This is a genomic window from Microcoleus sp. S13_B4, assembly GCF_036700885.1.
In the GTDB taxonomy this organism is placed as follows: domain Bacteria; phylum Cyanobacteriota; class Cyanobacteriia; order Cyanobacteriales; family Microcoleaceae; genus Microcoleus.
In genome coordinates, this window is sequence record NZ_JAUBPU010000002.1 from 186,933 (window position 1) to 280,156 (window position 93,224).

At 45.9% G+C, this 93,224-nt stretch carries 69 protein-coding genes and 2 tRNA genes; 33 read left to right on the forward strand and 38 right to left on the reverse strand.

Going from position 1 to position 93,224, the window contains the following annotated elements:
* The 4 genes from QT994_RS02415 to QT994_RS02430 form a co-directional block, all read right to left on the reverse strand.
* On the reverse strand, positions 1-3,750 hold a 3,750-nt coding region (locus QT994_RS02415; protein WP_333171531.1), incomplete at its 3' end, for a DUF4347 domain-containing protein.
* Positions 3,751-4,137: 387 nt separating this feature from the next.
* Positions 4,138-5,016 carry an inositol monophosphatase family protein gene (locus tag QT994_RS02420; RefSeq protein WP_333171533.1) on the reverse strand — a complete coding sequence of 293 codons (879 nt, stop codon included), beginning with the start codon at positions 5,014-5,016 and terminating at the stop codon, positions 4,138-4,140.
* A 219-nt stretch (positions 5,017-5,235) separates the two neighbouring features.
* Positions 5,236-6,363: a cupin-like domain-containing protein gene (locus QT994_RS02425; protein WP_333171535.1), complete on the reverse strand. Its 1,128-nt coding sequence runs from the start codon at positions 6,361-6,363 to the stop codon at positions 5,236-5,238.
* Between the two features lie 232 nt (positions 6,364-6,595).
* The gene (locus QT994_RS02430; RefSeq protein ID WP_333171537.1) at positions 6,596-7,453 is read right to left on the reverse strand and encodes a sugar kinase; all 858 of its coding nucleotides are present in this window, start codon (positions 7,451-7,453) and stop codon (positions 6,596-6,598) included.
* Between the two features lie 71 nt (positions 7,454-7,524).
* Between QT994_RS02430 and rsmI the strand changes: the two genes are divergently transcribed.
* Both rsmI and QT994_RS02440 read left to right on the forward strand, forming a co-directional pair.
* Positions 7,525-8,385 carry a 16S rRNA (cytidine(1402)-2'-O)-methyltransferase gene (gene rsmI, locus QT994_RS02435; RefSeq protein ID WP_333171539.1) on the forward strand — a complete coding sequence of 287 codons (861 nt, stop codon included), beginning with the start codon at positions 7,525-7,527 and terminating at the stop codon, positions 8,383-8,385.
* Between the two features lie 87 nt (positions 8,386-8,472).
* Positions 8,473-9,690 (forward strand): glycosyltransferase, encoded by a 1,218-nt coding sequence (locus QT994_RS02440; RefSeq protein ID WP_333171541.1) that lies wholly within the window; start codon positions 8,473-8,475, stop codon positions 9,688-9,690.
* Between the two features lie 29 nt (positions 9,691-9,719).
* On the opposite strand, the gene QT994_RS02445 is transcribed toward QT994_RS02440, so the two are convergent.
* Together QT994_RS02445 and QT994_RS02450 are read right to left on the reverse strand one after the other, a co-directional pair.
* Positions 9,720-10,832, reverse strand: a complete 1,113-nt coding sequence (locus QT994_RS02445; protein ID WP_333171543.1) for a DNA cytosine methyltransferase — start codon at positions 10,830-10,832, stop codon at positions 9,720-9,722.
* Positions 10,833-10,851: 19 nt separating this feature from the next.
* Positions 10,852-11,679 carry an NgoPII family restriction endonuclease gene (locus QT994_RS02450; RefSeq protein WP_333171545.1) on the reverse strand — a complete coding sequence of 276 codons (828 nt, stop codon included), beginning with the start codon at positions 11,677-11,679 and terminating at the stop codon, positions 10,852-10,854.
* Positions 11,680-11,737: 58 nt separating this feature from the next.
* Between QT994_RS02450 and QT994_RS02455 the strand changes: the two genes are divergently transcribed.
* Positions 11,738-13,003 carry a folylpolyglutamate synthase/dihydrofolate synthase family protein gene (locus QT994_RS02455; protein WP_333171547.1) on the forward strand — a complete coding sequence of 422 codons (1,266 nt, stop codon included), beginning with the start codon at positions 11,738-11,740 and terminating at the stop codon, positions 13,001-13,003.
* A gap of 5 nt (positions 13,004-13,008) precedes the next feature.
* Here QT994_RS02455 and QT994_RS02460 read toward each other — a convergent pair whose 3' ends face one another.
* The gene (locus QT994_RS02460; protein ID WP_333171549.1) at positions 13,009-13,584 is read right to left on the reverse strand and encodes a Uma2 family endonuclease; all 576 of its coding nucleotides are present in this window, start codon (positions 13,582-13,584) and stop codon (positions 13,009-13,011) included.
* Positions 13,585-13,974: 390 nt separating this feature from the next.
* The gene (locus QT994_RS02465; protein WP_333171551.1) at positions 13,975-15,258 is read right to left on the reverse strand and encodes a sugar ABC transporter substrate-binding protein; all 1,284 of its coding nucleotides are present in this window, start codon (positions 15,256-15,258) and stop codon (positions 13,975-13,977) included.
* Positions 15,259-15,663: 405 nt separating this feature from the next.
* Here QT994_RS02465 and pilM point away from each other — a divergent pair, with 405 nt between their 5' ends.
* The 8 genes from pilM to QT994_RS02505 all read left to right on the forward strand — a co-directional run bounded on the left by pilM (position 15,664) and on the right by QT994_RS02505 (position 31,863).
* On the forward strand, positions 15,664-16,758 hold the full coding sequence (gene pilM / locus QT994_RS02470) for a type IV pilus assembly protein PilM (protein WP_333044157.1): 1,095 nt from the start codon (positions 15,664-15,666) through the stop codon (positions 16,756-16,758).
* 413 nt (positions 16,759-17,171) lie between these two features.
* Complete coding sequence (locus QT994_RS02475) at positions 17,172-18,077, forward strand: PilN domain-containing protein (RefSeq protein ID WP_333171553.1); 906 nt, start codon at positions 17,172-17,174, stop codon at positions 18,075-18,077.
* Positions 18,077-18,877 carry a pilus assembly protein PilO gene (locus tag QT994_RS02480; RefSeq protein ID WP_333171554.1) on the forward strand — a complete coding sequence of 267 codons (801 nt, stop codon included), beginning with the start codon at positions 18,077-18,079 and terminating at the stop codon, positions 18,875-18,877. Before QT994_RS02475 ends, QT994_RS02480 begins: the two co-directional genes overlap by 1 nt.
* A gap of 480 nt (positions 18,878-19,357) precedes the next feature.
* Positions 19,358-21,757, forward strand: coding sequence for an AMIN domain-containing protein (locus QT994_RS02485; protein WP_333171556.1), 2,400 nt, complete (start codon positions 19,358-19,360; stop codon positions 21,755-21,757).
* A 704-nt stretch (positions 21,758-22,461) separates the two neighbouring features.
* Positions 22,462-22,770, forward strand: a complete 309-nt coding sequence (locus tag QT994_RS02490; RefSeq protein WP_278187376.1) for an HU family DNA-binding protein — start codon at positions 22,462-22,464, stop codon at positions 22,768-22,770.
* 15 nt (positions 22,771-22,785) lie between these two features.
* Entirely contained in the window at positions 22,786-24,051 is a 1,266-nt protein-coding gene (locus tag QT994_RS02495; protein WP_333171558.1) for an aminotransferase class I/II-fold pyridoxal phosphate-dependent enzyme, read from the forward strand.
* Positions 24,052-24,293: 242 nt separating this feature from the next.
* Complete coding sequence (locus tag QT994_RS02500) at positions 24,294-25,769, forward strand: NAD(P)/FAD-dependent oxidoreductase (RefSeq protein WP_333171560.1); 1,476 nt, start codon at positions 24,294-24,296, stop codon at positions 25,767-25,769.
* Positions 25,770-26,388: 619 nt separating this feature from the next.
* Positions 26,389-31,863: an AAA family ATPase gene (locus QT994_RS02505; protein WP_333171562.1), complete on the forward strand. Its 5,475-nt coding sequence runs from the start codon at positions 26,389-26,391 to the stop codon at positions 31,861-31,863.
* A gap of 480 nt (positions 31,864-32,343) precedes the next feature.
* Here QT994_RS02505 and QT994_RS02510 read toward each other — a convergent pair.
* The 3 genes from QT994_RS02510 to QT994_RS02520 form a co-directional block, all read right to left on the reverse strand.
* Positions 32,344-32,430 (reverse strand) — tRNA-Ser (locus QT994_RS02510).
* A gap of 60 nt (positions 32,431-32,490) precedes the next feature.
* Positions 32,491-35,124 carry a ComEC/Rec2 family competence protein gene (locus QT994_RS02515; protein ID WP_333171564.1) on the reverse strand — a complete coding sequence of 878 codons (2,634 nt, stop codon included), beginning with the start codon at positions 35,122-35,124 and terminating at the stop codon, positions 32,491-32,493.
* Positions 35,125-35,335: 211 nt separating this feature from the next.
* The gene (locus QT994_RS02520) at positions 35,336-35,815 is read right to left on the reverse strand and encodes a DUF4079 domain-containing protein (RefSeq protein ID WP_333044165.1); all 480 of its coding nucleotides are present in this window, start codon (positions 35,813-35,815) and stop codon (positions 35,336-35,338) included.
* A 419-nt stretch (positions 35,816-36,234) separates the two neighbouring features.
* Here QT994_RS02520 and QT994_RS02525 point away from each other — a divergent pair, with 419 nt between their 5' ends.
* Entirely contained in the window at positions 36,235-37,281 is a 1,047-nt protein-coding gene (locus QT994_RS02525; protein WP_333171566.1) for an endonuclease/exonuclease/phosphatase family protein, read from the forward strand.
* An 834-nt stretch (positions 37,282-38,115) separates the two neighbouring features.
* On the opposite strand, the gene QT994_RS02530 is transcribed toward QT994_RS02525, so the two are convergent.
* From QT994_RS02530 to QT994_RS02545, 4 genes are all read right to left on the reverse strand, one after another.
* Positions 38,116-38,454: a DUF1815 family protein gene (locus QT994_RS02530; RefSeq protein WP_015176985.1), complete on the reverse strand. Its 339-nt coding sequence runs from the start codon at positions 38,452-38,454 to the stop codon at positions 38,116-38,118.
* Positions 38,455-38,771: 317 nt separating this feature from the next.
* Positions 38,772-39,503, reverse strand: a complete 732-nt coding sequence (gene radC / locus QT994_RS02535) for a RadC family protein (protein WP_333044167.1) — start codon at positions 39,501-39,503, stop codon at positions 38,772-38,774.
* Positions 39,504-39,625: 122 nt separating this feature from the next.
* Positions 39,626-40,174, reverse strand: a complete 549-nt coding sequence (locus QT994_RS02540) for an excalibur calcium-binding domain-containing protein (protein ID WP_333171568.1) — start codon at positions 40,172-40,174, stop codon at positions 39,626-39,628.
* Between the two features lie 521 nt (positions 40,175-40,695).
* Positions 40,696-40,938 (reverse strand): hypothetical protein, encoded by a 243-nt coding sequence (locus tag QT994_RS02545; RefSeq protein ID WP_333044169.1) that lies wholly within the window; start codon positions 40,936-40,938, stop codon positions 40,696-40,698.
* Between the two features lie 239 nt (positions 40,939-41,177).
* On the opposite strand from QT994_RS02545, the gene QT994_RS02550 reads away from it, so the two are divergent.
* Both QT994_RS02550 and QT994_RS02555 read left to right on the forward strand, forming a co-directional pair.
* The gene (locus tag QT994_RS02550; protein ID WP_333171570.1) at positions 41,178-42,194 is read left to right on the forward strand and encodes a succinate dehydrogenase/fumarate reductase iron-sulfur subunit; all 1,017 of its coding nucleotides are present in this window, start codon (positions 41,178-41,180) and stop codon (positions 42,192-42,194) included.
* A 94-nt stretch (positions 42,195-42,288) separates the two neighbouring features.
* Positions 42,289-42,477 (forward strand): chlorophyll a/b-binding protein, encoded by a 189-nt coding sequence (locus QT994_RS02555; RefSeq protein ID WP_333044171.1) that lies wholly within the window; start codon positions 42,289-42,291, stop codon positions 42,475-42,477.
* Between the two features lie 234 nt (positions 42,478-42,711).
* On the opposite strand, the gene QT994_RS02560 is transcribed toward QT994_RS02555, so the two are convergent.
* The 5 genes from QT994_RS02560 to psbX all read right to left on the reverse strand — a co-directional run bounded on the left by QT994_RS02560 (position 42,712) and on the right by psbX (position 47,720).
* The gene (locus QT994_RS02560; RefSeq protein ID WP_333044172.1) at positions 42,712-43,332 is read right to left on the reverse strand and encodes a pre-peptidase C-terminal domain-containing protein; all 621 of its coding nucleotides are present in this window, start codon (positions 43,330-43,332) and stop codon (positions 42,712-42,714) included.
* Positions 43,333-43,547: 215 nt separating this feature from the next.
* A complete protein-coding gene (locus QT994_RS02565; RefSeq protein WP_333044173.1) occupies positions 43,548-44,996 on the reverse strand; it encodes a trypsin-like peptidase domain-containing protein in 1,449 nt (482 codons plus the stop codon).
* A gap of 109 nt (positions 44,997-45,105) precedes the next feature.
* Positions 45,106-46,230, reverse strand: a complete 1,125-nt coding sequence (locus tag QT994_RS02570; RefSeq protein WP_333171571.1) for a redoxin domain-containing protein — start codon at positions 46,228-46,230, stop codon at positions 45,106-45,108.
* A gap of 279 nt (positions 46,231-46,509) precedes the next feature.
* Entirely contained in the window at positions 46,510-47,319 is an 810-nt protein-coding gene (locus QT994_RS02575; RefSeq protein WP_333171574.1) for a Ycf66 family protein, read from the reverse strand.
* Between the two features lie 281 nt (positions 47,320-47,600).
* On the reverse strand, positions 47,601-47,720 hold the full coding sequence (psbX, locus tag QT994_RS02580) for a photosystem II reaction center X protein (RefSeq protein WP_333127843.1): 120 nt from the start codon (positions 47,718-47,720) through the stop codon (positions 47,601-47,603).
* Between the two features lie 124 nt (positions 47,721-47,844).
* On the opposite strand from psbX, the gene QT994_RS02585 reads away from it, so the two are divergent.
* Positions 47,845-48,129, forward strand: coding sequence for a YggT family protein (locus tag QT994_RS02585; protein WP_006634856.1), 285 nt, complete (start codon positions 47,845-47,847; stop codon positions 48,127-48,129).
* Positions 48,130-48,217: 88 nt separating this feature from the next.
* Here QT994_RS02585 and accC read toward each other — a convergent pair whose 3' ends face one another.
* The gene (gene accC / locus QT994_RS02590) at positions 48,218-49,570 is read right to left on the reverse strand and encodes an acetyl-CoA carboxylase biotin carboxylase subunit (RefSeq protein ID WP_333171576.1); all 1,353 of its coding nucleotides are present in this window, start codon (positions 49,568-49,570) and stop codon (positions 48,218-48,220) included.
* Positions 49,571-49,798: 228 nt separating this feature from the next.
* On the opposite strand from accC, the gene QT994_RS02595 reads away from it, so the two are divergent.
* From QT994_RS02595 to QT994_RS02605, 3 genes are all read left to right on the forward strand, one after another.
* Positions 49,799-49,882: transfer RNA gene (locus QT994_RS02595), tRNA-Leu, on the forward strand.
* Between the two features lie 225 nt (positions 49,883-50,107).
* Positions 50,108-50,320, forward strand: coding sequence for a helix-turn-helix domain-containing protein (locus QT994_RS02600; RefSeq protein ID WP_006634859.1), 213 nt, complete (start codon positions 50,108-50,110; stop codon positions 50,318-50,320).
* 333 nt (positions 50,321-50,653) lie between these two features.
* Positions 50,654-51,052 carry a hypothetical protein gene (locus tag QT994_RS02605; RefSeq protein WP_333171578.1) on the forward strand — a complete coding sequence of 133 codons (399 nt, stop codon included), beginning with the start codon at positions 50,654-50,656 and terminating at the stop codon, positions 51,050-51,052.
* Here QT994_RS02605 and QT994_RS02610 read toward each other — a convergent pair.
* The 6 genes from QT994_RS02610 to QT994_RS02635 all read right to left on the reverse strand — a co-directional run bounded on the left by QT994_RS02610 (position 51,033) and on the right by QT994_RS02635 (position 62,080).
* Positions 51,033-55,307 (reverse strand): CHAT domain-containing protein, encoded by a 4,275-nt coding sequence (locus QT994_RS02610; protein WP_333171580.1) that lies wholly within the window; start codon positions 55,305-55,307, stop codon positions 51,033-51,035. The genes QT994_RS02605 and QT994_RS02610 overlap by 20 nt on opposite strands.
* Positions 55,308-55,387: 80 nt before the next feature.
* On the reverse strand, positions 55,388-56,065 hold the full coding sequence (locus QT994_RS02615) for a DNA-binding response regulator (RefSeq protein WP_333171582.1): 678 nt from the start codon (positions 56,063-56,065) through the stop codon (positions 55,388-55,390).
* Between the two features lie 308 nt (positions 56,066-56,373).
* Positions 56,374-56,652, reverse strand: a complete 279-nt coding sequence (locus QT994_RS02620; protein ID WP_333171584.1) for a hypothetical protein — start codon at positions 56,650-56,652, stop codon at positions 56,374-56,376.
* Positions 56,615-56,974, reverse strand: coding sequence for a DUF6972 family protein (locus QT994_RS02625; protein ID WP_333171586.1), 360 nt, complete (start codon positions 56,972-56,974; stop codon positions 56,615-56,617). The genes QT994_RS02620 and QT994_RS02625 overlap by 38 nt, the downstream gene beginning before the upstream one ends.
* Positions 56,975-57,131: 157 nt before the next feature.
* A complete protein-coding gene (locus tag QT994_RS02630) occupies positions 57,132-58,403 on the reverse strand; it encodes an FAD-dependent hydroxylase (protein WP_333171588.1) in 1,272 nt (423 codons plus the stop codon).
* 218 nt (positions 58,404-58,621) lie between these two features.
* Positions 58,622-62,080 (reverse strand): PAS domain S-box protein, encoded by a 3,459-nt coding sequence (locus tag QT994_RS02635; protein ID WP_333171590.1) that lies wholly within the window; start codon positions 62,078-62,080, stop codon positions 58,622-58,624.
* Between the two features lie 353 nt (positions 62,081-62,433).
* Between QT994_RS02635 and QT994_RS02640 the strand changes: the two genes are divergently transcribed.
* Positions 62,434-62,721, forward strand: coding sequence for a hypothetical protein (locus tag QT994_RS02640; protein WP_333044184.1), 288 nt, complete (start codon positions 62,434-62,436; stop codon positions 62,719-62,721).
* On the opposite strand, the gene QT994_RS02645 is transcribed toward QT994_RS02640, so the two are convergent.
* Positions 62,674-63,804 (reverse strand): serine/threonine-protein kinase, encoded by a 1,131-nt coding sequence (locus QT994_RS02645; RefSeq protein ID WP_333171592.1) that lies wholly within the window; start codon positions 63,802-63,804, stop codon positions 62,674-62,676. The two genes, QT994_RS02640 and QT994_RS02645, sit on opposite strands and share 48 nt — an antisense overlap.
* A 283-nt stretch (positions 63,805-64,087) precedes the next feature.
* Between QT994_RS02645 and QT994_RS02650 the strand changes: the two genes are divergently transcribed.
* Both QT994_RS02650 and QT994_RS02655 read left to right on the forward strand, forming a co-directional pair.
* Positions 64,088-68,242, forward strand: coding sequence for a DUF4347 domain-containing protein (locus QT994_RS02650; RefSeq protein ID WP_333171594.1), 4,155 nt, complete (start codon positions 64,088-64,090; stop codon positions 68,240-68,242).
* 101 nt (positions 68,243-68,343) lie between these two features.
* Positions 68,344-68,886 (forward strand): GUN4 domain-containing protein, encoded by a 543-nt coding sequence (locus QT994_RS02655; protein WP_333044187.1) that lies wholly within the window; start codon positions 68,344-68,346, stop codon positions 68,884-68,886.
* A 76-nt stretch (positions 68,887-68,962) separates the two neighbouring features.
* Here the strand turns inward: QT994_RS02655 and QT994_RS02660 are convergent, their stop codons facing one another.
* The gene (locus QT994_RS02660; protein WP_333171596.1) at positions 68,963-69,283 is read right to left on the reverse strand and encodes a hypothetical protein; all 321 of its coding nucleotides are present in this window, start codon (positions 69,281-69,283) and stop codon (positions 68,963-68,965) included.
* A gap of 279 nt (positions 69,284-69,562) precedes the next feature.
* Between QT994_RS02660 and QT994_RS02665 the strand changes: the two genes are divergently transcribed.
* On the forward strand, positions 69,563-71,251 hold the full coding sequence (locus QT994_RS02665) for a S8 family serine peptidase (RefSeq protein WP_333171598.1): 1,689 nt from the start codon (positions 69,563-69,565) through the stop codon (positions 71,249-71,251).
* 80 nt (positions 71,252-71,331) lie between these two features.
* Here QT994_RS02665 and QT994_RS02670 read toward each other — a convergent pair whose 3' ends face one another.
* Positions 71,332-72,000: a glycosyl hydrolase 108 family protein gene (locus QT994_RS02670; RefSeq protein WP_333171600.1), complete on the reverse strand. Its 669-nt coding sequence runs from the start codon at positions 71,998-72,000 to the stop codon at positions 71,332-71,334.
* A 99-nt stretch (positions 72,001-72,099) separates the two neighbouring features.
* Between QT994_RS02670 and QT994_RS02675 the strand changes: the two genes are divergently transcribed.
* The 5 genes from QT994_RS02675 to QT994_RS02695 all read left to right on the forward strand — a co-directional run bounded on the left by QT994_RS02675 (position 72,100) and on the right by QT994_RS02695 (position 77,526).
* Entirely contained in the window at positions 72,100-74,280 is a 2,181-nt protein-coding gene (locus QT994_RS02675; protein ID WP_333171602.1) for a tetratricopeptide repeat protein, read from the forward strand.
* A gap of 38 nt (positions 74,281-74,318) precedes the next feature.
* On the forward strand, positions 74,319-74,915 hold the full coding sequence (locus tag QT994_RS02680; protein ID WP_333171604.1) for a tRNA isopentenyl-2-thiomethyl-A-37 hydroxylase MiaE: 597 nt from the start codon (positions 74,319-74,321) through the stop codon (positions 74,913-74,915).
* Between the two features lie 91 nt (positions 74,916-75,006).
* Positions 75,007-75,504 carry a GNAT family N-acetyltransferase gene (locus QT994_RS02685; RefSeq protein ID WP_333044193.1) on the forward strand — a complete coding sequence of 166 codons (498 nt, stop codon included), beginning with the start codon at positions 75,007-75,009 and terminating at the stop codon, positions 75,502-75,504.
* A 14-nt stretch (positions 75,505-75,518) separates the two neighbouring features.
* Positions 75,519-76,061: an MAPEG family protein gene (locus QT994_RS02690; RefSeq protein WP_333044194.1), complete on the forward strand. Its 543-nt coding sequence runs from the start codon at positions 75,519-75,521 to the stop codon at positions 76,059-76,061.
* 76 nt (positions 76,062-76,137) lie between these two features.
* Positions 76,138-77,526: a cytochrome P450 gene (locus QT994_RS02695; RefSeq protein WP_333044195.1), complete on the forward strand. Its 1,389-nt coding sequence runs from the start codon at positions 76,138-76,140 to the stop codon at positions 77,524-77,526.
* A 22-nt stretch (positions 77,527-77,548) separates the two neighbouring features.
* Here QT994_RS02695 and QT994_RS02700 read toward each other — a convergent pair whose 3' ends face one another.
* The 3 genes from QT994_RS02700 to QT994_RS02710 all read right to left on the reverse strand — a co-directional run bounded on the left by QT994_RS02700 (position 77,549) and on the right by QT994_RS02710 (position 84,379).
* A complete protein-coding gene (locus QT994_RS02700; protein ID WP_333171606.1) occupies positions 77,549-81,391 on the reverse strand; it encodes a PAS domain S-box protein in 3,843 nt (1,280 codons plus the stop codon).
* Positions 81,392-81,882: 491 nt separating this feature from the next.
* Positions 81,883-83,274: a malic enzyme-like NAD(P)-binding protein gene (locus QT994_RS02705; protein ID WP_333044198.1), complete on the reverse strand. Its 1,392-nt coding sequence runs from the start codon at positions 83,272-83,274 to the stop codon at positions 81,883-81,885.
* Positions 83,275-83,983: 709 nt separating this feature from the next.
* Positions 83,984-84,379, reverse strand: coding sequence for a hypothetical protein (locus tag QT994_RS02710; RefSeq protein WP_333044199.1), 396 nt, complete (start codon positions 84,377-84,379; stop codon positions 83,984-83,986).
* 254 nt (positions 84,380-84,633) lie between these two features.
* Here QT994_RS02710 and argS point away from each other — a divergent pair, with 254 nt between their 5' ends.
* Positions 84,634-86,391, forward strand: a complete 1,758-nt coding sequence (argS, locus tag QT994_RS02715) for an arginine--tRNA ligase (protein WP_333171608.1) — start codon at positions 84,634-84,636, stop codon at positions 86,389-86,391.
* Positions 86,392-86,462: 71 nt separating this feature from the next.
* Here the strand turns inward: argS and QT994_RS02720 are convergent, their stop codons facing one another.
* From QT994_RS02720 to QT994_RS02740, 5 genes are all read right to left on the reverse strand, one after another.
* On the reverse strand, positions 86,463-86,723 hold the full coding sequence (locus tag QT994_RS02720; protein WP_333171610.1) for a ParE family toxin-like protein: 261 nt from the start codon (positions 86,721-86,723) through the stop codon (positions 86,463-86,465).
* Positions 86,720-87,133 carry a hypothetical protein gene (locus QT994_RS02725; RefSeq protein WP_333171612.1) on the reverse strand — a complete coding sequence of 138 codons (414 nt, stop codon included), beginning with the start codon at positions 87,131-87,133 and terminating at the stop codon, positions 86,720-86,722. The genes QT994_RS02720 and QT994_RS02725 overlap by 4 nt, the downstream gene beginning before the upstream one ends.
* Positions 87,134-87,195: 62 nt before the next feature.
* The gene (locus tag QT994_RS02730) at positions 87,196-88,038 is read right to left on the reverse strand and encodes a YheC/YheD family protein (RefSeq protein ID WP_333171613.1); all 843 of its coding nucleotides are present in this window, start codon (positions 88,036-88,038) and stop codon (positions 87,196-87,198) included.
* 87 nt (positions 88,039-88,125) lie between these two features.
* Entirely contained in the window at positions 88,126-88,815 is a 690-nt protein-coding gene (locus QT994_RS02735; RefSeq protein ID WP_333044202.1) for an ImmA/IrrE family metallo-endopeptidase, read from the reverse strand.
* Between the two features lie 15 nt (positions 88,816-88,830).
* Positions 88,831-89,154 (reverse strand): helix-turn-helix domain-containing protein, encoded by a 324-nt coding sequence (locus QT994_RS02740; RefSeq protein ID WP_172189318.1) that lies wholly within the window; start codon positions 89,152-89,154, stop codon positions 88,831-88,833.
* A 254-nt stretch (positions 89,155-89,408) separates the two neighbouring features.
* On the opposite strand from QT994_RS02740, the gene QT994_RS02745 reads away from it, so the two are divergent.
* The 5 genes from QT994_RS02745 (at position 89,409) to QT994_RS02765 (ending at position 93,147) form a co-directional block, all read left to right on the forward strand.
* Positions 89,409-89,675, forward strand: coding sequence for a hypothetical protein (locus QT994_RS02745; RefSeq protein ID WP_006634886.1), 267 nt, complete (start codon positions 89,409-89,411; stop codon positions 89,673-89,675).
* A gap of 149 nt (positions 89,676-89,824) precedes the next feature.
* The gene (locus QT994_RS02750) at positions 89,825-90,529 is read left to right on the forward strand and encodes a hypothetical protein (RefSeq protein WP_333171615.1); all 705 of its coding nucleotides are present in this window, start codon (positions 89,825-89,827) and stop codon (positions 90,527-90,529) included.
* A gap of 59 nt (positions 90,530-90,588) precedes the next feature.
* A complete protein-coding gene (locus QT994_RS02755; protein WP_333171617.1) occupies positions 90,589-90,957 on the forward strand; it encodes a hypothetical protein in 369 nt (122 codons plus the stop codon).
* A 56-nt stretch (positions 90,958-91,013) separates the two neighbouring features.
* Entirely contained in the window at positions 91,014-91,991 is a 978-nt protein-coding gene (locus tag QT994_RS02760) for a hypothetical protein (protein WP_333044205.1), read from the forward strand.
* A 76-nt stretch (positions 91,992-92,067) separates the two neighbouring features.
* A complete protein-coding gene (locus QT994_RS02765) occupies positions 92,068-93,147 on the forward strand; it encodes a hypothetical protein (protein WP_333171619.1) in 1,080 nt (359 codons plus the stop codon).
* The last annotated feature ends 77 nt before the right edge of the window (positions 93,148-93,224 follow it).

The following is a 93,224-nucleotide window of genomic DNA, read 5'->3' on the forward strand; positions in this document are numbered from 1 at the left end:
CGGCGTTGGCGTCGGAGGGACGGATATCGTCGGCGTTGGAGTAGGAGGGACGGATATCGTCGGCGTTGGCGTCGGAGTTGGCGTCGGAGTTGGCGGCGGCGGTGGCGCTACATCGTTATCCGTAATCGCCACTGTCACCCCTGGAACCACAACCACATTATACTTACCATCAGTGGTACTCACAGTGTGAGTGATATTGCCGCTGTGTGATCCTTCGACAACCGTATCATCAACAGCTTTTACCGTAACGGTTTTAGCACTATTCCAATTATCCGCAGTGAAAGTGATAGGTGCGATCGCTTCAATTTGCTCACCTGTTGTGAGAGTGATAGTAACAGGGGCGTAAGGCTGCGATGTTAATTTGAGCTCATAACTGCCATTCACACCCCCTTCAGCAGCAGTTGTGCTCGTAGGTGTAATGCTGACACCTGCTGTGTCGTTGTCGGTAATCGCTACATTGACATCCGGAATGGTCTGAGCGCTATACTTAGTGTCGGTACTGGTAACAGTGTGAGCGATCGTACCCGTGTGCGTACCTTCGGCTTTGCTATCGTCGGTAGCGGTGACAGTGACTGTTTTGGCAACATTCCAATTCGTGCTGTCAAAGATCACAGGGGCGATCGCATTTATTTGACTTCCGGTATTAAAGTTAATGGTAACAGGGGCGATCGGCTGCGATGTTAACTTGAGCGCATAACTGCCCGGCGCACCGCCTTCTGTAGCAGTTGTTGCTGTGGGAGTAATAGAAATACCAGCCGTATCATCGTCCTTATTGCTGAGGCTAACATCCGCTGCATCTAGCTTATAATTCGGATCGGTGCTAACAGCAAGCGCTGTGACAATTTTGTAGCCAATATTGCCGTCAACAATGCTATCGTTAACCCCTTTTACTGTCACCGGCTGCGGTTTATTCCAGTTAGCCGGAGTGAAAGTTATGCTAGCAGGGGAAACAGTTCCCTCCGCAACATTGTCACTGGTCAAACCGATAGTCACATCAGCAGTTGGTTGAGTATTTAGAACCACAGTAAAGTTAGCAGGGCTGCCATCTTCACCAGTAGTTAATCCCGCCGTCGGATTCACCGTAATTCCCGGAGTTTCATTGTCGCTGTTGATGACGGTGACATCTTCAGGATCGACGTTATTGTAATTAACATCGGTACTCACAGCAGCAGCCGTGACAATTTTGTAAGGTTGAGGGCCATCAGCTACTAAATCGTCAACACCACTCACCGTGATTGGTTGCGGTTGATCGTAGTTAGCAGTAGTGAAAGTTAAGCTATTAGTTGAAACTTTTCCTTCGGCCAGATTGGAACTGGTCAAACCGATGGTAACGTCAGCAGTAGGTTGAGAGTTAAGTTTGACAGTGAAGGTACCAGTGCCACCGACTTCACTTGTAGTTAATGCTGTTGGGTTAATAGTAAAGCCAGCTTTGTCATCATTAGTAATCGTTGTGGTAGCGGTAGCAGTGGTAATTGTCGGTGTTATGCCTGGGCTGGTGGGACTTGAAAGGGTGACGGCAATGGTTTCGTCGGGTTCAACTAGGGTGTCGCCTAATACGTCGAGAGTAATGGTTTTGGATGTTTCATCGGCGGCAAAATTAATGGTGCCAGTAGCAGCAGTTGCGCCAGAAGTGCCGCCGATGTTGTTGTAATCGCTGATGTTTGTAGCTGTTCCGGCGATCGTATAATTGACGCTACTTGCCCCGCCTGTGTTGCCGCTGCGAGTCGCGGTGAAAGTCAGAGGTTTTGTGCCAGTGTTGCCTTCATCCATGCTTGCAGTACCAGCGGCGATGGCATAAGAAACTGTACCGTTGGCTGCAATAGTTAATGTTGTTTGTTTTGTTGTACCTGCAATGCCTCCGGTGATTGCGCCAAAGTTGAGGATTGCTGTTTCGGCGTTTTCAGGGAGATTGTCGGGTTTGATCGTGACTGCAATATTCTTGGTGAGTGCCGCACCTGTTGCACCTGCGGGGAATGTAATCGAGGTAGGGGAAATGGTGTAGTCTGAATTAGGGGTGGCTGTGCTAGTGGGGTCGATCGCAATTGGTACAGTTACATCGCTGAAGGGAGTGCCACCGCTGAGGGTGACGGGAATATTAACTACTGTGTCGGTTGTTCCTTCTGTACCACTGTATGTTGCTGCACCGAAATTTACCGCCGGGGTTGTATTTAGCAGAATTGAAACATTGTCAGTCCAATAGTTCGACGTGGCTAGGTCAAGAGTCCCATCCGCATTCAAGTCTGCCGCAGTGACAGTCCAGGGATTTGACCCCAAGCTATAGTTGGTGGCAGGGCTAAAAGTACCAGTGCCTGTCCCCAACAGAACCGAGAGGTTATTAGCAACAGGAGCCTCAGTGGCAACACCGTTGGCCGTAGCTAAGTCAATTTTGCCGTCTGCGTTAAAGTCACCTACAGTAACGGAACGAGGCCCTGTCCCCACAGCAAAGTTAGTGTTAGCCCCAAAGCCACCTGTGCCATTTCCTAACAGTACGGATACATCATTAGAGCCTTCGTTGGCTGTGGCTATGTCAGGGTTGGCATCCCCATTAAAATCTTGCACAGCAACAGAATAGGGGTTTGTCCCCACAGTAAAATCCGTGGCAGTGCCAAAGCTGCCTGTGCCTGTGCCCAATAGAATCGAGACATTGTTTGAGTAAAAGTTCGCCGTAGCTAGGTCAAGTTTGCTGTCTTTGTTAAAGTCGCCTACAGATACAGACTGGGGTTGTGTCCCGACGATAAAGTTCGTGGGAGCACTAAAGCTGCCTGTACCTGTCCCTAATAGAATAGAGACATTGTTTGAGTCAATGTTGGCTGTGGCTAGGTCAATCTTTTTATCTCCATTGAAGTCGCCGGACGTAACTGACCAAGGACCCGACCCGACGTTAAAGTTGGTAGCTGTACCAAAACTGCCTGTCCCTGTTCCTAACAAAATTGAGACGTTATTACTCAGCCAGTTGGCAACGGCTAGGTCAAGCTTGGTGTCTCCATCAAAGTCTGCCACCGTGACAGCAAAGGCAGCTTGTCCCACAGTAAAATTAGTGGGAGCACTAAAGCTGCCTGTACCTGTCCCTAGTAGGATAGAAAGGTTATTGGCATCGGCACGATTCGGCACGGCTAAGTCAGGCTTGGTATCGCCGTTAAAGTCTCCTACACCGACGAATTGCGGTTGATTCCCCGCGCCAAAATTAGTCTCCGCACCAAAAGTAGGCAGAACATACTCGTAACCTGCTAATACTTCGGCTTCAAATACCAGCGGCGTTTCTATTTCCCCGGTTCTCACTTCCAGTTCCCAGTCGCCGCCCTTTGCTACACTTCCGGTGAGGTTTTGGGAAGCCGCAACAAAGGCCCCGGTTAACTCACTCAAGCGTTTGACAAATGCTTTACCTGTCTCGCCTGCTGCTACTGAGCACCCGTACAGCAGGATATTCGGTCGATTTTTGCATATTGAGTCGGTTTGTGGCGAAAACCATTGCTGTAGATCATCCCGATCGCACTCTATATCATCTAAACTAAAGCGAACGTCGCCGAGTTGCAAGCTGCCCGGAGCACCGTGAGAAACGATGTGAATGCTGTCAATATTGGTACGAAGAGCTAAAATTTGAGTAATTTGCTCGATCGCATCCCGGTTCCCATCCAAAACCACTACTTCCGTACCCGGTTTTACCCCGGCAATCAAACTTTGATAGTTTTCAACTTGAGTGTCGATAAAGGCGATCGCACTTGGTGAAACTTGATTATTTAAATTTGGCATACTGCACCTACTAATAGCTAAAAAAAGACAATAATTCCCCTGTTTCGCGACTGGCATCCGAAACTCTTTCTCAAGGTAGTAGTAACCATAACTGTTTTTTGAGAAAATCTCTATAAATTTTTCTTTATAAATCCCTATTTAATTAAAGTTTTGATAAAGTTGGGGAATTCTATTAAGTAATATTACGGATGAGCGAGCGCGAGGTGGCTCATATAACACAAAAAGAATTTAATCGCAAGTGTAATGAGACGGAAATATTAAGAGCAGGATTTTTGATACATATGTGCGAGGGGCGGGTTGATGTATAATGTTAGCGATTGCCAAGATTTATGGTAAAACCCGCCCCTACCAGTTATTCGTTACCATCTTTACGCGCGATCGTCGCACTTACTTCAAACCCCCATCTATCCCTGCTAAAATCTGCTCAGCTTGCCCGCACAAAGCAGCGTGACAGCAACCGTTACTCGCCAACAATCCCCCCCACTGACTCACATCTCCCCGGTTATATTGCAAAGCAGTACCGTCAAAACGAGTAAATTGACCGCCCGCTTCCGTCAAAATCAATTCCGGTGCCGCTAAATCCCAATCCTTCGGCGCAGACTTTCCCGAAAGCGCAATATAAACATCAGCCTTTTGTTCGACAATTGTCGCAATTTTACAGCCGATACTACCGACAGCTATTTGATTTTGACAAGGCAGTTTTTGTAACAATTGATTAAAGCGATCGCCCCGGTGACTGCGGCTGGTTACTATAGATAAATCTGCCACTATATTTCGCGCCGAAACCTGCAATTTGACCACAGAACCCTCCCGATTTTCCATAAAAGCACCCGCATCGCGGATTGCGTAATAAATCTTTTGCTGTTCGGGCCAAGCCACAACTGCCAATACCGGTCTTCCCTCGAACGCTAAAGCAATGTGAACAGCAAATTCACCTGTCCTGTCAATAAAATCTCGCGTTCCATCCAAAGGGTCAATAATCCAAACCCAACTTTGAGGTAAGGGAATTTGACCGTTTTTTTCTAAATAAGATTTGTAAGTTTCTTCGCTGAGATAGCCAAATTCTGCATTCCCTAAAGCCGACTGCAATTCGTCGAGAATGTAAGAATTGACAGCGACATCGGCGGCGGTGACGGGGCCATCTTTTTTCTCTTGGATGTCAAGGTTAGGAGTGTTGGAATCCTGCCGATAATAGGATTGTAGGATATCTGATGCACTCCAGGCGATCGATCGGGCAATTTCGCTGATTTCTTCGAGAGTTTTCATGAATTTCTTTTTTTTGAACCGCAGATGAACGCCGATTAACGCAGATTTCTGGGCATTGCATATTTGCAGGATGATTGGGAATTTTATCAAAGCTGAAAACCCTTATTTTTCCGGCGGGTTCTGGGGTTCACCCCACAAGATTCATCCCAAAATTATGCAATGCCGATTTATGTAGGGGCGGCGCCCCCGTGCCCGCCCCTGGGAACCATAAATTAGCAGTTACCAATTAATATGAGGATATTTCCATTCATAATAATTGGGAAACACAAAATTAGTAAACGAAACCGAAATACTAACCTCCAAGGATTTTACATGGTGCCACCAACCGACCGGAATAAAGATAGCCTCTCCCGGTTCCAAAATTACTTCAATAATTTTCGCCTCTCTGTAAAGCGGATATTTGTCATAATCGGGATTTTCGCCGTCAACCTTGCTGAAAACTCCGACGTGATTATAAAGCAGAGGTGTTTGTTGCGGAGAAATCAATTTAATTAGTTTGCGACCAGACACTTGAGCTAAAATTAAATTAACTGGGTCATGGTGCAGCGGTGTAATCGTTCCTTTTGGGCCGAACCAAAAGAAAACTCTGCCTTTTGTATCAGCAGGATTGAGGTATTCTGGAAATATTTCAATGTCGTTAAATAGCGGTTTAAATTCCTCTCTTTCCAAAGTTTGGTTGTTAGCAACCATGTAACAATCGTTGCTAGACCCGCCATTGACTACAATATCTACATATTCACGGAATAAAACAGTTTTTTTGTGGTTGTGAATTTTAATTTCATATTCCGGGTCGGAGTTGCGGTTGGCTTGTATTTGCACCTCTGCATCGCCGTATTTTTCCTGCAAATACTCCGGCGTCCACAACTGCAAAGCTTTCCAGTTGTGCATAATGTTGGTAATAATTACTGGAGTATTTTTGGCGTAGTAATTTTCGAGAAAATACTCTCGGGAAAGGCTACTTTTGCGTTCGATTGTGCCAAACTTGGAAGACAATGCAGCTAATTGATTGTTGATCCTGAGATGCGATTCTAATTTCTGCAATAACTGCACGTACTGACTGCCTGCTTGAAAGTAGGGATGAGATGATATTTCCGTAACTTCTGCGGTGGCTGTTTCCGCATCTATGCCTGTACTTATTAGCGCTTGAATGATTTCTTCGTCGGGTTTATTTAATAATTTGTTAGCCGCCACCCACTGTTTCATATTGTCGGGAACTTCTTGTTTGCTTGGCGCTGCGAGTAGATTGGGCAAGTTTTGTGTCAGCCATTCTAGGTTAACTTGCTGTTGTTCTGTTAGAGTAATCCGCAAAGGGGGAAGGGTGATACTTAGAGGTTGGGTGTCAGGCATGATTAGGATATGTTGTTTTGGAAGTGTTTTGTGTGACTTTAACTTGTCTTACTAATATAGCAATTTTGTTAACGAACTGCGAAGGCGCTAAGGGTACGAAGAAAGAGAAGAGGGAAGTTCACAAACTTTGTCGATATTGCTGTCAGCATTTTAACTTAACAAGTGTTGCCAGTTCCATTTTTCTAGCTTTGAGCGGTTTTAACCGGATAGTTTGGTTAATTTTAAATTAAAATTAAGCCTTATTCATCCATGCGCGGGTTCCGAATTTTTTGCAGGAATGGGAAGCAATTTTAGCCGCTGCGGTGAGAGTATCGGTAAAGTTATTGTGCAAAATGTAGTGACAGAAAGCCCCGTGAAAGATGTCACCAGCGCCTAAAGTATCTGTGGCTTGAATTAGAGGTACTTCTATAGTGCCGTAAGTGCCATTGCTGAAGTATAAAATTGATTTTTCGCCGCGAGTGATGGCAATATGGGAAATTCCGGTCGCTGAGAGATAAGCAAACACTTCGTCGGAAGTGTAGCAGTTAGGTGGACGAAAATTCTCGGAACATACCGCCCATTCAATGAAAGGCAATATTTCTTCTAATCCGGGTTTCCAACTGCCGCCGTCGAGGACAATGGGAATGTTTTTTGAATTGGCAAGTTGAGCAATTTCTGTGCTGGCTGCGATTTGATGTCCGTCAAGCAGTACAATACTAACTGATGTTAAAATATCATGGTTAATTGTTTGACTGTCAACTTGCGATTTCGTAGCATTGATGGAAATTACTGATCGATCGCCCGTTGCTTCAGTTACAATAATCGAGGAAACTGGTGGCGAGTGCGATCGCCCGGGCTCCAAATCAATTATCCTGACATTATACTCCGCTAAGTCTGCACGAATTAATTGGGCGATCGCGTGAGTGCCCAAAACACCAGCCCATACCGCCGCATTCCCCAAATAGCTAAAAGTGACCGCAGCATTGGCCGCCGGCCCGCCCGCAGCAATGGTACAATCAGAAGCAACAACTTTCTGATTTTCACCCGGAGGCTTCTCGGCCAAATAAACTAAATCTAAAGTCGCCAATCCCAAAAACAATCCGGTTTTCATATCTTCTTAAATATGTGGCATGGGCGTCCCGCCCGTGCTTTATCTGCGGTTAAAAACTTCAAAATATCAAAATGCAAGCAAATCCCAATACAGGAACACTTTACATCGTAGGAACCCCGATCGGCAACCTCGAAGACATGACATTTCGCGCCATCCGAATTTTGCAAACAGTAGACTTCATCGCCGCCGAAGATACCCGCCATACAGGCAAACTTTTGCACCATTTCCAAATCAAAACCCCTCAAATCAGCTATCACGAACACAACCAACACCAGCGACTCCCCGAACTCCTCGACAAACTGCATTTAGGCAAAGATATCGCCATCGTCACCGATGCCGGAATGCCGGGAATTTCTGACCCCGGTTCCGAGTTAGTCAAAGCTTGCGCCGATGCTAATATTAACATTATTCCGATTCCCGGCCCGACCGCCTGCATTGTTGGGATAACTGCATCAGGATTACCCACAGAGAGATTTGTATTTGAAGGTTTCTTACCCGTGAAAGGTCAAGAACGCCAACAGAGTTTAGAAGCTTTGCAAATAGAATCCCGCACTATAATATTATACGAATCTCCCCACCGATTGCGGCAAACTTTACAAGATTTAGCAAATACTTTGGGAAGCGACAGACAGATTGTGCTGGCGAGAGAGTTAACTAAAATGCACGAAGAGTTTTGGCGTGGTAGTATGGAAAGTGCGATCGAGCTTTACACCAATCGCGAACCCCAGGGAGAATTTACCCTCGTAATTGCCGGCATCCAAACAGCAGCCCCAATATTTTCCGAAGACGCCATCAAAGCAGAATTGCAAACATTAATTGCCGAAGGCATAAGTCGTTCCCAAGCCAGCCGCCAACTAGCGCAACAAACATCCCTCCCCCGCCGCCAAATCTACCAACTCGCCCTCACAATTGGCGACAATGAATCATTATAACAAGCCGTGGATGACTTGTGAATATTTCTCTTCTCTGCGCCATCTGCGGTTAAATAAAAAAAGTTAGATACTCACACTCAGAATTATATGGTACGCGGAAACTACGATCGACAAAAACCATATTTACGTAACCCCCACATCAACAAACCAATCGCCGAAATTTATGCAGACTTAGACGCCTTTAGCTGGGAGATATTTGAAGACCAACCCCACCGCTTCGATACCGTCAGTTTCTACGTCTTGCTTCCCCCACTGTTTTACGAAGGGCGTTTCATCAAAGGAATTTACTTCAGCGAAGCAGTCGAACTCATCAACAAACTATTTCCCCAACTTTCCTCAGTATTTTTCTCCTTCACCTATTCCCCCGGCACATCCTATTCCTGGGCACCGGTAGCGGACGCCTACTCCAGTTTATACAAAAACCCGCAGCGGGATAAGTGGTTTCGCGAAACTTATGTCGATCGCGCCCACAAACCAATCATACCCCTACAAGACACCGACTTCATCAACGAATACTTAATTTCCCCGCGCAACGTCCCCGCCAAAGACATAGACTTGCTAGCCGTAGCCCGAATTTCCGAAGAAAAAAATTTGCCAATCATAGCCAAAGCCTTAAAAGTTTACCGCCAAAAATATCCGCAAAAACCGATAAAATTAACAGTAGTCAGCGGTCACGAATTTGATGCTAGCAACCTGAAAACTCTCGACCAGTACGCCTTACAAGAATGGCGACAAGTAGAGGAAATTTTAACCAATCCCTCCGACTACATTAACTTAGTGCCGAGAGTTGACTACTACAGCGAAATCCCCACATATTATTCGCGAGCACAAGCATTCGTCCTCGGTTCCCTCCTCGAAGGAAAAAACCGGGGAATTACCGAAGCAATGAGTTGCAACGTACCAGTAATTTGTTTTGAAGAATTCAACCAATACGCCAGAGGAAACTCGCCAGTTTTCCCCGAAGGTGCAGGTCTTTACGCCAAATTTGACCCGGAATCATTAGCCGATACTATATATACAGTATTGGAAAATCCAACAGAATTCAAACCGCGACATCAGTATTTAAAGCATTGCGGACGTAAAAACTTTTTCAATACTTGTATAGACAGTTTTCCTTACTATCAGCACAACATTCCCGACTACAAACCCGGAGCTGCGATTAACAATTTGTGGCTAGATTTAGCAGTTCAACAAAATTATCAAGTTAGTTTGAATAGCTTTTTGTACGGAGGTTCTCCCTTGTCTCATATTCGCGGAACAAATGCGATTCAGCAGAACCTCGGCGAGTTAACAAAATTCAAATAACAGATGAAAATAGCCTGAGTCTACTCGCCCTAAGATTGTGCTTTTGCAAGAGATTTACTTTCTACATCAGGCGTTAATTTCCATTCAGAAGCTAATAAACTTAATGGAGTTGGATATTCAGTTTGATTTATAATTGTCTTCAAACTGGCTTTTTGATATTCTTTAATATCTTCATGTATCTTGCTTGCTAGTACCTCCGCTAACTTAACAGGCACGGCATTTCCAACCATCTTGTAGCCATCAATAATATTTTGATATTTCAAAATAAAATCATCCGGGAACGTCTGTATTCTCGCACATTCTCTCACAGAAAGCCTGCGGTAAGGCACAGGCGAATTGGGGTCGAAAATGCGTTTGTCTTTGCCAACGACAATCATTTTGCTAGATTGAGGGTGAAGAGGTGCGTGTCTGCCACTAGCCTGGATTGTAAAAGAAGGTTCTAACCAACTCCTGACTCTATTTCGGGACATATAAATACTAGAAAATCCCGTATCTAGATATTCATGGTTGGGAACTTTAAGGTTAGAGCCTTTTGGTTTCTCCTTATGTGTAACTTTCAAGGGTTTTATAGATGCCAAATCGTCGATAACATCCCTAAGAGTTAAAATTTTACTTCTCGCTTCGGGAAACTCAAAAAAAGCACTCATTTTTTCATGATAGCCAATGATGATTACTCTTTGACGATCTTGAGGAACTTCAAAGTTTTTAGCATTCAGTAATTTGTATGCAATTTGATATCCTATATCTTTAAACTGAGATAAGATATTAGCGAAAGCCTGTTTGTGCTTGGCTGCTAATATGCCACTCACATTTTCAGCAAGAAAAAACAAGGGTTGTTTTTCTTGTACAATTCTAATGTAGTCATAGAATAGCTGACCCCGACTGTCATTAATACCTCTGTGAGCACCGGCTTCGCTCCAGCTTTGGCAAGGTGGTCCACCTATTATGCCTATGCAGTCCGGTATTTCCTCAGATTTAATGTTTCTAATATCTCTATTGTCTAGTTGAGTGCCAGGATGGTTATATTCATAAGTATCCCAAATAGATCGATCGTACTCATTCGCCCAAACAATATTAAATCCTGCTTGTCGAAAACCCAAATCCAGCCCACCACATCCTGCAAACAGAGATATGATATCCATAATGCCTTTGCCTTTAGTGTTAGATTTTGTACGTAATAATTTTAGCAGGTATGAGGTTTACAGGATTATCGGGACATTTAATCGACTGAGTATTAATATTAAAGCCGGGAACTGAGATGGATTCGATCTTTGTTCTGCTGTCAAGTGGAAAAGACAAATATTTACTTTCCTTCATTATAGCGATTATCTGAAAATTTTTCTTAGGGTCATATCCTTGATCTAGATAATCAAAAATATTGGAAGGATGATTTATCACCCACATTCCTCTAATTCTTAAGGATGTTATATTTAACGGGTCTACTTTATTTACTCTACCTAACTCTTCTGTTTCACTAGATTCGACATCAGAAATTGCATTAATTCCACTGGCTATCTGATCTTTAATCCCTTCATAATATTCTGGGCTAGCAGCATAGCAGTCACCATAAATAAGCCATAGGCTTTTCATATTTTCTTTTGTATTGTCCTTACTGGTGACTCCAATTGCATAAAGAATATCCTTTTCCGTCCATGTTTCACACTCACGACAAGCTAAGGTAATTTGTGGATTGTCAGAAAATAATTTTGATTTGGGATAGGAACTATTTAATTGAATCCGACCGCTGAAAGTTTTTATTTTATTGACTTCTATGACATCGCCATTTCTGAGCATTAAATTTGGAGGATTACTCTGATTGCTACGATTCCAAGAAAATACTTCATCGTACTTTTCATGTTTGCTGGGTTCCGGTTCATTTATAGTATTGGCAAAAGCATCCTTGACAAAAGACTCGAATGCTTTAGAACTGAGTAAGTCAGGTATAGGGTGATTAATAATTGTAGCGATCGCTTCCAGTATATTAGTCATTGGCTATAAAAAATAGAGAACCCAATTAAACCAGAGTTCATCATAGCAGAGATCCTTAATGAATGCAAACTCCATCCTTCAATCTTACCAACACTTCGGCGTCCATCTTGGCCTAGAAAGAATTCACCAACTTCTCCAAAAACTAGACAACCCCCACCAACAAGTACCCATTATCCACATTGCCGGCACCAATGGCAAAGGTTCCGTTTGCGCTTATCTCTCTTCCGTACTAACAGAAGCAGGCTATCGAGTTGGACGCTACACATCCCCGCACTTAATCGATTGGACAGAAAGAATTTGCATCAACCAAAAACGGATTTCCCCAACAGAATTGCAACAGTGTCTAGAACGAGTTGTCGCCGCCACCGAAAACACCACCGAAACTCCGACTCAATTTGAAATAATCACCGCCGCAGCTTGGCTGTATTTCGCCCAACAAAAAGCAGATATTGCAGTCATAGAAACTGGATTGGGCGGTAGATTAGACGCGACTAACGTTTGCGAAACACCTCTCGCTAGCGTCATCACTTCTATCAGCCTTGACCACTGGCAAATACTCGGCCCCACTGTCGCCGATATTGCTGGGGAAAAAGCGGGAATTCTTAAAGCAAAATGTCCGGCAGTTATCGGAGAATTGCCAGAATTAGCTAGAATAGTAGTAGAAAAACGCATTCAAGAATTAGACTGTCCGGCAACTTGGGTAAAACCCGCGATAGATTTAGGACAAGGATTCGCAGAATATCAGTTAAATCAAAATGCGGTTAAAATAAAATATCAATTGCCGCTGCTGGGAAAAATTCAACTAATGAATTCAGCAATTGCGATCGCAACTTTGCAAACTCTCCAAAACCAAGGATGGCAAATTTCCCCAACCGCCATCGAAAACGGTATCGCCAAAACCCAATGGCCCGGAAGACTCCAGCAGACAACTTGGAAAAACCGCAATATATTAATTGACGGCGCGCACAACCCCGCCGCAGCGATCGCCCTGCGTGAATATGTCGATCACCTGAACAATCACCCGTCACCGATTAACTGGGTAATCGGCATTCTTACGACTAAAGACTGCGATGATATTTTGAAAGCATTACTCAAAAAGGGCGATCGACTTTACCTAGTACCGGTACCCGATCCCAAATCATCATCCCCCGCAGAATTAGCCACCCTAGCTCAAACTATCTGCCTCGAATTAAGTCTCTGTCAAGCCTTCTCCGACTTAAAAACAGCTTTAGATGCTGCTGTTACAGGTGACAACCTAACAATACTTTGCGGTTCCCTTTATCTCGTCGGCTATTTTCTGCAACAACAACAATCCCAAGCTTAAACGCATCAGAATTGTGTTTCTTCCTCCGTAAAGATAGGAGGCCACAATTCCGAAACGGGCAATTCCCAACCGGGAAAAAGTTCTGCTAATGTTAAGATATCGCCATTTCCTAAAACAGTCGGTTCACCTGTAGAGCGATAAATAGTCACGGTTTCTTCATCAGGATCGATCAGAATTCCGACGATCGCACCCAATTCTATAAACTTCAAAACCTTGGTTTCTATAGGCTTAATGCGATCGCTCAAAGATTTAATCTCAACCACCAAATCGGGGACAAGTTCTCCAAAATAACGCGGACTTTGGCGCAAGCGGGCGGCGCGCACAAAAGAAACATCCGGTGCTTTGACATTCGTATCCGGCATGATGAAACCGCCTGCGGAGTCAAAGACTCTCCCCAAGCGACGGGGATAAACCCAGTTACCCAGCAAGCGAATCAAAATACTGCTGATTTCACTGGATACGATGTCTGATGGCCCCACAATTGAAAGTCTCCCGTCTTCTAGTTCAATTTTGTAATCTAAACCCGCTTCGGAAAAAAGGGTTTGAACTTGGTTTAAATCTTTGAGTGTCATCGCTGGCATAAGAATTTTCTCCTATTCCGATCAGAGCTTTGATTTTAACACAAGTCAAATTTCTGAATATTTGAGAAATTGAGGCTATATTCCTACAAATCATCAATCAAGCTGAATTGATAAAGGCTATCGCACGGGATAAAGAAACCAGTTTTTTGGGATGAGCGATCGTTCTTATCTACAAACATTTACCTCTAAAATAGTCCAGATTGACTTATCCAGATTTCTCCTCCGACTCCGCGTTGTGAAGAGGCGGTAATTTCATCATTCGATAAGAACTTAAAAGCTGATATCTGCTTATATATGGCGGCACAGATTCCCATTATTTAAAAATACGTCAACTAGCCCAAAAAAGCAAGGGCGATCTCAAAAAGATTCCGCCCCAGCTTCAACTAAAAACTACCTTTGATCCCAAGCCTTAGCCGCATCAGCCACAGCTTGGTCTACCGACTTCTCATCCAACATTGCCGCCTGCAAATTGTCATAAATCGCCTTTTGCAACTTCTTAACATCCTTTAAAGGCGGAATCAATAGCTCGGCGGAACTCAACCCAGAAGCACTAACAACCCGAGCTCGATCGGCTGCTGGAGCATCAGTCGGAACGCTCTTAAAATAATCGTCCTGCAAAGCCTCAACCGTAGAAGGCAAAACATTAGCAGCCTTTGCAAAAGCCAACTGATTTTGAGAATTAGTCACGTACAAAGCAAACTTGATAGCATCATCAGGGCGCTTGCTGTCGCGGGGCACAACCAAATTCATCACCGCCACAGTCTTCTTACCTGTTTCCCCCGTAATTTGAGGCGCAGCAGCCGAAACAGCACCAATACTCGGCGCATTCTCAGCAATCGCCTTCAAAAACTGAGGTCCGGAAGCTAAAAAAGTAGTTTCCCCAGCTTGATAAAGCTCGATCGCCCTGCGATGTCCCTGCACCAAAACATCCTGCGGCAAAAGTCCGCCCTTGTACAAATCAACCCAATACTGAAAAACAGCTTTGCCCTTAGCAGTATTAAAAGCAGCCTTGCCTTTAGCGTCAACCAAAGGCACGCCCATCTGCACGAAAGATTGCAAAACCTCCGCCGAATCTTCCGGCACAAAAGTCACAAAAAAAGCAAACTTACCAGTCTTCTCCTTCACCTGTTTCGCAACAGTCGCCAACTCGGCATAAGTAGCAGGAGGCTTAGCAATTCCCGCCTTCTTTAACAACTCCGTATTGTAAATTGTCACCCCAGTCGTGAGATACCAAGGAATGCCAAAAGTCTTGCCGTCGAGTACACTAGCTTTCCAGATATTTGGGAGATAGAGCGATCGAACTTGCTGCGGAATCCGAGAATCCAAATCCAGCCAAGCATTGCGTCCCGCCAACAGCGAAGCAAAATCGGGATTCAGGTTAACCACATCCGGCGCAGTTTTCGCCGAAACAGCCCCCAAAATCTTGCTTTCCATCGCCGACCAAGGAACGTCCACCCAGCGCACCTTCACCCCCGGATTTTCGGCTTCAAAACCAGCGATCGTCTTGTTGAAATACTCAGTAAACTGAGGTTGAAGCTGCATAGTCCAGAACTCGATTTCCTGCGTATTATTGGCCTGGGAATTAACAGCAGGCTTGCCACAACTTACCACAGCAGCCAGCAGCAGCCCCACCAACCCAAAAACAGCAAACAGTTGCCAAGATTTACGTTTCATAGAATAAAATTTGAGAGTTATGGGAACCGTTAGACAAAAAAGCGTGAAGCGAAGCTATCCCGGAGGGAATCGCCCGAATCAAGCGCGATCAAGTGCGAGAGAGAGTTTTGTAGCCGGGCCCCCGAGCGAGATAGTCTGTTTTTGTGCAAAATCGACAGGTTTTCGGTCGATCGAGCTGGAATTTATTGACATTCGCAGCAGAATAGCTATTGTCAAGTAAATTGGATAGCATAAAATCGGAACTAGCGATCGCGCAACACAGACCGAGCTGCGTAGCTACGGCGGGATACCGAGATTACAGCTCTCTTTCGGCAGTTGGAACCCAACCCTCCAACACGCCTGCGCGCTGAATCAGGCTGGCCAACTACAAAAGAAAAAAATAGCAATTACCGACGACCCAATCACATGGTTAACTTTTTCAAAGGTCTACTTTCCCAACGCCAGCCAGGAATCGGGATCGAAATAGCCCCAGACCGCATCAACATCATTCAGCTCGAAAAGAAAGCTCAGGCATTAAAATTAGGCATCCTAGCCTCAATAGAAGTTCCAGAAGACTATGTACAAGAAGGACAAATAGTAGATCCGCCAGGAATGGCAGAACTAATAAAAGCCGTCCTCGCCGAAAACAAAATCAAAGCCAAGCGAGTAGCCACAGCCATTCCCGGCCGCGAAGCCGTCATCCGCTTAATCCCTGTTCCCGCAGAGCTCAACGAAGAAGAACTGAGGGATTACATGAACGCAGAAGCAGGACTGTACTTGCCGTTTCCCAGAGAAGACGCCGACGTAGACTATCAAAAAATAGGCCTTTTTGTAGATGACGACGGAGTAGAAAAAGTGCAAGTCGTGTTAGTAGCCACCCGCCGAGAAGTTACCGACACATACATCGAAACCTTCAAAGAAGCCGGACTGATTATAGACGTACTAGAAGTAACCAGTTTTGCCCTAATCCGCACCCTCAAAGAACAACTGCAACAATTTTCCTCCCAAGAAGCCGCAGTTCTCACCGCCATAGAATTTGACAGCACCGAGTTAGCTATAGTAGTGGACGGTATACCTCAGTTCAACCGTACCATCCCGATCGGCACCTACCAAATCCAGACCGCCCTCAACCAAGCCATGAACCTGCCGCCAACCAGAGACACCAGCGAACTGCAAGGCATGACCCTGCCAGTCACAGATACAATGGGCGCATCGGGAGACGCCAATCCCGGCACAAATGCGATGATTAAAGTATTGGGAGAACTAGCAGACGAACTGCGCCGCTCAGTAGACTTTTACCTCAACCAGAGCGAAGAACTCGAAGTAGCGCAACTGCTGCTAGCAGGCCCGGGAGCTGCGATCGGCAAACTAGACGAATTTTTTATGCAAAGATTAAGCTTGCCCGCATCTCAAGTCGATCCCATCGAAACCCTAGGACTCGAAATCAGCCAAGAAATTACCCCAGAACAGCGAGCAGGTTTAGGAGTCGCCCTAGGTTTAGGACTAAGGGAGGTTATGTGAACTAACAGTTTTAGATGAGAGAAAAACCGATTTGAGAATTTTAGGTAAAAACCCCTGCCAAAAGAAGAAGGCAGAAAGCAGAAGGTAAAATATTGGAGGTAGAAGGTAGAAGGTAAAAGGTAGAATATATCTGAGGTAGAAGCAGCCCCTTCCTTCAGTAGAAGGCAGCAAGTTGTTTCTTTCTTCCCTAAATAAATCCTTCACTTCTACCAGCAATCTTGGGTTCAGTCTAAAATCTCAAATTTCAAATTTAAATCTATAGCAACAGCCAAGACTGTTAGAACCTTCTTAATTGCTGAAACATAAGCGGTAGATCACTTTTTCCTTCTACCTTCTACCTTCTATCTCCTGCGTTATACCTTATACCTTGTGCCTTCTGCCTTCTTCCTTCTGCTATAAAAACGAGTGAAGCCATGTACAGCCTAGATATTAATTTTCTCAACGACCGTCCGGACTACAAACCAGTCACAGCAGCCAAAAGCTCAGCTAAAAAAAGTTCCGGTGGAGCCAAAGACCAACTGCCCATATTTGGGGCGGTGCTGTTTGCCCTTGGCATCAACGCCGCAGTCATGGGCGCCTGGTGGTGGGCGACTAACGACAATAACAACTTGGCCACACAACAAGCAGCCATGGACCAAGAACTGGCCAAGTTAAACACTCAAGCCAGCACCATCAAAGCCATCAACGCCGAAACCGACAAAGTTACCGCCGAATACAAAGCATTAGCTGGAGTATTCGACCAAATTAAACCTTGGTCGGCGATGCTGCAAGACCTCAGTGCCCGTACTCCGGCGGGAGTGCAAATTGGCAAAATCGAGCAAATCGACCCGAGTCCCTCCCCCGTTGCAGCAGCACCCCCACCCCCCGCAGCCACCCCCGCAGCCAGCCCGTCCCCAGGGGTGAGTCCGTCCCCAGCCAGCCCTACCCCGGCTGCCGCTCCCCCCCCGCCCGTCGTCCCGCAGCAGGCAGCAAAAGTACAAATTTCAGGGATAGCCAGTACCTTTGCTCAAGTTAACGACTTTATGTTGCTAGTCCAGCGCTCTCCTTTCTTCCTTAACACCGATACCAAACTGATAGCGGCCACATTAAAAAACAACCCCGCACAATTACAAGTGCGTAACCAAAACGCAGCACCACCAGAACTTCCCAAACTGCGACCGGTGGTGGAATATAAAATTGAAACGACGCTCAGCCCGACGGGAGCCTCCGAGTTGCTCCCCGAGCTCCGCAGCAAGCAAGCAGACGGGCTAGCAATACGGATAGAAACACTTCAAGAAAAAGGAGTGCTAGAAACACAAAAACCAGAGGTGAAAAAATAATGACAGCCAATCAGTTTATTCCCAGCGGCGCACAAGCAGAAGAGACAGGGGCTCAGGAAATATTCGGCATTAAGCTGACACCCCAAGCCCAAGCAATCGGAATCGCGGTTCTCGGCCTCCTCATTGCCGGCGGCCTTGGCTACCAGTTCGTACTTCCAGAATTCCAAAAAAGCGGCGAATTCAAGCAAAAACTTAGCGAAAGCAAGCAAACGCAACTGCAATTGCAAACTCAAATTCAAAGAAAGGCAGAAGCAGAAGCAAAGCAAGAAGAAGCAAAACAGCGCCGGGCTAACGTGACGGCAATGTTTGCCAGCGACGCCAGCGCCAACACGCTTTTGCTTGACATGACGCAACTCGTTAATAGAATCAACGCCGGCGTGCAAGGAGATGACCTCAAGGCTAAAATTACCAAGTTTGAGCCGGATATGCCCCCAGCAGCAGCAACCGCCGCGCCGGGAGCTCCAGACCCTGATATTCTGGCAGATACCTCCTTCGGGCCGTCCCTGGCTGGCAAGCTCAGACGCAAAAAATTTAAGGTAGAGTTTGAAGGCACTTTCGCTCAAACCCGCAATTTTATGCGTAACTTGGAATTGATGCAGTCGCTGTTGGTAGTTAGGAATTTGAAATCTGAATTGCTAGCATCAAATCAGCCAATTGAAGTTGACTTTTTGAAAGGGAAAATAGTTCCTGTGGAGCAGCCACCAACTAAAATTAAAACTGCTTTTGACTTGCACGCACTGCTGCCGTTAAAGCAAGAAGAAAAACCGCCAACTCCGGCTCCGAGCCCTGGTGCTAAGTAGCGGTAGTTGGGCGGGTAGATATTAGCTATTGTTCCAAACTAGCTTTTTCACAAAAAGGCAGAAGGCAGAAGGTTGAAATGGGAAGATTGAAGGTAGAAGTCAAAAAAATATGAGTGCCAGAAAATTATTTTTTATATGGCAATCAACAATTGGCTCTACAACCTAATTTCTTCTAATACCCGTCTCAAAAATTAATGGAACTGTATAGCAATCCTTGCGGGAGTCGTAATTTTTTGACCCCACCCCAACCCTCCCCGAACCCGGGGGGAGGGAGTAAGAAATCCACAAATGATGCGAGGATTGCTGTAGGATAGCTTCTAACCCTTATGTCATCTGTTATTCCCAATCGAAAATCGCAAATCGAAAAGGGCATAACTTCTTCCTTTAAAAAGGCTCGAATCGAGAATATTTTAGTCAGTTTAGCAGCTAGCGACAAAAGACTGCGGACAACAAATAACAAAGTGTAGTTGAGGAGAGAACGTGAAACAGCATCTACGGTTAAGTGGAGGACTCTTATGCAGCGTTGCAGGAGTTCTGATCACCCAAGCCCCCGTCTTGGCAGCGCCGACTCAAGTCACAGGAGTGCAAGTAAGTCAAGGCAATAATGGCGTAAATATTGTGATGGCGACAGAAAAGGGCGATCGCCCGCAAGTTTTCGCCATCAATAACGGCAATACTTACCAAGCCACCATTATCAACACCCAGCTTCGCTTGCCACAAGGCAACAGCTTCCGTCAAGATAACCCCGCTCCGGGAATTTCTTCAGTAGAAATCAGCCAGGTAGAGGCTAACAGCATCCGCGTTGTGGTAGCCGGCACAAACGGAGTTCCCAACGGACAAATTGTGCCAGGACAAGGCCAAAGCATCGTTCTCAGCGTTGCAGGAGAGGGCGGTACAGCACAGTCTGCCCAAACTTTACCCCCGCCGCCTCCGGGACTGCCGCTGAGCCAAACAGCTCCCCGGCCCGCTCCCCAAGTCCGCACCTCGCAAAACCCAGGCGTGCTGCTGCCAAATCCCGAAATTACTGTTACCAGAAACGATCGCCCGCCCCTCCCCAGCGAAATACAACCCCAGGCAAATCAGGCTGCGCCTTTCCTACCGCGGGCAGTTGCTCCGCCCTTGGGAGATATCGCAGTGTCTAACATCGCCCCTGGCGTGGGAAATATTGAACTGAGTTCGGGAGAACGCATCCCCCGCTTGGTCTTACGGGATGCCCCAGTCCGGGACGTTCTGGCTCTGCTGGCCCGTGCTGCGGGCTTGAACATTGCTTTTACAGGTGGCGGGGCCCCTGGTCAAGCCGGGCAGCCCGCAGTGCCTGGTCAGCCGGGAGCCTCCGGTTCAGATGAAGGGCCGAAGATTTCTTTGGACATCGAAAATGAGTCGGTGCAAGATGTCTTTAATTACGTGCTGCGGCTCAGCGGATTGCAAGCTAACCGCCAGGGGCGGACGATTTTTGTAGGGACTAGCTTGCCGATCGACTCGCGCAATATTATCATTCGGACTCTGCGGCTCAATCAAGTTCGCTCTACGGATGCAGCTAACTTTTTGAGCGCTCAAGGCGCGGAAAGTCAACTGCCGATTACTCGGGTGACGATTCAAAGCGTGGGCCAGGGAAATGCGGCGCGGGATGTGGAAATTAGGGAACCGGACATTAAGGCGATCGGCGCTACCCAAGGCACTGGGCCGCTCTTGCTGAGGGGACTGTCGGTGCTGGCGGATGCGAGGCTCAATTCCATCACTTTGGTGGGCGACCCGCGCAAAGTTGACATGGCTGTGGCTTTCTTGACACAGCTAGATTTGCGTCGTCGTCAAGTCGCTGTCAACGTCAAGGTGATCGATATCAACTTATTGGGAAACAACACCACCAACAGCAGTTTCTCTTTCGGGATTAATAACAATTTCTTCGTCAATGACAATGGGGCTGCAAGTCTCAATTTTGGTGGTATCAATCCGCCCACTGGCCAGGATGTAAGTAGTGGCATAGCTAATCGGCCGATTATTGAGAACCGAGACATTCCCCAAGTATACAGGGACGCGCCTTTCTACGATGCGAACGGCCGGCGTATCGTGCCGTTTACAGGTCAAGGTCTCGAAGGCCCCGGCAAAGGTGTGTTCCTCCAGCCGACAGCCCCAGTTACTAATGACCCCTCGCGAGTTGGACTTACGGATTACGAGCCTGGCTCGGCAACCGCTTCAGGAAGTGCAGCTTTCGGCCTGTTCCCGCTGTTCCAGTATCCGAGGAGGTTCCTGTCGGCGTTGCAGGCCACTATTCTGAGCCAGAATGCCAAAATCCTGACCGATCCGACTCTGGTGGTTCAAGAAGGAGAAACGGCGAATGTGAATATTACTGATGAGGTGATCACTAACATCACGTCCCAAACGCAGACTACCGGAAATACAAGTACCCAAACTGTGACGGCTGTCAAAGACAGGGCTGGTTTGCAGTTGGGGGTGGCGATCGACCGGGTTGACGATAATGGCTTTGTCTCTCTGCGGGTGAACCCGATTATCAGGACACCCGGCGGCGTTCAAAACCTGGCCACAGGCGCGAACACCAATCAGATCAGGCTGCTGGGCGAGCGCTCGTTGCAATCGGGGCTAATTCGCCTGCGGGACGGTCAGACTTTGATTGTTTCGGGGATTATCCGAGACGAAGAACGGACTACAGCGAACAAAATTCCGATTTTGGGAGATTTGCCGATTATCGGTTCGCTATTCAGGAGTACCAATAAGGCTAACCAGCGGGCAGAGTTGATTGTATTGCTGACACCGCAGATTTTGGATGATAGCGATCGATCGAACTTTGGCTACCAAAACAACATCAGTCCCGACGCCCGCCAACTGTTGCAGCGCAGTCAGCCCGTCCAACCGAGACAATAGGAACGAAGGAAAAATGCCTGGCTGTCAACTTTCCACGCTCTTTCCCCTGAGTCCGACAGTCCCACAGGGGTTGAAACCCCTGGCTCAAAGCTATAGTCCTCTAAAAGAGGACTAAAGAACTCATAAGTTCTATGAAAGAGGACTATAAATCACTCTTTCAGTCGTCATCAGACGACTTCAGCTAGGAGACAGGGACTTCAGTCCCTGGCGGGTTTGGGGAGAATGAAACAGCCCTGCCCCACGGGGGAAAGAAAGAGGGGAAAGAAATAAGGAAGAAGGAAAAACTTTTCCTTTAGCCCTTGACAAATGACATTTTATTCCTTCTATTTCTCCTTTTGTGCTTTCAAATCCACCGACGCGAGAAATCTTCTCTCCAAGGTGGTATTTTTTTACCTAAATTTTGGGATTAATTAAAAAAAATTAGCAAGTTCCATATAAATTAAAGGTTCCACCGATCCATAACGGTCGGCAAGACTTTAGAATAATGCAGTGAAAATTAGATGCTGTGGGGTTTTCAGCAGTTAGAAACAAAAATTCCTTTTCTGACCAATTACCCTAGGGTAATTGGTATTCAGCAGGAGTTGTGATTAGGGGAAGCGGACGGGAGCAATCGGGAACCACCCAAACCTCCCAATCCACACCTCAATCCAGTTGATAACTCACAGCTAATAGTTGAACTAACTCTGTTTAACGTAATTTTGCAAATCCAGAAGGAGTTCGCAATGAACAAAGGTGAATTGGTTGATGCAGTGGCGGAAAAGGCTAGCGTGACGAAAAAACAGGCAGATGCTGTTTTGAGTGCCGCCCTTGAAGCAATCATGGAAGCTGTCTCCGACGGCGACAAGGTAACGCTGGTCGGTTTTGGCTCGTTTGAGTCGCGGGAACGCAAGGCCCGCGAGGGTCGCAATCCCAAAACTGGCGACAAGATGGAAATCCCGGCAACTCGAGTTCCTGCATTTTCCGCAGGGAAGTTGTTTAAGGACAGAGTTGCACCGCCGAAAAACGCGGAATAGCTGGCGAACTGAGTCTTGATTAGGCCTGTACACGGTGGGAATTTAGCTTGGGCAGCTGCACTGGCAGGCTGCCCTGCCTCTGCTATTGTCGATTTTTCTGCCAGTATCAGTCCTTTGGGCCCTCCTGAGTCGGCCTTGAATGCGATTCAAGCTCACTTGAGCAGTCTGACGGCTTACCCAGACCCGGATTATGGGGATCTCAGGACTGCTTTGGGGGAGGCATTGAATGTTGACCGGGATTGGATTTTGCCGGGGAATGGTTCGGCGGAATTGTTGACTTGGGCGGCTTGGGATTTGTCGAAGCTGGAGGCGACTTATTTGGTGACTCCGGCTTTTGGCGATTACGGGCGGGCTCTTTCTGCTTTCGGCGCGCAGGTGCTGAAATGTCCTTTGGATCTCCAATCTTGCACCATTGTCAAAAACGGGCAAGATGCCCATTCCACAAGAGATGAATTTTCTTGTGGAACAGGCAAGATGCCTGTTCCTAAACAAGTAATTGAGGATGGTGCAACATCTCAGTTGGAACTGAAATCGTTGGACGCTGGGGCAGGAAATGAGTTAGTAACCGATGATTTGTCGGTTTCTAACCGTTCCCTTGTCTCCCCTTCTGTCCGTCTCCCGGTTCCTCTTGCTCTCGATGCCCCCTCTCGACGAGGTTTGCTCCTGAACAACCCGCACAATCCTACGGGTTTGCTGTTTGCTAGGGAGGCGATTTTGCCTTATGTGAAGCAGTTAGGTATGGTGGTGGTGGATGAGGCCTTTATGGACTTTCTACCGCCTTCTGAGCAGGAAACTTTGATCGATGCTGTTGAGGAGTTTCCGAATTTGGTGATTTTACGATCGCTCACTAAATTCTATTCTCTGCCGGGACTGCGGTTGGGCTGTGCGATCGCCCATCCCGATATTCTGCGCCGCTGGCAGTTGCTGCGCGATCCTTGGCCTGTGAATGCTTTGGCTGCTGCTGCTGCTGGTGCTGTGGTTCGAGATGCGGCTTTTGAGCGGCAAACCTGGGATTGGCTGCCTGTTGCTCGCCGAGAGCTATTTGAGGGTTTGGCTAATTTACCGGGTTTACAGCCTTTTGCCGGGGCGGCTAATTTCTTGTTGGTTGAGTCGTCGATGTCGGTTTCTCTGATTCAAAAAAGTCTCTTGGAACGACACCGGATTTTGATTCGGGATTGTTTGAGTTTTCCTGAGTTGGGCGATCGGTTTTTTCGGGTAGCTGTGCGCTCCAGGGCGGACAATCTGCGGCTGATTGCTGGACTTGCGGATGTTATTAGTTAGCTGACTGTTGACAGTTGACTGTTGACAGTTGACTGTTGACTGTTTACAACAAATAAGTACACAAACAGAAATATTTACACAGATATAATTTTGTAAGGCTCATAGGAAGAGAATTTCAGATTCTATTTTGTGTAATTAATTCTGTCCGTGTACTTAACAAATAACAAATAACAAATAGCAAATAACAAAAAACTAGCAACTAGCAACTAGCAATTAGCAACTGACTACTGACTTTTTTATTTATGCTTGATTATGATTTAGTGATTATTGGTGGAACTCCGGCCGGACGCTATGCTGCTTTGACTGCAACTAATTTCCCGGCTCGCGTTGCTTTGGTGGAACCGCTAAGTAATTCGCAAGATTTGCCGACTGGGGGGAAAGAGTCGATCGACCTTGGTTTGAGATACAGCCAAACTTTGAGGGAGGCTGCTCGTTTTGCCCAGCAGATCAGCCGCCAGCAGTTGGGGGTTCGCTGGGAAGTCGCTAATTCCTCTATGCCGATGAAATTGGGGTTTGGCGGGGTTCTAAAGTGGGCCGAGGCTGTTGTTTCTAATTTGTCAGAAATTGATGATATCGGCGTTTTGGCTGCTCGCGGTGTCGATGTTATTTTTGGCAGCGGCGAGTTTGTGGCGAAACCGGATTTAGCTTTTGTTGTCGGCGGGCGAAAATTGCGATCGATCTGTTATTTGCTGGCTTGTCCAACTCTGCCGGCGATTCCCAATATTGAAGGACTTTCATCTGCTGGCTTTTTTACTTCGGAAACTGTCGCGGAATTAGCACAACTTCCACAGTTGCCTAAAAGTTTGGCTGTAATCGGCGCCGATCCCAGCGGTGTCGAAGTGGGTCAGACTTTTGCTCGGCTGGGGGTTGCTGTCACTTTGGTGGTGAAAAGTTCGCACATTTTGGCTAAAGAAGACCGGGAGGCTGCTGGGTTAGTTCAAGCTGCAATGGAAGCTGAGGGAGTGCGGATTCTAACTGCTACTGAGGTGACTCAAGCGAGGGTGATTGAGGGTAAAAAGTGGATTCAAGCAGGGCCAAGGGCGATCGAAGCTGAGGAGATTTTTCTGGCCGCCGGTAGAGGACACAATTTTTCATCGTTAAATCTCGAAGCGGCTGGGGTTAAATTCAGCGATCGGGGGGTAATTTTAAATGAAAAGCTGCAAACAACTAATCGCCGCATTTACGCGATCGGCGATCTTGCTGGGGGTTATCCGTTCCCTCACATCGCTAATTTCGAAGCTGCGGTTGCTGTGAAAAATGCTTTGTTTTTGCCGATGTTTCAAATAGATTATCGCGGGATTCCTTGGGCGATTTTTTCTGACCCGCAGTTGGCGAGGGTTGGCTTGACTGAAGCACAAGCAAGGCGCCGTTTTGGAGACGATCTTATTGTTTGTCGGGAATATTTCAAGAATGTTGAAAGAGCTCAAATGTCCGGGGATACAACTGGTTTTTGTAAGATTGTCGGGCGTCGCAACGGGGAGATTTTGGGAGCGAGTATTGTGGGGCCGCAAGCTGCTGAGTTGATTCACGCGATCGCCTTGGCTGTGCGTCACGGAATGAAGGTTGAGGCGATCGCCGAACTTCCTTATATTTGGTCGAGTTTTTCGGCAATTAACGGTCAAACTGCTGCTGTTTGGGAGTCGCAGCGCTTGGGCAGCAACACTTTTATGCAGAATTTGTGGGAGAATTTGTTTCACTGGCGCAGGTATTGGAAGTGAAACCATCAAAGGGGTAATGGGTAATGTGTAATTGGTAAGTATGTGAGTGCCAAAATATAATTGACTTGGGCTAATTCCAGAGTCTGCTTCTGCATTTTGGCATTAAATGCCTGATTCACTTATTAGAGTGGGTCAGCTTGTTGTTGCATCTGGACAAATAATTCGGCTTGGAGACTATGACTCTCTACCGATTCGCCATCGGGCGCACAAACTCGATTTCCTCTGCTTCTTGCTTTAAATGCAGAGTCGCCCGAATTGTATTGATGAGATTAAATTCGGAGCCAAACTGGACATTAGATTTAATAGGCGATCGCATACAAGCATAGGTTTCACAAATACTTTTAATTACCTGATTAGCCTCTTCAATTCCTTTTCTCTCAACTGCTGTCCTTCAATCAGCCTTAGCTTTGTTCATTTTCTACTTAGTCTTAACTCAAGTATAAACAGCTCTTACATAAACAATTCAACTCTTGTTTTAAACTCCTGCTTTCATCAGTAGAGCGACCAAGTATATTAAGAAAAATGTAATTCACTGAATACTACAGCAGAGCGAGGGAAAATAGTAGATAGTAACTCTAAAAAGTTTCAGGCTTGACAAAAACAGTAGGAATACGTAGATATGGCTGACATCACAAATCTTTTTCTAGGATATCACATTAACGAGCAAATATACGCAGGAAATCGAACTCTAGTTTATCGTGGCATTCGCACTTCAAATGGGCAGCCCGTCGTGATTAAAGTGCTGCGAAATGACTTTCCCCGCTTCAACGAACTGGTTCACTTCCGCAACCAGTACATCATTGCTAAAAACTTAGAGATCCCCGGCAGTGTCAAGGCATACAGCCTGGAGACTTACCATAACCACTATGCTCTGGTGATGGAAGACTTTGGCGGCATTTCCTTAAGTAGCTACCTCGATCTTCTAACATCCGCTAGCAACGAACCCCTAGAAGGATTGCCCGTTAACGAGTTTCTTCCCATTGCAATTCAAATTGCTAACTCGCTCGACGGACTTTATCGCCATCATGTCATCCATAAAGACCTCAAACCCGCCAACATTCTAATTAACCCCAGCAGCAAAGAAGTCAAGCTGATTGACTTCAGCATCGCTTCCCTGCTACCCCGCGAAACCCAAGAAATTCAAAATCCCAACGTCCTTGAAGGCACCTTACCCTACATATCTCCCGAACAAACTGGGCGAATGAACCGAGGCATTGATTACCGCACAGATTTCTACTCGCTGGGAGTCACATTTTACGAATTACTAACAGGAAAGTTACCCTTTCAGACGGATGACCCAATGGATTTGGTACACTGCCACCTTGCCAAACAACCTATCCCAGTCTCAATTGTTAACCAGAGCGTTCCATTGGTGCTGTCGGAGATTGTCAGCAAACTGATGGCGAAGAATGCGGAAGCTCGCTATCAAAGTGCCCTAGGACTCAAGTTTGATTTGGAAACTTGTTTATCCGAGTGGCAAGAGACAGGAGCGCTGACTAACTTTACCATAGGGGAGCGAGATTTGTGCGATCGCTTTACTATCCCCGAAAAATTATACGGTAGAGAAAGCGAAGTATTCTCCCTCCTAGAAGCATTTGACCGCGTGAGTGCCGGAAGCACCGAAATGATGCTCGTTGCCGGTTTCTCCGGCATTGGCAAAACCGCTATTGTCAACGAAGTTCACAAACCCATTGTCCGGCAGCGTGGCTACTTTATTAAAGGCAAGTTTGACCAATTTCAACGCACCCTGCCTTTTTCAGCATTTGTTCAAGCTTTTCGCGATTTAATGGGGCAATTGCTGTCGGAAACAGATGCAAAAATCGAGCAGTGGAAATTAGAAATTTTAACAGCTTTAGGCGATAGCGCTCAAGTGATAGTTGAAGTCATTCCCGAACTACAAAAAATTATAGGAGAACAACCGCCAGCCCCAGAACTTTCGGGCAGTGCGGGACAAAATCGCTTCAATTTGTTGTTTGAAAATTTTATTCAAGTCTTCACAACAAAAGAACACCCTTTAGTAATTTTCTTGGATGATTTGCAATGGGCAGACTCAGCATCTTTAAAATTAATTCAACTGCTGATGAGTGCTACTGATAACCGCTATCTCCTATTAATTGGAGCTTATCGGGATAACGAAGTGTTTCCAGCGCATCCATTAATGCTGACGTTAGCAGATATTCAAAAAACTGAAGCAAAGGTGAATACTATTACCTTAGCTCCCCTCGATCGAGCAGACGTAAATAGTTTAGTTGCCGATACTCTAGCTTGTTCTACAGCGTTGGCTCTGCCTTTAACAGAACTCGTTTATCAGAAAACTGTAGGCAATCCATTTTTTAGCACACAATTCCTCAAATCTTTGCATGAAGATGGGCTAATTGAATTTAATTTTGAAGCTCGGTATTGGCAGTGCGATATCGTCCGAGTGCGAACCTTGGCACTAACGGATGATGTAGTAGAATTCATGGCACTTCAGTTGCGAAAGTTGCCAACCCGGACACAGGAAGTTTTAAAGTTAGCCGCTTGTATTGGCAATCAGTTCGATTTGGCGACGTTAGCCATTGTTGATGAGAATTCGCCAGTAGAAACCGCAACAGCTCTATGGAAGGCGCTGCAAGAAGGACTAATTTTACCTGTTAGCGAGGTTTACAAGTTTTATCAAGCAGAGGGGAATAGCGAGTCGGTAGTGGGTAATGGAAAGGAATTTGACCAATTATCAATTACCCACTACCAAGTACCCAAATATAAGTTTTTACACGATCGCGTCCAACAAGCAGCCTATTCTCTGATTCCTGAAGACCAAAAGCGCTCTACTCACTTAAAAATTGGTCAACTGTTATTAAAGAATACGCCCGAAGCCGATCGAGAAGAAAGAATCTTTGATATTGTCAATCACTTAAATGTGGGAGTTGAGCTAATTACCCAGGAAGCAGAACGGGAGCAATTAGCACGGTTGAATCTGGTTGCCGGAAAGAAAGGCAAAGCTGCTACTGCCTATTCTGCTGCGGTTGAATATTTCAATATGGGCAGAAAATTAGTGGCAGTAAATAGTTGGGAGAATCAATACGAACTAACATTAGCGCTGCATACCGAAGCAGCAGAGGCCGCATATCTCATCGGTGACTTTGAGCGGATGGATAGATTAGCATCAGTGGTGGAAAGCTGCGCCAAAATGCTACTGGACAAAGTGAAGGTATATGAAGTACAGATAGAAGCTTATATGGCGCAAAATAAGCTACAGGAAGCGCTGAATACGGGACTACAAGTTTTAAAACTGTTGGGGGTAGAGTTTCCCTCCGAGCCAAATCCGTCTGATATTGGGCAGGCATTAGGGGAAACCGCGGCAATTTTGAACGGCAAGCGAATTGAGGATTTAATTGAGCTGCCTCAAATGAGGGAGCCCTATAAACTAGCAGCCATAAGACTTTTATCAAGTATCTTTGCTACTGCATACCTTGCTGCTCCTGCACTGTTGCCTTTGACTGTGTGCAAACAAGTACAATTATCCCTCCAATATGGGAATGCTTCCGTTTCTCCCTTTGCTTACGCCAATTATGGTTTTCTTCTTTGTGGAGTTGTGGGAGATATTGATTCAGGTTATCAGTTCGGTCAATTGGCTTTAAGTCTAGTGTCAAAGTTAAATTCTAAAGAAATCAAAGCCAAGACAGCCTTCGTAGTAAATTTCTTGATCAGACATTGCAAAGAGCATCTCAGAGAAACCTTAGAGCCTTTGGTGTCAGCTTATTCAAGCGGAATGGAGACAGGAGATATAGAATATGCAGCCTATAATTTATTACAGTATTCCTGTTCAGCTTACTATAGTGGCAAAGAACTGACTGTCCTTGAAAGAGAGATAGCAAGAAACAGAGATGCTATTGATAAAATTAAGCAAGAAAAACCGCTTAATTATATAGAAATTCATTGGCAGGCTATCTTGAATATGCTGGGTAAAAGTAAAAATTCTGGCATTCTCCAGGGTGAAGCCTACGATGAGCATATCAAGTTGCCACTTTACCAACAAACAAACGACCAAACGGGATTTGCCTACATATATTTAAACAAGATTTTACTTTGTTATTGGTTTGAAAAATACTCAGAAGCGATTGATAATATCGCTATGGCAGAGAACTATTTAAATGCAGTAATAGGAATGCCCATTGTTCCTGTTTTCCATTTCTACGATTCTTTGGTGCGGTTGGCGGTATATTTGGACACTCCACAGTCAGAACAACAGAAACTTCTCGACAGAGTACAAGCTAATCAAGAAAAAATGCAAAACTGGGCGCATCATGCCCCCATGAATCATCTGCATAAATTCTATCTAGTGGAGGCAGAACGGCATCGGGTTTTAGACGAAAAAATAGAGGCGATCGAGATGTACGACAAGGCGATCGCACTTGCTAAAGAAAACGAATACGTCAACGAAGAAGCTTTAGCTAACGAACTCGCGGCTAAATTCTACTTAGAATGGGGAAAAGAAAAACTGGCAAAACCCTATTTAATTGATGCTTACTATGCCTACGCTCGTTGGGGAGCAAAAGCAAAGATTGACCATCTAGAACAGCGCTATCCCCAATTGCTTGCTTTTATCCTGCAACAGGAGCCAACTCGCCAGTATCCGAGCGAAACAATTCACACCTCCAGCAATAGTGAATCATCCCTATCTACCGCGAATAGAACACTTATCGGTAGCACCAGCAGTTGGGGGTTAGTAGATTTGCCGACCGTTATCAAAGCTTCTCAAGCTCTCTCTAGCGAAATAAAACTCGATCAATTGCTGACTACCGTCATGCAAGTGGTGGTGAAGAATGCCGGAGCACAAACCGGAGCATTAATTTTGAATGAAGAGGGAAACTGGAGGATAAACATCCACTGCACAAACCGTCAAGACTGCCTTCTGCAATCTATTCCGGTTGAGGAGAGCGAAGTAATTCCTCTAACCCTGATCAACTACGTCAAACGTACAAAAGAAACCCTAGTGTTTGATGATGCTAGCACTCAACCAAGATTTGCATCTGACCCCTACATTATCCAACAGCAACCTCACAGCCTGCTTTGCACTCCGATCACCGAGCGAGGGAAAATGATGGGGATTTTGTATTTGGAAAATAATTTAGCAACAGGAGTATTCACGCGCGATCGCGTGGCCATCCTCAATATCCTGTGCTCGCAAGCTGCAATTTCCTTACAGAACGCCCGACTGTATCAGCAATCCCAGGATCATGCCCAAAAACTAGAGCTTTATCTTCACGATCTCAAACAGATGCAACTGCAATTGGTGCAGGGTGAAAAGATGTCTGCTCTCGGAAATTTAGTCGCAGGGGTAGCTCACGAAATTAACAATCCCGTAGGCTTTATCGCCGGCAATTTGCAACCGGCTCAAGAATATCTACAAGATTTATTCGAGCTAATCGATCTCTATCAAGATTGTTTTCCCAAGCCAGGAGCTAAAATTGAAGAAAAAATTGAGGATATAGACTTGGAGTATTTGCGAGAAGATTTACCGAAATTGATTAGCTCAATGAACGAGGGAGTCGAGCGCATTCGCAATATCAGTACGAGTTTGAGAACGTTTTCCAGGGCTGATAGCGATCGACCAGTTTCTTTCAATATTCACGACGGACTCGAAAGCACTCTGCTAATTCTCAAGCACCGTTTAAAAGCCAGCGAGTTCCGCCCTGCTATTGAAGTTGTGAAAGACTATGGTAAATTGCCCCTAGTGAAATGCTTTCCCGGCCAGTTAAACCAGGTGTTTATGAATGTGCTGGCTAATGCGATTGACGCTCTGGAGGAGTCAAATAAGGAGCGCAGTTTTCAGGAAATTAAAGCCAGACCTAATCAAATCACGGTTCAAACCGCTCTGAGCGAATCCAACAATCAGGTGTTGATTCGCATTAAGGATAATGGAGTGGGGATGTCAGCGGAAGTCAAGGAAAACATCTTTAACCACTTATTCACCACCAAGTCTGTGGGTCAAGGAACCGGATTAGGATTGTCTATAGCCCACCAAATTGTGGTGGAAAAACATGGAGGTACATTAGTGGTCAATTCTTCCCTCGGTCAGGGTTCGGAGTTTGTTATTTCTATTCCGGTATGAGCAGTTCGTGCTAGGCTTTAGCGCAATTAGCGCCGCCTCGAAACTACGATATCAGTTATTAGAAGAAACAGGGAACGAGCAACAGGGTATCTTTCTTCCTAGGAACTACGGAGTAGGAAAACACAGAATGTAGGCTAATTCCTCCATCCTCCGCCCGCATCTTATTCGTGATTGAGACAGCAGTTTGCAACCTCCTGCTTTACAAACACTATTCCCTGTTTTTGTTCCCGGTTTCGAGTTAAGAGTTCCCTGGAGATTCTCAGCATCTACCTTACCGACATGAAAACGGCTATCATGCTACTGAGATTGTGGAGTTAAATTTTATAGCTGAAAACTCTCTTTGAATTAACTAATGTTGCATAGGGCGATCGCTAACATCATAATGTGCGCTGCGCGGCCCTAGATTAAAGTTTGGGTTAGATACGCAGCGCGCACCCTACATTAATAAGGTGCGCGCTTGACGCTTGACGCTTAGATGTACGGAGAGGGTGGGATTTGAACCCACGTTAGAGTTACCCCTAAAGTAGATTTCGAGTCTACCGCATTCAACCGCTCTGCCACCTCTCCAATTGACTTGAGATGCGAGCTAAAAGTATTTTACCGCACAGTGCGCCAGATTGTAAATCTTTATAAAAAAGAAGTTTGATTTTCTTCAGATTCCAAAGTGGTCTTAAATCCCCCTGCTGGAGTCCACTGGAGAGCTCCGTCGCGCCCTGTCCAGAAGATCTGGGTTTTGCTTTGGCGTAGTTGGGCAGCGGTTTCTGGGTCGATTTCGTCAGCAGATGCGATCGCCACTTGCGGCCCCACTGCGCCCAATAACTCAGCCGTCAAGGTTTTTCCTGACCACCACAGCACTTGAGCCGGCTTCAAGGTTCCCGTTGCTGCCAATTTTTTTTGCGCTTCCGGTGTCATTTCACCGACGAGCAACCAAGTTCTATTGCCCACGAGCAATTCTACCACCGGAATCTCCGCATTCACCAACTGCAACCGCGTCGAACCCAGATCAACTGTACTGTTAGTTTCTAAAGGAAAGTAAACGCCTTGGCGAGATTGCACAGCCGTCATAAATTCCTGATTGCTGCCACGGTGAATTTGTTTTGGAGCAGGGTTATCATAAAATGTTTTAATTGGCAAGCGTTCTAGTAATTTTCCCCAACCACTGCTCAAACCTAAATGACCGTGAGTGGCGATCGCAAAATTCACAGAATTAACTCCTTGCTGCTGTAAAAAAGGCAACACTGTAAACCTTACGGTATTTTCATCACCACTATTGATCAGCGCCACTTTTCCCCTATCTTGAATTACTAAAACTGGATCGCCCGATGTCGCCAGCAAAGTAACTTGAAATAAAGATGACTGAACGTGCCAAGCTGGCAAAACAATGATACTTATTCCCGCCACAACCGCCAGCGGTAAAATCCAAGAATATGAAAAACTCGGCAGCGAAATAACTCTACTTTTCCCCTTATTCTTTCTTCCTTTTTCCTTATTCCCTCTTCCTTCTTCCTTCTTCCTTCTTCCTTCTTCCTTATTCCCTCTTCCTTCTTCCTTATTCCCTCTTCCTTCTTCCTTATTCCCTCTTCCTTCTTCCTTCTTCCTTCTTCCCCCAATCCCAACCCAGCAAATTAAACTGTAAAGCGCGATTAGTTGAAACACCGATACTTGGCCGACAGCTACCGAATTACCAGGTAATTGCGAGAAATATTCGGCGATCGCAATTAACCCTTTCGCCGGATAGTCCAGCAGTTGCGCTAAAACACTGCCAGCCGGCGGAAAAATCAATCCAGCTAAAGCGCTAACCATCCCTCCAATACTCAAAATCCACAGCAAAGGAGCTGCAATAATATTAACTAAAATGCTGTAAGGCGATACGACACTAAAAACGTAAAGTAGCAGCGGCAATACCCAAACTGAAGCGGCGATCGGAACCACAACAATCGAAGCGATCGCGGGTGGCATCCAGTCCAACTTTGCCATCAGTGGTGGCGTTGTCACTATTAACCCCAAAGTCGCCAAAAAACTCAGTTGAAAACCTAAATCCCAAATCCACAAGGGGTTAACCAGGAGTAAAATAGTAGCAGCGATTAACAGCAATCCCAGCGGCTTAACTTGGCGGCTCAGCACCAAAGCAAATAGTGTTCCAAATCCCATCAAAGCGGCGCGGCATACTGATGGTTCAAAGCCAGTTAGCCCCACGAGCAAAAATAAAGCACCGACGCCAAAACTAAATTGTAATTGTTTGGAAAAACGCCTGGTTAAAGCTAGAACTAAAGCCAAAACCATCGAAACTTGAGTGCCGGAAGCTGCGATCGCGTGGGCCAATCCAGCCTGCACAAAATAGTCACGGATGTTATAAGGTAAATCGACTGCTTGTTTGCCGAGGGCGATCGCACTGATCAAGGGCCCTTCGGGAACATTTAATTGCGATAGTTGCGATCGCACGATCCGCTGCCGCATCGCTTGAATTTTCGAGGGCTGCATCCCGCTTGGTTCCAAGAAAGCAGCCGTTTGGCTGTTAACTCGATTAACATCCGCGATCGCATTTTCTCTCGTCCAGTCAATTTGACGCCCTTTGAGTCCTGCAAAAGCCCCTTCTCTGGCTAAATATGCTTGAAAATCAAAAGCCCCCGGATTCGACGGCGGCTGCGGTTTGTACAAGGAACCCACAACTGCGATCGTATTGTCGGCATACAAACCCGTTGCTTGCAGCAGCGGCACTGTAACGTAGAGTTTGCCGGATACTGGGCGGTTTACGAGTGATCCTCCCTCGCCGCCGTTGATGTCGCTCACTAAATCTGTTTCTAGCCAAAATTGCGATCGACCCGATCGAGTCAATCGAGGCGTACTGACCACTCTACCCCGAACTGTCACTGCCACTTCTTGAGTGTTCCCGCCAGCGGGAATCAGTTTGCTGATGTCATCTATTGCCGGTTGGGGCGATCGAACTGCAAAATAAACGCTAGCTAGAAATGCCAGCAAGCCCGCAACTGCCCACACCCATTTCGCTCTCGGCAGCATCTCGAACAAACTCAACTCTTCCCTCGCATCTAAGGGTTCTTCCAGAGCATTTTCTTTTTGTCTGCTGCGTCTTTTCTTGGTGACTTTGACAGAAGTTTTAGTAAATTTTCGCAACAATTTCGGCAGGGCGATCGCCGCCGCTATTCCCAAAGCAAGTATCCCGTATCTACCCCAAAAAACCGCTGTAGAAATCAATCCCAGAATATAGGCAAGACAGAAAATGACACCCGTTGCTTGATTCATTAATTAGTAATTCAGAGGGGGAATATTTCAGGGAAACCGATGCGGGACGTATGCACTCCTTACCAAAAAAACCCGGTTTTTAAACCTAGATAAAAAGCTAAACGCTGTGTATTTAGATAAAAAACCCAGTTTCTGGCTACCCGTGCCTAAGTTATGGCAAAATTTCTTTCCTTACATTCTTTCCCTTCCCCTTCCCCTTCCTCTTCCTCTTCTAAATAGACAGCCCCAATTTTAAACCGAAAGCCGCGTGCAGTACCATAAGTGCAAGAGCCGTCGTGCCTAAATAAGCGTGAACCGCGCGCAGTGCTAGCTTATTGCCCCCAAAACCCGTGAGCGAAATCAAGCTGCCAACAGCCAGTAAAACCAGCACTGCCGAACCTGTCCAAAAATGCGGACTTTCCATGACTGGCTGGTGCTGCATCACCAGCGACAGCAAGCCGCCTGTATAGCCCAAAGCTAGAAACAGAAACATCCAGGGTGCAAGCTTGCGGTGATCCGAGCGACTTTTGAGTGCGACATCTTTATCGGCGGCCAAACGTCCCTGCCATCCGGTATACCCGACAAAACTGCCCATCGCAACTACCACGATCCCCATCATTACAGGGTGTCCCCAATGGGTAATTGGTTCGGGAATTCCCAGACTGCGAAATTGACTGGCGATGGGTTCTAGTAGTTCGCTTAAATTTACCATTTGATGCTGACTCCAAACTGGGCGATAAATATTTTAGGACTAATCATTAAAATATTATAAAATATTAGTGTAGCAACCGCGATCGCGCACTTCAAAGAGCCCTTTAACCTGATGGCCAAACATTGCCCAGAAGCCTAGATATAGGCAAAACTTAGCCGACTAAAGCCGGCTGTGAGATTTTTACAGCAGTGATGCTGCTTCAAGTTAATTGTTAGCCTTAAAGGCTACATCCAATGGCAAAATCAAGGCAAATCACCCCTAGGCCAAACCCTGGGACTGCCCTTTGCCCCATTTTCACAGCCCCATCCTCACTCTGGATGTTTAATTTTACTACCCTACTCAAAGTTAATTTCAAGTCTGTTGACTTCTGAATACCTTTAACAACTATTCTTTTGTCCGCACACCAGCAAGAGGAAGCGATGATTAAGCCTTACCGATTTTTGCAGCGAATTGCTCAACTGTTCGCCTACGCCTACTCAACACTGATTGCCGGCTATCTGATACTGAGACTTATCTTTTGGGACAGTCTGTGGCCGGTTGCCTTGATGGGGGATTTTGTTCCTTGGATTTTCTTGCCAATCTTCCTGCTGCCAATTCTAGGGTTTTTTCTCATAAAGAAACGCTGGTTCGCGATTGTTTCATCTGTGGCTTGCCTCTGCCTGCTGGGTTGGCTACACATCACCTACTTTTCTCCCCAGCCGGCGAACATCAGTGACTCCCAGCCAACCCTGAAGGTTTTTTCTCTCAACCTCGGCTGGCATCACAAATCCCCACAAGCTTTGGTTAACCTAATTCAGGAAGAAAAACCAGACCTCATTTGTTTGCAAGAAATTAACGAGGATTACGCCAAAGAAGTCTTCTCTAAATTGGCCGCATTATACCCGCACCAGCGGGGGCGCGGATACCATGTAATTCTCAGCAGATACCCGATTCGCTCTTTCCAAAGCTTACACCTAGCGCGTGGGAACGAACCACAGGAACGAGCTATTATCGAAATGAACCAGCAAGATCTAGTTCTTTATAACATTTCAACAACCCCACCGTGGTTTCGCAAGCATAAAATTTTGCCTTTCCTCAAAATCCCAGTTTACGAGTACGGCGACCGACCGGCACAAATTCAAGATTTAGTGCGACAACTCCAGAAAGAAACGCTGCCGACTATTGCCGCCGGGGACTTTAATCTGACTGACCAGTCTCAAGACTACTATTATTTGAAAGCGGTTATGCAAGATGCTTTCCGAACAGCAGGAGTGGGTTTTGGCTTTACTTTTCCTCACGGATGGGATCTGAGTTTACTGGTTAAACAGTTAAACTGGAAATTAACTTTTCCCCTGGTAAGGCTTGACTATGTTTGGTATTCTCACCACTGGGGGGCTAAATCAGCCAAGGTTTTACCGCCAATTGGTTCAGAGCATCTGCCGCTGTCGGCCCAACTACGGATGCAACCGGAATTTGGACGAGTGTAGGGGCTTGGCAACACTTTGGTGGGGCGACCACAAGGGCATTGGTGTCAATTTAAGCTTGGGGCGAAGGTCATGATGCTGTTGGCGAATCCGTGAAGGGTGACACTTCACATTTGCTCCCGTCACACCCCTCTTAGATCGTGTTCGGATAATTGCCCGCCATTAATTTTTCTATTTTTATTCCTCTTTCTTCTTCCTTTTTGGCGTATTTGGCCTTTTGGCGGTTCATTATTAAACCCCCCAAAGAAACAAAATATTGATTCGCCAACAGTCTCATGGAATTCGCGACTATACAAACAGGAAATTTTAGACAAATGAAGATGTTTTCAACCCAGCACAGACTAATGGCTTGAATTAAGCCTTACTGGCTTTGCACTTGACTGCTGAATCGCCCGTATGCCATAGCCCCCGGTCTGCACTTCACCCAATTCTCACAGCCTCATCCTCACTCGGGATGTTAAATCCTACCTGCCTGCTCAAAGTTAATTTCAATTCCTTGAGTTTTGAATGGCAAAGTGAGAAATTAACATCGCAGGCGACGAGCAGTCACACTTCTACATTTTGCTAATCGCTCTCAAGGGAGAATCAACTTCTGGAAAAAAAACTAGAGGTTCCAAGTTTGAGACTTCTGCCATAAAGTATGCCGTCTGCCCAGGCTCACTTCGATCGACTGAGCGCTAAACCGTCTGAAGGCACCCTGAAAGCACCCTTGTCTGTTGAGCAGCCATCGCTGTGTACCTAAATGAACCCTCTCAACTAACTCGCTGGGGATTCGGTTGTAGCAGACAAGCAGTGACTTTCGCTGTCCCCTTCCTCGGAACCGTGCAATCGCTAAACTCACTGCGCCGTCGCTAAAGTAGCTTCTGAAGGTTGGATTTGATACTTTACGAGATTTGCCAGTTCCTGTAACTGATTAATCGCTTCTGCACCTTCTAGTTTCATGAGTTCGCGGTCGTCCCGCATCTCAGTCCAAGTGATACCGTAATCTGACACTAAAAATCGAATCAGATGGTTGTCCGTCAAACTGACCATAAATGAGGCACTGTTCATCTGACCCCCGCAAGTGTAGCAGGATGCCAGATAACCCCGATGCTCTAGCACGATCGCTAAAGCTTGAAGGTTCATTACCAAATCTTGAACGAATTTACGGTGTTGTTCTGCAAGTCTCAGAAACACAGTTCTCCTCCTATCACCACACCGTGTATTTTACATCCCATTTAATAATTTCTTAATAAGTGGGTATTTAGGTGCTGGTTCAGTATACGTTTAGTATGCTCAAAAAAAATCGGATTAGCGACCTCTTCAGCCTACCTATACTAGATTAACCGAGTTGTGCTCGAAACGAAGTATCAGCAGCGACATTCAGCCAAAACAGGCTCTCGTGGGGGACTCCAGCCTGAAAATTTGCCTGCTGTCAGAGGGGATTCAGCCGTCGGAGAGCCCAAAGATACAAATAACTAATGATAGTAATCAAATTAGTTAAGTATAAGAGTTCAATCGCCCTGGGGATACTCGTCCCAAAGCGTCGTCGTCTGCCGCAAGCTCCGAAAATCGCCATTCCCCAAAATCAAGTGATCGAGCAGCGGAATCGACAAAAACTGCGCTCCCGCCAGCAACTGTCGCGTCAAAGCAATATCCTCCGGGCTTGGCTCCACAATCCCGGAGGGGTGATTGTGCGAGATAATCGCCCGCGTCGCCCCCTGGCGGATCACCTCGCGAAAAATATCCCGTGGGTGAGCCAAAGTTTCCGTTGCTGTGCCGATCGTAATTACCTGAGTTCCCAGCAGCCGATTTTTCACATCCAGCAGCACCACAGCAAAGCGTTCCTGAGACTGCCACATCAAATCCTGACTCAGGGCATCCGCCGCCGCTTGCGGAGAGTCAACCACAGCCATTTCCGGCGGCCGCGACTGAAATACCCGCTTCCCCAACTCCACTGCCGCCAAAATCGAAGTTGCCTTGGCCGGGCCAATCCCGTGAATCTGCGTCAACTCCTGAACGCTAATAGTGCGTAGCACAGCCACAGGATCGCGGGAATGCAAACTCAACTGATTTAAAATATACTGTCCGAGCCCGACGGCGGAAAGTTTGCCGGGTCCCTGACCAGTACCCAGGAGAATCGCAATCAATTCTGCAGTCGCCAAACTTTTCGGGCCACCCGCCATCAGCCGTTCCCGTGGCCGTTCACTCGTTGGCAAATCGACAATTCTCAAGCTGTAAGTCATAGCTGCACCCGCACCGCAAGCTCAACAATTACACAATTTTAGCCGATCGATTTGCGTTCTTCAATTCGTACAATCACCCAAAAAAGCCTTCATCATTAACCGAGGCTGTTGGCAGATAAAATCTAAGGCAATGTTTCACAAGCGATCGAGTCTTTATCTCGATCGAGCTTAAACGGATCGCCCGGATATGCCTCTAAAACTCGCTGCGCTTCGGCTTGAGTCGCAAAGTCAGAACAGTTGCCATCCGAGTTAACGCAACTGGGAAAATCGGCACTTTTAACCTTCGGTTTAGAAGACTCGTAAATAACTTTCTTGGTGTCTTCCTTTGGCTGCTGTGCATCAAGAGCAATCTCTGCGGTTCTTTCAACAGATTTGACTGAAGATGGCAATTTGCGATCGGGCCCTGGTTTGGCAAGTGTAGGTGCTGGAGCAGAAATTGCAGGTTTCGGTGTTGGTGTCGGCGTTTTCACAGTCTCCGGCTTGGGTGTCGGCGCAGCCGAAAGCAGTGACGGCTTAGCGGTTTGAGATGATACTAGCGGATCGGTTGGAACCGGAAGCGCCACTGAAACTTCCTGAGACGGAGGGGGTGCGGTGACGCCAACAAGCACAAACGAAGCCGCCATCAACCCGCTGTACATCGCGATCGATCGCTTGCGGGTTGGTGCGCCCACCCATTTCGGATTAACAATACCCAGAAAGAAGGCAGGGATCGACAATAGAAAGCTTAAGACGAAAAAATTAAACATAGCGACCTTTACCAGTAAAAAAGAGAAGTAGCCCAGGACGCAGAAACCGGGTTTCTTTTACCAAAATCCGAGGTGAAGCACGAAGGATATTTGTTTAAAAAACCCGATTTCTTTAATTTCTGTGCGTAAGTCCTGAGAAGTTAACTTCCTTAGTTATCGGCAGGCAACTCACAAATCCGTAGGATTTAGGAAGTAAATATAACCCTAGACACGGGACGCTGGTAAAACTCGGTTTGTGAGTTTATTTGTCCTTACTAAACCCACGATTTTTTCCTACCGTTCGCGATCGCACTCCGACGCCGAGAAACCGGGGTTTTTAATTGCAGTAAATGAGTAGAACCAACTATTGTTCTTAAAAAACTAGGTTTCTCGCCCCAACCGGGCGTAAGTCCTGCTAAAATTTCTTGTAACGCTGCCAGAAAAGTGAAGTGCATACCCAGCTACGTTCAGCGCAAAGGTGCGCTTACCCTAAATTCTGACCATTCTGTTGAGGCAAGCAGCCCCGAAGAAACTGGTTGAGGCGGCTTAGGTGCTGTAACCCCAAGCAAAACGAACGAAACTGCCATCAACCCGCCGTACAAGGCAGCCGATCGCTTGCGAGTTCCCAGTCCCACCCATTTAGGATTTAGGACACCCAAACAAAAGGCCGGTGTGGAAAACATGAAAGTTAATACAAACAAGCTGGACATCACACACCTCCGACTACCGAATTGCAGCGATTAATTACTTTTATCTCCAATTAATAGCTCACAAATCCGCTTAAAAAAGTTGCAATGTAAGATTTATAACTTGAGAATTATTGCTGTTAATCGAACAATAATAAAAAAGTTTAAAATCTCTTACTTTAGGTAGTTGTTAAAAAAATAAGAGCTTTCTAGACAGTCAGAAAATCTAGCTTAAAATAGACACTAAATTCCTTAATCAAAATATGAAAGTCCGCTTTAATGTAGTGCGCCAAAATCAAAACGAGGCTCCCCGCGTTCACACTTACACCCTAGATGTGGAAGAGAGCAATACCATCCTCGACTGCCTCAACAGTATCAAGTGGGAACACGACGGCACTTTAGCTTTTCGCAAAAATTGCCGCAATACAATTTGCGGCAGTTGTTCTATGCGAATTAACGGTCGATCGGCATTAGCTTGCAAAGAAAATGTAGCCAGCGAACTCGCAAGACTGCAAAAAATAGCTGATTCCAGCTCAGCAGAAATGCCTACCAATTTCATCCCAGAAATCACCGTCGCCCCAATGGGAAATATGCCCGTTATTAAAGATTTGGTTGTTGACATGACCAGTTTTTGGGACAATCTAGAAGCAGTTGAACCATATATCAGCACAGCCTCGCGAGCAATTCCAGAACGCGAATTTCTGCAAACTCCAGAAGAGCGATCGAAACTCGACCAAACCGGCAACTGCATCCTCTGTGGTGCGTGCTATTCTGAGTGCAACGCCCGCGAAGTCAACCCGGAATTTGTCGGCCCCCACGCCCTCGCCAAAGCTTACCGCACGATCGCCGACTCCCGCGACAGCGAAACCGAAAATCGACTGGAGAAATACAACGAAGGCACCGCAGGCGTCTGGGGATGCACCCGCTGTTACTACTGCAACTCGGTTTGTCCGATGGAAGTCGCGCCGATGGATCAAATTGGTAAGATTAAACAGGAGATTCTCGATCGCAAAGACGACCAAGCCAGTCGATCGATCCGCCACCGCAAAGTTTTAATCGATCTCGTCAAAGAAGGCGGCTGGATAGACGAGCGCAAGTTTGGCATCGAAGTAGTAGGAAACTACTTCCGGGACGTTAAAGGTTTGCTGAGTCTGGGCCCGTTGGGTTTGAGAATGATCGCTCGCGGCAAGTTCCCGCTGTTTTTTGAGCCTTCAGAAGGTACCGAAACCGTGCGAAATCTGATCGAATCGGTTCAAAGTTTAGAAAAGTCAGCAGATTAGCGAGCGGCTGTCATTTTCCTGGTAAATTACAAGTTGTGCGATCGTAAAGCTTCCCAAAAGTCACTACTCAAAACTCAAAACTCAAAACTTTTAAATGACTGCTAAAACTCCTCCATCCCCAAAACCGACAGCCCCAAATACCCCAAAACCAGAACCCGCGTTTGGGTGGAATGCCTATGCAGAACAAATCAACGGCCGATTTGCTATGGTGGGATTCGTGGGACTTTTGCTGCTAGAATTCTTCACCCGCCAGGATTTTTTTACCTGGCTGGGTTTCCGTTAAATTAATCTAAATCAAGAATGGAAGTTGAAAATTTATCGCTCTTTCAACTTCCATTATACTTTTAAGAGTTATTTAAAATACGGTTTATCAAATTATAAATACAAAATTATGAGTTTTCTAGTTTCAGATAACACATGAATGTACCAAAGTCGATCGCACTTACTTGGAGTGCGATCGTCCTTGAATTATAGGGACACGGCATTGCCGTGCCCTGGCTCCCAAGTTTCGTTCAAACTAATTTCCAGTTGTTTCGCGCACTCTCAAACTGTACTTGCCTCTACCTTTTGGAGGCGGATCGTAAGCATTGACAATGACCCGATAGCGACCGTTCGCAGACAAGGTAACAGTAAGCTCTGAATTGGAATTTTGCTGCGTGGCATCATCATTTTCTGCAAGTAGCTCGCCCTGGGAGTTGAAAATAGCGAGATAAGTATCAAACTCGGTACTTTCTACTGTAACAACCACTTTCTGACCCTGAGTCCCTTCAAAGGTATACTCATCGTACAAACTGCTGTCCGAGGGCAGTACAGAAGACTTAGCAGGGGTGAGTTCTCCGTTTTGCTCTAAAATGACTTTAGATGAACCCGCATCAGGACTCGGCCGAGGTTCTACAGTTGGGCTCTGAGTTGGCGAGCTCTGTGGTGATGGCGATGGCTTGGGGCTTGCTTGAGCTAAAACCGCCTTGCCAGCAGGCTTCGCATTAGTTAAATTTTGAGGAAATTCTGCTGAAAGGAGGGTGAAACTACTGTTAGCAACTCCACCTAAATTTGAAACTGGCAGGGAGAGAGTCGGCTTACCAGAAAAAGTAGCTAGTAGAGCAATTGGCGCGATCGCCCAAAATCTAACTTGACGCATGAATTACCTCGATTTGCAACGAAGAAGGAAGTTCGGCAACGGATTCTGTAACGGATTTAACGGATGGAAGAAGGAACTTCGGTAACGGATGAGTGTAAAGGATTTAACGGGTGGAAGAAGGAACTTCGGCAACGAGCACTGTACAAGATTTAATGGATGCACGGAAGCTGGAAGCAGAATAATTCGACTAATTACCAATGCCCAATGCCCAATTTTCACCGGACAGTTAGAGTGTAACGACCCCGGCCCGAAGCATCGTAAGCATTGACAATTACGCGGTAGCGACCCGTAGCGGGCAAAGTAACGCTCAGAAACGCATTTTTAGTCGAATCACTCGCATCGTCATTTTCTGCCACTAATCGGCTATTAGGGTCAAAGATAGCAACATAGGGATCAAAATCTGTGCTTTCGAGGGAAATGGCTACAGACTGACCTGATCGACCTTCAAAAGTATACTCGCGATACAGACTGTTGTCAGACGGCAATACTGGGCCGCCTGCGACTAAAGCGCCTTCTTCTTGCAAAATAGCCCGAGAAGGCGCGGTAGGAGCACTCGCTTTCAGTTCTAACGTATAAGCCCCTGACTGCCTAGCTTGGTAGGAATTTGCCACTAACGTGTAAGTCCCGTCTGCTGGCAGCCTGACTGTAATTCTGGCGTCTTTACTGCCTGCCCCGTCATCATCTTGCGCGATTTCGCGCTGGTTGGGCCCGAGCAAAATTAAATAAGGGTCAATTTCTTGACTTTTCATTTCTATTGTGATTTGCTGGCCGGCTTTTCCTTCAAAGGAGTAGAGGTCAAAAAAGCTGTTGTCGGTGGGTAGAACGCTAGACTTGTCGGTGAGGAGGCCGCTGACGGCGGGCCCGTTTAACGGAACTTTTTGAGGTGATTTGTTGCCAAAGGGCGATCGGGCTTGAGCCACGCGGGGAGCCCGCCCTTCTCGTACCGCTGTCAGGAAAGCGGGTACTTTGTCTGCTGAAATTGCAAAACCGATACCGATATTACCTCCGCCCCGACCACGAGTAAAAATAGAAGTATTGACGCCGATTAATTCTCCTGAACTGTTTAGCAGTGGGCCTCCTGAATTGCCGGGATTGATGGCGGCATCGGTTTGAATTAAGCCCCGCTGCTGGTCGATGCGGCTGACGATTCCGACTGTAAAAGTACCTTGAAATTGACCGAATGGATTGCCGATCGCAAATGCTTGTTGCCCGACTTTCACCGAACCTGGACGGGCTAAAGGAATAGTGGGCAAATTGTTTTGACCCCGAATCTTCACCACGGCTAAGTCTAGACCTTCTTCGCCGAATCCGACGACATCGGCCACAAGTTTTTTGCCGTCTGACAAAATGATATTGACGGTACCGCCTGCCGAAACCACGTGGGCGTTAGTTAACACCATGCCGTCGGGGCTGATAATTGTGCCGCTGCCGTTAGATTTATCTGTATCGACGGTAACAACAGCCGGACTAGCCTTTTCGTAGACTCGAATATTGGTTTGTTCTTCGACATTTTGGGCGATCGCACCCTGGGAATGCACCGAGTTAAATTCCGTTAAATCTGTTGATTGCCGCACAGGGGATGCTGTAACAACCGCAGTAGCGCTGGCTGTTACCCCTACCGTTAAAATTCCCGATACTGCTAAACTTAGAAGTTTGAAATTCATGGCGATCGATTATTATTTAGCGATCGGTAGCTACGAATTAGGTTTTGTGGCTAACCGCTAACTACCTTCTGTAATTATTTTAGGACTTGCACCACGCTAGTGACATTCCTCACGCCGGTTCTCCTTTTCGGGAATCTGAATCAGCAGCTAAATACTTAAAATTAGCTTCTCGTACCGCAGCGTCCTCATTACCGTAGAAAAAAGACAGCAAAGCAAAGCGCTGACCACTAATCACGGCAGTGGCTTCATGCAGCAAAGAACACGAAAAAATAATAGCCGTGCCCGCATCCCCTCTATAACCGTGGGGCGCGTACTCTGGAAACCGTAAAAATCCCCCCGTGTACTCTCCCACATTCAAGTTTAGCGTCATCGCAAACCTGCGGTGCAGCGTAGCTTTGCTAGTGTTGTCGCGGTGCGGTCGAAAATAACCGCCGCTGTCAGCATCGTAACAACCTATTAAATACCGTTCAAACCTGGTAATTGTAAACTGAAAAGCTTTCTCTACTTCCGGCATCACCCGGCGCAGAATAATCGCACTCAATTCTCGCTGGAAATCCTCGTCTTCAATAAAGAAATCTCGACGCTTCTTGAAAGTCTCGTCGTACAGGCAAACTGTTTTCCCCTCTATTTGCCTCATAAAGCCCGAGGGAGTGCCACCCTTAGCTTTGTACATATCGATCAAACTACGGCAAAATGCTTTGTTTAAAACGTTAGGAATTACCAACACGGGGGCATGAGCAGTAATGGGTCGAGCTTCCTCAATTGGGGGCAAAGTTTTGAGAAAATCTAATACTTGCTGGGCGTGTAGGTGCGGTTCGCCCATCTGCAAAATGTTAATTACCTGAAGGTTTTCGTTGAGTACAAAAGTTTGGGGTGCATAGTGAACTCCGGCAACTCCATTTTGTTCGACATCTTGGGAAACACCGTATTTCTGACTGACTGTTTTATCCAAGTCCCAGAAAAAGATGAATGACGGAGCAATTGTTGTCGGTCTGTTTTGTTCTTTGTCTGCTGGGTCAACGCTCACTCCCAACCGCTCTACTTGCAAGCTTTGGAATTCCTCTGATAGCTCTTGAAAGCTTTTGAGGATAACTTGGATTTGTTCAAAAGCTGCGCTGCCAAAGAAAAACAGCACGACTCGCTGGCCACCAACCGTCGAGAAATGAAATAAGGGGTTATTTGTAGAAGGGATGGAAAACCAGGGAGCCGGATCTCCTATTTCTAGTAATGGCATCTTGCTGATTTTAGATTGGGGATTTTATATTTAGATTATTATGCTGTCGATTAGTTCCAGAGGTTGGGTATGTTAGGATTTTTTTACAAAAAATTAGGTTTTATCTGTGTATATCTACGTTTGTCTGCGGTTTCACACTCGCAATTTACAGTCTTTTTAATAAGTCTAATATCTGATAATAAGTAGATGGGTATCAATAAACGCAACTTAGAGTTTTGCTGTGTCCCAAGCCGGAGCTGGGCGATAAATGTTTAGTTTCACCCACCTACTTATGTTTGCCTATTTGTCGAAACTGGGGGAATTATCCGGTTGGTCTTCCGGGTATTCTACAGGTCGATACTCCACGTAATCTGACGGCGGTGCTTCTACGTCGCGGTTGCTGGGGCGAGACCTGGATGATTCCGTAGGACGGGGTTTTTTGGTTCTCGGCGGCGTATCGGAACTGCGGTTTTCCGAAGCAGGGGGGCGACTGCTGCGGCTGCGGGTCGGTCTTTCTTCGGGGTTGTCTGAAACGTCCCAGTTGTCAGACTCTTGGGCAGGCGGGGCTTCTGGGCGAGAGGGACGTTTGCGCGACGCTCTTTCGGGCGAGTCGGGCCTGGAGGTGTTAACGCTGCCGTTGCGATTCGAGGGGCGGCGGCGGGGTTCGTCGTCGTAGGCTTCCCGAGAGGAACGGTAGTCTTGGCTGCCTCTAATCCGGGGACGCGGCGGATAGTCTTCCTCTGGTTCTAGCTGCTCCATTTCGGCATCGTAGCCGTCGTAACCGTAGGCGTTGCTGACCGGTCGCTCTTCATCTACGTATTGGGCGCGAGTTTTGGCTTGGGCTGTGGTCGCTCCTCGCAGTTTAATGCTTTCTGCTGCAAAAAATATGGCGGAACCGGTGAGCAGAAATTGACCGAATGCCAGAATTGGGTCAAGCCGCCATCCTTGAAATAACAGAATACCGCCGCACAGCAGGCCGACTGCTGCAAAAAAAATATCGTGGTCTCGGGCTAGTTTGGGACGCCACGATCGCAGAAAATACAGTCCTGCCCCTGCAACTGCTAGGATGATCCCTAACAGGCTGCTCCAGTTCAATCCTAAATTGACCATTAGCCTATCTCCTATGTCTTTCCTATGTTAGCGAGTTAGATTTTACATCTATCATTAAGTCTGTCAGCCCGACTGTGCTTTCTGGGGCAGCGTCCGGTCAGGGTTTCAGCTTGGGAAGTGAGTATAATAATGAGTTTAACGGGAAAAAACCTCAGCTTGGCAGTCAACCGAAGGTTTTGCCTTAACAGTTGCTGGCAGCCGAGGTTTCTCGGATCGGGGAAATGCCCGACTTGTAGCCCACAATTGACTTGCAGCGCCGGACTTAGACACCCGCTGACTTGTTAGGTGCGCTTGATTTTGTCTTTTTGGCTGATGAAGATCAGGCCGATCGTTGCTGGAATCACTACCAGCGCAACACCCACCAGCAGGCTGTACAAAAAGTTCGCGAGAGAAGGAGTCATAGATTCCAAGCCTTTGTTACAACAATTTGATTTTTATTAATTTTATACTTTCGATCGCACCTGTGAAACGGTTAAAATTATGAACGGCTGACTTAACAAAACTTAAAATTTCGAGATAAGACCCATGACTGGTATTACCGTTGCAAGTTGGATTCTGGGATCTGTCCTAGTCGTGATGACCTTGCTGTTTATTTTTCGGATCGTCTTGACTTGGTATCCCGAGGTGAACCTGAGCAAGTTGCCGTTGAGTCTGATTGCTTGGCCGACGGAACCTTTTTTAGCCGTAACTAGAAAGATTGTACCGCCGATCGGCGGGGTGGACATTACGCCGATTATTTGGGTGGGTATCTGTAGCTTGCTGCGAGAAATGATTCTCGGTCAGCAAGGGCTGCTGACAATGATGATGTAATAGTCAGTTGGCGGGCATCGGGCATCGGGCATCGCGCATCGCGCATGGATTAGTTGCCACCAACTGCCAACTGCCAACTGACTACTGACTACTGACTATTGTTCAAGAACTGTTCGACGAAATTGGTGTAAACTTCGCCGCTGAGAAACTCAGGGGAATCAAGGATTTTTTGGTGAAAGCCCAGGGTGGTGGGGACGCCGGTGATGGCACACTCCCGCAATGCCCGTTTCATCCTGCGGATGGCTGTCGGTCGATCGCGCCCCCATACAATTACTTTACCGATTAAAGAATCGTAGTAAGCGGGTATTTCGTAATCGGTGTAAACGTGAGAGTCCATCCGCACGCCGGGGCCACCGGGAGGCAAATAACCGCTGATTATGCCGGGGTGGGGCCGGAAATTGCGATCGGGGTCTTCAGCATTGATGCGACACTCGATCGCGTGACCGTTGAGAATTACTTGGTTTTGCTTGATTTGCAGTTTTTCTCCTTGGGCGATGCGAATTTGTTCGGCTATCAAGTCGAGGCCTGTAATCATCTCGGTGACGGGATGTTCTACTTGGATGCGAGTGTTCATTTCCATAAAGTAGAATTTGCCGGATTTGTCAAGCAGAAATTCGACTGTACCCGCACCCGTGTAGTTGATGGATTTGGCGGCGGCAATGGCGGCGTGACCCATTTGATCTCGCAGTTTCTGGCTGAGGGCTGGGCTGGGGGCTTCTTCGAGGAGTTTTTGGTGTCGGCGCTGAATCGAACAATCTCTCTCACCGAGATGGATGACGTTACCGTAGTTGTCGGCGAGGATTTGGATTTCGATGTGCCGGGGTTTTTCGATGAATTTTTCGAGGTAAAGTCCGGGGTTGCCGAAGGCTGCGTCGGCTTCGCCTTGGGCTGCTGAGAATAGTTTGGGGAGTTCCGAGGGTTCTCTAACTAGCCTCATCCCCCGACCACCACCGCCGGCTGTGGCTTTGATCATCACAGGATAGCCAATGTCGCGGGCGATCGACAAAGCTTCGCGATCGTCGGCCAGCAATCCCTCGCTACCGGGAACTGTAGGGACTTTCACTCGCTGCATCGTTTCTTTGGCGGTGGATTTGTCGCCCATCGCCCGCATCGCGGCAGGAGAAGGGCCGATGAAGGTAATTTGATGGTCGGCGCAGATTTCGGCAAATCGGGCGTTTTCGGCGAGGAAGCCGTAACCGGGGTGAATGGCTGCGGCGTTGCGTGTCAGGGCAGCCGCGATGATGTTGGGGATGTTTAAATAGCTTTTGCTGCTGGTGGGGGGGCCGATGCAAACGGCTTCGTCTGCCAACTGGACGTGCAAGGCGTGTTTATCTACGGTGGAGTGTACGGCGACCGTGGCAATCCCCATTTCCTCGCAGGTCCGCAATATGCGGAGAGCTATTTCTCCCCGATTAGCGATTAAAATTTTCGAGAACCCCATCTTCGCTGCTTAATTCACTCAATATTCTGTACAATAATGCCTTTCGGTATGTTCTGGATAATCGTTTTGCAGAAATTGTTCACAAAAATTTATTTTACATTTTGCTGGTAGTGGTGCTATGATTTTAAATCGGCGGTGTCAAAGGGCAAGTCACAAGTTAAATGTCAGGAACCTCAACCTGTAAATCTTTAACTGGTAACGCAAAAATCCCGGAGATTGCTAGAAAGAGCGGATGTGGCGGAATTGGTATACGCGCACGCTTGAGGTGCGTGTGGCATTATGTCCTTGCGAGTTCGAGTCTCGCCATCCGCATTGAATATATAAAACAACTGTTGACGGTTTTGGCTGTCGGCAGTTGTTTTATATGGGGTGGTTTTTCTAGAAAGTCGATCGAGTACCGTAGGCTGCGGATTCATCAGACATCTTTAAGTGCGATCGAACTTCTGACAGATCCGCACCATACAAAATACTGTTTAACTGTCGATCGACAATTGTGTTTGAATTAAAAACATAGATACTTATCGTTTGTCAAGTAGAATGGGGTTAGTTAGGTTCCGAATCCGAGAGTTGGCTGACGAAAAAGGATGGACGCTAAAGGATGTTGCCGATCGATCCGAGGTTCCGTACAGCACAGTCAGGCACTATGCTCGATCGGAAGGACTAGCAACGGTTGATATCACATCCATTCAAAAGATAGCTCGCACCCTCGATGTTTTGATTGAGGAGTTGATGGAAGTTGTCAAAGAGTAAACAGATTTATCAGTAAGTCGCGAGAATTTGACTGCGAAAATGTAATTAACAAAGAAAGCAGAGGGCGAATACCCATCCCCAGAGGGAAGTTGATTTTGGGGACTAGGTAAACTTGTCTGCGCGAATGATAGTTTTAACACTTTACGAGCAATTAGCAAAGCAACCCCTCCCAAGACTCCGCCACCTAAGCAACTAAATATAATGGCACTAAAGAAGGGATGAAGTTTCTTTGTTTGTGTAGCTGCGGTTTCAACCGCCGGGTTTCTACACAAAAGAACTGCAATAATTATGGCAAAATAAGAATTACTCATTTAATCGCTCGCCATTATCCCAATGATTACCGTTACCCAAGCAGAAATTGAACAGTATCGCTCCCAATTACAAGAATATCCCGATGCTCTAAAAGATCTTGATGTACTTGAAGAGTGTGAAGGCGATTTAGAATATGCAGCCGAAACCTTAGCAATTAAGTCAGGAGAATTAGACAACGATCTAGATGCAAAAAACCCAAATGAGCCTAGCTGGTTAGAAAAATCAGCCGAGAAATTGCGTCCTCATATTTGTACGCAAGCTTTTAAAGACGTATTGAGTCAAGGTTTTGCTGTTGCATTGGGTTCGCTAATAACTGCTGGCGTTTACCCAGGAGTACCATTAACACTGGTACTTATTTACATAAGCACGAAAAATTTGGACAATTTTTGTCAGGGGATTGCTAAACGCCGATCGCAGTGAAGCCAGCCCAGTAATGAGGTTCAGCAAAAGGAAACGGCTTGCGGTTCAGTGCGCCATCCAGAGGAGCATTAACAAAGCGTGTGCGTTCTTTTTTGGGCAACAGTTTAAATGTTTGATCGATTTGCGGTTTGAGGCATTTTAATAATGTTTCAAGCCCCTCTGAGGTCAGATTCCGCAGCCATTGTTGTGCCTCATTGAGAGCAGTAACCGTTGATAGAGTTTCTAGGTTTTCATAGAACCGAATCAGTAACAAAGTGCTGGCGAGTTCATCCACTTTCCAAAGGGTACTTACCATACTAGGGCTACCTGCTAAGAGAAATCCGAAAGGTAAGCCAATATATTCATCGCTGGTTCTGGATTCTGTCAATCCAGTTTCGCAGGCGGAGAGAGTGACAATACGACATTGATTTAGGTCAAGATTAAAGATTTCCAACAGTGTCAAACGTTCTTTATTGGCGAATACTAGGGATGATTCCAAAGGCGAGTCAGGCTCGAACTTGCCGTGACAACCGAAATGGGCGCAGTTGGCAAAGCTGAGTTTCGCCTTTAGAATTGCGTTCTTATTAGCATCATCTTTTGCCAAGAAATCATTAGACTTGAATTTGTGACGGATGTTAGCGGCTTGCAGTTCAAGTAAGTAGCGGTCTTTGGTAGGATTGGCAATAGCAAATAGGTGAGAGAAATTAGGGCGTTGTCGCTGTTTCGCCTGTTGCAGTAGTTGGCAACTGGGGGCATAGCTGACTCCACCAGGAAAGCAGTCTAACAGATAAGGATTGGGGGGTGAGGAATCGCTGTTTGGGTTAAACTGCAACCAAGTTTCTTGGCTAACAGATAGGGCGTGCAGGGGGAAAAGATGCAGGAAGCGATGGGGAATTAAAATCAGTCGATCGCACGGTTTCGGAATATTCTTTAAAATCCGATCGAGATGCAAAATCTCAGCTAGGTTTTGGAGGCGGGAGGCTAGTTTTTGCTTCCATTGGGGTTTGCTCTCTTTGTAGTTTTTCTGATACTCGTTATCCCAATTTACTAAGGCTTCAAAGTCTGCTGTTGAAGATTGCCAGACTGTAGGAGTTGGTGATTGAGGAGTGATGGTGAAGGTAAGGAATTTGTCGCCCAGGATGTACCACTGAAGGATAGCAGTATTTTCTGCTGTGAGGGCTTGAATATCGCTGTAGGAAATGTTTTTAACTTTTTGAGTCAGCAGGAAGTCAGGGTCAATGGGTTGGATGTCGCGGACGAGAAGTTCGTCGAGTTGTTGCCGCAATTGGGTGAGATTGGTAGAATCGCGGCTGGTGGTTTGTAGGCTGTCGATTTGGAGGCTGCGTTCTCCCGATATTGTGCCACCGTTGTTGTTACGATTTGTCTGTTGGATTTCCACTCGTCGCTCTTCGGTATCAATTGCTCGACGCAGGCGCGAGAGTTCGTTGATAACGGTTTCGGGAATATCGCCTTTGGGGTATAAGTCGCGGGTGGCTAGGAGTTCGACGAGGTTGCGGGCTTTGCTGCGTTCGACGTATTCTATAGCTTTAGTGTAGTTTTTTCGCTTTACGCAAACTTCCACCATTCTTAGATAAAGATTATTCCATTCTTCGGCTAATTTTTGCTTACTTTCATCTCCAGAATGAATCTCACCCCGCAGAAATTCTACGGTATCAATGGCGGCGGCAAAAGTATTGTAAGCTAGCTGTAAATTGGGAACTACTAAATAGGCAAGCCCTAGAGTAAATAAGGTTACAGCATGGTATTGGGGAAATGCTTCGCGGGTGTAGACTTCTAATGAAGCAGTGTAAAAGGCGATCGTAATTTCGATGTTCTTTACTTCTCCCCTGATTCTATTAAAGTAGGCAGTTGCGAGATAACTTTGTATCATTGCCCAATCTTCTGGAAAGGCTTCGCGGGTGTAGACTTCTAATGAAGCTGTGTAAAAGGCAATCGCAATTTCTATATTCTCAGCTTTCTCTCCCCTGATTCTATTACAGTAGGCAAGTGCCAAAGTATTTTGCGTCATCGCCCAATTTTCTGGAAAGGCTTCGCGGGTGTAGACTTCTTCTAATGCAGCCGTGCAAAATGCGATCGCAATTTCGATATTCTCAGCTTTCTCTTCTTTGATTCTGTTTATGTAGGCACTTGCCAAATTATTTTGCGTCATCGCCCAATTTTCAGGGAAATCTTCAAGCGTACGAACTTTTAAAGCCTTCTTGTGAAAGTCAATCGCCCGTTCCAGATTATCCGCCCTTGAGCCTTTGATTCGGTCACTGTAGGCAACAGCTAGATTATTTTGTGTCCCCGCCCAATCTTCAGGGAAATCTTCAAGGGTACGAACTATTAAAGCCCTCTCGTAACAGTCAATCGCCCGTTCCAGATTATCCGCCCGTGAGCCTTTGATTCTGTTACTGTAGGCAGCAGCCAGATTATTTTGAGTCCCCGCCCAATCTTCAGGAAAATCTTCAAGGGTACGAACTATTAAAGCCCTCTCGTAACAGTCAATCGCCCGTTCCAGATTGTCCGCCCGTGAGCCTTTGATTCTGTTACTGTAGGCCATACCTAGGTCATTTTGAGTCAGTGCCCATTTTTCACGGAAATCCTCAAGGGTACGAACTGTTAAAGTCGCCTCATAACAGTCGATCGCCCGTTCCAGATTATCCGCCCGCGAACCGTTGATTCTGTCACTGTAGGCATTAGCTAGGTTATTTTGAGTATCGGCCCATTGTTCAGGGAAATCCTCAAGGGTACGAACTGTTAAAGCAGCTTCATAAAACCCGATCGCCCGTTCCCGATTATCGGCACGTGAGCCTTTGATCCTGTTACTGTAGGCAGCAGCTAGGTTATTTTGAGTATCTGCCCATTTTTCAGGGAAATCCTCAAGTGTACGAACTGTTAAAGTCGCTTCATAACAGTCGATCGCCCGTTCCAGATTATCCGCCCGCAAACCGTTGATTCTGTATAAGTAGGCCATGCCTAAGCTATTTTGAGTCGTTGCCCATTGTTCACGGAAATCCTCAAGGGTATAAACTTTTAAAGCTGCCTCACAAAAGCCGATCGCCCGTTCCAAATTTTCCGCCCGTGAGCCTTTGATTCTGTTACTGTAGGCAATAGCTAGGTTATTTTGAGTCCCTGCCCATTTTTCAGGCAAATCTTCAAGGGTACGAACTATTAAAGTCTTCTCGTAACAGTCAATCGCCCGTTCCAGATTATCCGCCTGTGAGCCTTTGATTCTGTTACTGTAGGCAATGCCTAAGCTATTTTGAGTCGTTGCCCATTTTTCAGGCAAATCCTCAAGGGTATAAACTTTTAAAGCTGCCTCACAAAAGCCGATCGCCCGTTCCAGATTATCCGCCCGCGAACCGTTGATTCTATTACTGTAGGCAATAGCTAGGTTATTTTGAATCATTGCCCAATCTTCAGGCAAATTTTCAAGGGTATAGACTGTTAAAGCTGCCTCAAAAAACCCGATCGCCCGTTCCAGATTATCCGCCCGCGAACCGTTGATTCTATCACTGTAGGCAATAGCTAGGTTATTTTGAGTATCTGCCCATTTTTCACGGAAATCCTCAAGGTTAGGAACTGTTAAGGCCGCGTCATAACAGCCGATCGCACGTTCCTGATTTTCCGCCCGTGAGCCCTTGATTCTTTTTCTGTAGGCATTACCCAGGTTATTTTGAGTTATAGCAAACTTTTCGCTCCCCGGTTCCCGATTACTTAAAGCTATTTGATAACCAGTAATTGCAATTTCAATATTATTCGCTTTTTTGCCAATAGGAGCTTTATTAATATGACCACTTAAATTTTCAATGAGGCCGACAATGAACCCAATTTCTTCTGGATGTTCAGTAATTAAATTCTGGGCTACTTGCTGTAAAACATCTGCAAAACGAGCAGTGAGGAGATGTTTATGTCGAGCAAGCATGGAGTAAATTACTGTAAAATCCTTATTGCTTTCTTCTTCTGCTTGTAATAAATCTAGTATAAACTCTCTATAATTTTCTGAATTTTCACCTTCATAATTATCGGTATTTCTCTTATCATTAATACCCAATGATTCCCCTAATTCACGGGCAAGATTTCGGAAAAAATGAGCTCTAGTTTCCTTTCCTAGCTCTACCAACATTGTCGCTACCACCTCGCAAGCTTGCAGAAACCCCTGATCCAGTAATTCTGAGTTAGCCTCATTTAAAATCTCCGGTTCCTTACCGCTAGGACACGTCAGTAGCGCGTTAATTAATTGCCAATAAACTTGGGCGCGGGTTTCGTCCATTGTGGGGAGTGGTCAATAACACGGATGTTTATTTTATCACGATTGGTGGTTTGGCGGTTGACGCTCCCCCGTATCAATTTCTACCCCATCCCGAACAAGTAATCGAAATTACCCTCTCCCACAGAGTTTTTAAGCGTATTGATAATTTTCCTTGTATTATCGTGAGGCCCTTCAATATAACAAGGTTTTCCATTGCGACCGAATTTCAAGCCAATTTCGCTGGTTGATTCTCCTAAATGAGCCTTCGACTGCTCGAAATCGCGATGCGGTTCAAAGCCTAATGTTTTGGCATAGGCGATCGCACCCCAAACCAGGGCTTGTGCTTGCTCTAAACTAATCTCCTCGTACTCTTGCATAAACTGCGAGTAACAAAGCTGAACGAAATTTTTATATTGGCTATCGTTGCAGTTACGTGGCGGGATGGCATCCTTAACTCCCAAACACCAGTAGTCGATCAAATAAGAGGCTGTAACAAAACGATTGTATCCCTTGGAACGGGTAACCACCACTAAACCCAAACCGCTCGTTTCAGAGGTTTCATTCCCCAACAATACCTTCGCAAAATTTACATCCACGAGACATTGAGCAACGGGCAATAACTCTCCTTTTTCGGCGCTAGCGAGGGCTGTTTGTTCTGCATGAGATTGAAGAAAGGTACTGACTTCGGATGCTTTCAATCCTAACTTCCGGGCAATTTGTTTGGGCGTTAATTGGCGATCGCGCAGGTTGAGAATTTCTTGTTCTTGTTCGGGCTGCATAGTTTTTCTATTGCCGTCAGGGCTGGGTTCAAGCTGAGTCGATCATTGTACCGCGTTTTTGCGACCAACTTCGTAACATTGCAAAGATTGAGGAAAAAACCCGGTTTCTTTGATGGTGCGAGTGGCGAGAAACCTCGGTTAGCCCGATAGTCCGCCAGGGGTTTCAACCCCTGTCTCATAGCAAAAGTCCTCTTAAAGAGGACTAAAGAGTTTTTCATTTTTATCTCAGCTTTTCAGTCGGTTTCAACCGACTTTCGCTATTAGCCAGGGGTTTGAACCCCTGGCGGATGTGGCGACACCACTTTATTTTATACTTCTCGTAAAATGCGACTATTCAAACGCTCATATTCATCCTCTAGCAGCCACATTTTAGCCGCTTCGTAATTGTCACTATAAAAAATAACTTTATAGTTTTGTGCAGGATTATGGATGCAAAATTTCCCTGAATTTTCCTTAACTAGCATCAGGATATAAGGAGGAGATATCAGAGTATCCGCCCAGATTTCCGCAAACTCCCACTCAGTCTCTTGCTCTGATTCTTGACTAATTTTAGTAGCTTGTGCGGGGTCTTGTGCGAGGTATGACATGGTATTTACCTGTAGTTTTTTTAATCTTTATTTCACCGTAATTTAGTGGTATCCGAGTACCGTCTGCTTTTAGTATATAACCAATTGGTTCTGAAAAGTACAATCCATAGCGTTCATAATTGTCCTCTACATCGTCCTCTCCTGTGCGTTCCCCTCTTAGCTTAATTTCTGCGGCCACTCTTTCCATTGTTTCTCTATCATTAAAGAGATGGACGATTCCTTCGCTTTCAAATTCACTTTGGGCTTTTTGGGTTCCGGGGAGATGTTTATCAATGAGACTGGTTCGAGTTTCTAGAGTAATTTCACGGTCAATTCCACTCATAGCTCTGTTCAATCTTAATTATATACCATTCATCGATGAATTTAGTTTAGTCTTGGAACCACGGGTGGCCATAAACCGGGTTTTTGCGACAGACTTGGTGACCGTGCAAAGATTTGGAAAAAACCCGGTTTCTTTGATGGTTGGTGGGTGTACAAACCTAATTTTTGGCTAATTCGGGCGGCCGGCCCATTAAACCAGTCATCAGCCGCAAGGCTAAAAACCTCACTGGGGGAATTGTCCGCAAACACCACAATCCGAAGCGGCGAAATGCTACAATTGGCAGCCAAGTATTGGAAAATAATCTGTCTAGAAAATCGGTAAATCCTAACACGATTAAATTCTCTTTTTTGCGCCAGTTGTGATACCGTTTCAATACTCGCAAATCGCCGATGTCTTCGCCTTTTTGGTGCGCTTGCTGCAAGATTTGGGCGATCGCCCCTGCGTCTCGAATGCCCATATTTAATCCCTGGCCCCCCACGGGATGGCAGCAGTGGGCCGCATCGCCAATTAGTGCTAATCTGGGCAAAACGTAGCGATCGCTCTGCATTAACTGCACGGGAAACAAAAAGCGATCGCTCTCCAATTCCAAACGCCCCAAAAGCCCGCCCGTGCGCTGTTCCAACAAAGTCAAAAACTCTGTTTCATCCATTTGTTGCAAAGCTTTCGCTTCCGCGTGGGGTGCTGTCCAAACTACTTGACAACGGTTGCCAGGTAATGGTAAAACTCCCATCGGGCCGCTCGGCCAAAAGCGCTCAAAAGCGATATCATTGTGCGGTTTTTCTGCTTTAATAGTGATAGCAACGCAGGATTGCCAGTATTTCCAGCCGCGAGTGCTGATGTTGGCTTCGGTGCGGATGCGCGATCGCGAACCGTCGGCGGCGACTAATAATTTGGTGCGAATTGTCCGAGTTTCGCCGTTTTGTTTGACTTCTATTTCGGCGCAATCGGTTAAATATTTTACCTCGACTACTTCTGCCGGACAAACCCAACTAAAATTCGGGTTTTTTGCCAAAGATTCTTGCAAAGCTGACAGCATGACTCGGTGCTCGCCAACGTAACCTAAAGCTGTTTTTGGTACGGGCAATTTGCCAGTATTTCCCAAATCCGGGCGGTGGAATTCGACGACGCCGGGATAGTCGCCGTCGCAGAGGCTAATTTGCTCGAAGGTGGTGATTTGTGGCAAGATTTGCTGCCACACGCCGATACCTTCTAAGATCATTCCTGATAGCAGGGTGATTGCATAGGCTTGTTTTTTGGCGGCGGCGGCGGCGGGGAGTTGGGTTTCAATTATAGCGATTTTTAATCCAGAATCTTTTAAGGCGCTGGCTAATGTGGCCCCGACTATGCCACCTCCGACGATGGCTATGTCAAAGTCGAGTGTCGCTGTTTGCGTGGAGGCTGTGGTTGGAGAAAGTTGGTTTACAGGCATTTTCAAGGGATTTTGTCAAAGTTAATTGGATTGTTACTTTTTTATTGTAAAGAATTATTTCAATTTAGGGCGATCGAGCGACGGAGACGAAAGATGGGGAGACGGGGAGACGTTGAGAAATTTATGATTAATGACAACCATCAACGATCAACTGCCCACTATCAACTGCCAACTGCCAACAGTCAACAGTCAACAGTCAACAGTCTAATGACTAATGACTAATGAATGCTGACCATTTCCTTGGTGTTTTCGGCAGGCAGCGTTGATACTTCCTGGCAAATAGGAATCTCGATGACAAACTCTGCACCTTCCCCAGGCGTGGAAATACACTGCAATTTGCCCCGGTGTTTTTCAACTATAATCTGATAGCTGATAGACAGCCCCAAGCCTGTGCCTTTGCCGACGGGTTTAGTAGTAAAAAATGGGTCGAATAACTTGTGAATAACTTCTTGATTGATTCCCATCCCGTTGTCGGCAATCCGAATTGTTACTGTGTCTGAATTCGCACTGGTGCTAATCCGGATTCTGTTGCGGTGAGAATATATCTCTTTTGAAGAATGAGCGTTATTGTACTCTTCGAGGGCGTCGATCGCATTTCCTAAAAGATTCATAAATACTTGATTGAGCTGACCTACATAGCACTCAACTTTTGGAAAATTGCCGTATTCTTTGATAATCTCAATCGCGGGACGAAGTACATTAGCTTTGATCCGGTGCTGCAAAATTAGCAAAGTGCTTTCGATTCCTTCGTGAATGTCTACTCGCTTCATCTGCGATTCGTCGAGTCTGGAAAAGTTGCGTAAGGATACAACTAAGTCGCGGATGCGATCGGCGCCTACCTTCATTGATTCCAAAATCTTTGTAAAGTCCTCCATTAAGAAATCGACTTCAATATCTTCGGCTGCTTCTACAATTTCCGGGACGGGATTTGGGTATTTTTCCTGGTAAAGGTGGAGCAAGCCGAGCAAGTCTGTGGCGTATTGGGTGGCGTGGGTAATGTTGCCGTAGATGAAGTTAATCGGATTGTTAATTTCGTGGGCGACGCCGGCGACTAGCTGCCCGAGAGAAGAGATTTTTTCGGTTTGGATTAGTTGAGTTTGAGTTTGGTGCAACTCGTAGACAGCTTTTTCGAGCTCGGTTGCTTGCGATCGATACTGTCCCTCCGACTGCTTGAGTGCTTCCAAAACTTGGACGCGCTCGCTAATATCGGTGTGAGTTCCCACCCATTCGCGAATGCTGCCGTCGGCTGCCAAAATGGGGACGCCCCGCACCCAGAAGTGTCTGTAGCTGCCGTCTGCGGCCCGCAAGCGGTGCTCGATTTCATAGAGACTTTTTGCTTCGACTGCGCGCATCCAAGCTTGTGCCGTGATCGGACGATCGTCTGGGTGAATTGCCGAAACCCAGTTTTCTGTAGCTTCCTCCAAACTTTGACCTGTATATGCCATCCAGTCGATCGGTGCGATCGGCTTTCCCTGAGCGTCTGTCATCCATACCAGTTGCGCGGTGGCCATTGCCAGCGATCGGTATCTTTCCTCGCTCAGACGCACAAATTCTTCGGCTTGTCGGCTCGCCGTCACGTCGCGCAAAATTGCTGTGAATATAATTTGACCTGCAACTTCGAGTTTGGAAATAGAAGCTTCGGCGGGAAATTGCGTACCGTCTCGGCGGCGGGCGAAAATTTCTTTGCGGCTGCCCATTTTTCGGGCTTGTTTAACGTCGCCGCCGAAATTGCTGACGAGGTGGCTGTGAGGGGCGGCAAAAGCTTCGGGTAACAGCAGGCTCAGGGATTGCCCGATCGCCTCCGCTGCACTCCACCCGAAAATCCGTTCTGCACCTTGGTTGAACAGGATAATTTTTTGGTCAGCATCCACGGAAATAATCGCGTCGTCGGCAATTTCTACAATGCCGGCGAAACGAGCTTGAGACATTTGCAGCGCTTTTTCGGCTTCTTTGCGATCACTAATGTCGCGGGCGATCGTCGAAATGTATGTGAGTTTGTCGTCCAGTGCGGAGTGGGAGATGATGACTTGGCTGACGGGAATTTCAAGTCCCGAGGCTGACACGAAGGCGGTTTCTCCGCTCCAAACGCCCCCGGAAACAGCAGTGGCGCTCGCTTGATTCAAAGTGCTGCGGGCTGACGCTGCCGTGAATTCTGGAAATTGTCGGTTGGATATATCTTCGTTTTCGTCTATACCCACCATTTTTCTGCCTGCTTTGTTGATGTAAACCGCGCGTCCTTCGAGGTCGCAGATACCTACAAAATCCGGCGTAGCTTCCAGAATTGCTGCCAGACTTCTGTTGGCGATTTCGGCTTGTTTGCTCTCAGTAATATCCCGCGAAATGGTAACTATACCGCTAATATTTCCTACTCCGTCCCGGTAAGCACTTTTTGTAGAAAGAAATGTCCTCAAATTTCCTTTGACTGGCAGGTCTTCTTCGATCGCTTGCGTTTGGCCGGCTGTCATAATTGGGCGATCGGTTTTCCTAATATTCCCCGCAATTTCCGGTGGAAATAACTCGCTGTCATCTCTGCCGATAATGTCGTCTACAGACTTGCCAATTATACTAACTCCCGCAGCATTTAGCATCAGATAACGGCCTTGAATATCTTTGACAAATAGGGCGGCCGGCGTACTATTGATGACGGCAAGCAACAGGTTGTAGTTTTTTTGAAGTGCCTGCTTAGTTGTTTGAGTGTCGAAAATTTGCTCCTGCAATTGCTCATTGGCGAGTTGCAGTTGGATAGTCCGTTTCTCAACTTGAGTTTCTAAGTCTAATTTAGCTTTCCTCAGTCCCAGTTCCGCTCGATAGCGCTTCCGGTCGGCCGTGCAGAGAGTTTTTGCATTCTGCCAAATCAGAACTGTAAAAATAATCACGTTCAATACGCTTAACAGCGATATCCCTACCTCCGGCGTGTAGGCTTGTAACCGCTCTCCCGAGAGGATGAAATAACCTACTAAAGGCGGGATAATAATTGCCCGTGGTAACAAGCGCCGCGCCATGATGCCGCCCGCGCGATCGCTCGTCATGACTGCGATCAATCCTCGCTCTGGGCTGGCAAATAAAATGCCGACGCTCAGCAACATAAATGCTGCGGAGGTGTGCAAAGCCATCCCTGTATTATTGCCAATTTGGTAAAATAAAGCTTTGTCGTAGAGGTAGCCTATCAAACCCGTAAATGCAATTAAAAATGCACAACAGCTTAAGATTTGAATCCGCAGGTATTTAGGGCGACGTTCTGACAGCAGCAGCAGCGCTGTTCCCAGCAATAAAAAAGCACCAGCAGTATTCGGAGCCATGCGTCCTGGTATTCCGGCGCTTGTCAAGGTGTAACTTTCTTCAAAGAGCAGTTGGTCGATGCCTAAGTCTAAATTAAAAGTATATTGAACTAGGGTTAATAGGCTAATTAATATAATTAAAAATGAACAGCTATAAATTAAACAATTAGGATTTTTTTGATGCTTTCTTGCCCTTAATTCTACGCGCCGCCGCTGTTGGATGAACAGAGAACACCCGCCCAAAATAAAGCAGATCGCAGTATTGGCTTTCATTGTCACGAGTCCGGGCAGAATGCTTTTTAACGGTTGCAGATGGAATATCCAACCCAAAAGGACTGTACAGCCGATCGCGATTACTGCAATACTCGCTTTTTTGGAAAAAGACTGAACTGCTGCCATTCGGGTTGAGGGCCTGTGCAGTTGTTGTGCTCGTTCAAAAAGTTCCAATTTCTCGATCCCTCAAGTTATTTGGGTTTCTACGTATCTAAGGTAACAATAAATACTGTAGTCATATTGTTGCCCACTATACAAAGCTGCTTAAGACTTTCTTAAAACCGCTAAGCATAAAATATGAATTATTTTATCTAACTTTAGAGATATAGTCAACTGAAGGTTGAAGGCTCTTATGTAGAAGGCATTCGGCAGAATTCAATAATTTTTCTTGCTGGTAAGTTAAAACAAAAAATTCCTTGTTGCTTGTTCGTTGTCCCTTCGGTCTCGGAAATTAGCGCCCCATCGCTCGGCAAGACCGAGTGTTTTTACTCAGTACATCAAGGCGTAATAGTAGCGGATTAGTCAATCGGCAACACGATCGCTCGGATTGTCAAGCGGCTGCTGTGGCTGTGGGAAATGCGATCGGCAGAACAGATAAGACTCGGCGCTTGAAACCGCTACTACAAAAACAAAGTCCGCCTGCGCGGACTAAAGAGGGGATATTAAAGTCGGATTTGGTAACTGTCAACTGTCAACAGTCAACTGACAACAGACAACAGTCAACTAACTCCCAAGTTTTGAACTGCTTGCAAAGCTTCGGTTGCTGAGGGGTAACGCTGGGGGAAAGCGTAGAGCACCATCTTTTCTAAAACGCTAGCAAACTGCGGGGTGACAGTTGCATTTTTCTGCCAGATAAGATTGCCTAAATTATCAACTCTGAGTTGTTTCGGGCGCATTCCTGTCAAGGCTTGAATCCCGATGAGCCCGACAGCATAGATGTCGCTGCACAGTTTCGGGGAACCGATGGCTTGTTCGGGAGGAATATAATCTTGCTGAGTCCCACCGCGCGATTTCGTTTGACCGATACTGTTTAGTGAAGTGTTGATTTCTTTAACTGCCCCAAAGTCAATTAATACAATTTTGTTATCAGATGTGCGCCTGATTAAGTTTTGAGGGTGAACGTCGCGGTGAATTACATCTTGTTTGTGAACAAAGACAAGGACTTCCAAGATATCTTTCAACAAAGCAATAACCTGATGTTCTTCCCAAGGTTGACCTTCGAGTAGTTCTTGATACAAGGGTTGCCCTTCGATGAATTGATAGACTAAATAAAAATATCCATCTTCTTCAAAGCGAGCTAACAATTCTGGTATCCGATCGTGTTGACCCAATCGATATAAAAGCCGCGTTTCTCGATCGAATAGGTGCCTGGTTCTCTCACACTGGCTTTTGAGGCGCTTGACGAGGCATAAAGGTCGATCGGGCAAATTTTCATCTTCAGCCAGATATGTATCGCTGTACTCAGTGCTGACCAAATGTTCTCTGATTCGGTAACGCATCTGCAGCAGTTTTTGCAAGATCGGATCGACATAATTAGCGGGTTGTGTGCCTTTTTCTACAGCTCTCATGATGCAGTCCCAAAGATTTGCTCCGACTACTCTTTCTTCTTGTCCAATAATTCCTGCTTGCTTCAGTACCTTGGTGAGGTCTTTCCACAAGTTGTAGCCGACATACCGCCCCAGGTAGCCCACTGTGTACCCGCGGGCGATCGGATCGTTTTGCTGAATTTGTTGGTACGTCAAACCCCCTACAACGCCTCGAATTATCGACTGTTGCAAGCGACTCAGGTGTTTTTCCGTTTGTTCGTATACCAGATTGTCCAAAAAAATTATTGCTTCTTCTACCGTCATAGCTTCATATTTTAAGTGACTTGTACAGGAGATATACATTTTTTGACCCCTAGATTTCTGTTACATATGATTTAACTTGACTTTGATAGCTTTGTCTACTGATTGAAATATATTTTTATAAATATGACTTTTATGACTTTAAGTTATGACTTTTATGAATTGACATTATCCACAGTTGCGATTATTGTATCAATTACAAGTTTTAACTACGGAATATATTCCCAAATTAGCACGTTGCAAATTTGACTTTACCCAATTCAAGCAAAATATTTAGAGCTGTATCATGGCAAACTCAATCGCTCAGACAATTACAAAGTCGATCGCATTTATCGACAGTGCCGTACCCGAATCCCAAACCTTAGCCAACGGCATCCACCCAGAAACCGAAGTCATTCAACTAGATGCCCGTCGTAATGGCATCGAACAAATTGCCGAAGCCTTGCAAAATCGCAGTGTCTCAGCAATTCACATAATTTCCCACGGATCGCCGGGCTGCTTGCAATTGGGCAGCAGCAACTTGAATGCAGACAGCATCGAGTGCGATCGCACTTCTTTACAGCAGTGGTTCTCGACACAAATGGGCGCGATCGAAAATTCGCCGCCTTCAAGCCTTGGGGAAGAAAGAATTCAACCAGAAATTCTGCTTTATGGCTGCCAAGTAGCAGCAGGCGACACAGGTATTGCCTTCGTAAAAAGGCTAAGCGAACTAACCGGAGCCAGCGTTGCCGCCTCCCAGAATCTAACAGGAAGTGCGGCCAAGGGTGGCGATTGGGAACTCGAAGTCAAAACAGGAAAAATCAAAACACCTTTAGCCTTAAAACCAGAGGTATTGGCAACTTACAGCCACGTTCTCTCACTCTTTAAAATTAATGACTACGATCCAGAAATCTACGTCACCAATGTCACCTCCGGAGACTTTAACGGTGACGGTAAGCCTGACGTAGCCACTATGGATCTTTTGTCAAACAACATTGGCATTCTCTTTGGAAATGGCAATGGCACATTTAACTTTGGCCCCAAAATTAATTTAGGAGTAGCTCCTTACGACTTTGCTGCAGGAGACTTTAATGGTGACAGCAAGCTGGATTTAGGCATTACTAACTTGAGTTCTAAAAACTTTTCTATTTTATTAGGAGACGGCAAAGGCAGCTTTAGTCCGGCCACCAACTTTGATTTGGGTTCATCTTTCACCGGCGTCTTTTGGGGAGACTTTAACGGCGATGACAAGCTTGATCTAGTTACTCGTAACTCCGACTCTAACAACATATCTATACTCTTGGCAGATGGCAAGGGCGGCTATGGCAAACCCACTAACTTTAGTGTGGGAACATTTCCCAGCAGCATCGTTGTGGGAGACTTTAACGGCGATAAAAAGGTCGATTTAGCAACTGCCAACCAGAACTCTAATAATATTTCCGTACTTTTAGGAGATGGCAAAGGCAGTTTCGGCAAAGCCACGAATTTTGATGTAGGAAAATCCCCCACTTCTCTAGATGTGGGAGACGTGAACAACGACGGCAACCTTGACTTAGTAACTGCAAATAGCGGCTCTAACAGCGTTTCTATTTTATTTGGAGATGGCAAAGGCAGCTTTGGTTCTACCACCAGTGCTTATGGAGGAGTGAACCCCTCTTCACTTACCCTGGCAGACTTTAATGCTGATAGCAAACTTGATTTAGCAGTTTCTGATGTCATTTCGACCTTCATTTTGTGGGGAGACGGTACGGGCGGCTTCAACACTTACGACGAGGTTCCCTACGCTGGTCTCAACCCTGTCATAGTAGACCTTAACGCAGATAAACAGGCCGATATAGTTGGCAACACCCTTGGAGATATCAGGGTTTTGCTCAACGATTTAGACGCTAATCAGGCCGTTTCTTACGCTATTACTATCAATGGTGCTAGCGATACTGAAGGCAACACGGGTGTAAAAAATCCCATTTTCACGGTGACTCGCAGTGGCAATCTTGAATTTAGCAGCAGTGTTAGTTATGACATTACTGGCAATGCTACTAACGGCAGCGATTACAACAATATTGGCGGGACTTCTGGGGCAACTGGTGTCAAAGGCCAAATCAAATTTCTTCCGGGCGAAACATCCAAAACCCTGATTATGGATGTCTTGGGCGATACATTACCAGAAAGCGATGAAGACATTATTGTTACTTTGTCAAATCCGATCGCACCCGGCCCCAAACCTACCATTACTACTGCTACCGTTAAGGGTACGATTATAGACGATGACACTCCTGGCAACACGTCCACTACGCCAACACCAACACCAACTCCAACTCCAACTACATCCGCTACTCCAACACCAACTCCAACACCAACTACATCCGCTACTCCAACACCAACTCCAACACCAACTACGTCCGCTACGCCGACACCCACACCAACGCCAGTGACGCCAACGTCAGTGACGCCGACGCCGACGCCAGTGACGCCCACACCAGTGACGCCCACACCAGTGACGCCCACACCAGTGACGCCGACGCCTGCAGAAGTGACGCCCCCACTGATACTTGCAAGTCCAGAGATTATTATTAATCCAACATCGGGATTAGTCACTACAGAAGCAGGTGGCACAGATCAATTCACTATCAAACTCAACAGCCGACCTACTGCTGATGTGAGTATTAATTTTGGTAGCAATAATGTGGAAGAAGGAGTAATTCTCAGGCCAACTGTTACCTTCAATTCTACTAATTGGAATCGAGAGCAGACGGTGACGGTAGAAGGCGTTGATGATAGTGTATTTGATGGAAATCAAAATTACTCTATTATTGCCGACCATGCTGTTAGCGCCGATCCCAATTACTCCGGGTTAAATGCACCAATTGTTTTCGTTACCAATAATGACGATGACGAGCTTGCTCAGACCATTTTTAGTTTGATCGACGAAGGCGCCGTTATTGATGGTTACATCTCCGGTGCAACCATCTTCCTTGATGCTAACAAAAATGGCATAAAAGATAGTAACGAACCATCAACTACTACTGACTTTAACGGTGAATATCAGCTCGATATTCCCTTGGAGACTTTCGACAAAAATAAAAATGGGAAAATCGATGCAGATGAAGGCAATTTAGTTGCTTTTGGCGGGACGGATACTGCGACAGGTTTGCCACTGGAAACTCCTGTTTCTGCACCTGCGGATGCCGCTGTGGTTACTCTATTAACCAGTTTGGTAACTGATTTGATGGATGGGGGAATGACGCAGAGTGAAGCCGAGTCAAAAGTTAAATCTACTCTGTCTATTCCTGCGGGAGTTGACTTATTAGACTTAGATCCGATCGCCTCTACAGCCAAAAATGAACCGGGCGGCGTTGAAACTCTAGTCGCCATGACAAAAGTCCAAAATGTAATTACCCAAACCAGCAGCCTCATAGACGGTGCATCTACGGCTGATAATGCTGCGATCGTCAAAGCTGTTGTCGGGGCAATTAACAGTAAAATCAAATCCGGCGGTTCCCTGGATTTGAGCGATTCGGCACAGGTAGAAAGCATTATCCAGCAATCTGTTGCCAACGTCAAAAAAATTGACACCAATCTCAACACTCAACAGCTTTCTCAAATTACCCCGGAAGCAGCGAAGGTAATGGTTGAGGCAAATCAAAGCACGGATAAAGTTAAATCTAACTTTTTGCCTGAGTTTATTCCTTCGGAAATTGCCAAAGTCCAAAAGGTGACATTAGGTGAAAGTTCGATCGCCCTCGAAGAAGCGGCGGCTGGCACAAAACCAATCGCACAGGTAGTTTCCGAAAATACGGGCGAATTTTTAACTGCCAAAATTCAAGGTAATCCAGCACCTTCTCAACCCGCTACTCCGATTGTCCAAGGCGATATTGAAATTGTCAATACTTCTCCTGAAATTCTCGGTGTTGAGGGCCAAAATCTTGTCGGTACTGATGATAGCGATACTTTAATCGGCGGCAGCGGTAACGATTTTATCAGCGGCAGAAAAGCTAGTGATTCCCTCGATGGTGGCGCTGGTAATGACAGCATTTACGGTGGCCGGGGACTCGATACGCTGACAGGTGGCAGTGGCGATGATATCCTATTTGGAGGCCGCGGTACTGACAGTTTGGACGGCGGTATCGGCAATGACAGTTTGTACGGTGGCAAGGGAGATGATACTTTGCTTGGCGGTTTGGGAGATGATTTTCTCAGCGGCGAAAATGGCAACGATTTTCTGATTGGAGGTAGCGGGAGCGATCGCTTTTTGTTAACTCCAGGTGGCGGCTCGGATACGGTGGTTGATTTTGAGGTGGGTATCGATAAATTTGCGATCGATAACGGTTTGACTTTCCAGCAGTTAGAAATTACCCAAACTGCGGGAGGAACGCTGCTGAAAGTTGCCTCAACTAATCAAGTTTTGGCAACGGTGACTGGGTTGAATAGTTCGATTACTGAATCGGATTTTGTGTTGCTTTAGATCCAACTCCAGCGTAGGGGCAATCCTGTGATTGCCCTTCTAAATGAGGTAGGCACTAAAAACGAATCATTTGTTAAATCACTTTTACTGGGAGGAGCATCATGTTTAAATTTGGAAAAATGACCCTAGTATTCATCACCGCATCTGTTGCTGTTTTGCAGCCAGCTTTTTCAGCTAGCGCCCAAGAAACCAGCAGCGAATTCAGGCAACTGCAAACCTTATTAGAAGCTAAGAAATGGGACGACGCCGATCGCGAAACCGTCTCTCTACTCCGCAACAACCCCACGTCTTGTCCTAACCTCCGCGCGATCGACCAATTGTGGATGCAACACAGCAATAACAAATACGGCTTGACCCCGCAGTTAGAGATTTGGCAGAAGACGAGCAACGGTTTAAATTGTAAAACTTGCGAAGGTGAAATTAAAGAATTTAGCGAAAAGGTAGGATGGAAACTAGGCCCGCAAGCAACTCCTATGCTAGGGGATTTTCCAGCTCAGTACCCAACTGTTGCTGCATTAGGTTGGCAAAGCTACGTGGATGGAGATGCAACTATGCAGATTCTTTTTGGCACCCGGAATACATGGCAAGCGTGGAAAGTTCAAGGTTATAACTTGTTCTCTACTTTTGCTAATTGCGGCAAGTAAGTAGACCCACATAAAAAAACAATACCCAGATACCCGACTTATTTAAGAAGTCGGGTATCTAAAGCGCGAGATCGTTTTACGTTCTTGTGCTGTCATACTTCTGCTCGTTTTGCTGAATTTCTTTGTACGTCAAACCCCCTACAACGCCTCGAATTATCGACTGCTCTAATCGAGTTAGATGTTCTCCTGTTTGTTGGTATACGAAATTCTCTAAGAAATTAATGGCTTCTTCTACTGTCATAGCTTCATGTGTTAAGTTACTTGTACACGCTCTGCACATCTTTTTTTCTAAAATAGCCCCTTGCCAGGTATGAGGTACAGCTTTCCACTCACCAATTACCAGTACCCATTGCGTGGCGATCGGGCAACTGAAAACTGCTGTATTTATCTTATACATGATTTAACTTTACTTTGATTGGTTGTCTACTTATTGAAATATATTTTTACAAATATGACTTTTATGACTTTAAGTTATGACTTTTATGAATTGACCTTATCAGGAGTTTGAATTATTATCTCAATTACAACTTGTAAGCTACGCCCTCAGTTAAAAATTTTTAATATTGTTTCATAGGTTGGCAGTGAGGGCGCAGAGTCTTATTCAAAGGAGATTAATGACTAAACTCCTTACTACAAACAACGTCACATTTCTGGAAATTTACAAATTTTTTAACTTATGTTAGACATCAAGACGAATCCTACCAATCGCCTTTTTTTTTGCATTCAACAGCCAAACGATCTCCCCAAATCAGTATTTCCGGTGAACAACGGCTTGCTCAACCCAATCGATCCATTCAATGTTTCTAGCTATAGTGCGGAATCTAGCTTTCCTAATCTCACAGCATTCAGCAGCGACCAACAGACACAAAATGCGGATTTTCTTGTAGCGGATGCCAGGGCTGACTTCAGTTACTCTGTGAGCGATGCTCAACTCAAACCGCAAGCACAGTCAGCGATCGCAAACACAGATCCGCTAACAGGAACGATATCTGCTTCCCAGTTGAATTTCGCCGATCCAGGTAACTCTCTTTCGACAGCTCGTAATGTTGTTGGCGTTCAGAACGGTAGCATCAGCTTAACTGATTTTGTCGGAGTTGGAGATTCCAAGGATTTCTATCGATTCGATATCAATACTAAGAGCAATTTTAACCTGCGTCTCGACGGTTTGAGAGGGGAAGTAAAGCTAATTCAAGATAGAAACCGCAACCGTGTAGTCGATCTTGGTGAAACTATTGACTCCTCTGCTAATAGTGGCCAAGTCTCCGATGTCATTAATGTACCCAATTTGGCGCCTGGAACTTACTATGTCGAAGTCTATACCTTCTCAGGCTCTACCAATTACAACCTGAATCTTTCTGCAACCTCTGTTCCTGTAGTGCCAGATATTACAACACCTAACGGTGTTTATAATAGTAATTACGGCTACGGTTTGGTGAATGCAAATGCCGCAGTTTCCCACACCTTAAACCGCTCAAGTCTTTTCCCAGCTCTTCCCGATCTGGGCGGAACTAAGTGGGCGCTAGATGTCATAAATGCACCGGAAGTTTGGAATCAGAACATTACAGGAAATGGGATTGTTGTAGCTGTCGTGGATAGTGGTGTTGACTACACCCATCCTGACTTGGATGGCAATATTTGGCGGAACGCTGGTGAAATTGCTGGAAATGGCATTGATGACGATCGCAACGGATATATTGATGATATTCGGGGTTGGGATTTTGTGTCTAATGACAACAACCCAATGGATATGAGTTACGAGGGTCACGGGACTCACATAGCAGGTGTGATCGCGGCGGAACGAAATAATTTTGGCATCACAGGAGTTGCGCCCAATGCTAAGATTATGCCTGTCAGAGTGTTGCCCGCCTCCCTTTACGGCGAGTTGAATAATGTTGCTGCTGGAATCCGCTATGCTGCTGATAATGGAGCCAATGTAATTAACCTCAGCTTGGGAAATGAGTTTTTCCCCTCCACCCAGGTGAATGACGCAATTGAGTATGCAAATAACAAAGGCTCTGTTGTGGTTATGGCAGCCGGAAATTTGGGTGACATCCAACCAGCTTATCCAGCTCGTAATGCCGATCGCTGGGGAATTGCCGTGGGCAGTATTGATATAAACGGCAGGATGGCTGACACCTCGAACCGGGCGGGTTCGGGACCTTTAGATTACTTAGTTGCTCCGGGAGTAGAGATATTTTCTACCACTCCTGATGACGATTATGAAATCGAAACTGGCACGTCTTTTGCAACGCCACAAGTAGCAGGTGTAGCGGCTTTAGTTTTGAATGCCAATCCGACTTTAACTCCGGCTCAAGTTGAGTACATTTTGACGACAACAGCTAATCGGAATGGGTTGACAGGATAGAATCGATCGGGTCCATGAGACGGGGGTTTAAACCCCTGTCGTGGGACTACTACAACTTGGAGAAAATGAATCCGCCCAGCTTAATTCTTAATCTTATTCACATAGCCCCACAAACTATAATCTCGACTCAGCCAACCCCGGAAAAAAGCCATTTGAGTCGGATCTTCTTGCACCCGTTTGTAGCGGTAAATAATTCGTTCATTAATCATTTGCAGCGCGGTATTTCTGTTATTTGCCCCTTTCAGCGCTTCCTTGGTGCGCGGGTCAAAAACTCCTGTTTGCGGCAATCCTAATGCTTGCTGAAGAAAGGTAATTGAGTTATTAATACCGAAATTAACGGCGGTGTCAAACATGACGATCGCCAAAGCCGGCTGCATCGTGCCCGAGAGGCTCGAATCCCAGTAATATTGATAAATTTCTAGGAGCTCTGCTTCTGACATCTGCGTCACGTCAAGGGGCGGAAGCCCACGACTGTAGCGGTAGGCGTTGTATTCCGTTTGCAACACGCCCCGATAAGTTCTGCCGCCCTTATCGGCTGGGTGATTGCTGAATCCACCCTCAAAATATAGGGTGAAATAAAGAGCAGTTTGAAATATTTTCTGCCGAAAGCTTGCTGTCTGCTGCTGCTGTGCGAAAGTCTTTTGGGCAAAGGGTAAGGGGATTGCTAAGGTTAACAAGAGTACCCCCAGCAGGAGGTTTGGTTTCCACTTAATGTTATGTTGGCGCTGTGTCGCTTGCTTGTCGCTCATAAATTCTCTGTGACGATCGCCCGTAATTCCGCTAAAACTGCTACTCTGCAAAATAATATAGATTCAACCTTTAACTTGATAGCACAGATAGGCCGCCAAATGAAGTCCGATTTTCCCAACCAATCCGAAACACCCCAATTTGAAGATGCTGCATCGCTGACAGTCGTTGCAGAAACCTATTACTCTCAAGGCAATTTAGCAGCAGCCGTCGCTGCTTGTCGCCGAGCTCTGGAATTGCAACCGGATTGGGCGGCGGCTTACGTGACAATGGGCAATGTGCAGCAAGCAAGCGGCCAAATTGATGAAGCGATGCGGTTTTATTCCGAGGCGATCGCTTTGAATCCCGATTTTGCTGAGGCTTATGCTAATTTGGGCAGTATGCTGTACAAACAAGGGCATTTGGTGGAGGCGATTGTCAATTACGAAAAGGCGATCGAACTTAAACCAAATTTGGCCGCTGCTTACTGGAATTTGGCAGGAGCACTGAAACAGCAGGGGCAGCAGGATGCAGCGGTAGCATACGAGCAAAAAGCTCTCGAACTCAATCCCCACCTAGCTGAGGTAGATTTTCACTTAAATTTAGGAGATCAATTAGCGCGGCAAGGGAAGTTAGATGAGGCGGTGGCTGCATGGCAGCAGGCGATCGCCTTCAAACCCGATTTAGCCGAAGCATACTGTCAAATTGGCCGAGTTTTGCGCCACCAGGGCAAATTTAAAGAGGCAATACCCAACCTTCAAAAAGCCCTAGAAATTAAACCCGATTTTATTTCGGCCCACCAACATTTGTGCGGCATCCTCAGAGATACTAGCAATTTAGCTGCCGCGCGGCAAGCCGTGCACCAATACAGCCAAATGTGTGCGGAAACCGATCCAATTATGACCGCGATTTACTTCATCAGCACCTATCAAGTGTCGGGATTAAATCAAATTGCGGGCGATCGATTTTTAGAGCTAGAGTCGTACTTGCAGCAAAAATTAGAAACCGCTAGCCCGGTGGAAATTAAATCGCTTTATGCAAATTTGTTATTCAGTACACCCTATTTGCGAGATGACTTGGCGGCAAACTCAAAACTTTACAGATTAATTGCCCAAAAGTATATCGACCAATGTATTAAACCTAATTTTTCTCAACCCGCCAATTACAGTTTCAAACCAAGTGTTCCATCCAGCAAGTTAAAAATCGGCTTTTTGTCCAATCACTTCAGCCGCCATTCAGTAGGTTGGTGCAGCGCTGACATCATTCGCGAATTGTCCGACATCACACCCCATGTGTATTTGTACGCTTCCGAAAGAATTACTCCTGACGATCGCACTCAGCAATTTGAAACTTGGGGCAAACTGACTTTTCCGAAAACCTACCCGAACGGACTTGCCAATTCTGCAGAAATTATCGACAAAATTCAGCAAGATGAACTGGACGTTCTAGTCGATTTAGATTCTCTCAGCGTACCAGTTCACGCTGACATTCTCTACCAAAAACCCGCACCAGTTTGTGTTTCTTGGCTCGGATTTGATGCCCCTTACATATCGCCGAAAAATTACTTTCTTACAGACTGGCACTCGCACCCAGCCGGGCGGGAAAAATATTATGACGAGCAGCTAATTAGGATGCCGGATTCCTTTGTAGCGGTGTCAGGTTTTCAGAGATATGGAGTCGATCCGGTTGCATTGAGAAGGTCGAATCGGATCGGTTTGGATCAGATAGTTTACCTGTGCGTCGCACCAGGCAGAAAATTTAATCACGAGTTGGTAAAAGCACAAATTGCCATTCTCAAACAAGTGCCAAACAGTATTTTAATTCACAAAGCTTTAGGCGATGCTGCGGTGTTTGAGGCTGCATATCACCAAACTTGTGAAGCTGAGAAAGTGAGCAAGCACCGAATTAAGTTTTTGCCAAGGTTTGCTACTGAGGAAGAACACAGAACTATCTATTTGCTGGCCGATGTTTTGTTAGATTCTTATCCTTACAACGGAGGAACTCACACTTTAGAGGCTTTGTGGTGTAATTTGCCAGTGGTGACTCGCACAGGAGAGCAATTTTTGTCGAGAATGGGTTATTCGTTTTTGCAGGCTTTGGGAATGGAAACTGGTGTGGCATTGTCTTGGTCGGAATATGTGGAAGTTGGTGTAAAATTGGGTAAAAAACCTGAATTGAGAAATGCAATTAAAGCACAGTTGGTGAAATCTAAAGATCCAGCCAATTTGTCGCCGCTTTGGAATCCGAAAAAGTTTGCGGGTGATATGTATGGGGTGTTTGAAAAATTGTGTAAAATAGGATAAATGCTGACTAATGAATGATGACTGATAACTGATGACTAATGACTTCAACACTATCAACTATTAAGTTTTTAAAACAGCCGACTTCGGAAGCTTGGATAGAACAGGCGATCGCCCATTTGGATACAATCTTATTAGATCATTCTCACTGCGAGCGGAAAGCGGCGGGAGTAGCGTTAAATTTAATGTTTCGCTACCCAGCCCGGGAAAAATTGGTGAGGATGCTAACGGCGATCGCCCGCGAAGAATTAGAGCATTTCGAGCAAGTCAACCAACGGTTAGAAAAGCGCAGCATTGCTTTAGGGCCTTTGGCTGCACCTCCCTACGGTGCGGGTTTGTCCGCCCAAATTCGCAAACACGAACCGGAGAGACTTTTGGATTCTTTGTTGGTTTCTGGTTTGATAGAAGCGCGCAGTCACGAACGGTTGGGGCTGCTGGGCGATCGCTGTCCCGACGCGGAATTAGCTAAGTTTTACCGGAGTTTGATGGCTTCGGAGGCGCGTCATTACGGTGTATATTGGATTTTGGCAACAACTTATTTCGAGCGGGATATTGTGATGCAGAGGTTGGAGGAATTATCCTTAGTTGAGAGCGAGTTACTGGCAATTCTTCATCCCGAACCGAGAATTCACAGTTAAAATATCGGGGCATTTAAAGAGTGTAAAATACAAAAAATCACTAATTTTACAGTTGCTCAAGTCAAAAAATAAATATACGTTGCAACAACCAATGAAAACCCAACATCTGGATTTTTTAATTCGTTCCTGGGAAACGCGCGATCGCGCCGAGGCGTTCTATTTAATTAGAGATGTTTTAGCAGAGTACGGTTTAAAATGCGAACCTCACGGGGCAGATCGAGATGTCTATGATGTAGAACTACATTATCAGAATAAAGGCGGCGAATTTTGGGTAGTTGAACGGCAGGGTAAAATAGTGGGTACGGCAGCTTACTATCCGATTGAGCGCGGAAATAATGCTGTGGAAATTCGCAAAATGTATATTTTGCCCGCCGCAAGGGGACAAGGTTTGGGGAAATTTTTACTGCAAGAATTGGAAAGTAAAATTATCGCTCGTGGCTTTGAGGAAATCTGGATAGAAACTGCCAGCATTCTCAAGGAAGCGGTTAAGATGTACGAAAATAGCGGATATCAACCGACAACTGGTGTGGAGACGCAAAGGTGCGATCGGGTTTACGTAAAATATCTCGGTATAAAAAAGCTACAATAAAGTTTCTGTCAACAATGATTAATTTACCCAGTTTCAATCAGCAACAGCAAATAGTTGTTTGGCGAGGCATTTCTGCCTTTATCTTCTGCCTTACTTTTGTACTGATTGGTTATTATGTGATAGGGCTGTCCCTACCGCTATTCAATACCCCAGAGTCGCGCCTAATTTTCACCCTTCGCTGCCAAATTTTTCCGTTACTGATGTTATTTGCCGGCATAGTTGCTGTTGGTAATGGGAGATTTAGCAGCCCAGCTATCAACCCTTTAGCAAATGCCGAATCTGAAGCAATGCGGATTAATGTGCGTTATCTGAGCAACACTCTAGAGCAATTTGTGCTGTTTTTTGTAGGCAGTTTAATTCTTTCTACCTTTTTAGATACTTACAGCATCAAGCTGATTCCAATTTTGGCAACTTTGTTTGTTTTCGGAAGAATAGCATTTTGGATAGGCTATCTCAAAGAGCCGATCGAACGAGCTTTTGGCCTGGGAGTTACTCTGTATCCTACTATTGCCGTACTAATTTATGATGCCTACCGCGTACTATTTTTCAATAGCTGAGGGATTTGAGAGTTTTTTGGAATAAGACTTATGCTTTGATTAGTCCTGTGAAACCCTAAAACTAGAAGGAAAACAAATGACTATCCCCACAAAAAACTCTCATTCTCAAAATCATACTACCAAAAAAATTCTAGACGGCCCTAAAGACGCTAGATTTGTTCAAACAGTGCGGGGAATGTTAAATCCTCTGTATTATTTAGATAGTAATTATCAACGCTACGGCGACCTTTTTACCAGCAAATTCAGTAACTTTCCGCCGCAAGTAATTATTAGCAATCCTCAAGCTATTCAAGAAATTTTTACAGCCGATTTTAAACTCTTTGAATCCGGTACTGTAAATCAGATAGGGCTACCTTTAGTAGGCTCGAATTCGTTATTTTTATTAGATGGCGATCGACATTTGCAGCAGCGCAAACTTTTAATGCCACCTTTTCATGGTGAACGCATGAAAGCTTACGGACAAATCATCTGCAATACCACCGAAAAAGTAATTAATAATTGGACTCCTGGTAACTCGGTAATCGCGCAGTTAACTATGCAGGAAATTTCCTTGCAAGTAATTTTACACACAATTTTTGGGCTGAGCGAAGGAGAACGCTACCAGCAAATTCAGCAACTAATTATTAATATGTTTAGCCTCTTTAGCAATCCATTAAGTGCTACCTTTTTGTTTATAAAGTCGTTGCAAAAAGATTTAGGTGCTTGGAGTCCGTGGGGAGGATTTATTCGACAAAGACAGCGTTTAGATGAACTGCTTTATCAAGAAATCCGCGAACGCAAAACTCTATCTCAACCATTGGGAGACGACATCCTGAGCTTGTTAATTTCAGCTCGTGACGAAGCAGGACAGCCGATGAGCGACGTTGAATTGCGGGATGAATTAATGACAATGTTATTCGCAGGACACGAAACTACAGCCACAGCTTTAGCCTGGGCTTTGTATTGGATTCACTACATCCCAGAAGTCCGTGAAAAACTGCTCCAAGAACTCAATTCTATTGATGTCGAAAATTGCGAGCCTGCGGAAATAACTAAACTCCCGTATTTGAATGCTGTATGTTGCGAAACCCTGCGGATTTATCCGATCCTATTTTTTACATTGCCGCGCCTTCTGCAAGCTCCGATGCAGTTAATGGGTTATAATATTCCCAAAGGAATGATACTTTCTCTCTGTATTTATTTGGTTCATCACCGTCCTGATATTTACCCGGAACCTAAGCGTTTTAAACCAGAACGTTTTCTAGAACGTCAATTTTCGCCTTACGAATATTTGCCGTTTGGGGGAGGGAACCGCCGCTGTATTGGGGCGGCATTTGCCATGTTTGAAATGAAGTTAGTATTGGCGAAAGTGCTGTCACGATACTCTTTAGAACTTGCAGAAAATCGTCCGGTTTTGCCAGTACGCCGGGGTGTGACAATGGCACCCGCTGGTGGTGTGCGTTTGGTGGTAAAGAATCGGATTTGATATGATACCGATACAAGGGGTTTTAATTTATCTTTTGCCGCAGAGGAATCTCAATTACAAATTCCGAACCTTCTCCCAATATAGAATTGCAAGAAAGCTTGCCCCCGTGTTTTTCTACTATAATAGAGTGCGAAATCGCCAATCCTAAGCCAGTTCCTTTGCCAATGGGTTTAGTAGTGAAAAACGGGTCAAACAAGCGTTTTTTCACATCTTCGCTCATTCCTGGGCCGCTGTCAGCTATCCATATCGCAACGCTGTTATTGTCGGTTACTTGGGTGCGAATCGTAATTGCGAGATTTTTGGCGGTGCTATTGGATTCCTTTATCTCCATTTCCAATGCGTCTAGCGCATTGCTCAACAAATTCATAAATACTTGATTTAACTGACCGGGATAACATTCAACTAAAGGCAAATTACCGTATTCTTTAATCACATTAATTGTCGGGTGATCGGTTTTATGTTTCAGGCGGTTTTGCAAAATCAGCAGCGTGCTTTCAAGGCCTTCGTGAATGTCAACTTGTTTCTTTTCGGCTTCGTCAAGTCTTGAGAAAGTCCGCAGGCTCAAAACTATGTCGCGGATGCGATCTGCTCCGACTTTCATAGAGGCTAAAATTTTCGGTAAATCTTCAATAAGATAATCAATTTCCAAGTCTTCCCTTGCATCTACAATTCTTGCGCTAGGCTGCGGGTATTCTTTCTGGTAAAGTCGCAGCATTTTTAGCAAATTTTGAGTGTATTCGCTGGTGTAGCTGAGATTGCCATAAATAAAATTAACCGGGTTGTTAATTTCGTGGGCGACACCTGCTACTAACTGTCCCAAACTCGACATTTTTTCACTTTGAATTAATTGAGTTTGGGTGCGTTGGAGTTCGCGCAAAGTTTGTTCTAGCTGTTGAGTTTGAGCTTGAGCTAATTGGGCGGCTGTGCGGGTTTGGGTGTAGAGTTCGGCGTGGTCGATCGCGATCGCAATTTGAGCGACTACCGCTTGCATCAGTTCGACTTCCGAGTCGCTCCAATTTCGCAGGGACACAGCCTCATAGCAGGTAATTGCCCCAATATCGCCTGAAGCAGTTTGAACTGGCAGCGACAGCACTGAGTTAATTTTTAAGGCCTGGAAATTTTCGCGCAATTCTACATCTTCAAAAGTGCTGACATCATCAATTCGCAGAATTTCTCGCCCCCCAATCTGCTGCAGGGCGACACTAGATTGATCCTGTACAGAATAAGTACCGAGCAAACTCGGCAAAGCTGCATTCTTCGCTTCGCAAACTATTTCCCAAACCGGAGGATGGCGGTTTGGGCGATACCAAGTGAACAGGCACCAATCTATGTGCATCAAATTGCGAATTTTTTGAACGGCGGTTTCTAAAATTGTGTCTAAATCTAAAGATGTGCGAATCTGGTTGGCAATTTGATTGAGCAGTTGTTGTCGTCTCGCTTGCTGTCTGAGGGCTTGTTCCGATCGCACTAATGTTTCTTCTGCAAGTTTGCGATCGGTTAAATCTTGGACGACGGCTTGGATAATTTTTTCATTTCCAACTTCGATGACTGTCAGCACGACTTCTGCAGGAAAATCAGTACCGTCTAAGCGCTGGTGAACCCACTCAAAACGGTGGTTTCCCCGCTCAAAGGCGAGATCCATCATTTCCTTAATAAAGCTCAAAGAATCTCTGCCGTTGGGTTGGAAAGGAGGCGACAGTTTGCCGGGGTTTTGCCCGTATAACTGTTGCGCGGTAGTGCAGCCAAATAGTTTTAGGGTGGCTGTGTTGGCATCGGTGATGCCATTGTTACATAACATCAAAACGGGCAAACTGGTTAATTCGTAGAGCGATCGAAATTTGGCTTCCGACTGCTGCAATGCCGCTTCTGTTTGCTTGCGATCGGTAATGTCGGCAACCATTGCCAAAGCGCCCACATAGCGTCCCTGTTTGTCTGCCAAGGAATTAGTAGAAACCATCGCCCACAAGTCGCTGCCGTCTCGGCGACGGAACTTAAAATCGAGCTGTTCGCGAATTCCTTCACGGCGGCGGTTGAGACTGACTTGTGCGAGTGCGATGCCTTCTGCATCCATGAAAGCAAATAGCGACTGTCCGATCATTTCCTCTGCGGTGCAGCAGAGCATATCGGCCATTTTTTGGTTGACAAAAGTTGTTTTACCCTCCGTATCTATCATCCAAATTCCTTCGTCTGCTGTCTCGACAATGCACCTGTATTTGTCCTCGCTTTCTCTGAGCGCTTCTTCTGCTAAGTGGCGAGCGGTAATGTTTTGAGTCATTAGCAATCCGCCGATGATTTCTTGCCGTTCGTTTCTGACTGGCAAAGTATAACCGAGGTAGATGCGATCGCTGTAAAAAATTTCTGTAACAACTGTTTCTCCTGCCAGTGCCGCCCGATAAGTTGGCTCTAGATCGGCGCAAACACCTGGCTCGAATACTTCCCAGATTGTCTTGCCTTCCATCAATTCTTTGGAAAGCCCCACTGCTGCTAATTCTGTACCTTCTACCAGCGTGTAGCGCAGTTCTGGATCGAACAACATCACCGCGCCGTTCGGAAAGTTGCTTGCCATAGTGCGGTAAAGCTGTTCGCTTTTTTGCAGCGCAGCTTCTGCTTGTTTGCGATCGGTAATGTCAATTATGACGGAACCGATGCCGAGAGCCTCGCCATCTTTGTCTAGCAAGGGAAAATAAGAGCCTGTCAGGTGTCGGACAAACCCAGGCTTTCTGGGATTTTCACCACTCATCTCGATATTAATTAATGGTTGTTTTGTACTCAAGATTTCTTGGTACAAAGGCTCTACAATTGGAGCGATATTCGGCAATATTTCGCGTACCGTCTTGCCTATGTGCTCTGCTGGACTCAGGCAATTTATTTCGGCTAGAAATTGATTAATTTGCACGTACCGCAGTTGAGAGTCCAAAATGCAAAGTCCCGCCGGCGCCTCCTTCAAAAACGCATCAAATAGTGCTTGTCTCTGTGCTAATTCTTGTTCTAAAGCTTTGCAAATACTGAGATCAGTTAAAGAGCCAATCATCCCCACAACTTCTCCCATTTTGTCTTTCAATAGCGAAAGCATCAGGTGCGAGGAAAATATTTCTCCCGATTTATGACGTGTGATAACTTCTATTTCATGCTCGCCTTTTTTTTGTAGCGGTTTGATGACTTGCTCTAACAGAAATTCGTGCTGTTCGGGCGGGTAAATTAGAGAAATGTGCCGTCCGATAGCCTCAGTTTTTTCATAGCCGTATAACTTTTGGCAGGCTTGATTCCAAATGGTGATCGAGCCGTCCATATCTGTAGAAACCACCGCTTCGTGAATTTGGTCGATAATTTGACTTTGGAGACGCAACTTTTCTTGAGTCTGCTCCAGTTCGGCGGTTTTTTCTGCGAGTAGTTTCTGAGTTTTTTCGAGTTCCGCAGTCTGCTTTGCCAGCAATTTTTCCAGATGTGAATTGCTGTGCGGCGCCGCTGGTTCCAGCGGTTCGCTATTTTCTTGCCTCGGATTAAAAATTTCTTCAGCGCTCAGCCAAATCGCGCACTCTCCGCCTGTTTCAATTACCCGCTCGGAAACTCGCACGGGTACGAGATGGTTGTTTTTATGTCTGTATGCTGTTTCGCACGGGCCAGTGCAGCTATTTTTTGCTTGACTTTCTAGATATTTTTCTCGGCCCGCGCACTGCGTTTGCTGAATTTCCCAGTAGTTGAGGTGAAGAGTTTCTGCAACTGTGCGGCCGATAATACTTGCAAAAGCTGGATTTACGTCGAGAAAAGTCCCGTCTGTCCGGCACAATGCCAGCCCGATCGGGCACAGTTCTAACAATTGGCGGCGAGAGCGATCGCGCTTGGCTTTTCCTAACTGGCTTTGCATCTGACCTAGCTGGACTTGGGTGATTTAATTATATCTTTTTATCTTGTTTATTGTTGTGAGTTTTATCCTTGATTAAGCAAGAGAGAACAAGGAAGTTCGGCAACGAGCCGAGCCGTCTACGGGATTTAACAAATGTAACGGACGGAGGCTGAGGTTGGAGGGAAGAAGGAATAGATTCGAGGGAAGTTCGGCAACGAGCACGCGATCGGGATTTAACGGATGGATGTTGAGGAAAAAGACAGGATGGGGAAACAAAAATGAGTAATAATCAACGGGGAGGACGAAAGAGGGAATGAGAATAAACCAGAAAAATCACAAAAGAAGAAGTACAAAACTGGTACAAAGACCCTTGATTTATACATGGTATCTTCCCTCCTACCTCCCACCTTCTTCCCTCCTACCTCCCACCTTCTTCCTTCTTCCTTCTTCCTTCTTCCTTCTTCCTTCTTCCTTCTTCCTTCTTCCTTCTTCCTTCTTCCTTCTTCCTTCTATTAATCGCGGGCAATACCTTCGGATCGGGCGGCCAACTGAACTGCACCGGCGACAGCAATGGCAACTCTTTCGTCAAAAACCGATGGTATAATGTGTTCTTTGTCAAGCTGGGAAGGACTGACTAAAGAGGCGATCGCATAAGCTGCTTCCAAATACATAGTGGTCGTAATCGTGGCAGCTTTGCAGTCCAAAGCACCTCGAAATATCCCCGGAAATGCCAAAACATTGTTAATTTGATTCGGGTAGTCGCTACGTCCGGTGGCAATGATCGCCGCATCTTCCATAATTAATTCGGGCTGAATTTCGGGAATGGGATTTGCCATTGCAAAAACAATTGGATTCTCGGCCATCGAACGCACCATCGATCGGGTGACTACCCCAGGGGCGCTGACTCCTAAAAATACATCGGCACCGGCGATCGCATCTTCCAAAGTACCGCTCGAAGGCACGGCAAATTCTAGTTTTTCTGGGTTCATATCCGTGCGGTCTTCGGAGAGGACGCCTTTGGAGTCGCACATGATGATGTTTTGGGCACCTGCTTTACGCAGCAACCGGGCGATCGCGACTCCGGCCGCACCGGCTCCATTAATCACGATACACACTTCTTCTATGGTTTTTTTGACAATTTTTAAGGCATTAATTAATGCTGCCAAACTAACAATCGCCGTGCCGTGCTGGTCGTCGTGAAAAATGGGAATATCTAAGGTTTCCCGCAATCTTGCTTCGATTTCAAAGCAGCGGGGAGAAGAAATATCTTCGAGGTTAACGCCGCCAAAAACCGGGGCGATATTCTGCACTGTGCGAATAATTTCCTCGGTATCTTGGGTGTTCAAACAGATAGGAAAGGCGTCAATACCAGCAAATTCTTTAAATAGCATGGCTTTGCCTTCCATGACGGGCAGTGCGGCGGCAGGGCCGAGGTTTCCCAGTCCCAAAACTGCGCTGCCGTCGGTAACAATGGCAACAGTGTTTTGTTTGATTGTGAGGTTGTAAACTTGTTGGGGGTCATTGGCGATCGCAGTGCAGATGCGGCCGACTCCAGGGGTGTATGCCATTGCCAAATCTGACTGGCGTTTGAGGGAAATTTTGCTAACTACGCTGATTTTTCCGCCGCGGTGCAAGTTGAAAGTGCGATCGTACACATCGATCACTTTGATATCCGGCAGCGCTTTCACTACTTGCAATATTTCTTCGTTGTGTTCGAGGCTGTAAGCATCGACGGTGATATCACGAATGGTAGTGGCGCGGGTTTGCTCGATCAAGTCGATTTGACCGAAATTGCCACCGACAGATGCGATCGCGCTGGTGACGCTTGCCAGCATTCCCGGCCGATTCGGCAGAGCAACCCGAATCGTTAAACTAAAGCTGGGGTTCGGTGTCAGTTTTACCATGATTCCTTGATTTCAGATTTGAGAATTTCAATCTTAGATTTTATCGCCAATATTAGGCATAAAATTTAATAATTCAAATTTTCAACGGAAATTTTTAACAAATTCTATGAGCCTGTGATCCCATCGCTCTGCCAAGGGTGCCGCTGGGAAACTCATCTTTTTTTGAGTATAGCTTTGCTTTGTGTATAGCTTGTGACGCGCCCACAAACAACTTATTTTCTGTCAATTTTCCTGCCAACCGCGAATATGAAGCACGGGGGTAGAAACCCGGTTTTTGAGGTCAAGCGGCGCAACGGTTATCTATTTTTGAGAATATTTCTGCTTATTCTGAACATGAGCAGATATTTCGCAAAACTATATTTTCCAGCGATATCGCCTCATTCCTGCTGCTGTCTTTTGAAGCGAGACACCCAGGAGAGTTGATGCGGCTTTTTGGTGGCCGACTTTGGGGGAACAAAAGTAGATGCACGGCTGTTTTAGCCGGCAGGTAAAAATGAGATCGACTCAGAAGCGGGCATTTGATATATATATTGCCTGCTTGTTTAACACTTGCCAAGGATTGCGAGTGCAACCTTGCTGCGCGATCTAATTACCTGCACGTTTTACCCGATAATTCCCGCGACTGTAACTAACAGACAATCTACCCCGGGCCGGCACAGGCACAGGTTCAGCCGAACCGTGCTGAGTTGCTGGTTGCTAAGTGTCAATTTTATCGATCGGCCGCAGCATCGGCACATATAATTGTAAAGAATTTGCAAGCCAGACAATCCGGGGGAACTTTTTCTAAGTCTTGCAGATCGACCGATTGCTCTGCCTCGCTGCCGGGGGGAAGTATGCACAGGGCAACTTGTCCGACTCCTGCCATGAGTTCGGCAACTCGCTCCAAAATACTGTCCATTTTGTCAATTAGTTGCTCTGCTGCATCGAGACTCGGCGCGATGATGAAAAAGGTTTTGACTCCATCGGGACAGGGAGCGAAGCCGAGGTTACAGTCTCGTAATAGTGCTTGGGTGGAGAGACTGAAACCGTCGTAGAAGCGAGCGATTACTGCTTGATAAAAGGCTTGGGTCAGAGAGCGATCGCCAAAAATAGGTTGAGATAACATAACTACTTCCTTTCGTAGGATTTTTGGGTGCATTGAAAAAATTTTAACATACCTTAATGTAAGCGATTTAACAAAATGATCTAGCGATCGAGATCATGGACTTGATGTGATAATTTTTAATTTGTGTAGCGATCGCAACTGTGATAAAATGTAGTCTGTGTTAGCGCTGCCAGTGATAAAAATCGCATCAGCAGCAAAAGCTCAGTAAAAATACATAAGTTAAAAAGACTAAGTATTAAATCACAATATTAAAGATGAACTCGATAGCCCAACAGTTAAAAGCAAGATTTGAAAAAGCATTCACCGCTGCATTCGGGGAAAGTTATGCAGGTACTGATCCGATGCTAGCCGCCGCCAGCAATCCCAACTTTGGGGACTTTCAGTGCAACGCGGCGATGAGTTTGGGGAAAAAGTTAGGAAAGCCCCCACGGGCGATCGCCTCGACAATTATCGAAAACCTAGATATTACGGACATCTGCGAAACCCCAGAAATCGCCGGGCCGGGTTTTATCAATTTGAAGCTGAAACCGGCTTATTTGGAAGCGCAAATTAGTGCGATCGCCGGCGACTCGCGTTTGGGGATTGAACCGGCGAAAACGCCTCAGACAATCGCGATCGACTTTTCGAGTCCGAATATAGCCAAAGAAATGCACGTCGGGCACTTGCGATCGACAATCATCGGAGATGCGATCGCCCGCACCCTCGAATTTCAAGGCCACGACGTACTCAGAATCAACCACATCGGCGACTGGGGCACCCAATTCGGAATGCTGATCGCATACTTGCGCGAAGTTCACCCCGAAGCCCTCACAACCGCTGACGCTCTAGACTTAGGCGATTTAGTCGCATTTTACCGCCAAGCAAAACAGCGCTTTGACACAGACGAAACCTTCAAAGAAACCGCCCGCCAAGAAGTAGTAAAACTGCAAGCAGGCGCCGAAGACACCCGTCGCGCCTGGAAATTGCTGTGCGATCAATCTCGCCGTGAATTCCAAGTAATCTACGACTTGCTCGATATCAAATTAACCGAACGCGGCGAATCGTTTTACAATCCATTATTGCCCGCAGTAGTCGAAGATTTAACCAATCTAGGTTTGCTAGTAGAAAGTGACGGCGCAAAATGCGTTTTTGTAGACGGTTTCACCAACAAAGAAGGGGAACCCCTGCCGCTAATCGTCCAAAAAACCGACGGTGGCTACAACTACGCCACAACAGATTTAGCAGCAGTGCGCTACCGCATCCAAAAAGACAATGCAAAGCGCATAATTTACGTCACCGATTCGGGACAAGCAAACCATTTTGCCCAAGTATTTGCAGTAGCCCGAAAAGCCGGTTGGATTCCTGAAGATGTAGAAATTGTCCACATTCCCTTCGGTTTGGTATTGGGAGAAGACGGCAAAAAACTCAAAACTCGTTCTGGGGAAACGGTGCGGTTGCAGGATTTGTTAGATGAGGCGATCGTCCGCACGCGCCAAGATTTAGAAGAGAGATTAAAAGTCGAAGAAAGACAAGAAACTGAGGAATTCATTGCTAACGTATCTCGAACCGTTGGTTTGAGTGCCGTTAAGTATGCCGATTTAAGTCAAAATCGCGCCAGCAACTATATTTTTAGTTACGACAAAATGCTCGCATTGCAAGGAAATACCGCTCCTTATATGCTGTATGCTTACGTGCGCGTGCAGGGAATTCGCCGCAAAGGTGAGATTGATTTTGATAATTTAGATGCTGGTGCGAAAGTAATTTTGCAGTCTGATGCAGAGTTGGTTTTAGCCAAACATTTATTGCAGTTGAGTGAAGTTGTGAATGCTGTGGGCGGCGATTTGTTGCCGAATCGGATTTGTCAGTATTTGTTTGAATTGAGTCAAAAGTTCAATCAATTTTTTGAGCAGTGTCCGGTTTTGAAAGCTGAGGAACCGTTGCGGACATCGCGGTTAATTTTGTGCGATTTGACGGCGAAGACTTTGAAATTAGGTTTGGAGTTGTTGGGGATTAAGGTATTGGAGAGGATGTAAGTTTTTAACCGCCAAGAAAGAGCGATGGCTTTTTTGAAGATAAGAATTGAGCAAACCTTTGCTAATTCATACTAAAAAAAACGTTCATAATCATCGTGGTTTCCAATCCAAAACCATGTCACGGTATCTCCTTGTAAAATCCCCACTGCTCGATAGCCGCGCGTGATTCTCGCAGACCAGATATTTTCTTCCTGGTTGATGCACTTGAAGTGCAAAGATCGATGAAAGGGATTTTCCAGCCAGAAACGATAAGCTTTTATAGCTTGCTCTTTTACTCTACTGTCAAGAGAATTGTATTTTTCCCAAAAGGAAGGAAGGGTGGCAGATTTCATAACTCATTGAGTCTCATTTCCTGTGCCTTTCCTTCAGCAATTTCTTGTTTTGCGCGTTGGGCAGCAGCCACAAGTTGCGGTTGCGTTTTCTTGAAAGATTCGTCCCATTGAAGCTCATCTTTTAAGTCTGCGATATACTCTTTCAAGTATTCTGCTACTTGTTGCTGTAAAGTTTCTGGCAGAGACTGCATCATCTCGATCGCTGCATCAATGCCTTCCCACAGTTCAGAAAGCGGTACAGTCTCTCCTGTCATTGCTTCGTGCCATCCTTGACGAAAACAGTCTTCGGCTGACTTCAGCGGTTCCTCATCCGCAAGGACAATAACGCGAACTCGGCGATCGGCAAATTTGGCTGATTGGGCGAGAATCTCTTCCCAACTTCCTTCTAGTTCTAACTGTTCTGATGTCATTGCTTTTACTTTTTTTGAAACGCGGATTTAGTTAATTGTAGCGCATCTCTAAAATCTAGCATTTACGGCTTTTTGTTAACAATCAAGCTCTCCAAGATGCTTTTAAACATTTTTACCACAATTTGGCGATCGTTATCTCTTATAAATATATCGTAGTTGGGAGTTGAGTTAATTTCTATTAACCAATATTGTCCCTTTTTATCGAGCGCGATGTCAAGCCCAGCATAATTAATCGCCATTTCAGCAAAAACAGGTTTAACAAAATCTTCAATCTCAGACATGAGATTGGGGTTAATTATATGTTTGGCTTTGGCACCTTCCCAGTGCAGCGGGCTTAAATTTCCCGCAAATTTAGCCTGAGATTTGTCTTTCTCGTACAGCAAAACTAGCTTTTGTTTGCAGAAGACAGCCCGATATTCGTGGGCAATTTCGATATATTCTTGAGCTAGCGCCACATAGTCATAATCTTTGCTGTTGACATTAAATATAATTTCTAGGGCTTCTTTAATTTGCTCTCTAGTTTCACACAAAAAAACATTGTTGCCACCAGCACCGCGATTTCTTTTGAGAATCACCGGTAAAGCGAATTTTTTGTTTACTTCTAAAACTATTGATTCAATATCTGGGAAACTCAAATACTTTTTATACTTCTCCTCGCAGTGAGGCGAGACAAAACCGAGAGTTATGGGAGTATTTATTTTGCCGTTTAATAGTTGATAGGTATATTCTTTGTCTTTAAAAATCTCTGCTAGTGACGCGCTGTTAAATGGCGTCATGTAATTGACAAAATAATATTCTTCGCCGCCCTGTTTGAGTCTAATCAAGTTTTGGGAAGGACGCAGGATTTCGTAAGGGATATTTAATTCCTCACAAGCTGCCAGCAGGATTTCAATATTGGTTAGCATAAAATGTAACTTAATTAGAAATTAATTTTAAAGATTTGAGATTAGAGAATCGCTTCCCAATCTCAAAACTCAAATTATATCGCAGTTTTATCCAAACAACCGCTGCTGTCCGTTTGCGGCATCTTTCCCGGCATAAATCTCGCGCGTTCCCTTGGGAATATAAATCCAATCGAATTCTTGTAAGCGGTTTGTTAAATTGGAAATGCTCACTCCCAATTCATCTCTCATTTTGTATAAATGCGACCACTTAGTTAAATCACGTCCCCGTCTTTTTTCCTCCAAAATACACCGAGGCATCAACAAACAGCTTGCAAAATATTGCGCTTGCCATTCGATCGACAAAACCTTATTATCCGCACTCGCACCCCGACAAACAAACGGTTCCTCGACATCCTGGGCGGTTTTTCCTTCATTCCCCAAGTTTAATTCCAACTGTTCCACAGTGCCGTCTGCTTCGTCTTGATTGACGTGTAACACCCAGTGTCCGATTTCGTGGGCGATCGTCGATTCGATGAAACCCGGCGGTTTTTCGAGAATCTGTTCGTTGATTTCGATTAACCGCTGCTGCGGCAAAATCCTCGCCGCGATCGCACCTTCTTCATCCGGCTCAATGCACTCCCAAACTACGCCCAAATCCAGAAAATCAGCAACCGTTGTCGCATCAAAAGGCCATCTCGGAGCAAAATTTTGCGTTTTCTGCATCTGCATCAAGATGTCATTTGCCAAACGCTCGATCGTTTCTTTGGGATAGAAGCAATACGGTTTAAAAATACTCACTATGAGGGGCCTCTCTTACGCTTCAAAAGATTGTTTGAGCCAATCGGGATTTTCTTGCATCCGGCGGAAAAGAGCCTGCATTTCCTTCGGATTCTGCTTCAGCAGCGCTTCGTACTGCTGCGGCAGTCTCCCGGCCAGGAAAATCAATTCCTCTTCGTTTATGTCTAGATTTCGCGCTAATGCTCGAATTACGTCCTCTTTTGGCGCATAATCGGCTCGATCGTTCTCCAACTTCGACAAATAAGTAAAATCCACACTTAGCATAGCTGCTAGCTCACGTTGTGAGTAAGCTTTGTCCTTGCGAGCTTGACGGATCAGTCTTCCAAATGTTTGTTCCACGGTTTTTCGCCTCCTGACAAGCATTCTAGCCTGTTTTGATGAAAAGTTCAACAAAATACTTGACGGGAAAATCAACCCGCGCTACCATGAGGTTAGTTGACGGTTTAATCAACCCAGGAAGCCTGACTGGTAGGGTTAAGGGTGCAAATTAGCCTAGCTCACACGCTGCATATAGCGTCGTCAACTTCAGAGGAGTGAGAAGCGCTGGGCGTCAAAACGCTTGTACGCAGCAAATAAGGAGGAGCAGATAGCAAATGCTGAGAACCTGGACAGACACGCATTACAAGCTCGAAGACGATGACTGGCTATACATCGCCACCCACGAAGAACAAAGCTCAGCCTCACTGGTTTGTCCCGGCTACGCGCGGGATGGCGAAGGCTTCAGCATCCACTTCACCCCAGCGCACTTAGAAACGTTAGAGCATTTGCTCGCCGCGCTGCGGATTATCAAAGCTCAACAAGAGGCGATGCTTGAGTATACCTATCCCGAACCAAAAGCGACAACACATCTCATTAGGTAATGGAAGGAAGAAGGAAGAAGGAAGAAGGAAGAAGGAAGAGGGAAGAAGGAAGAGGGAAGAAAAATAATTCGATTGTTGTGAGTTCCCAATTCCCAATTACAGATTCCTAATTGTCAGAACATAAATCAATAACTAAGGAAAAACGAACAATGACTACTAAAACACAAGAAAGACCTACATTTTCAGTGTTTGGTGCCAAACCGAGCAATGCTTTGCTAGTACCCGAAATCCCGATCGCAGTACGTAACAATTGCCAGGCCGGCCAGTGGACAATTGGCGATTCAGACTACGGTTCCAAGTGTTCCATGACAATCCTCAAATTCTCCAAATTCTTCGGTTCCCTCGGTCAAACTTCGCACACACTGTGGGGTCAACTGTGGTTTGTCGCAGAAAGTGGCGAATTGCCGCAAGGAGTTGTCATGGTGACATATATCAAAAACCGCAGCTTGAACGATTTCAACCGCTTGGTAGCATCAGTTCAATCTCGCGGCGTAGAACCGGCTACCGGAATTTTTGTTCCAGAATTTGTCAAGCATTCCGGTCAGAAACCAGACGACAGCGGAGTAGTAAAACCGATAAATTACTACAGCTTGAAATGGTCTTGGAACGAGCGGAAAGATTGGGCAGTTATCGACCAAGCCGCAGCAGTTTTGTCAGATTCTAGCAATCAATCGCGGATGATTGACTTAGAAGGAACAAGGGCGATGGTGTGTTTAGATAACCTGCCGGCGCAGCAAGTTGCCTGCTTGATGGCGGCTCACGCTGGCGGGGAAAGCGATGCTATTGCTTTGAATTCCAACGGCGGTATGTCGCTACCGCCAGCCGAAGACAAATCTACTGCTGACTTGTTCTAATTCTGTTGTAAAGGCGCGATTTAATCGCGCCTTTACCATAACTGTTACCACAGACTGAAATGAAGAAATTAACCAAGCTTAAAACCCAACCAAACCTGCAAGGAAGCCGTTTGAAAGAGAATCTTGAGCTGCTAGACCAAATTCGGACAGACGCAGTTAACGACATCGAAAGTCTCACCGAAGACTTCCAGCACATGACTTTAGTTGCCGAATCAGTCCAGCGGAATTACCGAGCTTTGTTAGCCGAAAATCAATTGCTAAAAGGCGCACTTTTAAGTATAATTGATGAGTGCGATTGCTGGGACGGAAATCGGTGCGATCGCTGCTCGAAACTTCTCAAAACTCTAGCCAACGACAATCCCGAAGAAAAACCCGATGCCACCAAAAAATACCGATCCATTCTCAGCCAACTCCGAAACTTAGAATAACTGAAAACCTTTCAGTCACAAGTGTCGAAAAGTTATAATCAGGAGAAGCAAACATTATGACAATAGCAACTGCCAAGGATAGCAAAGCCCAAATTTTGCAAAACTTTCAGCAGATTTTAGCAGACAAAAAAAAGATCGAATCCAAAGTCGAAACCAAAGAACAATCAGCCGAAAAAGCCAAAAATAAACAACTCCTCGAAGTCGCTTCCACCTACACAATTGACAGCATCGTCAAAGGCTTGGCTGACTTGCAATTAGATTTCGGCAGCATCATCAGCGGACTTTCCGAAAAACTGAAGGCGGAATCTTCTAAATTAGACGAATTAAAACGCGCGATCGAAATAGAAGCCGAGCAATTGCAAGAGTTGCAGCAAATTAGAGTTGTAGCAGACGCCCTCCACATTTTAACTCAAGAGCACCGAGAAAAATTGACCCTGCTGGAACAAAACGCTGCTAACCAACGCGAAATTCTAGAAAAAGACACGACCCAAAAACGCAAGATTTGGGAAAAAGAACAGCAAGAATTTGAGGCGGCAGTTCAAGAAGAGGCTGCACTCATAACTAAAAAGCGCCAGGAAGAAACAGCAGATTATCAATACGAATTACAGCGCACTCGCAAAATCGAAACCGACGAATACGAAGAAACGAAGCGTAAACTAGAACGGGATTTGCAAGAATCTACCCGCGAAAAAGAAAAAAATTGGGTGGAACGGGAAAAAGTCCTCAGCGACAATCAAGCGGAGTTTGAAGAGAATCAAAGAAAAGCCGCCGGATTTGAAGAAGAACTCAAACAGGCTTATGTCAAAGCCAAAGAAGAAGCAATTCAAGAAGTTTCCCGCGAAGCTAAAGTCAAGGCAGATTTAGTGGAGAAAGAGTGGGAAGGAAGCAAGCAAGGATATGAATTGAAAGTCCAATCTTTACAGCAGACAATTGGGCGACAAACCGAACAAATCGCCGAAATTTCCGCGCAACTGCAAGCCACGATGAAGCAAGCGCAAGATTTAGCAATGAAAGCTTTTGCCAGCAAAGCTTAAAACCCAGTAGGGTGTGCAATACACACCTTACGAAAAAATGACATAAATTTTCCCAACACTTAAGGAATGAAAAGTCATGAACAAAAGAGTTAGCGACAAAAGCACCAAGGCTGAAATTTTAGAAGCGTACAAGGAAGCAGCGCAAGAAAAAGCGCAGCTAGAATCGCAAATCCAACTATTAAACGCTTCTCAAAAGCAAACAGCAGTCCCAGAAAAACCTCTTGTGGAGGCACCAAAATCAATGGCTTTAACTCAAAATCAACACAAAATGCAGTCCACAATCGACAATTTGATTTTGCTGCAATTTAGCTTTGGTGGCGCTGTCAGCGAGTTGTCGGAAAAATTAACTTCCGAAGCTGCTAAAGTCGAAGAATTGCGCCGCACTGTGGGCGAGGAAATTCAACAACTGCAAGAGTTGCACAGTTTAGAAGATGTTGCAGAAGATACGCTGGACAATTTAATTCAACAGTACGAAGAAAGCGCCAAAACTTTTGCTGGCGAACTCAGCGAACAGCGCGAAACTGTTGAACAGGAATTGTTGGAACGCCGACAAGCTTGGGAAAAAGAGCAGGAACTGCAAAAGTTGGCCGTTAAAGAACGCAATGAGCATCACCAAAAAGCTCGTGAGCGGGATGAAGAATTGTATGATTATGATTTGAATCTTCAGCGAAATCTGGACATCGAAGAATACGAACAGCGCCAGAAAATGCTGTATCAAGAAATCGAAGAGTTTCAGCAAGAACAGGAGAAACAGTGGGCGGAACGCGAAAAATCTATTTCGGAACGGGAAAAACTTTATGCTGAGGTGAAAGCGAAGGTAGAAGCTTTCCCGAAAGAACTGGAAGCTAATATCAAGAACGGGAAAGATAACGGTCGCAATATTGGCAATTATCAAGCTAAAGTTAAGGCGGATTTGTCTGCTAAAGATGTTGAAGGGCAAAAGCAAAATTATGAACTGCAAATTCAAGGGATGTTGCAGACAATTCAAAATCAAGATGAGCGCATTGCTAGCTTGTCAAAACAACTGGATTCTGCTTTGAAACAGGTTCAAGATTTGGCGGTGAAGGCCATTGAGGGTGCATCGAATTTGAGTTCTTTCCAAGCAGTCAGGGAAATTGCGATCGAACAAGCGAAGACTCAGCAGAAAAATAAGTAAATAGGGCTTGCTGAATATATCGATCGCATATTACGTGGCCTGGGTTAAGAACTGGTGCGTTCGAGAGTCATCGCCGT

Coding starts and splice junctions, on each gene's coding strand:
- QT994_RS02445 (WP_333171543.1), bottom strand. CDS start 10,832: ATGGATATCATATCTCTGTTTGCAGGATGTGGTGGGCTGGATTTGGGT.
- QT994_RS02480 (WP_333171554.1), top strand. CDS start 18,077: ATGACAGCCAATCAGTTTATTCCCAGCGGCGCACAAGCAGAAGAGACA.
- QT994_RS02765 (WP_333171619.1), top strand. CDS start 92,068: ATGAACAAAAGAGTTAGCGACAAAAGCACCAAGGCTGAAATTTTAGAA.
- QT994_RS02660 (WP_333171596.1), bottom strand. CDS start 69,283: ATGTATAAGATAAATACAGCAGTTTTCAGTTGCCCGATCGCCACGCAA.
- QT994_RS02555 (WP_333044171.1), top strand. CDS start 42,289: ATGACTGCTAAAACTCCTCCATCCCCAAAACCGACAGCCCCAAATACC.
- QT994_RS02575 (WP_333171574.1), bottom strand. CDS start 47,319: ATGGTCAATTTAGGATTGAACTGGAGCAGCCTGTTAGGGATCATCCTA.
- QT994_RS02585 (WP_006634856.1), top strand. CDS start 47,845: ATGACTGGTATTACCGTTGCAAGTTGGATTCTGGGATCTGTCCTAGTC.
- QT994_RS02525 (WP_333171566.1), top strand. CDS start 36,235: ATGATTAAGCCTTACCGATTTTTGCAGCGAATTGCTCAACTGTTCGCC.
- QT994_RS02520 (WP_333044165.1), bottom strand. CDS start 35,815: ATGGTAAATTTAAGCGAACTACTAGAACCCATCGCCAGTCAATTTCGC.
- QT994_RS02630 (WP_333171588.1), bottom strand. CDS start 58,403: ATGCCTGTAAACCAACTTTCTCCAACCACAGCCTCCACGCAAACAGCG.
- QT994_RS02725 (WP_333171612.1), bottom strand. CDS start 87,133: ATGACATCAGAACAGTTAGAACTAGAAGGAAGTTGGGAAGAGATTCTC.
- QT994_RS02620 (WP_333171584.1), bottom strand. CDS start 56,652: ATGTCATACCTCGCACAAGACCCCGCACAAGCTACTAAAATTAGTCAA.
- QT994_RS02635 (WP_333171590.1), bottom strand. CDS start 62,080: ATGGCAGCAGTTCAGTCTTTTTCCAAAAAAGCGAGTATTGCAGTAATC.
- QT994_RS02545 (WP_333044169.1), bottom strand. CDS start 40,938: ATGTCCAGCTTGTTTGTATTAACTTTCATGTTTTCCACACCGGCCTTT.
- QT994_RS02450 (WP_333171545.1), bottom strand. CDS start 11,679: ATGACTAATATACTGGAAGCGATCGCTACAATTATTAATCACCCTATA.
- QT994_RS02560 (WP_333044172.1), bottom strand. CDS start 43,332: ATGCGTCAAGTTAGATTTTGGGCGATCGCGCCAATTGCTCTACTAGCT.
- psbX (WP_333127843.1), bottom strand. CDS start 47,720: ATGACTCCTTCTCTCGCGAACTTTTTGTACAGCCTGCTGGTGGGTGTT.
- QT994_RS02730 (WP_333171613.1), bottom strand. CDS start 88,038: ATGCTAACCAATATTGAAATCCTGCTGGCAGCTTGTGAGGAATTAAAT.
- QT994_RS02460 (WP_333171549.1), bottom strand. CDS start 13,584: ATGCCAGCGATGACACTCAAAGATTTAAACCAAGTTCAAACCCTTTTT.
- QT994_RS02760 (WP_333044205.1), top strand. CDS start 91,014: ATGACAATAGCAACTGCCAAGGATAGCAAAGCCCAAATTTTGCAAAAC.
- QT994_RS02570 (WP_333171571.1), bottom strand. CDS start 46,230: ATGCCATTACTAGAAATAGGAGATCCGGCTCCCTGGTTTTCCATCCCT.
- QT994_RS02625 (WP_333171586.1), bottom strand. CDS start 56,974: ATGAGTGGAATTGACCGTGAAATTACTCTAGAAACTCGAACCAGTCTC.
- accC (WP_333171576.1), bottom strand. CDS start 49,570: ATGGGGTTCTCGAAAATTTTAATCGCTAATCGGGGAGAAATAGCTCTC.
- QT994_RS02515 (WP_333171564.1), bottom strand. CDS start 35,124: ATGAATCAAGCAACGGGTGTCATTTTCTGTCTTGCCTATATTCTGGGA.
- QT994_RS02705 (WP_333044198.1), bottom strand. CDS start 83,274: ATGGTAAAACTGACACCGAACCCCAGCTTTAGTTTAACGATTCGGGTT.
- QT994_RS02665 (WP_333171598.1), top strand. CDS start 69,563: ATGTTAGACATCAAGACGAATCCTACCAATCGCCTTTTTTTTTGCATT.
- QT994_RS02425 (WP_333171535.1), bottom strand. CDS start 6,363: ATGCCTGACACCCAACCTCTAAGTATCACCCTTCCCCCTTTGCGGATT.
- pilM (WP_333044157.1), top strand. CDS start 15,664: ATGGTTAACTTTTTCAAAGGTCTACTTTCCCAACGCCAGCCAGGAATC.
- QT994_RS02465 (WP_333171551.1), bottom strand. CDS start 15,258: ATGAAACGTAAATCTTGGCAACTGTTTGCTGTTTTTGGGTTGGTGGGG.
- QT994_RS02685 (WP_333044193.1), top strand. CDS start 75,007: ATGAAAACCCAACATCTGGATTTTTTAATTCGTTCCTGGGAAACGCGC.
- QT994_RS02670 (WP_333171600.1), bottom strand. CDS start 72,000: ATGAGCGACAAGCAAGCGACACAGCGCCAACATAACATTAAGTGGAAA.
- QT994_RS02650 (WP_333171594.1), top strand. CDS start 64,088: ATGGCAAACTCAATCGCTCAGACAATTACAAAGTCGATCGCATTTATC.
- rsmI (WP_333171539.1), top strand. CDS start 7,525: ATGCAAGCAAATCCCAATACAGGAACACTTTACATCGTAGGAACCCCG.
- QT994_RS02690 (WP_333044194.1), top strand. CDS start 75,519: ATGATTAATTTACCCAGTTTCAATCAGCAACAGCAAATAGTTGTTTGG.
- QT994_RS02440 (WP_333171541.1), top strand. CDS start 8,473: ATGGTACGCGGAAACTACGATCGACAAAAACCATATTTACGTAACCCC.
- QT994_RS02605 (WP_333171578.1), top strand. CDS start 50,654: ATGATTACCGTTACCCAAGCAGAAATTGAACAGTATCGCTCCCAATTA.
- QT994_RS02680 (WP_333171604.1), top strand. CDS start 74,319: ATGACTTCAACACTATCAACTATTAAGTTTTTAAAACAGCCGACTTCG.
- QT994_RS02615 (WP_333171582.1), bottom strand. CDS start 56,065: ATGCAGCCCGAACAAGAACAAGAAATTCTCAACCTGCGCGATCGCCAA.
- QT994_RS02475 (WP_333171553.1), top strand. CDS start 17,172: ATGTACAGCCTAGATATTAATTTTCTCAACGACCGTCCGGACTACAAA.
- QT994_RS02655 (WP_333044187.1), top strand. CDS start 68,344: ATGTTTAAATTTGGAAAAATGACCCTAGTATTCATCACCGCATCTGTT.
- QT994_RS02500 (WP_333171560.1), top strand. CDS start 24,294: ATGCTTGATTATGATTTAGTGATTATTGGTGGAACTCCGGCCGGACGC.
- QT994_RS02750 (WP_333171615.1), top strand. CDS start 89,825: ATGACTACTAAAACACAAGAAAGACCTACATTTTCAGTGTTTGGTGCC.
- QT994_RS02645 (WP_333171592.1), bottom strand. CDS start 63,804: ATGACGGTAGAAGAAGCAATAATTTTTTTGGACAATCTGGTATACGAA.
- QT994_RS02565 (WP_333044173.1), bottom strand. CDS start 44,996: ATGAATTTCAAACTTCTAAGTTTAGCAGTATCGGGAATTTTAACGGTA.
- QT994_RS02745 (WP_006634886.1), top strand. CDS start 89,409: ATGCTGAGAACCTGGACAGACACGCATTACAAGCTCGAAGACGATGAC.
- QT994_RS02675 (WP_333171602.1), top strand. CDS start 72,100: ATGAAGTCCGATTTTCCCAACCAATCCGAAACACCCCAATTTGAAGAT.
- QT994_RS02430 (WP_333171537.1), bottom strand. CDS start 7,453: ATGAAAACCGGATTGTTTTTGGGATTGGCGACTTTAGATTTAGTTTAT.
- QT994_RS02610 (WP_333171580.1), bottom strand. CDS start 55,307: ATGGACGAAACCCGCGCCCAAGTTTATTGGCAATTAATTAACGCGCTA.
- QT994_RS02710 (WP_333044199.1), bottom strand. CDS start 84,379: ATGTTATCTCAACCTATTTTTGGCGATCGCTCTCTGACCCAAGCCTTT.
- QT994_RS02420 (WP_333171533.1), bottom strand. CDS start 5,016: ATGAAAACTCTCGAAGAAATCAGCGAAATTGCCCGATCGATCGCCTGG.
- QT994_RS02695 (WP_333044195.1), top strand. CDS start 76,138: ATGACTATCCCCACAAAAAACTCTCATTCTCAAAATCATACTACCAAA.
- QT994_RS02600 (WP_006634859.1), top strand. CDS start 50,108: ATGGGGTTAGTTAGGTTCCGAATCCGAGAGTTGGCTGACGAAAAAGGA.
- QT994_RS02755 (WP_333171617.1), top strand. CDS start 90,589: ATGAAGAAATTAACCAAGCTTAAAACCCAACCAAACCTGCAAGGAAGC.
- argS (WP_333171608.1), top strand. CDS start 84,634: ATGAACTCGATAGCCCAACAGTTAAAAGCAAGATTTGAAAAAGCATTC.
- QT994_RS02700 (WP_333171606.1), bottom strand. CDS start 81,391: ATGCAAAGCCAGTTAGGAAAAGCCAAGCGCGATCGCTCTCGCCGCCAA.
- QT994_RS02505 (WP_333171562.1), top strand. CDS start 26,389: ATGGCTGACATCACAAATCTTTTTCTAGGATATCACATTAACGAGCAA.
- QT994_RS02720 (WP_333171610.1), bottom strand. CDS start 86,723: ATGAAATCTGCCACCCTTCCTTCCTTTTGGGAAAAATACAATTCTCTT.
- radC (WP_333044167.1), bottom strand. CDS start 39,503: ATGACTTACAGCTTGAGAATTGTCGATTTGCCAACGAGTGAACGGCCA.
- QT994_RS02455 (WP_333171547.1), top strand. CDS start 11,738: ATGAATGCAAACTCCATCCTTCAATCTTACCAACACTTCGGCGTCCAT.
- QT994_RS02550 (WP_333171570.1), top strand. CDS start 41,178: ATGAAAGTCCGCTTTAATGTAGTGCGCCAAAATCAAAACGAGGCTCCC.